General features: G+C 64.1%; 106 protein-coding genes, 1 tRNA gene, 1 other RNA gene and 2 pseudogenes (1 of these 110 only partly in view). 62 read left to right on the forward strand and 48 right to left on the reverse strand.

The annotated features are described in order from the left end of the window. Nucleotides 1-234: 234 nt before the first annotated feature. From Q4610_RS13685 to secA, 6 genes are all read right to left on the reverse strand, one after another. Complete coding sequence (locus Q4610_RS13685; RefSeq protein WP_304536522.1) at nt 235-429, reverse strand: SHOCT domain-containing protein; 195 nt, start codon at nt 427-429, stop codon at nt 235-237. A gap of 392 nt (nt 430-821) precedes the next feature. Next, nucleotides 822-1,145, reverse strand: a complete 324-nt coding sequence (locus Q4610_RS13690) for a helix-turn-helix domain-containing transcriptional regulator (protein WP_304536523.1) — start codon at nt 1,143-1,145, stop codon at nt 822-824. A 5-nt stretch (nt 1,146-1,150) separates the two neighbouring features. Continuing rightward, nucleotides 1,151-1,489, reverse strand: coding sequence for a type II toxin-antitoxin system RelE/ParE family toxin (locus tag Q4610_RS13695; protein WP_304536524.1), 339 nt, complete (start codon nt 1,487-1,489; stop codon nt 1,151-1,153). A 69-nt stretch (nt 1,490-1,558) separates the two neighbouring features. Further along, complete coding sequence (locus Q4610_RS13700) at nt 1,559-2,911, reverse strand: tyrosine-type recombinase/integrase (RefSeq protein ID WP_304536722.1); 1,353 nt, start codon at nt 2,909-2,911, stop codon at nt 1,559-1,561. A 405-nt stretch (nt 2,912-3,316) separates the two neighbouring features. Continuing rightward, nucleotides 3,317-3,673, reverse strand: a complete 357-nt coding sequence (locus Q4610_RS13705; protein WP_304536525.1) for a PilZ domain-containing protein — start codon at nt 3,671-3,673, stop codon at nt 3,317-3,319. A gap of 136 nt (nt 3,674-3,809) precedes the next feature. Further along, complete coding sequence (gene secA / locus Q4610_RS13710) at nt 3,810-6,545, reverse strand: preprotein translocase subunit SecA (protein WP_304536526.1); 2,736 nt, start codon at nt 6,543-6,545, stop codon at nt 3,810-3,812. Nucleotides 6,546-6,801: 256 nt separating this feature from the next. Between secA and Q4610_RS13715 the strand changes: the two genes are divergently transcribed. Genes Q4610_RS13715 through Q4610_RS13725 form a run of 3 tightly spaced genes read left to right on the forward strand, consistent with a single transcriptional unit; the run spans nt 6,802 to nt 10,389 of the window. Then, complete coding sequence (locus Q4610_RS13715; RefSeq protein ID WP_304536527.1) at nt 6,802-8,334, forward strand: glycosyltransferase family 39 protein; 1,533 nt, start codon at nt 6,802-6,804, stop codon at nt 8,332-8,334. 31 nt (nt 8,335-8,365) lie between these two features. Further along, nucleotides 8,366-9,592: a bifunctional glutamate N-acetyltransferase/amino-acid acetyltransferase ArgJ gene (gene argJ, locus Q4610_RS13720; protein ID WP_304536723.1), complete on the forward strand. Its 1,227-nt coding sequence runs from the start codon at nt 8,366-8,368 to the stop codon at nt 9,590-9,592. After that, on the forward strand, nt 9,592-10,389 hold the full coding sequence (locus tag Q4610_RS13725; RefSeq protein ID WP_304536528.1) for an inositol monophosphatase family protein: 798 nt from the start codon (nt 9,592-9,594) through the stop codon (nt 10,387-10,389). The genes argJ and Q4610_RS13725 overlap by 1 nt, the downstream gene beginning before the upstream one ends. A 68-nt stretch (nt 10,390-10,457) precedes the next feature. On the opposite strand, the gene Q4610_RS13730 is transcribed toward Q4610_RS13725, so the two are convergent. Genes Q4610_RS13730 through Q4610_RS13790 form a run of 13 tightly spaced genes read right to left on the reverse strand, consistent with a single transcriptional unit; the run spans nt 10,458 to nt 22,274 of the window. Then, the gene (locus Q4610_RS13730) at nt 10,458-11,198 is read right to left on the reverse strand and encodes a prepilin peptidase (protein WP_304536529.1); all 741 of its coding nucleotides are present in this window, start codon (nt 11,196-11,198) and stop codon (nt 10,458-10,460) included. Beyond that, nucleotides 11,195-11,917 (reverse strand): type II secretion system protein N, encoded by a 723-nt coding sequence (gene gspN, locus Q4610_RS13735; RefSeq protein ID WP_304536530.1) that lies wholly within the window; start codon nt 11,915-11,917, stop codon nt 11,195-11,197. Before gspN ends, Q4610_RS13730 begins: the two co-directional genes overlap by 4 nt. After that, nucleotides 11,914-12,402 carry a type II secretion system protein GspM gene (gene gspM / locus Q4610_RS13740; RefSeq protein ID WP_304536531.1) on the reverse strand — a complete coding sequence of 163 codons (489 nt, stop codon included), beginning with the start codon at nt 12,400-12,402 and terminating at the stop codon, nt 11,914-11,916. The genes gspN and gspM overlap by 4 nt, the downstream gene beginning before the upstream one ends. Further along, the gene (gene gspL / locus Q4610_RS13745; protein WP_304536532.1) at nt 12,399-13,517 is read right to left on the reverse strand and encodes a type II secretion system protein GspL; all 1,119 of its coding nucleotides are present in this window, start codon (nt 13,515-13,517) and stop codon (nt 12,399-12,401) included. Before gspL ends, gspM begins: the two co-directional genes overlap by 4 nt. After that, on the reverse strand, nt 13,514-14,503 hold the full coding sequence (gene gspK, locus Q4610_RS13750) for a type II secretion system minor pseudopilin GspK (RefSeq protein WP_304536533.1): 990 nt from the start codon (nt 14,501-14,503) through the stop codon (nt 13,514-13,516). Before gspK ends, gspL begins: the two co-directional genes overlap by 4 nt. Beyond that, complete coding sequence (gene gspJ, locus Q4610_RS13755) at nt 14,496-15,140, reverse strand: type II secretion system minor pseudopilin GspJ (protein WP_304536534.1); 645 nt, start codon at nt 15,138-15,140, stop codon at nt 14,496-14,498. The genes gspK and gspJ overlap by 8 nt, the downstream gene beginning before the upstream one ends. Next, on the reverse strand, nt 15,140-15,568 hold the full coding sequence (gspI, locus tag Q4610_RS13760; RefSeq protein ID WP_304536535.1) for a type II secretion system minor pseudopilin GspI: 429 nt from the start codon (nt 15,566-15,568) through the stop codon (nt 15,140-15,142). The genes gspJ and gspI overlap by 1 nt, the downstream gene beginning before the upstream one ends. After that, nucleotides 15,561-16,034, reverse strand: a complete 474-nt coding sequence (locus Q4610_RS13765) for a GspH/FimT family pseudopilin (RefSeq protein WP_304536536.1) — start codon at nt 16,032-16,034, stop codon at nt 15,561-15,563. The genes gspI and Q4610_RS13765 overlap by 8 nt, the downstream gene beginning before the upstream one ends. Further along, on the reverse strand, nt 16,006-16,476 hold the full coding sequence (gspG, locus tag Q4610_RS13770) for a type II secretion system major pseudopilin GspG (RefSeq protein WP_304536537.1): 471 nt from the start codon (nt 16,474-16,476) through the stop codon (nt 16,006-16,008). The genes Q4610_RS13765 and gspG overlap by 29 nt, the downstream gene beginning before the upstream one ends. Nucleotides 16,477-16,485: 9 nt before the next feature. Beyond that, nucleotides 16,486-17,703: a type II secretion system inner membrane protein GspF gene (gene gspF / locus Q4610_RS13775; RefSeq protein ID WP_304536538.1), complete on the reverse strand. Its 1,218-nt coding sequence runs from the start codon at nt 17,701-17,703 to the stop codon at nt 16,486-16,488. After that, nucleotides 17,696-19,222, reverse strand: a complete 1,527-nt coding sequence (gene gspE / locus Q4610_RS13780) for a type II secretion system ATPase GspE (protein WP_304536539.1) — start codon at nt 19,220-19,222, stop codon at nt 17,696-17,698. The genes gspF and gspE overlap by 8 nt, the downstream gene beginning before the upstream one ends. Next, a complete protein-coding gene (gene gspD, locus Q4610_RS13785) occupies nt 19,219-21,429 on the reverse strand; it encodes a type II secretion system secretin GspD (RefSeq protein ID WP_304536540.1) in 2,211 nt (736 codons plus the stop codon). Before gspD ends, gspE begins: the two co-directional genes overlap by 4 nt. Next, nucleotides 21,426-22,274 carry a type II secretion system protein N gene (locus Q4610_RS13790; protein WP_304536541.1) on the reverse strand — a complete coding sequence of 283 codons (849 nt, stop codon included), beginning with the start codon at nt 22,272-22,274 and terminating at the stop codon, nt 21,426-21,428. Before Q4610_RS13790 ends, gspD begins: the two co-directional genes overlap by 4 nt. A gap of 168 nt (nt 22,275-22,442) precedes the next feature. Between Q4610_RS13790 and Q4610_RS13795 the strand changes: the two genes are divergently transcribed. Next, nucleotides 22,443-23,099, forward strand: a complete 657-nt coding sequence (locus Q4610_RS13795) for a prolyl hydroxylase family protein (RefSeq protein ID WP_304536542.1) — start codon at nt 22,443-22,445, stop codon at nt 23,097-23,099. A gap of 7 nt (nt 23,100-23,106) precedes the next feature. On the opposite strand, the gene Q4610_RS13800 is transcribed toward Q4610_RS13795, so the two are convergent. After that, the gene (locus tag Q4610_RS13800) at nt 23,107-24,546 is read right to left on the reverse strand and encodes a CYTH and CHAD domain-containing protein (protein ID WP_304536543.1); all 1,440 of its coding nucleotides are present in this window, start codon (nt 24,544-24,546) and stop codon (nt 23,107-23,109) included. 297 nt (nt 24,547-24,843) lie between these two features. On the opposite strand from Q4610_RS13800, the gene Q4610_RS13805 reads away from it, so the two are divergent. Both Q4610_RS13805 and Q4610_RS13810 read left to right on the forward strand, forming a co-directional pair. After that, nucleotides 24,844-26,430, forward strand: coding sequence for a hypothetical protein (locus tag Q4610_RS13805; protein ID WP_304536544.1), 1,587 nt, complete (start codon nt 24,844-24,846; stop codon nt 26,428-26,430). A 92-nt stretch (nt 26,431-26,522) separates the two neighbouring features. After that, a complete protein-coding gene (locus Q4610_RS13810) occupies nt 26,523-29,240 on the forward strand; it encodes a TonB-dependent receptor domain-containing protein (protein ID WP_304536545.1) in 2,718 nt (905 codons plus the stop codon). A 347-nt stretch (nt 29,241-29,587) separates the two neighbouring features. Here the strand turns inward: Q4610_RS13810 and Q4610_RS13815 are convergent, their stop codons facing one another. The 4 genes from Q4610_RS13815 to Q4610_RS13830 all read right to left on the reverse strand — a co-directional run bounded on the left by Q4610_RS13815 (nt 29,588) and on the right by Q4610_RS13830 (nt 32,499). Continuing rightward, nucleotides 29,588-29,980 (reverse strand): tetratricopeptide repeat protein, encoded by a 393-nt coding sequence (locus Q4610_RS13815; protein ID WP_336622870.1) that lies wholly within the window; start codon nt 29,978-29,980, stop codon nt 29,588-29,590. 283 nt (nt 29,981-30,263) lie between these two features. Beyond that, nucleotides 30,264-30,617: a transfer-messenger RNA gene (ssrA, locus tag Q4610_RS13820) on the reverse strand. Between the two features lie 11 nt (nt 30,618-30,628). Further along, nucleotides 30,629-31,273: a class I SAM-dependent methyltransferase gene (locus tag Q4610_RS13825; RefSeq protein ID WP_304536546.1), complete on the reverse strand. Its 645-nt coding sequence runs from the start codon at nt 31,271-31,273 to the stop codon at nt 30,629-30,631. Then, nucleotides 31,270-32,499: a BtaA family protein gene (locus tag Q4610_RS13830; protein ID WP_304536547.1), complete on the reverse strand. Its 1,230-nt coding sequence runs from the start codon at nt 32,497-32,499 to the stop codon at nt 31,270-31,272. The genes Q4610_RS13825 and Q4610_RS13830 overlap by 4 nt, the downstream gene beginning before the upstream one ends. A 143-nt stretch (nt 32,500-32,642) precedes the next feature. Between Q4610_RS13830 and Q4610_RS13835 the strand changes: the two genes are divergently transcribed. The 3 genes from Q4610_RS13835 to Q4610_RS13845 are packed head-to-tail and all read left to right on the forward strand — an operon-like array spanning nt 32,643 to nt 35,653. Further along, nucleotides 32,643-33,635 (forward strand): ligase-associated DNA damage response exonuclease, encoded by a 993-nt coding sequence (locus Q4610_RS13835; protein ID WP_304536548.1) that lies wholly within the window; start codon nt 32,643-32,645, stop codon nt 33,633-33,635. Nucleotides 33,636-33,693: 58 nt separating this feature from the next. Further along, nucleotides 33,694-35,277: a cisplatin damage response ATP-dependent DNA ligase gene (locus Q4610_RS13840; protein WP_304536549.1), complete on the forward strand. Its 1,584-nt coding sequence runs from the start codon at nt 33,694-33,696 to the stop codon at nt 35,275-35,277. A 28-nt stretch (nt 35,278-35,305) separates the two neighbouring features. Further along, a complete protein-coding gene (locus Q4610_RS13845) occupies nt 35,306-35,653 on the forward strand; it encodes a GFA family protein (RefSeq protein ID WP_304536550.1) in 348 nt (115 codons plus the stop codon). Nucleotides 35,654-35,723: 70 nt separating this feature from the next. Here Q4610_RS13845 and Q4610_RS13850 read toward each other — a convergent pair whose 3' ends face one another. Further along, complete coding sequence (locus Q4610_RS13850; RefSeq protein WP_304536551.1) at nt 35,724-36,287, reverse strand: fasciclin domain-containing protein; 564 nt, start codon at nt 36,285-36,287, stop codon at nt 35,724-35,726. Between the two features lie 203 nt (nt 36,288-36,490). Between Q4610_RS13850 and Q4610_RS13855 the strand changes: the two genes are divergently transcribed. From Q4610_RS13855 to Q4610_RS13895, 9 genes are all read left to right on the forward strand, one after another. Continuing rightward, nucleotides 36,491-37,696 (forward strand): saccharopine dehydrogenase family protein, encoded by a 1,206-nt coding sequence (locus Q4610_RS13855; RefSeq protein ID WP_304536552.1) that lies wholly within the window; start codon nt 36,491-36,493, stop codon nt 37,694-37,696. Nucleotides 37,697-37,804: 108 nt separating this feature from the next. Continuing rightward, nucleotides 37,805-38,992: a carboxynorspermidine decarboxylase gene (locus Q4610_RS13860; protein ID WP_304536553.1), complete on the forward strand. Its 1,188-nt coding sequence runs from the start codon at nt 37,805-37,807 to the stop codon at nt 38,990-38,992. A 147-nt stretch (nt 38,993-39,139) separates the two neighbouring features. After that, the gene (locus tag Q4610_RS13865) at nt 39,140-40,342 is read left to right on the forward strand and encodes a type III PLP-dependent enzyme (protein ID WP_304536554.1); all 1,203 of its coding nucleotides are present in this window, start codon (nt 39,140-39,142) and stop codon (nt 40,340-40,342) included. 188 nt (nt 40,343-40,530) lie between these two features. Further along, nucleotides 40,531-41,289 (forward strand): trehalose-phosphatase, encoded by a 759-nt coding sequence (gene otsB / locus Q4610_RS13870; protein WP_304536555.1) that lies wholly within the window; start codon nt 40,531-40,533, stop codon nt 41,287-41,289. Nucleotides 41,290-41,388: 99 nt separating this feature from the next. Next, a complete protein-coding gene (locus Q4610_RS13875) occupies nt 41,389-43,158 on the forward strand; it encodes a glycoside hydrolase family 15 protein (protein ID WP_304536725.1) in 1,770 nt (589 codons plus the stop codon). Then, nucleotides 43,155-44,561 (forward strand): alpha,alpha-trehalose-phosphate synthase (UDP-forming), encoded by a 1,407-nt coding sequence (gene otsA / locus Q4610_RS13880; protein WP_304536556.1) that lies wholly within the window; start codon nt 43,155-43,157, stop codon nt 44,559-44,561. The genes Q4610_RS13875 and otsA overlap by 4 nt, the downstream gene beginning before the upstream one ends. A 47-nt stretch (nt 44,562-44,608) precedes the next feature. After that, complete coding sequence (locus tag Q4610_RS13885; RefSeq protein ID WP_304536557.1) at nt 44,609-44,740, forward strand: hypothetical protein; 132 nt, start codon at nt 44,609-44,611, stop codon at nt 44,738-44,740. A 657-nt stretch (nt 44,741-45,397) separates the two neighbouring features. Continuing rightward, nucleotides 45,398-47,704, forward strand: a complete 2,307-nt coding sequence (locus tag Q4610_RS13890; RefSeq protein ID WP_304536558.1) for a TonB-dependent receptor — start codon at nt 45,398-45,400, stop codon at nt 47,702-47,704. A gap of 17 nt (nt 47,705-47,721) precedes the next feature. Then, nucleotides 47,722-48,756 carry a zinc-binding dehydrogenase gene (locus tag Q4610_RS13895; protein ID WP_304536559.1) on the forward strand — a complete coding sequence of 345 codons (1,035 nt, stop codon included), beginning with the start codon at nt 47,722-47,724 and terminating at the stop codon, nt 48,754-48,756. A 7-nt stretch (nt 48,757-48,763) separates the two neighbouring features. Here the strand turns inward: Q4610_RS13895 and Q4610_RS13900 are convergent, their stop codons facing one another. After that, nucleotides 48,764-49,798, reverse strand: coding sequence for a LacI family DNA-binding transcriptional regulator (locus Q4610_RS13900; protein ID WP_304536560.1), 1,035 nt, complete (start codon nt 49,796-49,798; stop codon nt 48,764-48,766). Between the two features lie 95 nt (nt 49,799-49,893). After that, the gene (locus tag Q4610_RS13905; protein WP_304536561.1) at nt 49,894-50,208 is read right to left on the reverse strand and encodes a hypothetical protein; all 315 of its coding nucleotides are present in this window, start codon (nt 50,206-50,208) and stop codon (nt 49,894-49,896) included. Nucleotides 50,209-50,238: 30 nt separating this feature from the next. Between Q4610_RS13905 and Q4610_RS13910 the strand changes: the two genes are divergently transcribed. The 10 genes from Q4610_RS13910 to Q4610_RS13955 are packed head-to-tail and all read left to right on the forward strand — an operon-like array spanning nt 50,239 to nt 59,092. Beyond that, nucleotides 50,239-51,342 carry a VOC family protein gene (locus tag Q4610_RS13910; RefSeq protein ID WP_304536562.1) on the forward strand — a complete coding sequence of 368 codons (1,104 nt, stop codon included), beginning with the start codon at nt 50,239-50,241 and terminating at the stop codon, nt 51,340-51,342. After that, the gene (locus Q4610_RS13915; RefSeq protein WP_304536563.1) at nt 51,264-51,746 is read left to right on the forward strand and encodes a cupin domain-containing protein; all 483 of its coding nucleotides are present in this window, start codon (nt 51,264-51,266) and stop codon (nt 51,744-51,746) included. The genes Q4610_RS13910 and Q4610_RS13915 overlap by 79 nt, the downstream gene beginning before the upstream one ends. 5 nt (nt 51,747-51,751) lie before the next feature. After that, complete coding sequence (locus tag Q4610_RS13920) at nt 51,752-52,732, forward strand: NAD-dependent epimerase/dehydratase family protein (protein ID WP_304536726.1); 981 nt, start codon at nt 51,752-51,754, stop codon at nt 52,730-52,732. A gap of 10 nt (nt 52,733-52,742) precedes the next feature. Then, nucleotides 52,743-53,789 carry an aromatic ring-hydroxylating oxygenase subunit alpha gene (locus Q4610_RS13925; RefSeq protein WP_304536564.1) on the forward strand — a complete coding sequence of 349 codons (1,047 nt, stop codon included), beginning with the start codon at nt 52,743-52,745 and terminating at the stop codon, nt 53,787-53,789. Further along, the gene (locus tag Q4610_RS13930) at nt 53,786-54,757 is read left to right on the forward strand and encodes a fumarylacetoacetate hydrolase family protein (RefSeq protein WP_304536565.1); all 972 of its coding nucleotides are present in this window, start codon (nt 53,786-53,788) and stop codon (nt 54,755-54,757) included. Before Q4610_RS13925 ends, Q4610_RS13930 begins: the two co-directional genes overlap by 4 nt. Further along, nucleotides 54,754-55,869, forward strand: a complete 1,116-nt coding sequence (locus Q4610_RS13935; protein WP_304536566.1) for an FAD-dependent monooxygenase — start codon at nt 54,754-54,756, stop codon at nt 55,867-55,869. The genes Q4610_RS13930 and Q4610_RS13935 overlap by 4 nt, the downstream gene beginning before the upstream one ends. A gap of 10 nt (nt 55,870-55,879) precedes the next feature. Next, nucleotides 55,880-56,176 carry an antibiotic biosynthesis monooxygenase family protein gene (locus Q4610_RS13940; protein WP_304536567.1) on the forward strand — a complete coding sequence of 99 codons (297 nt, stop codon included), beginning with the start codon at nt 55,880-55,882 and terminating at the stop codon, nt 56,174-56,176. Next, nucleotides 56,173-57,423 carry a cytochrome P450 gene (locus tag Q4610_RS13945; protein WP_304536568.1) on the forward strand — a complete coding sequence of 417 codons (1,251 nt, stop codon included), beginning with the start codon at nt 56,173-56,175 and terminating at the stop codon, nt 57,421-57,423. Before Q4610_RS13940 ends, Q4610_RS13945 begins: the two co-directional genes overlap by 4 nt. A 12-nt stretch (nt 57,424-57,435) precedes the next feature. After that, nucleotides 57,436-58,587 (forward strand): alpha/beta hydrolase, encoded by a 1,152-nt coding sequence (locus Q4610_RS13950; RefSeq protein WP_304536569.1) that lies wholly within the window; start codon nt 57,436-57,438, stop codon nt 58,585-58,587. A gap of 10 nt (nt 58,588-58,597) precedes the next feature. Continuing rightward, complete coding sequence (locus Q4610_RS13955) at nt 58,598-59,092, forward strand: winged helix-turn-helix transcriptional regulator (RefSeq protein ID WP_304536570.1); 495 nt, start codon at nt 58,598-58,600, stop codon at nt 59,090-59,092. 269 nt (nt 59,093-59,361) lie between these two features. Here the strand turns inward: Q4610_RS13955 and Q4610_RS13960 are convergent, their stop codons facing one another. From Q4610_RS13960 to Q4610_RS13970, 3 genes are all read right to left on the reverse strand, one after another. Next, nucleotides 59,362-60,387 (reverse strand): aromatic ring-hydroxylating oxygenase subunit alpha, encoded by a 1,026-nt coding sequence (locus Q4610_RS13960; RefSeq protein WP_304536571.1) that lies wholly within the window; start codon nt 60,385-60,387, stop codon nt 59,362-59,364. 56 nt (nt 60,388-60,443) lie between these two features. Beyond that, the gene (locus Q4610_RS13965) at nt 60,444-61,097 is read right to left on the reverse strand and encodes a TetR/AcrR family transcriptional regulator C-terminal domain-containing protein (protein WP_304536572.1); all 654 of its coding nucleotides are present in this window, start codon (nt 61,095-61,097) and stop codon (nt 60,444-60,446) included. A gap of 231 nt (nt 61,098-61,328) precedes the next feature. Continuing rightward, a complete protein-coding gene (locus Q4610_RS13970) occupies nt 61,329-61,523 on the reverse strand; it encodes a hypothetical protein (RefSeq protein ID WP_304536573.1) in 195 nt (64 codons plus the stop codon). 103 nt (nt 61,524-61,626) lie between these two features. Here Q4610_RS13970 and rpiB point away from each other — a divergent pair, with 103 nt between their 5' ends. The 4 genes and pseudogenes from rpiB to Q4610_RS13990 form a co-directional block, all read left to right on the forward strand. Next, entirely contained in the window at nt 61,627-62,064 is a 438-nt protein-coding gene (gene rpiB / locus Q4610_RS13975; RefSeq protein WP_304536574.1) for a ribose 5-phosphate isomerase B, read from the forward strand. An 11-nt stretch (nt 62,065-62,075) separates the two neighbouring features. After that, nucleotides 62,076-63,377 carry a serine hydroxymethyltransferase gene (gene glyA / locus Q4610_RS13980; RefSeq protein WP_304536575.1) on the forward strand — a complete coding sequence of 434 codons (1,302 nt, stop codon included), beginning with the start codon at nt 62,076-62,078 and terminating at the stop codon, nt 63,375-63,377. A 129-nt stretch (nt 63,378-63,506) separates the two neighbouring features. After that, nucleotides 63,507-63,968: a transcriptional regulator NrdR gene (gene nrdR, locus Q4610_RS13985; RefSeq protein ID WP_304536576.1), complete on the forward strand. Its 462-nt coding sequence runs from the start codon at nt 63,507-63,509 to the stop codon at nt 63,966-63,968. Between the two features lies 1 nt (nt 63,969). Beyond that, a pseudogene (locus Q4610_RS13990) lies at nt 63,970-64,680 on the forward strand (RNA methyltransferase); the annotation flags it as partial. On the opposite strand, the gene Q4610_RS13995 reads toward Q4610_RS13990, so the two are convergent. Further along, complete coding sequence (locus Q4610_RS13995) at nt 64,677-64,973, reverse strand: chorismate mutase (protein WP_304536578.1); 297 nt, start codon at nt 64,971-64,973, stop codon at nt 64,677-64,679. The pseudogene Q4610_RS13990 and the gene Q4610_RS13995 overlap by 4 nt on opposite strands. Before the next feature lie 191 nt (nt 64,974-65,164). Here Q4610_RS13995 and rpsD point away from each other — a divergent pair, with 191 nt between their 5' ends. Both rpsD and Q4610_RS14005 read left to right on the forward strand, forming a co-directional pair. Further along, nucleotides 65,165-65,779: a 30S ribosomal protein S4 gene (gene rpsD, locus Q4610_RS14000; protein ID WP_304536579.1), complete on the forward strand. Its 615-nt coding sequence runs from the start codon at nt 65,165-65,167 to the stop codon at nt 65,777-65,779. A 132-nt stretch (nt 65,780-65,911) separates the two neighbouring features. Beyond that, nucleotides 65,912-67,594, forward strand: coding sequence for a M28 family peptidase (locus Q4610_RS14005; protein WP_304536580.1), 1,683 nt, complete (start codon nt 65,912-65,914; stop codon nt 67,592-67,594). Nucleotides 67,595-67,624: 30 nt separating this feature from the next. Here Q4610_RS14005 and Q4610_RS14010 read toward each other — a convergent pair whose 3' ends face one another. Next, nucleotides 67,625-68,077, reverse strand: a complete 453-nt coding sequence (locus tag Q4610_RS14010) for a DUF6265 family protein (RefSeq protein ID WP_304536581.1) — start codon at nt 68,075-68,077, stop codon at nt 67,625-67,627. A 98-nt stretch (nt 68,078-68,175) separates the two neighbouring features. Here Q4610_RS14010 and Q4610_RS14015 point away from each other — a divergent pair, with 98 nt between their 5' ends. The 5 genes from Q4610_RS14015 (at nt 68,176) to Q4610_RS14035 (ending at nt 70,885) form a co-directional block, all read left to right on the forward strand. Then, nucleotides 68,176-69,174: an agmatine deiminase family protein gene (locus tag Q4610_RS14015; RefSeq protein WP_304536582.1), complete on the forward strand. Its 999-nt coding sequence runs from the start codon at nt 68,176-68,178 to the stop codon at nt 69,172-69,174. A 21-nt stretch (nt 69,175-69,195) separates the two neighbouring features. After that, nucleotides 69,196-70,044 carry an N-carbamoylputrescine amidase gene (gene aguB / locus Q4610_RS14020; RefSeq protein ID WP_304536583.1) on the forward strand — a complete coding sequence of 283 codons (849 nt, stop codon included), beginning with the start codon at nt 69,196-69,198 and terminating at the stop codon, nt 70,042-70,044. A 7-nt stretch (nt 70,045-70,051) separates the two neighbouring features. Further along, entirely contained in the window at nt 70,052-70,270 is a 219-nt protein-coding gene (locus Q4610_RS14025; RefSeq protein ID WP_304536584.1) for a hypothetical protein, read from the forward strand. Between the two features lie 28 nt (nt 70,271-70,298). Continuing rightward, nucleotides 70,299-70,766: a 2-amino-4-hydroxy-6-hydroxymethyldihydropteridine diphosphokinase gene (gene folK / locus Q4610_RS14030; protein WP_304536585.1), complete on the forward strand. Its 468-nt coding sequence runs from the start codon at nt 70,299-70,301 to the stop codon at nt 70,764-70,766. Between the two features lie 43 nt (nt 70,767-70,809). Continuing rightward, nucleotides 70,810-70,885: transfer RNA gene (locus tag Q4610_RS14035), tRNA-Lys, on the forward strand. A gap of 75 nt (nt 70,886-70,960) precedes the next feature. Here the strand turns inward: Q4610_RS14035 and Q4610_RS14040 are convergent. From Q4610_RS14040 to pgi, 3 genes are all read right to left on the reverse strand, one after another. Then, complete coding sequence (locus Q4610_RS14040) at nt 70,961-72,694, reverse strand: acyl-CoA dehydrogenase family protein (RefSeq protein ID WP_304536586.1); 1,734 nt, start codon at nt 72,692-72,694, stop codon at nt 70,961-70,963. 177 nt (nt 72,695-72,871) lie between these two features. Then, nucleotides 72,872-74,218, reverse strand: a complete 1,347-nt coding sequence (gor, locus tag Q4610_RS14045; RefSeq protein WP_304536587.1) for a glutathione-disulfide reductase — start codon at nt 74,216-74,218, stop codon at nt 72,872-72,874. Between the two features lie 216 nt (nt 74,219-74,434). Continuing rightward, nucleotides 74,435-75,955: a glucose-6-phosphate isomerase gene (pgi, locus tag Q4610_RS14050; protein ID WP_304536588.1), complete on the reverse strand. Its 1,521-nt coding sequence runs from the start codon at nt 75,953-75,955 to the stop codon at nt 74,435-74,437. Nucleotides 75,956-76,131: 176 nt separating this feature from the next. Between pgi and lepB the strand changes: the two genes are divergently transcribed. The 4 genes from lepB (at nt 76,132) to Q4610_RS14070 (ending at nt 79,555) form a co-directional block, all read left to right on the forward strand. Then, the gene (gene lepB, locus Q4610_RS14055; protein WP_304536589.1) at nt 76,132-77,007 is read left to right on the forward strand and encodes a signal peptidase I; all 876 of its coding nucleotides are present in this window, start codon (nt 76,132-76,134) and stop codon (nt 77,005-77,007) included. Next, complete coding sequence (gene rnc, locus Q4610_RS14060; protein WP_304536590.1) at nt 76,962-77,687, forward strand: ribonuclease III; 726 nt, start codon at nt 76,962-76,964, stop codon at nt 77,685-77,687. The genes lepB and rnc overlap by 46 nt, the downstream gene beginning before the upstream one ends. 200 nt (nt 77,688-77,887) lie before the next feature. Beyond that, on the forward strand, nt 77,888-78,796 hold the full coding sequence (gene era, locus Q4610_RS14065) for a GTPase Era (RefSeq protein ID WP_304536591.1): 909 nt from the start codon (nt 77,888-77,890) through the stop codon (nt 78,794-78,796). 45 nt (nt 78,797-78,841) lie between these two features. Further along, a complete protein-coding gene (locus Q4610_RS14070; RefSeq protein WP_304536592.1) occupies nt 78,842-79,555 on the forward strand; it encodes a GGDEF domain-containing protein in 714 nt (237 codons plus the stop codon). A 2-nt stretch (nt 79,556-79,557) separates the two neighbouring features. Here the strand turns inward: Q4610_RS14070 and topA are convergent, their stop codons facing one another. The 4 genes from topA to plsY all read right to left on the reverse strand — a co-directional run bounded on the left by topA (nt 79,558) and on the right by plsY (nt 84,659). Continuing rightward, nucleotides 79,558-82,182, reverse strand: a complete 2,625-nt coding sequence (gene topA / locus Q4610_RS14075; RefSeq protein ID WP_304536593.1) for a type I DNA topoisomerase — start codon at nt 82,180-82,182, stop codon at nt 79,558-79,560. A gap of 64 nt (nt 82,183-82,246) precedes the next feature. Next, a complete protein-coding gene (locus tag Q4610_RS14080) occupies nt 82,247-82,891 on the reverse strand; it encodes a YoaK family protein (RefSeq protein ID WP_304536594.1) in 645 nt (214 codons plus the stop codon). A gap of 44 nt (nt 82,892-82,935) precedes the next feature. Continuing rightward, entirely contained in the window at nt 82,936-84,018 is a 1,083-nt protein-coding gene (gene dprA, locus Q4610_RS14085; protein WP_304536595.1) for a DNA-processing protein DprA, read from the reverse strand. Next, a complete protein-coding gene (plsY, locus tag Q4610_RS14090) occupies nt 84,015-84,659 on the reverse strand; it encodes a glycerol-3-phosphate 1-O-acyltransferase PlsY (protein WP_304536596.1) in 645 nt (214 codons plus the stop codon). The genes dprA and plsY overlap by 4 nt, the downstream gene beginning before the upstream one ends. A gap of 129 nt (nt 84,660-84,788) precedes the next feature. Between plsY and murI the strand changes: the two genes are divergently transcribed. The 8 genes from murI (at nt 84,789) to lexA (ending at nt 92,086) form a co-directional block, all read left to right on the forward strand. Further along, nucleotides 84,789-85,592: a glutamate racemase gene (gene murI, locus Q4610_RS14095; protein ID WP_304536597.1), complete on the forward strand. Its 804-nt coding sequence runs from the start codon at nt 84,789-84,791 to the stop codon at nt 85,590-85,592. Nucleotides 85,593-85,772: 180 nt separating this feature from the next. After that, nucleotides 85,773-86,999, forward strand: a complete 1,227-nt coding sequence (gene hemA / locus Q4610_RS14100) for a 5-aminolevulinate synthase (RefSeq protein ID WP_304536598.1) — start codon at nt 85,773-85,775, stop codon at nt 86,997-86,999. 150 nt (nt 87,000-87,149) lie between these two features. Beyond that, entirely contained in the window at nt 87,150-87,740 is a 591-nt protein-coding gene (locus Q4610_RS14105; RefSeq protein WP_304536599.1) for an anthranilate synthase component II, read from the forward strand. A gap of 157 nt (nt 87,741-87,897) precedes the next feature. Beyond that, nucleotides 87,898-88,890 carry an anthranilate phosphoribosyltransferase gene (trpD, locus tag Q4610_RS14110; protein WP_304536600.1) on the forward strand — a complete coding sequence of 331 codons (993 nt, stop codon included), beginning with the start codon at nt 87,898-87,900 and terminating at the stop codon, nt 88,888-88,890. After that, a complete protein-coding gene (trpC, locus tag Q4610_RS14115) occupies nt 88,887-89,678 on the forward strand; it encodes an indole-3-glycerol phosphate synthase TrpC (protein WP_304536601.1) in 792 nt (263 codons plus the stop codon). The genes trpD and trpC overlap by 4 nt, the downstream gene beginning before the upstream one ends. Next, nucleotides 89,675-90,148: a cyclic pyranopterin monophosphate synthase MoaC gene (gene moaC / locus Q4610_RS14120; protein ID WP_304536602.1), complete on the forward strand. Its 474-nt coding sequence runs from the start codon at nt 89,675-89,677 to the stop codon at nt 90,146-90,148. The genes trpC and moaC overlap by 4 nt, the downstream gene beginning before the upstream one ends. Next, a complete protein-coding gene (locus Q4610_RS14125; protein WP_304536603.1) occupies nt 90,145-91,326 on the forward strand; it encodes a molybdopterin molybdotransferase MoeA in 1,182 nt (393 codons plus the stop codon). The genes moaC and Q4610_RS14125 overlap by 4 nt, the downstream gene beginning before the upstream one ends. A gap of 79 nt (nt 91,327-91,405) precedes the next feature. Beyond that, a complete protein-coding gene (gene lexA, locus Q4610_RS14130; RefSeq protein WP_304536604.1) occupies nt 91,406-92,086 on the forward strand; it encodes a transcriptional repressor LexA in 681 nt (226 codons plus the stop codon). Here lexA and Q4610_RS14135 read toward each other — a convergent pair. Then, a complete protein-coding gene (locus Q4610_RS14135; protein ID WP_304536605.1) occupies nt 92,077-94,203 on the reverse strand; it encodes a ComEC/Rec2 family competence protein in 2,127 nt (708 codons plus the stop codon). The genes lexA and Q4610_RS14135 overlap by 10 nt on opposite strands. Before the next feature lie 70 nt (nt 94,204-94,273). On the opposite strand from Q4610_RS14135, the gene gltX reads away from it, so the two are divergent. Together gltX and Q4610_RS14145 are read left to right on the forward strand one after the other, a co-directional pair. Then, nucleotides 94,274-95,695 carry a glutamate--tRNA ligase gene (gltX, locus tag Q4610_RS14140; protein WP_304536606.1) on the forward strand — a complete coding sequence of 474 codons (1,422 nt, stop codon included), beginning with the start codon at nt 94,274-94,276 and terminating at the stop codon, nt 95,693-95,695. A 20-nt stretch (nt 95,696-95,715) separates the two neighbouring features. Next, nucleotides 95,716-97,002 carry a citrate synthase gene (locus Q4610_RS14145; protein WP_304536607.1) on the forward strand — a complete coding sequence of 429 codons (1,287 nt, stop codon included), beginning with the start codon at nt 95,716-95,718 and terminating at the stop codon, nt 97,000-97,002. Nucleotides 97,003-97,084: 82 nt separating this feature from the next. Here Q4610_RS14145 and Q4610_RS14150 read toward each other — a convergent pair whose 3' ends face one another. Next, complete coding sequence (locus tag Q4610_RS14150) at nt 97,085-97,846, reverse strand: competence/damage-inducible protein A (RefSeq protein WP_304536608.1); 762 nt, start codon at nt 97,844-97,846, stop codon at nt 97,085-97,087. 240 nt (nt 97,847-98,086) lie between these two features. Here Q4610_RS14150 and map point away from each other — a divergent pair, with 240 nt between their 5' ends. The 4 genes from map to Q4610_RS14170 all read left to right on the forward strand — a co-directional run bounded on the left by map (nt 98,087) and on the right by Q4610_RS14170 (nt 102,137). Further along, a complete protein-coding gene (gene map / locus Q4610_RS14155; RefSeq protein WP_304536609.1) occupies nt 98,087-98,917 on the forward strand; it encodes a type I methionyl aminopeptidase in 831 nt (276 codons plus the stop codon). A 241-nt stretch (nt 98,918-99,158) separates the two neighbouring features. Continuing rightward, nucleotides 99,159-99,497, forward strand: a complete 339-nt coding sequence (locus Q4610_RS14160) for a P-II family nitrogen regulator (RefSeq protein ID WP_304536610.1) — start codon at nt 99,159-99,161, stop codon at nt 99,495-99,497. A gap of 91 nt (nt 99,498-99,588) precedes the next feature. Then, the gene (gene glnA, locus Q4610_RS14165; RefSeq protein WP_304536611.1) at nt 99,589-101,001 is read left to right on the forward strand and encodes a type I glutamate--ammonia ligase; all 1,413 of its coding nucleotides are present in this window, start codon (nt 99,589-99,591) and stop codon (nt 100,999-101,001) included. Nucleotides 101,002-101,090: 89 nt separating this feature from the next. Continuing rightward, nucleotides 101,091-102,137, forward strand: coding sequence for an NAD(P)H-dependent flavin oxidoreductase (locus tag Q4610_RS14170; RefSeq protein WP_304536612.1), 1,047 nt, complete (start codon nt 101,091-101,093; stop codon nt 102,135-102,137). Here Q4610_RS14170 and Q4610_RS14175 read toward each other — a convergent pair. Both Q4610_RS14175 and Q4610_RS14180 read right to left on the reverse strand, forming a co-directional pair. Then, the gene (locus tag Q4610_RS14175) at nt 102,134-102,787 is read right to left on the reverse strand and encodes a histidine phosphotransferase family protein (protein ID WP_304536613.1); all 654 of its coding nucleotides are present in this window, start codon (nt 102,785-102,787) and stop codon (nt 102,134-102,136) included. The genes Q4610_RS14170 and Q4610_RS14175 overlap by 4 nt on opposite strands. A 98-nt stretch (nt 102,788-102,885) precedes the next feature. Continuing rightward, nucleotides 102,886-103,287 carry a M67 family metallopeptidase gene (locus Q4610_RS14180; RefSeq protein ID WP_304536614.1) on the reverse strand — a complete coding sequence of 134 codons (402 nt, stop codon included), beginning with the start codon at nt 103,285-103,287 and terminating at the stop codon, nt 102,886-102,888. 17 nt (nt 103,288-103,304) lie between these two features. On the opposite strand from Q4610_RS14180, the gene Q4610_RS14185 reads away from it, so the two are divergent. Then, entirely contained in the window at nt 103,305-104,258 is a 954-nt protein-coding gene (locus Q4610_RS14185) for an RluA family pseudouridine synthase (protein WP_304536615.1), read from the forward strand. Between the two features lie 77 nt (nt 104,259-104,335). After that, the gene (gene rpoH / locus Q4610_RS14190; RefSeq protein WP_304536616.1) at nt 104,336-105,247 is read left to right on the forward strand and encodes an RNA polymerase sigma factor RpoH; all 912 of its coding nucleotides are present in this window, start codon (nt 104,336-104,338) and stop codon (nt 105,245-105,247) included. A 73-nt stretch (nt 105,248-105,320) separates the two neighbouring features. Here the strand turns inward: rpoH and thiE are convergent, their stop codons facing one another. The 3 genes from thiE to Q4610_RS14205 form a co-directional block, all read right to left on the reverse strand. Beyond that, nucleotides 105,321-106,025, reverse strand: coding sequence for a thiamine phosphate synthase (gene thiE / locus Q4610_RS14195; RefSeq protein WP_304536617.1), 705 nt, complete (start codon nt 106,023-106,025; stop codon nt 105,321-105,323). 80 nt (nt 106,026-106,105) lie between these two features. Beyond that, the gene (locus Q4610_RS14200; protein WP_304536727.1) at nt 106,106-107,011 is read right to left on the reverse strand and encodes a fructose bisphosphate aldolase; all 906 of its coding nucleotides are present in this window, start codon (nt 107,009-107,011) and stop codon (nt 106,106-106,108) included. 17 nt (nt 107,012-107,028) lie between these two features. Beyond that, complete coding sequence (locus Q4610_RS14205) at nt 107,029-107,151, reverse strand: hypothetical protein (protein ID WP_304536618.1); 123 nt, start codon at nt 107,149-107,151, stop codon at nt 107,029-107,031. Between the two features lie 805 nt (nt 107,152-107,956). Here Q4610_RS14205 and Q4610_RS14210 point away from each other — a divergent pair. Together Q4610_RS14210 and Q4610_RS14215 are read left to right on the forward strand one after the other, a co-directional pair. Then, entirely contained in the window at nt 107,957-110,602 is a 2,646-nt protein-coding gene (locus tag Q4610_RS14210) for a patatin-like phospholipase family protein (protein ID WP_304536619.1), read from the forward strand. After that, a complete protein-coding gene (locus tag Q4610_RS14215) occupies nt 110,599-110,739 on the forward strand; it encodes a hypothetical protein (RefSeq protein WP_304536620.1) in 141 nt (46 codons plus the stop codon). The genes Q4610_RS14210 and Q4610_RS14215 overlap by 4 nt, the downstream gene beginning before the upstream one ends. 52 nt (nt 110,740-110,791) lie before the next feature. On the opposite strand, the pseudogene Q4610_RS14220 reads toward Q4610_RS14215, so the two are convergent. Together Q4610_RS14220 and Q4610_RS14225 are read right to left on the reverse strand one after the other, a co-directional pair. Further along, a pseudogene (locus Q4610_RS14220) lies at nt 110,792-111,771 on the reverse strand (IS701 family transposase). A 307-nt stretch (nt 111,772-112,078) separates the two neighbouring features. Then, nucleotides 112,079-113,050, reverse strand: a complete 972-nt coding sequence (locus Q4610_RS14225) for an MlaA family lipoprotein (RefSeq protein ID WP_304536621.1) — start codon at nt 113,048-113,050, stop codon at nt 112,079-112,081. A gap of 290 nt (nt 113,051-113,340) precedes the next feature. Here Q4610_RS14225 and Q4610_RS14230 point away from each other — a divergent pair, with 290 nt between their 5' ends. Then, nucleotides 113,341-113,448, forward strand: partial view of a PepSY-associated TM helix domain-containing protein gene (locus Q4610_RS14230; protein ID WP_304536622.1) — the start only. Its footprint extends 540 nt past the window's final position; 108 of the gene's 648 nt are visible here — the first part of the coding sequence; its start codon is at nt 113,341-113,343; its stop codon lies beyond the right edge, outside the window.

Consider the following 113,448-nt stretch of genomic DNA (forward strand, 5'->3'; position numbering starts at 1 on the left):
ATTACACCAATGCCGGGGGGAGTGGCCCTCGGGCTACGCCCTCACGCCACTCCCCCCGGCATGTAACACGATGGCCTGGTTTTACGCCGCCGAATGGCCGACTTTTGCTCCGCCGTTGACAGAAAGCGGTGAGCTGGGTTTCGGTTGATTTCTTCGCTATGGTTCCGGCAAGGCCCAGGGCGTTGTAGCAATGCTCCGTTCCGTATGGCAGGTGATAGAGGATAAACAGCACCTTCACGCGCCGTCGCCCTGATCGGTCAGTATGCGGCGGCGCTCTTCGTACTCGTCCTTGTCGATCTCGCCGCGCGCAAAGCGCTCTCTGAGGATGTCGAGCGGCGCGGGGGGCAGCGTTCGTTGGGCCGATGGCGGCCAGAACCGTCGCAAGGCCAACAGCAGCGCGACGATGAGAGCTACCAGGACGAGGATCATCAAGAATGGGCCAAGAACCATACCACCCCAACCTCCATGCCATCCCATCATGTACGGGGCGCAGGGGCTTGCACCATTCCAAGCCGCACTTTCAGCCCAGAGCGGAGCGGTCAAAGAAACCGAACAGACGACCGCAGTGGCCGGGGCCAGCAAAGCCGTCCTGCGCATAACGCGTTCTCCTTCCTCCTTTGGGAGTCCGGCGATTCTATCAACCCGCCGCCGCAGCGCATTGACCGGGCTCAATGGAATCCGCGAAGCGCGCCGCTTCTTTTGGGCCCTCGCGTCCATCTCGTGCATGGTTCGAAGGTAGTTATCTGGAATGGAAAACGGTCGGACGACCAGTCGAAGCGGTCACCTGACATCAGCGGAGATCCTGCCTGCACCTGCTCGTCTCACGCGGCCTCGATGCCATGGGCCTCAAATGCCACGCCCAGCCTCTTGCATACCGCACTAAAGATCGCCGCGATGTTGTCCATGCTCGGATTGCCCTTTTCAGAGAGCATGCGGTGCAAGCTCTTGCTGGGGCGCTTCGTCTCAGCAGCAAGATCCTCGAACCCGACCGAGGCATTGACCAGATCGCGCAAGATCAGGCGGGTGACATGGGGCTCTCCATTGAGAAAGGCCGTCGCTGCTTCGTCGAGCATGGCCTTGGCGAAGGCTGGATCGCGCGATGCGCGTTCCTTCACCGTTTCCTTGAAATCGCGTGTCAACGCCACTGCGTCTAACTCCTTGCCTTTTTCGCCTTGGCCTTGCGGCCCTTGTATTCGTCGAGCAACGCACCCGCCTGCCTGATATCAGACTGTTGCCGCTTCTTGGTCCCGCCCACGAAAAGGATGATCAACTGATCCCCGTCCCGAGTCACATAGAGGCGATATCCCGGGCCCCAGTCGATCCGGTACTCGCCAAGCCCGCCACCTATCCATTTGACGTTTGACAGGTTGCCGAGTTCCATGCGGACAATGGCGGTCGCCACCTTGGCCGCAGCCTGAACATCGAGACTATCGAACCAGCTCCGGAACGGGCAGGAACCATCCTTGCGAACATACTCCTCAACAATCACATTGCACCACCATTGGTAACATATTCGTTACCATATGTCCAGCAGTGGTCGAGCAACAGCGCGGCGTCATCACGCGGCGAGTTCGTCAGGGCTGTCGCTGGCGCGGCCGCGACGCGCCCTTGCCAGAAAGCGGCTGAGTGCAGCTTTGCGCGACGGGCGGTCCAGCGCATAGGCGGTATGCTTGAACTCGATTCCGTCGAGTAGCCCCTGGATGTATCCGGCGATGGTGTCGGCTGCCATGACAAGCGCCGTATCGAGCGTATGGATGTATTTGCTCGTCACCGAGCCCTTCGAGTGCCCGACAAGCGCTGCGATCGTCACTTCGGTAAAGCCCAGGTCGTTGGCGATGCTTGCGAAGCTATGGCGCAGGACGTGAGGAGTGACGTCGGACAACGCGGAGCCCTTGAATATCTGTTCCCAATGGTTGGGGAAAGCCCCGAAGGCGTTGTCGTCGCCGAGGCCAGGGAAAACGAAAGTGCCGAACGACGCCTCCCAGCGCGCCTCGAGATACTCGACGACCGGCAGTCCGATCGGGCGAACAGAAGCGCCTTCCTTGCTTTCCGAGAGGCGCAGGCAGCTGCCGTCAGCATCGACGTCCGCCCACTTCAGCGTGATGATCTCGCTCCGGCGGCAGCCGGTCAGTGCGATCTGCCGGATGATCGCGGCCGTGGTCTCGTATTTCTCCTGCCGTGCTGCCGCAGCCAAGATCCTACCGAGAACGCGGTATTCCTCTTCGGTCAAGCGGCGTTGCCGAACCTGGTCTTTTGGTTTGCGAACGCCATGGACCGGATTGATCTCGATGATCCCCGCCTCGACCGCATAAGTCATGATCCCGCCGAGCAATCCGATCGTGCGCGACGCAGTTCCTGCACCACCTCGCACGATCGCCTTGCCGCGCAACTTGCTTGTCTTGACGCAGACCTTGGTCTTCCCCGCCATGATGTCTTTCATGACCCGGTTTGCATCGGCCTTGGTGAAATCCTTGACACGGCGCGTCCCGACCAGCGGTATCAAATGGCGCTGCATCCGGCCGAGATCGGTCGAAATGGTCGAGGCCTTCTTGGGCCGACCACCCTTGCCGAGGATGAGACCCGCATGAAGGTCAGCCCGATACAGGTCGCAGAGCTCTTTGATGGTGATCGCGTTGTGATCGAGCTGCCGTTCCTCGGCGGGGTTGTCGCCCTTTGCAATGCGACCAAGCTGAACCCTCGCTTCTTGGCGCGCCGTTTCCGGTGTCCAGATGCCATGTAGCCCTATGGTGTAGCGGCGCGAACGACCTAGTGCGCGATATTGGAGGACATAACTGCGCTTGCCGGATCGGAAGACGCGAAGCCCGAAGCCGGGCAACTCGTCGTCCCAGATCACATAGTCCTTGTCTTTCGGCGCGGACGCATCCACCACACGTTTGCTGAGTCTTGGCATCGCCACCTACCGGTTCTGTGATCCTGTTTCGCGTAAGCACCACGTAAGCAGTTGGGAGCAAAACAGGGCGAAGGTTTGGTTAAGCCAGCGAAGCCAATGACTCAATTTAGATTAATGAAAACAGCAGATTAGAGTAGTTTAAGTAGCATTAGCGCACCCTGGCGAAAACGACCTTTAAGGGCTCCGAAGGCAAAGGCCAGTGGTTCGAATCCACTTGGGTGCACCATTACAACGCATTGAATTTGCCTCTTCTTTATCCGGCCGGTTGTGGCGATGCTTGCGCGTGATCGCAGGCATGTCGCGCCATCATGCCCCTCAATCACCGCATCCGTCCCGTTGAAACGGGTAGTATGGGCAGCGATCGGCGCAGCCCCCCCATTTCGCCTTACGCGCATGGCATTCCGGTCAGGCGTAGCGATCCGGGCCGACCCGGCGCAGCGTGATCGCGGGCCGTTCGTCGTTGCGGGCGCCGGACCGGCCGATGGTCGCCACCGGGTCGATCGCGCTGCTGAGCAACAGGCCGCATCGATCCGGCCCTTCCCAGATCACGGTGCCGCACACCTCCAGCCCCTCTGCAATCAGCGTGGCCCGCTCGCCAACCGCGGGCAACCATGCCCCGGTCAGCAGCGCGCCATAGATGGAGATATTGCGGATTATTACCGGCTGGCTCACGCCACCCCAGCTTAATGTCGCGTCGATTTCAGCGGCAAACCGGCTTTCGCGGCGCTGATCCGCACGCGCGCGGCAAGAAAGGCTGTCCATGAATTGTCTCCCGGTTTCCCCCCCGGAACAGGCACAGCCTCAACGCAAGATATGAACAGATGGACAATATCTGTGGTTAACATGCCGTCAGCGCCTTTTCGCTGACGGGGTCAGGCAACGCCCGACCCCTTTCGAATCAGGCCAGCGCGCCGTGGCAATGCTTGTATTTCTGCCCCGACCCGCAGGGACAGGGCGCATTGCGGCTGATGTCCAGATTGGCAAATTCGCCGCCCTGCCCCCCGCCGACCGGCGCGCGCGGAATGGTGGTGGTGATGCCGCCGAAACTGCTGGCATCGATATCCGCGCTATTATCCTCGCCGGAGAAGGGATCGATATGGGTGGTGATGAAGTCGGGCAGCACCGGCAGGCCGTAATCTTCCAGCGGCGGCTGCTCCATGCGGAACTGCACCCGCGCGATCGATCCGATCACATCCTCGCGGATATTTTCCAGCATCCGCTCGAACAGGGCGAAAGCCTCCTGCTTATATTCGTTGATCGGCGTCTTTTGCGCATAGGCACGCAGATGCACGACCTGACGCAGCGCATCGAGCGTCGCCAGATGCTCCTTCCAGTGATGGTCCAGGCTCTGGAGCAGGATCGATTTTTCGATCATGTGCCAGTCGGCCGGATCGATATCCCTGATCTTCTCCGCCACGGCCGCATCGGCCAGAGCCGTCAGCCGCTCCTCGATCATTTCAGGCTCGACCGCATCTTCACCCAGCCAGGCGTCGAAATCGGGTTCCAGCCCCAATATCTCGGCAGTGCGCGCCTTCAGCCGCGCCATGTCCCACTGTTCGGGATAGGTGCCGGGCGGGCAGGATGCGCCGACCAGGTCATTGACCGTTTCATGGCGCATGTCCGCGACCACATCATCCACCGTGTCGGCATCCATGATGTCGCTGCGCTGTTCGTAGATGACCTTGCGCTGGTCGTTCATCACGTCATCATATTCGACGACCTGCTTGCGGATGTCGTAGTTGCGCGCCTCGACCTTCTTCTGCGCCGTCTCGATCGCCTTGCTCAGCCATTTCGACGGGGGCAGCGCTTCGCCATCCTCCAGGTTCGACCGGATCATCTTGGCGAACATCGTGTCCGGGCCGAAGATACGCATCAGGTCATCGTCGAGGCTGAGGTAGAAGCGCGACAGGCCGGGGTCGCCCTGACGGCCCGATCGTCCACGCAACTGATTGTCGATGCGGCGGCTTTCATGCCGCTCGGTCGCCAGCACGAACAGGCCGCCGGCGGCCAGCACTTCCTGCTTCTCCGCCTCGATCTCGGCTTCGATCCGGGCGATCGCCGCGTCCCGCTCCGGCCCTTCGGGCATGTCGCGCAGTTCGTCCTCGACCCGCATCTCCAGATTGCCGCCCAGCTTGATGTCGGTGCCGCGGCCGGCCATGTTCGTGGCGATCGTCACCGCGCCCTTGCGGCCCGCCTGCGCGACGATATGCGCCTCGCTGTCATGGAAGCGCGCGTTCAGCACCGCATGCGGCACGCCTTCCTGGGTCAAAAATTCGGACAGCATTTCCGACTTTTCGATCGACACCGTGCCGACGAGGACCGGCTGCCCCCGTTCCGCATGGACCTTGATCGTCTTGGCGATGCCGCGGAACTTGTCGTCCAGGCTCTTGTAGAAACTATCTTCCTCGTCGATCCGCTGCACCGGCTTGTTGGTCGGGATGGTGACGACGTTCATCTTGTAGATTTCGTAGAATTCAGCCGCTTCGGTCGCCGCCGTGCCGGTCATGCCGCCCAGCTTGGGGTACATGCGGAAATAATTCTGGAAGGTGATGGACGCGAGCGTCTGGTTCTCCGGCTCGATCTGGACGCCTTCCTTGGCCTCCACCGCCTGGTGCAGGCCATCGGACCAGCGGCGCCCGTCCATCATGCGGCCGGTGAACTCGTCGATGATGACGATCTTGCCGTCCTTGACGATATAATCGATGTCGCGGCGGAACATCACCACCGCACGCAACGCCTGGTTCACATGATGAACGACCTGGGTATTCTCGAAATCGTAGAGATTGGTGCCCTGGAGCAGCCCCGCATCCTCCAGCAGCCGCTCGATCTTCTCCGTGCCGTCCTCGGTCAGCGTGACGCTGCGCTGCTTTTCGTCCTTCTCATAATCGGACTCGGTGATCTGCTTCACGATCGCATCGACCGCGACATAGAGTTCCGATTTGTCATCGGTCGGGCCGGAAATGATCAGCGGCGTGCGCGCCTCGTCGATCAGGATCGAATCCACCTCGTCGACGATCGCGTAGTTGAACGGCCGCTGGACCATCGACCCGCGATCATATTTCATATTGTCGCGCAGATAGTCGAAGCCCAGTTCATTGTTGGTCGCATAGGTGATATCGGCGGCATAGGCTTCGCGCCGCTGATCCTCGCTGATGTTGGGCACGATGACGCCGGTGGTCAGCCCCAGGAAGCGATAGACCTGCCCCATCCATTCGCAGTCGCGCGTGGCCAGATAGTCGTTCACGGTGACGACATGGACGCCCTTGCCTTCCAGCGCGTTGAGATAGGTGGCGAGCGTTGCAACCAGCGTCTTGCCTTCGCCCGTCCGCATTTCGGCGATCTCGCCACGGTGGAGGACAATGCCGCCCACCATCTGCACGTCGAAATGGCGCATTCCAAGCACACGGACCGAAGCCTCGCGTACGGTTGCAAAGGCTTCTGGCAGCAAGTCGTCCAGTGTCTCGCCGGCGGCCAGCCGCTCGCGGAACCGAATGGTCTGCCCCGCCAGTTCAGCATCGCTCAACGCCTGCATCGCCGGCTCGAACGCGGCGATCCTGTCGACGGTCTTGCCCAGCGACTTCACATAACGTTCGTTGGACGATCCGAAAATGGACTTGGCGAGTGCGCCGAACATGCAAATTCCTGACAAAAGGGGGACGCTCTGTCCTCATGCGAGGACAGCGCGCAGATATGCGCCGCGATTTAGGCACGGCACGTCCGTTAGTCAATCAGACTGCGGCTGAACCGCGCCTGTCCCGCAACTGTCATATCCGGGCTTCATATCCGGGACGCAGGCGGCTTTGGCCGGATGGCGGCGTCATGCTGGCGCGGGGGATTTGCGCTTTGGCCGCCTCGTGTCACAAGGGACGCAAATAACGGGATCGCAAAACATGTATCGGCAATTCGTCCTGGCGCCCACGCGCAGCCGGGCAGCGCCTGTGGCCCTGATGGTCGCGCTGGCCCTGACCCTGTGGTTCGGCCTGACCGCCATTGCCACGCCGTTCGACCATGACGAAAGCCAATATGTCGCCGGCGCCTATTTCAGCAGCCACCTGCTGATCTTCCGCGATTTCCTCTATCTGCAACCGCCGCTCCATGCCTGGACCTACGCCCCGCTTGCCTGGATCTTCCCCGGCGACATGGTGCTGGCAATGCGGCTGGCGACGGCGACAACCGCGCTCTGCACGCTGCTGACGCTCTGGACGGCGCAACGGATCGCCGGCATTTCGCGGGACAGCGCCGCCATCGCTACCCTGCTGGTCGCCGCCACCGCCGCTTTCCAGTTCACCGGCAGCGTGGTGCGCAACGACATGCTGCCGACCCTGTTGTCGGCGGGTGGCCTTCTGGTCAGCCTGCTGGCGCTGCGCCATTGCACGCCACGCTTCTGGTGCGCGGCCGGATCGCTGTTTGGCCTCGCCATCGCGACCAAGCTCAACTTCGCGCCGCTGGGCCTGATGACCGGCCTCTTCGTCATCAGCGCCGGCGGCCGATGCGGCCTGCGTGCCGCTTGCTGGCTGGCGGCGGGCGCGGCTGTCGGCATGGTGCCGATGCTGCTGGGCTGGATGCTGTCGCCCGGCGCCTTCCTTTACGGTGTGTTCACCTATGGCGCGACCGCGCCCCACGCCTGGTATGCCGCCAATGGCGCGTTTGGCGAACTGGATGGCGTCGAAAAGCTGACCGACCTGCTCAAATATCTCTGGAAAGGCCCGGCGCTGACCGCCCTTGTCCTGCTCGCCGCCAACTGGATCGCGACGCGGCGACGGGTGCGCTCGCCGGGACGCCGGCTGGCGATCTGGATGACGGGCGGCGCGCTGATCGGCGCGGCGCTGCCTACGCCCTCGCAGGTCCAATATCTTATGCCCTTGCTCCCACCGCTCGCACTGGCGCTCGGCTATCTGCTGGACGATGCGCGGCACTGGGCCTTCGCGCCACGCCAGGCGCTGCTCGGCCTGCTCTGCCTCGCCGCCATTCCCGGCATGTTGACCGCGACCCGCCATGTCGAAGCGATGCTGCGCGAAGGATCGCCGGTGTTGAAGGCCGGTGCCGCCGCGCGCTGGGCCGGTCGCACGGTCCGGGTGATGACCGGGGATGATGACGTCGCCACCCTCTCCCCCCATATGATCCTGGGCAGCGGTCTGCGCCTCGACCCCCGCTTCGCTCCCGGCCCCTTCGCCTGGCGCACCGGCTGGACGATGGGCGCGCCGCTCGCCCGCCGGGTCCATGCGATGATCCCCGCGACCCTGCCCGACCTTGACCGCGATCCGCCCGCCGCCATCCTGACCGGCTATGAAGCCGGCACCCGCAAACTGCCACTGCGCCCGGACGACGCGCTGGACGCCTATGCCCGCCAGCACGGCTATCGCATGATGGCGATGCCGGACGGGGTGGGCCGGCTCTATGTGCGGCACTATCAACCCGATTGACGGAGCGGGCGATTTCGCTCATCCCGCCGCCATGACCGACCGCTCCCCCCTGGCCCCCGCCGCCTTTCCGTCCCTGCCGTCGATTGAAGGCGTGACGCTACGCACCGCGCGCGCCGGATACAAGGCGTGGACGCGCTGCGACCTTACCTATGTCGAGATGGACGCAGGCACCGCCGTCGCCGGCGTCACCACGCAGAGCAAATGCCCTTCCCCCGAAGTCGAATGGTGCCGCGACGCTATTCCGCTGGGGTCGGCGCGCGCGCTGGTGGTCAATGCCGGCAACGCCAACGCCTTTACCGGCCATCGCGGCCGCGCCGCGGTGGAGGCGATCGCGGCGCGGGTCGCCAACCACCTGTCCTGCCTGCCATCGGACGTGTTCGTCTCCTCGACCGGGGTGATCGGGGTGCCATTGCCGATCGACAAGGCGGAGGCCGGTCTGGACGCCGCCTTCACCGCCATCCCCTGCGGCTGGGAGGAGGCCGCCACCACCATCGGCACCACCGACACCTATGCGAAGGGCGCGTCGGCCTCCGCCATGATCGGCGACGTGCGCGTCGAACTGGTCGGCATCATCAAAGGATCGGGCATGATCGCGCCCGACATGGCGACGATGCTGGGCTATATCTTCACTGATGCGGCGATCGATCCCGCACTGCTGCAATCGATGCTGTCCGCCGCCAACAAGCGGACCTTTTCCTGCATCACGGTGGACAGCGACACCTCCACCAGCGACACGGTGCTGGCCTTCGCCACCGGCAAGGCGGGCAACGCGCCGCTGACATCGATGGACGATGCCGGGGCCGACGCCTTCCATGCCGCGCTCACCGACCTTTGCCGCCAGCTCGCCCATCTGGTTGTGCGCGACGGCGAAGGCGCGACCAAATTCGTGGAAATCAATGTCGAGGGCGCGACCAGTGACGACAGCGCGCACCGCATCGGCCTGTCGATCGCCAACTCGCCGCTGGTCAAGACCGCCATCGCTGGCGAGGACGCCAACTGGGGTCGCGTCGTCGCCGCCATCGGCAAGGCGGGCGAGCCGGCCGACCGGGACACGCTCTCGATCCGCTTCGGTACGACCCAGGTGGCGAGTGGCGGCCTGGCGGTGGAGGGCTATGACGAAGCCCCGGTCGCCGCGCATCTGAAAGGCCAGGATATCGTCATCGGCGTCGATCTGGGGCTGGGCGATGGCCGGGCAACGATCTGGACCTGCGACCTCACCCATGGCTATATCTCGATCAACGCGGATTATCGAAGCTGATGCTGCTCGAACTGCACGATCCGGTCGTCGCGCTGATGCGGGCGGTGGGGCGCGACATCGTGATGCCGCGCTACCAGAATCTGGCCAGCGACGAGATCAGCGAGAAGGCCGCCAACGATTTCGTCACCATCGCCGACAAGGAAAGCGAGTTGCGCCTGGCCGAAGGGCTGGCGGACATATTGCCCGAAGCGGGCATCATCGGCGAAGAAGCCTGCGCCGCCGATCCGTCGATCTTGGATCGCGCCGGCGACGGGCTGAACTGGATCATCGATCCCATCGACGGCACCGGCAATTTCGCGTCGGGCAATCCGCCCTTCGGCATCATGGTGGCGCTGGCCGATGGCGGCACGACCCTAGCCGGCTGGATCCTCGATCCGCTGACCGGACGGCTGTGCCACGCCATGCTGGGCGGTGGCAGCCATATCGACGGCGATAAAATAACCGCCCGTGAAAGCGGCGACACCCTGCCGGTCGCCGCGCTGGCGGTCTATTTCATGACGCCGCAGGAACGCGCCGATATACAACGCCGGTCACAGGGCAGCTTCGCGCTGGTCGATATTCCCCGCTGTGCCGCCGAACAATATCCCCGTCTGGCGCTGGGGCAGAATGACGTGTCGGTATTTGCCCGGACCCTGCCCTGGGACCATGCGGCGGGAACGCTGTTCCTCAATGAGGCAGGCGGCTGCTGCCAGCGGATCGACGGCCCCCCCTATCTCGTTGGCGACATGCGCCGTGGCCTGCTGGGCGCATCGTCCCCCCGCCTGTGGGACAAGGCCGCAACGATCCTGTTCGGATAACGGCCTGTTCGGATAACGGCCTGTTCGGATAGCAGCCTCTTCGGATAGCAGGCGCCCTGCCCGGCCATTCATGCCATGATGGACATCGTAACCAGCCAGGCCGGGAAGGCCGCCAATGCCAGGAATGTACCCAGCGGAACGTGCGTGCTGCCCTTGGCGCGCCCTGTCGCCAGTGCGACCGCCAGCCCCAGTAACGCCGCCAGCAACAGGATGAAAGGCAGCGCCTGCCAGCCAAACCATGCCCCCAGCGCGCCGAGCAGCTTCGCGTCGCCCATCCCCAACCCGTCGCGCCGCCGCACCGCCTTGTAACCGATCGCGATCGCAAGCAGCGTGCCATAGCCGGCCACTGCGCCGACAATGCGGTCGCCCATGGCCACATCGGTCGCCCACGCCCCGATCGTGAAGCCCAGGAACGCCATCGGCAGGGTCAATGCGTCGGGCAACCAGAAATGCCGCCAGTCCAGCACCGCCAGCGTCAGCAGCACCCAGCCCAACAACGCCCAGGCAACACCGCCAAGGTCGGGCCGGAAACCGATCGCCAGCGCGCCGATGATGGCACAGCCGGCCTCTACCCGACCGTGGAGCGGGTCGATCCTGCCCCCACAGGTGCGGCAACGTCCCTTGCTCATCATGGCGCTGACCATCGGGATCAGGTCGCGGGCACCCAGCGTGCGGCCGCAACCATCGCAGGCGGATCGCCCCCGCAACATGCTCCTGCCCTGTGGCCAGCGCAGGATCAGCGTCGCAAGGAAACTGCCAAGGATCATCCCCGCCAGTGCGCCGACCAGCGCCGGGACAGGCTGGATCACAACGTACCTTCGACCTTGAGCAATTGGGCGTTGCCGACACTGGCAAAGCCGGCCTGCCCCAATGTCGCCGCCAATGCCGGATCAGCCGTTTCGACCCGCATTTCCGCGACATAACGGCCTGATCGCCAGATGCGCAGCGTGATCGTCTCCAGGCCCGACTGGCTGACCAGGGGCAGCAGCAGCGCATCGCCATCACAGGTCACGACGCCCGACAAGCCCTGGGCCAGGTTCAGTCCTGGAAATTGCCCGGCCATGCGCGCCCGCACCCGTCCTTCGGCATGACCGCAGCGGTTGCCACCATAATAAGCGCTGACATCGTCCAGCATCAGGCTGCCGACCGGCAATGGCGCGAAGCTGCGACCAAGCGGCACCGCGCCGGTCACGTCATCCACGCCGATCCGGCCAAAGCCAATGGTCAGCGCGCCTTGCACGTCGTCGGGCAGCCCCTTGGTCCGGGCAATGTCGAACCGGGCGCGGCCCATCAGCAGGGACAGGGGCGACAGGCCGGCCCGTACGCTGCCCAGCGGCATGTTGCCCAGCATCAACTGGTCGATCCGGCCGCTCCACACCGTACCGCGCACCTCACGCGCAGCGATACCAAGGCGTTCCAGCCCCGCCAGGCCCAGCGCGACCCGCATCGGCAGGAACAGGATCAGGCCGACCAGCAGCGCCAGCGCCAATAGGATCCGCATCCGTCGCGACAGGGACAGGCCCATCATTGTCCTTCTCCCCGCACCAGCACCGCCTGCACCGACACGCTGCCGGCGGTCGGTGACGGCCGCGCACTCATCGTTTCGACGCGCACGCCCCGCGCCTCCAGCCCGGCAAGCCAGGAAAAGAGCACGACCGGCCGGACCGATGCGATGGCGATCTCCATCCGGTCATTGCCCTGCGCCTGCGCACGCTCCAGCGTCAGCCCGGCCTCGCCCGCGCCCTGCCCGACAAGCTGGTCGAGCGGCGCGGCCAGGCCGGTTGCGGGGGCCGTGCGGGGCAGTGTTTTCAACTGCTTCACCGCGGCGCGGATGGCGGCATTGCGGTCGGTCGCGGCCAACAGTGTGTCCCGCGCGCCGCGCTGCGCCCGATCGAGCGGCACGATGACGCCGAACCAGAGGAATGTCGCCGCCAGCAGGGCGATCATCACGCCCAGCATCCATTGCTCGCGGGATGATCGTTCGTTCCAATAGGCTGCCATCCGTTCCATCATGATCGCACCGTGATATCCGCAACCGTCCGCCCGCCCGGCTCCTGGGACGGTGTTGCCGTGATCGTGAAGCCAGCGGCCTGAAGCGCCAGCAGGACAAGGTTTATGTCGTCCGCCTTCGCTGCGGCCAGTGTCGCGCGCACCATGCCGTCGGGATCGCGCGACAGGCTGGTTATCGCCACGCCCGGCGCATCCTGCATCGCGGCGAGCAGGCTCGCGACCGGGGCGGTGAAGGCGCGCCCGCCCGCGCCCCGCGCAGCGAGCCGGGCTTCCAGTTCAGCCTGCGCCTGCATGGCGTCGCTTGCGCCAGGCAATATCTGCCGCGCCAGCGCCAGGCTCTCCCGATCAAGGCGACCGGCTTCCATATGCTGCTTGCCGATGCCGATCAGCATGGCGGCCAGGCTGACCAACAGGATGAGGCCGCTCCACAGCGCGATGCGGCCAACCGCCCGCTTGTCGATCACAGGGCGCACACGCTTGGCAAAATCGCCCTGCCGCAGGTCGAGTGGCGGCACGTCCAGCGCAGCGATGGCCCGCCCCTCGATAATCCCCGGCGCCACATCGACGATCGGAGCGTCCCCGATCAGGGCTGGCAACGCCATGTCGGCGGTCAGCGCCATGTCCGGCGCGCGCAGCACCGTCTCGCCACCGATCACAGCGCGTGTCAAACCGCCATCGGGTTCCGGCAACAGCAACGGCGCGGGGACGATGATGTCCGGGTCCAGCCCATGATGCTGCGCCCAGAGCAGCCAGTGCTGCATGTCGGCGCGACTGACGATCGCAACGAGATGCGGCTTTGCCGGATCATCATTCGCATCGGTAGCAGCGAATAGCTGGTCGGCAGGCGCAAGGCTGCCCGCCAGCGCGGCAAGACGCGCGGCCGCCCGCCCCTGTCGCACCGGCAGGTCGGGATGGACGATCCAGTGCAGCGTCACCAGTGCGGCCGGCGGCACCAGCATCACCCGTGCCCTGTCCGGCAGCACCGCTATGCCACAGGCAGCCAGCCAGTCGGCGCCTTCGCCCGACTGGACCAGCGCGCCATCGATCACACGCATCCAGCGCGCCGGGGCGTTCGTCGCCTCCGGCAGCAGGATGATCAGGGCATCGCGGCTGCTCATGCGCCGGCACCCCAGCTGCGCCGCACCAGCCGGGCCGGGCTTTCCCGCGCATCGATCAGCGCCTGCTCCATCATTTGGGTCGCCCCGACTTCCACCGACACAGTCACTCCAAAAAATCCGGTCTTGAGCTTCACCTGTTCCGCCACCTCGGTCGCCGGAGACAAGCCCGCCAGCGACGGCAGCGCCCAGAATTGCACCGTGCTGCCGTAGCCGTCCGCCGGCCGTTGCGCCAGCAATTGCCGCGCCTGGGCGACACTCAATTGCCCCGGCAGCAGCATGGCGAACAGCGGCGCCTGATCGGGCAGCAGCGTATTGATGTTGATCGGCGACAGATCCGTGACCGGCAAGGCGCAGATCCAGGGTTTCACCAGATCATAGATGGCGGGCGTAACCCCGGCCACCGCGCGCAGTTCGCTGGGGTCCACCATCATCCGGTTGGCGGTGCGATAGGGCCGCGCATATTGGGCGTATGTCTCGTCCTCCGCGCCGCCCGGCTGGGGGACGCTGTCGCTGTCGATCCAGTCGGCCAGGCCGTTGGCTGCCCCCTGCGCCTGCCGCGCATCGACACCCAGCAGTTCGAGCAGTGCCTGGAACTGCGTCACGCCGATCGGCCGGACTTTCAGCGCCGCCTCGCTTTCGCCGCTGACGACGCTGTTGAGGTTGAAGCAGTTGCCACCATCGGTGACACGCGCGATCGCGACGCCGCCCGGCACCGCCACGCTCTGCGGCGCGCCGAGCCAGCCGCCCGCCAGCGTGATCTTCGCCGGGTTGGCGGCGGTCAGATCGCCGATGCGCAGCCGCGCCATGTCCATCCCGGCGTCGGCATAGGCGCGGGCCTGGTCGATCGCGCCACCATTGCCGGTCATCCGCGTCGCCAGCGCCACCCGCTCCAGCGCGGTCGATGCGACCACCGCCATCACCGCCACCAGCAGCAGCACGGTCAGCAGCGCAGCGCCGCGCTCCCTTTCGTTACGGGGATCAGGCACCGGGCGCGCCCTCCGGCTTTTCCGGCGGACCGGGTGCGACCAGAAAGCCCAGCGTCACCGGCGGTTCGCCGGTGCGCGTGACCGTCATCTCGACCGCCCTTGGCATCAGGTCGGGCTGGGACGGCGTCCATTCCTCGCGCCATTTGCCCTGCGCGTCGCGGAAACGCAGCACCACCGCCTCCACATGATCGAGCAGCGCCGCCGGATCATCCCCCGCAGCGCCGTCGAGCTGGGCATAGCTGCGCCGCTCCAGCCGTCCCTGCCGCACCCAATATTCGACCTTTTGCAACGATGGCCGCGGCAGATCGCCCAGATTGTCCCAGCCACCACGCACGAACTGCATCACCGGCCGGCCTTCGCCATCGTCATGCGCCCAGAAGGCGGGCGCGAGCGTCCCCGCCTCGGTCCGGGTGATGCGCGGCACCGCCTGCCCCAGGTCGCCCGCCAGCGCGCCGCCGGCCCGCTGCACCGCCGCCATGTCGTCCAGCCGCGCCTTGATCTGCGCCTGCGCCGAAACGCTGTTGCCCAGCAGCAGCACGCCAGCAGCCGCCAGCATGGCAAAGATCATCAGCGCGACGAGCAGTTCGATCAGCGTGAAGCCCTGTTGGGCAGACGGTACAAATGATGCGCGCGCCATCACTCGACCACTCGCACGAAGCTCAGCACCACCGGCGAGGCACCCGGCTGGCCATCGACAGTCAGGTCGACCTGCACCATCCGCTGGTCGTCGGTCGCCCGGACGCTGCGGCGCCAGTGCCAGCGGCGGCCGCCATTGGTCACATTCCCCTCCTCCTCGCCGATGGCGGGCGCGGCCGGATCGCTCTGCACATCGACCATCAGGTTGCGCGCGACGATCTGGCCCAGCGCCTTGCTGTCGAGATCGGCGGCGGTGCGCAGCGTCACGCCCTGCAACCGCACCAGCGCCAGCGCGGCCAGGCTGAACACCGCCAGCGCGACGAGCATTTCCAGCAACGTGAAGCCGTGTTCGGCGGAACGCGCAAAAGACGTGAAGCCGTGCTCGGCGGAACGCGCAAAAGGCGTGAAACCAGCCTCGCGCTTAACCACCGACCATGACCTTCCCCGCCATGTCGACGGTCACGGATACGCGCTCGCCTTCGCGGGCCAGCGTCACGATCAGTGGATCGGTCGGCAGGCCGGTGCCGTCGAAGGCGATCTGTTGCCGCCCATCCTTGCCGACGAGCGCGCGGGTGCCGCCTTTCCAGTTGGCGGTGACGAAGGGCTTGTCCTCTATCCCCACCCATTGCCCGCCATCGCGGCGCTGGAAGCCATAGCCCGACGCAGACACCCACAGGCCCATCGGCCGCGCGGTGACGACTGCTTCGTCGCGCGCGGCGGCAACGCGCGCGGCGAAGCGGTCGGCATCCTCCACCACCCGGCCGCGCGGGTCGGGGATGGCGAGGACGACGGCAGCCGAAATGAAGCCGATGATCGTCAGCACGACCATCAGCTCCACCAGAGTAAACCCTGCATCGGACGCAGGATCACAGTTCGCTGGAATAGATGTCCGCATTCTCATTCTCGCCGCCCGGCTGGCCGTCGGCGCCCAGCGAGCTGATGTCGAACGCACCCTTGCGCCCCGGCACCGTATAGACATAGGCGCGGCCCCACGGGTCTTGCGGCAGTTTCTTGATGTAGCCGCCACGCCGGTAACGCTGCGGCTGCGCCAGGGATGCGGGCGGGTTGAGCAGCGCCTGCAAGCCATCGGACCCGGCGGGATAGGTCAGATTGTCGAGCCGATATTGTTCCAGCGCCTGTTCGATGGTCGAAATGTCGGCCTTCGCCTTTTCGACGCGGGCGGTATCGGTCGCGGGAATGACATTGATCACCACGATCGTCGCCAGCAGGCCGATGATGACGATCACGACCATCAGTTCGACCAGCGTGAAGCCGGCCTCAGCCCGACGACCTACATCTCTTTCGTCATTCCCGCGAAGGGTAAGGGTCTTGACCATATTCAACTCCTAAGCCCCGGTCAGGCTTTGCAACTGCAAAATCGGCAGCAGGATGGACAGGATGATGACGGCGACGATGCCGCCCATTGCTATGATGATGATCGGCTCCAGCATGGCGAGCGCGGTCGAGGTGAAGGCGTCGAATTCCCGCTCCAGATAGTCGGCGGCGCGCTCCAGCATGGTGTCGAGCCGCCCGGCGCTCTCGCCGCTCGCCGCCAGATAGACCAGCAGCGGGGGAAACACGCCCGCCCGGCGCAGCGCAGCCGACAGGCTGCCACCGCCCCGGATCGCCTCGACAATCTCGTCCGAAGCCCTGCGCAGCACCCGGTTGTGCACGGTGTTGGCGGTCAGGGACAGCCCCTCCATCAGCGGCAGCCGGCTGGCGACCATGGTGGAGAGCGTGCGCGCCATCCGCGCGGCGTGCAAATCGCGGATCAACTTGCCCAGCACGGGCAGGCTGAGCAACATCGCGTCGAACCGATAGCGAAAACCATCATTCTTCATCGCCCGCCAGAAGCCGAAGCCCGCCAACCCCATCAGGATCAGCAACAGCCACCACCAGCCCGCCAGGAACGCCGACAGTCCCATCACCAGCCGGGTCAGCAACGGCAATTCCTGGCCTACCGTGTCGAACTGCTCGACCACCTTGGGCACGACGAAGATCATGAGCGCTGCGACCACGAACACGGCGAAGGTCGCCAGAACGCTGGGATAGGCGATGGCGGTCAGCACCTTGGACCGCATCACCGCCTGCCGCTCCATCAGGTCGGACAGGCGCTCCATGATCGTGGGCAGGCTACCCGAACTTTCACCGGCGGAAATCATCGCGCGATAAAGCGGCGGGAAACTTTTCGGCTCCGCGCCCAGAGCGTCCGCCAGCCGCCGCCCTTCCATCACGCCAGAATGCACCTTGCCCACGATCGCGCGGACATGATCCTGCTCGCTCTGCCGGCCGATCGTGCGCAACGATTCCTCCAGCGGGCTCACCTGGGTCAGCGTCGCCAACTGGCGGGTAAAGAGCGTCAGTTCCTTGGGGCTGAGGCGCGGGCTGCGCAGCGACAGGCCGGCCCGCTTGCGCGCCGTCTCCACCGCGCCCGGCTCGATCCGCACGATGAACAGCTTGCGCGCGTCCAGCTTCGCCCGCGCATCCTCGATCGTCCCGGCCTTGATGCTGCCGCTCCGCTCCCGGCCCGCCGGGTCGATCGCGCTATAGTCGAAATCAGCCATCGGCGATGGTTTCCGCCTCTACCACGTCGCGGCGCGATACGCGGATCGCTTCCTCCGCCGTGGTCTGGCCGTCACGCACCAGCGCCCGCGCCGCCGATCCCAGGTTCGGGGCGTTAAGGAACGCATGACGCGCGATCAGCGATTCGTCGCCGCCGTCGTTGATGAGGCGGCGGATCGTATCGTCCACCCGGATCGCCTCGAACACGCCGATCCGGCCCTTGTAGCCGGTGCCGCTGCATTCGTCGCACCCCTTCGCACGATAGATGATCGTGCCGGGATCGAAGCCCAGCAGCGCGCTGGCCGACTTGTCCGCCTGCACCGGCTCGCGGCAATGCTGGCAGAGGCGACGGACAAGGCGCTGGGCAATGACCGCGCGCAATGTGGAGGCCAGCAGGAACGGCTCGACCCGCATGTCGCGCATCCGGGTGATCGCACCCACCGCATCATTGGTATGGACGGTGGACAGCACCAGATGCCCCGTCAGCGACGCCTGCACCGCGATCTCCGCCGTCTCGCGGTCGCGGATTTCGCCGACCATCACGACATCGGGGTCTTGCCGCAGGATTGCGCGCAGCCCGGCGGCGAAGGTCAGGCCGACCTTGGCGTTCACCTGCGTCTGGCCTACGCCCTCGATCGCATATTCGACCGGGTCTTCGACCGTCAATATGTTGCGGCTGCCATCGTTGAGCGTCCGCAGCCCGGCATACAGGGTCGTGGTCTTGCCCGATCCGGTCGGCCCGGTGACGAGGATGATGCCATTGGGTTCGGCCAGCCCTTCGCGAAAAATGCGGTCCGGTGTTCCCGTCATCCCCAGCAGGTCGAGCGTGATACCGGCATTTTCCTTGTCCAGGATACGCAGCACGACCCGCTCGCCCGCCCGGCTGGGCAATGTGGAAACGCGCACGTCAAGCAGCTTGCCGCCCAGCGTCAGGCCGATACGCCCATCCTGCGGCACACGGCGCTCGGCGATGTCGAGCCGCGCCATCACCTTGATGCGGCTGACCACGACCGGCGCGACATGGGGCGGCATCCGCAGCGTTTCGCGCAGCACCCCGTCGATCCGCATCCGCACGATCAGGCCGGTTTCATAGGGCTCGATATGAATGTCGGACACGCCCTGCCGCGCGGCTTCGGCGATGATCCCGTTGATCAGGCGGATCGCCGGCGCGTCGTCCGCGCTATCGAGCAGGTCGTCGGCGGTTGGAATGTCGGCGGCCAATATATCCAGTTCGTCCGCACCCACCTCCAGCGACCCGGCCATCGCCGCCGCGCTGCCATCCATCGCATAATGGTCGGATAGATGGCGGTCGAACTGGGCGGCCTCCACAAATCGGACGTCGAAACTGCGCGCCAGATGGCGACGCACTTCCAGCAACACGCGGGGATTGCTCCCCTCTCGCACGGCGATGGTCAGTCGCTCGCCGTCGGGCGCCAGCAGGACGACGCCATATTTGCGCGCGAAGCCATAGGGAATGTCGATTGGGCGGTTCGCAGCGATAATCTGCGGTGCGTCGTTCACTTGCGCTCTCCGCTGGCGGGGATATCGACCGGGCGCACCACGCCGCTTGACTGGCGGACGGTCGGCTCGATCACCTGTGCCGGCGCGCTGACCGCTGGCTGCACCACCGTATCGCCTGGCCGCGGCGCGGCGATCGGCGGAGTCGCGCCCATATAGTCGCGCACCAGTTCGTCGATCGTCGGTTCGACCTGCGGATCGCGCTGCAACTGCATCCCCCGGACATAGCCGTAGCGCTGCTGCGTCAGCTTCTGCGCATCCTCCTTCGACCGCAATATCGTCGGCCGGATGAACACCATCAGGTTCGTTTTGGACCGGCTGTTGCTGCGCGACTTGAACAGTTCGCCGATGCCCGGAATGTCGGACAGCAGCGGGATGCGTTCGATCGTGCGCCGCTCATTATCGTCCAACAATCCGCCCAGCGCCAGGATTTCGCCATCATCGACCGTCACGGTCGTCTCGATCTCGCGCTTGTTGATGATGAGGTCGCTGTTGTTGTTGCTGACCGGCCCGGCCACGCTCGACACTTCCTGTTTCAGGAACAGCTTGATCGCGCCGCCGGTGTTGATCTGGGGTTTCACCTCCAGCTTGATGCCGACATCCTGCCGCTGGACGGTGCGGAACTGGTTGTCGAAATTCTGGCTCAGCGCCTCGCCGGTCGTCACCGGCACCTGCTGCCCCACCAGGATCGACGCCTTCTGGTTGTCCAGCGTCATGATCGACGGCGTGGACAGAAGATTGCTCTTGGTGTCGGATTTGACCGCATTGATGATCGCGCCGAAAATGCCGTTCTTGCCGATCTGCGTCCCCAGCCCGCCGATGATCCCGGTCGCGCTGGTCAGGCTGTTGATCGCGGCCTGCTGCAACGTGCTGGCCAGTTCCCCATTGGTCTGCGTCTCGGTCGTCGTCTTGCTGCCGTCTGCCGCCACCACCGTCGTCTTGGTCGTGCCAAGCTGGGTCGCGCCATAAGCGCCCGCCAGCGTCAGCAGGTTGGGCGACGCATTGCTGTAATTGGTCGCGGCAAATCCGGTCGATGTGCTGCCCAGCAGGAATTGCACGCCCAGCTTCTTGGCGGCTGCGTCGCTGATTTCCACGATGATCGCTTCCACCAGCACCTGTTCGCGCCGCGTGTCGATCTGGCGGATGGTTTCGCCCAGCATCCGCTGCACGTCGCTGTTGGCGGCGACGATGATCGCATTGGCCCCTTCATAGCGGGTGACGATCGCCGGCCCGCGTGTGTTGATACCCCCGCCTGACGATGCGGCGGAGGATGCCGCCGCCACCGGGGCCGCCGCCTGCGACGCCGGTGAGGCGCTGCCCTTGGCGACGGGCGCATCGGAACTGACCGGCTGGCTGGTCGACTGGCCGACCAGTTGCTGGAGCACTGGCAGCAGCTTTTCCGCGTCCGCATGTTCCAGCCAATAGACACGGATTTCCGTGCCGCTCGCGGCCTGCCGGTCCAGTTCGCGCGCCATATTGGCCAGGCGCGCGACGGTGTTGGCGTCACCCCGGATCGCGACCGCATTGCTGCTGTCGATCGGCACCACGGTTGCAGCCGCAGGCGCGGCATTTTCACCGCTGCCGCCGCTCGCCACCAGCGCCTGGAGCGAAGTCGCGATCTCGCGCGCGCCGGCATTTTTCAGGCTGACCATCTGCGTCGCCGCAGTGTCGCGATCAATGCGAGCGATCACTTGCCGGATGCGCGCGACATTGTCGGCATAATCGGCAACGACCACGCTGTTGCCGCCGCGATTGGCGGTGACGGAGCCTTCCTTGCTCACCAGCGGGCGCAGCGTTTCCAGCGCGCTCGCCGCGTCGATCGAGCGCAGGCGAAAGACTTCGGTGACGAAGCTGTTGCGGTTGCTTGCCGCCCCCACGCCGCCCGGTTGCCCGGCCGCGCCATCCACCGGCTGAATGCGATAGGCACCGCCGGGGCCGGGCACAGCGACCAGCCCGTTGGCGCGCAGGGTCGACAGGAAAATCTCAAAATATTCGGACCGGCTGAGCGGCCGGTCGGTCACGACAGACACCTTCCCCTGCACCCGATTGTCGATGATGAAGGTGCGCCCCGTCACCCGCGCCGCATCCTGAATGAAGGCGCGGATGTCTGCGTCGCGGACGTTCAACGTCTGCTGTGCCATGACCGGCATGGTGATCGGTGTGGAAAGAGCGAGCGCCAGAGCGGCGGAAGTCAGGAATTTGCGGGTCATTGGCCTTGCACGATCAGGTTGACGGAGGCGACGGTGGCACCGCGCTCGACGGTCAGGGACAGCCGCGCACCGGGCGCGATCTGGTTCTGGAGGGATGCCAGGTCGCCGACCGGCTGGCCGTTGACCTGGGAAATGATGTCGCCGGTGCGGAAACCGGCGCTGGCGAAGGCCGGTCCTTTCGCCGACACGGCCAGGCCGGTGATGCGGCCATTCTGCATCCGCGGCGCAAAGCCGATCTCGCGCTTCAGGCTGTCGGCGGTCGGCCCGGCGGAGGCAGCGGGCGGCGGCGGGGGCGCTGCGCTCTGCCAGCCCGGACCAGCCTGCGCGGCGGGCGGCGTGGCGACGGGCGCGGCGGAGGACTGGTCGATGAACACCTGTTCTTCCGCGCCGCCCCGGTCGATCGTCACATGGTCGAACGCCACCGATTTCAGCACCACGCCGGGCAGGATTTCATCACCCACGGCAAAGCTGTTCTGCACGCCGTCCGGCCCGGCGATGATCGCCGACCCCAGCCCCGATCCTTCGTTAAGGCGGATGCCATAGACGGTCAGCGCCAGCGATGTGACGACCCCGCCGCCCTGCTGCGGCGCGCCGGTGCGAAAGAAGGGGTCGAAACCGGCGAACAGCGCCTGCCGCGCACTGGGTGACAAAAGCTGCGCCTGCCGCCCTTCCCAGGGGCCAAAGCTGCCAACGGGCGTCACGATCACCCAGGCCAGCCGTACCAGCAGCAACGCCAAGATAATCAACAGCCCGCGCTCGACCAGTGCGAGCCAGTCGACCGCGCGCAAGGACGCATCGCCTCCACGCCCCAATCCACGCATCCTGTCGCCAAACGGCACTCGCATATTGCAGCCCAAGCCCCTTACAAGTCTCAAGCCTGCTAGGCAGATGTTCTTACTGTTGAATGACATTCACATGACTGAAATATGACATGTGCTGCGATGCTTGCATTTACGGGGCCGGGCGATAGCTGTGGCGATGTCTGAGCCGCCGATATTCCGCCAGGACCTGTCATGACCCCGATCGTCCATCTTGCATCCCCCACCGCCACCGATGGCGATCCCGCCCGGATCGGCGCGCATCCGCGCATCCAGCGCGTACCGAGCCGGGATCTGACCCTGTTCATCCAGCGCGCCTTCCTGACGGCGCAGGATTGCGCCGGACTGATCGCCCGCATCGATGCGCAAAGGCGTCCGTCAACCATCGCCGATGCCAATGGCGACCAGTATTTCCGCACCAGCGAGACATGCGATCTCGACCATGGCGATCCCTTCGTGGCGGCGATCAATGCCCGGCTGGACGCCTTTGCCGGCATCGCGACGGCCCATGGCGAACCGATCCAGGGACAGCGTTATGCGGTAGGGCAGGAGTTCAAGGCCCATACCGATTATTTCGATCCCAAGGGCGCGGACTATCCCAGATATTGCAGTGTCGCGGGCAACCGCACCTGGACGCTGATGGTCTATCTGAACGCACCTGCCGCCGGCGGCGCGACCCGCTTCACGAAGATCGGCAAGACGGTGCAGCCCGAAACCGGCAAGCTGCTGGCGTGGAACAACCGCCTGCCCGATGGCCAGCCCAATCCGGCCAGCATTCACCACGGCATGAAAGTGCGCAGCGGCGTCAAACATGTCATCACCAAATGGTATCGCGAACGCCCCTGGGGCTGATCTACCGTCAGAAGCCCTTGCAATCGGACCAGAACCCCTTGCAATCGGCAAAGTCCGCCTGCGCCTTCGCGGCGGCGGCCAGCAGGGCATCACGCTCGACCGGCGAAGGCGCGTCCACAAGACCATAGCGCGCCAGCGTGCGTGGCGCGCTGACCAGATCATTGAGCGCGCCCAATTCAGCCTGCATCCGTTCCAGCGCGGCAACGAATGTCTTTCTTCGCCGCCGCTGGCGTTTGCGATCGAACAGACTACCGAAAAACGCCGCGCCATAACGCAGCGTCTTGGCGTCCTTGCGCACCGCATGGCGGGCTTCGTCGGTCAATCGGTCCAGACGCCGCCCCCGCTTCGCGATCCTGCGACGATAGCGGCGCAGCCGCCTGGCGGCCAGGTGCGCCGCCGCCGCCCCGGCTTTTCGCCTGACCGGCCCCGAAGCCAGCCATTCGACCAGATCGATCATCAGCATCCGCACGCGCGCGGAGCCAAGCCAGTCCAGCACGCGCGCATGGGCGTCGGCCTGCGCCTGTTCCAGCGTGACGCGATGCGGATCGCCGGGCGCGCGTTGCTCCAGCAGCACATCCAGATCGCGCGCTTCGCCCAGCAGATGCCCCAGCCAGCGTAGCTCGCCCCGAAAGCGCATCCTGTCCGCTTTCCCCAGCACCGGCTTGAACAGGGTCAGGGCGGATCGCAACCTGCGAACGGCGACCCGCGCCTGATGTAGCGCCTCGCCCCTGTAATGGCGCAGCAGCAGCGCCTCGTTCAGCCGATACTGGCGCAGACAGGCCGCCATGACCTGGACAAAGGCCGACCCGATATCCGTTGCAGGATCGCACATGACCGGCTCCGCCTTGAAGGCGCCGGGCAGCGCATCGCGCAGGCGATATCCACGTTCGGACTTGGTCAGGACACCCGGCCGCACCGGAATGTCACTGTCGATCCGCCGGGCGAGCGCGAACAGGGCGGACGGATCACCCGCTTTCAATTCCAGTTCGATTTCGCAAACAGGGTCTTTGCGCCCCTCCGCATGGATCATGCCGATGTCCAGCACCAGTTCGATCGTCGCATCCCCTTCGTTCACCAGCCAGATGCGACGTTCGACTTCGACCGTGAAGATCGGCGCGATTGCCGTGACCGCATCACCCAGGAGAGCGGCGATGGGGTTGCGATCGTCCAGCACCGGCACGTTGCCGCGAACCGGCATGTCCCATTCATCGCGCGCAAACAGGCCGGCACCACCCTTCCCGCTCGCCTTGACTGTCTGGACACGTCGACGCCCCGATCGTCTTATGCGCAGGCTGAATCCCCGCGCGGCCAACAGGCGGTCAGGCGTGTCGAAATAGGTGGCATGAAGCGACTCCACCCTGTTGTCCGGTGGCAGGCCCGGCCACTCAAGCAAGGCGTCGGTCCATTCGGGCAGGATGTCGAGCTTCAGTTCAATTTCCGGCTGCACATCATATCCCTCGCCCTCTATGCATCACCCTCCATGCATCGCCCGACAGGCTTTAGCATGGAAAGGCCGGGACTCGGAAATGGCCCAACATTCCTGCATGCTGGACTTTTGCTGCGATGGCGCAACCGTCTTTAAAATGTCATTTCAAAGTCCCCAAAACGTCATCAAATCAAAATGTGACTGTCATGCATACCGCCTAACTGCCGCCTCGGAGGGCGACAGGGGGCGTTGTCCGAATCGAATTCCCCTGCGCTCCGCACCTCAACTATCCCGGCTTGCCGCCGGAGCGGAGACGACATGGCCAAGATGAACCCTATCCACACGATCCTGATGGCGAGCTGCGCCTGCGTGGGCCTGAGCGCCTGCGGCGCGGACGACATCGCTTCGCCCGGCGAAGGCACGATCGTCATTCCCGCCCCGACGCCAACCCCCACCCCGACGCCGACTCCCACGCCGACACCCACAGCCGTGACGCCGGCGGCCGACTGCCCCACCATCGCGGGTTCGGACCAGCTCAATAACCTCGGCACCATCACCGACGGCACCAACACCTGGCGCAACTGCGGCTTCCCCTCGCGCTTCAACAGCAACACGGCGATCGCCAAGGTGGCGGGTGTCATCTATTCGATGCCCGGCCGCGTCGATGTGGGAACGGATCAGGGCGCGGCGAGCACGAATAATGTCGTGACGCTGACGATCGATCCGGGCGTCACCATCTTTGCCGCCACCGGCAACACCTTCCTGGCCGTCAATCGCGGCAATCGCATCAACGCGGTCGGCACCGCCAGCCAGCCGATCATCTTTACCAGCCGCGAAAATGTGCTGGGCACTGCGACCGACCAGTCATCGGGTCAGTGGGGTGGCGTCGTGCTGCTGGGCCGCGCGCGGATCACCGACTGTCTGGGGCCAGATGCCGCGCCAGGCACCGCCGCCTGCCAGCGTGACACCGAAGGTGCCAGCAACGCGCTGTATGGCGGCGCCAACGACGCCGACAATTCGGGCCGCATGTCCTACGTCCAGATTCGCTATTCGGGTTATGTTCTGTCCGGGTCGAGCGAGTTGCAGGGCCTGACCCCGTCCGGCGTCGGCACCGGCACGCAACTCGATCATATCCAGGTCCATAACAGTTCCGATGATGGCATCGAAATTTTCGGTGGATCGGTCCATCCGCGCTATCTGGTGCTGACGGGTAACGAGGACGACAATCTCGACACCGACATCGGTTATCGTGGCACCATCCAATATGTCCTGGGCGCGCAGCGCGAAGGCAATAATATCGGCGACAGCTTCATGGAAACCGATTCCAATGGCGGATCGGGCAGCAACAATGGCGAGGACGCACTGCCGCGCCAATATGTGAAGGTCGCCAACTTTACCTGGATCAACCGCTCTACTGTCGGCTCCAATGCCGCTGCCATGCTGCTGCGGGGCGGCGCGGATCTGACATTGGTGAACGGCCTGATCGTGTCGCCGACCCAGACCTGCCTGCGTATCGACAGCACCACCACGGTCCGCGACGCCAACACCGCGCTTCAGGATGCTGGCAAGCCGCGCTACATCTCGGTTGCGATGCAGTGCAGCGGCACGCCCTTCTCCGGCAATCGCGGCGTCGATGCGGCCACTGTCCGCTCGATCTTCGAAGCCGGCCCGAACAGCACGATCAGCTACACCCCGTCGCTGACCAGCCTGTTCGTCAACGGCGCCACCGAAACCGCCCTGGTCGCCACCGATCCCAAGACGATCGACAGCGCCTTCACCACCACCAACTATGTGGGCGCGGTCAAGGATAGCAGCGACACCTGGTACGCCGGATGGACCTGCAATTCGGTGACAGCGAACTTCGGCAGCAGCAGCAAGGCTTGCACCGCCATTCCGACCACCTGATCGGACCCATGACCTCAACAGGGGCGGGGGAGCGTTTCACCAACGCTTCCCCGCCTTCTTTGCACGCACTTTCCCAAAGGGGGACATATAGCATGTCGAAGCCGCTCAGCCTGGCGCGCCTGCTCCTGATTTCCACCGCGCTGATCGCCCCTGTGGCGGTTGCGCAGACCGATACCACCACTGGCGGCACGACCAGCGCGAACCAGGGGAACAGCGGCGATGCCGGCATGTCGACCACGCCCGGCGTCACGGATGCAGCCGCTGCGGCGCAGGGCACTGTCGACGTATCGATTCCCGGCGCCGACATCGTCGTGACAGGCCGCCGCTCCAGCAATATATCCCAGTCCGCGCCGCAGGTCGTGAACGTCCTGTCCGCCGCCGACATCAAGCGGACGGGCGAAGGCGACATCGCCGGATCGCTCCAGCGCGTCACCGGCCTGTCGGTCGTGTCGGGCGGCTATGTCTATGTCCGGGGCCTGGGTGATCGTTATTCGCTCGCCCTGCTCAACGGCTCGCCCCTGCCCAGCCCCGAACCGCTCAAGCGCGTCGTGCCGCTCGACATTTTCCCGACCAGCGTTATCGCTTCCACATTGGTCCAGAAAAGCTATTCCGCCAACTTCCCTGGCGAATTCGGCGGCGGCGTCATAAACCTGACGACCAAGGCGATCCCGACTGAATCCTATCTGGAAATCGGCCTGGGCAGTTCGGCCAATACCGAAACATCGGGACAGTTGGGCTATACCTATTATGGCAGCAAGTCCGACTGGACCGGCTTTGACGATGGCACCCGCGACGTGCCGCGCCTGCTCAAGCAAGCGATCGGCAGCGGCACGCCCTTCTCCAACATTCCACGCGCCGATCTGCGCGCGATCGGGATGAGCTTTGAAAACAGCAACACCTCGGTCGTGCAGCGCACCAACAGCCTGCCGTTCAACTTCTCCGGCTCGCTCAATGCCGGTACGGCGTTCGACATGGGTAGCGACGGACGGCTGGGCATCATCGCCACAGCGTCCTACAGCAACAAATGGCGCACCCGTGACAATCTCCAGCAGGCATCGCTCAACGTCGAACAGGGCGCGGGCAAGAGCTATCAGCAGGTAGCGACCGACAATCAGGTGACGGTGAACGGGCTGCTGGGCTTCGGGCTGGAACTGGGCGACCAGAAACTGCGCTGGACCAACCTCTATATCCGCGACACGCTCAAGCGCAGCGCGCTGGCAGTGGGCCGGAATGACGGCCTGATCCAGACCGCCGATTATATGAACCAGAGCACGGCCTGGTACGAACGCCAGCTCATCAACACCCAATTGGTGGGCGAATTCAAGCTAAGCGACGCGCTGAGCCTCGACATGCGCGGCAGCTACGCCAATTCGCAACGCGAAGCGCCCTATGAGCGGGACTTTGAATATGTCCGCAGCAATGTCGATACCAGTATCGATCCGGTCGGCGACCGCTTCATCAACGCGCTCAATCGCCAGCGCGGGGACGCGGCGATCACCTTCAGCGATCTCAACGAGGATCTGTGGTCGGGCAGCGCCGACCTCAGCTATAAATTCTCGCCGGATGTATCGCTGACGGCGGGCTACGCCTATACCGACACGAAGCGCAGGTCGTCACGCTACGAACTCCATTATGACGCGACCAATCTGCCGATCCCGGTGCAACAGCTTCGCCCCGACTATCTGCTATCGGATGCGTCGATCCAGTTGTACGATATCAGCCTGCTCGAATTTTCGGGCAATTATCCCGTCTATGACGCGGCGCTGCGGGTTCATGCCGGCTATGGCCAGATCCAGGCGAAAATCGTGCCGGGCCTGACCATCAATGCGGGTGTTCGCTACGAAAAGGGCGAACAGTCGGTAACGGGCGTGGACGTGTATAATACCGGCGTCACCCCGTTCAACCAGATCAGGCAGGATTACTGGCTGCCGGCCGTGACCATCACCTATGAAGCGACGCGCAAGCTCCAGTTCCGTGCAAGCGGGTCAAAGACGATCGCCCGCCCGCAGTTCCGCGAACTGGTTGCCCAACCCTTCCTCGACACCGATTCCAACCGTTTCTATCGCGGCAATCCCTATTTGCAGGATAGCCAGTTGTGGAATGCGGACATTCGTGCGGAATGGTATCTGGGACGCGAAGAGCGGCTGACTGGCGCAGTCTTCTACAAGAAGATCGAAAATCCGATCGAAACCTTCACCACCATCACCGATACTTATGCGGTGACGACCAGCTTCGCCAATGCGCCGGAAGCCACGCTCTATGGCCTTGAACTGGAAGCGCAGAAATATGTCCCGCTCGACGGTTGGGATTCGGCTTTCTTCCAGAGCCGCCGCATCGCGCTGATCGCCAACTACACCTATACCCAATCGAAGCTGAAGGTGCGGGAAGGCGATACGACCATCCCCTATACCTACACGGTCGGCGATCTGCCGGCGGCGTCCGATTATTTCATGAACGGGGTGCCGCTGACCGGCCAGTCGGATCATCTGGTCAATCTCCAGATCGGGCTGGAAGATACGGACAAGCTGTCACAGCAAACCCTGCTGCTGACCTATGCCAGCCCCCGCGTCACCAGCCGCGGTCCGAACCTGCAACCCGATATCAAGGAAAAGCCGGGCCTGACGCTGGATTTCGTCGCGCGCCAGGGGATCACCCTGCCCGGCGGCGTCAAGAGCGAGCTGAAGTTCGAGGCCCGCAACATCACCGGCCGCAAATATCAGGAATTTCAGGAACAGGGCGGCACGAAGGTCTATTATAACCGCTACAAGCTGGGCACCACCCTGGCCGCGTCCTTCACCGTCGCCTTCTGATCGGGTTCGGTCCCGGAACAAGGCAATCAGGACAAAGCGAACGGCCGGGGCGACCCGGCCGTTTTGCGTTGCGGGATAGAGCATCGTGCGGAAAAGTGGGGACCGCCCCCCCCCAGAAACGATGCGAAAACAAAATTAGCGCCCGCGACCTGCATCCGGTTAAACGCAGCGCGCTTTGGTCCCCTGGCTATCACCTCCATTGCCCAAAACCCGTCCTACCCTGGCAAGGGAAGTGGCGCCCGCGCCACGCATGACGAAGGGGCCCTCTCGATAACAGCACGCGCCGACATGGAAAGGGCGCCGCCCGTTGCCGGACGGCGCCCCGCTTCTGCACCAGTCAGCGACGATCAGCGCATCGCATAACGGGGGTTGAGCCGGTCCAGCGCCCGCAGCGCGACATCGCGCGAGGATTCTTCCGCGCCATTGGCCAGCACCAGCGTCACCTCCGGGGCAAAGCGTGCGGCGCGATAGGCTTCGCGGGCCTGCCCCATGCGGCCCAGCCCGGCATAGGCATTGCCCAGGTTGATGAGGCGCGCAGGATCATTTTCGCCATAAACAGGCATCGCCGCCAGCTTGCGCCTGGCATCCTCGAACCGGCCGGCCGAAAGCGCCTTGGCGGCAAGGCTGCTGTCGGGCACGCCGACCACGACGACATCCTGCGGCTCGGACGCTGCCTGGGCCATGCCGGGCGTGATCGCCGCCAGCGCCAGCCCCATCATCACAGCGACCTTCATCATCATCCGACCTCCAAAAAAACTTCCTACTATACCCAGAAGTATTTCACTTAGATGACATGGGGGCAAGGGTGCACGAAAGCCGAAAAACCGATTTACTTTTACATAAAATCAATAACTTATCAATTTTACGCGATACTGTCATAAAAGCGTAATTTAAATAATTGCCGAAATCGACCCGATTCGAATCAATCGGCCTGACGCAAGCACAGTGCGCCCGACAGCTTTCAAGTCGTCGATGTGGGAAAGGGTCCGGAGGCTTCTGTTGCCCGGCGCCTCCGGGGGCCGCTGAATTCCCTTCTGTTGCCCGGTGGGTTCAACCGCGCTATTTTAGAGTGAGGTCAGGCCGTTAGGCCCTCATTCACGCTGCAATGGCGAGTGCTTCGTTATCGTTGGCACTTGTGAGTTTTGCACAGTTTAACGGCTTACACGGGCCGGGTAAAAATATCGCCTTTCAACACACGTCGATCCTAGTTCGGCCCCGTCAGGAAACCCCGGCGCTTGGCGCGACCGGGGCCTTCTGGTGGAACCGCCGGGTACTGCCCCCGGGTCCGTTGCGTCTATTATACGACACAATTTATCACCATAGCCGGGCGAACCCGGCACCCACCATATGGGCGCAAGCGAAGGCTTTTTCAAGCCGCTTGCGTGTGATCAGCCGCGAACCCAGCCGCCCCGCACCGCATAGCCGCGATAGAGCGTCCGGCTATGGGCGATCCCGCCACTCTCCTGCGCCACCCGCGTCATCGCGGGGTTGAGGCCGTCCCGCGGCGCGACATGGAATCGCGCCAGCCAACCGAACAGCGCGCGCCGCCACAGGGCTGGCCACCCGTCCTGCTGGCCGAAATCGACGATCTCCAGCCGCCCGCCCGGCGCGACGCAGCGCGCCGCCTGCGCCAGAGCCTGCTCCCAGTCGGGGATCATCGACAGCGCATAGCTGATAAACACGCGGTCGAACCCGGCCTGCCCGAACAGCGCCTGCGGATCGAAGCCGCACGCATCCCCCTGCGCCAGCACCACCCGGCCGGCCATGCCCGCCTTCGCCACCGCAACGCGCGCCGTGTCCAGCATCGCTGCGCTGATGTCGACGCCATGCAGCATCGCCTGCGGCCACGCCCTGCCCACCGCGATCAGGTTGCGCCCGGTGCCGCACCCGATTTCCAGCACGGTCCCTCCGGCCGGCACGTCCAGATCCGCGATCAGCCCGTCGCGGCCCAGCAGATAATATTTGCGTGTCAGGTCGTAGATATGCCGCTGGTAGCGATAGACCCCGTCCATCAACTGGCCATGGCTCATCATTCGCCCTTCAGCACATAGAGATGGACGCCGCCATAGATGGCCGATCGATCGCGCGCGCTATAGTCGCGCGAGGCGTCTGCCCGATAGTCCCAGCGGTCCAGCACCGCGTCGACCACCCGCCCCGGCAATATGCTGGGTTCCCCGGCCGTGCGGAACAGCACCCGCGCGCCGGGCCGTGCCGTGCGCGTGATATGCGCCCAGAGCGCGTTCAACTGATCATCGTCCATCCAGTCCTGCGCGTCGAGCAGGATATAGCGGTCGCACGACGCCGCCGGCTGGCTCGCCAGAAAATCGGTGAAATTGATGTGCCGCACATCGACCCGGTCGGCCCGCGCCCGCACCGCATCATGGTTCGCCGCCTGAAGATAAGGCGGAAGCGGCCCTTCGGCTTGTCCGTCTTTGGCGGCATAGCCCCGCCCGAACGCCTGCACCGCGAAATAATTGTCCTTGAGGTCGAAATCGCACGCCAGCTTCTCCAGCCGCGCCTTGAGCACGCTGTCCATCCGCGCGTCGCCCGCCAGCGCCTCGAACTGGGCGGGCGGGATGCCCAGGCCGAACAGCGACGCCGGCTGGCTGGTCAGCCAGCGCACGAAGCCCTTGTCGAAGATCGGGGCCAGTTCGGCTTCGAAAATCGTGCGCTGCTCGTCGCGGCTGCGCGCGTCCAGCATCCGCCTGGGGTTTACGCCATGCAGCCGCGCCAGCAGATGCGCCGCACCGATGAAGCGGCCGAGCAGCCCATGTTTGTAGATGCCCCGTGCGAACCCGCCGATCCGCCGTCGGCCGATCAGGTCGCGCCCTTCCCAGTAGCGCCGCGTCGCCTCGTCCAGATGGGGCGCCACGATGTCGCGATAGGCCGCGACATTGTCCCGGCTGTCGGCCTGCGCGAAGAAGCGGTGGAAGGCGGCGTGATCGGGCAAGGTCCGCGCCGCCGCCAGCTTGAGCCGGTTGAGCGCGATATGCGCGGTGTTGAGGTCGACCGCCGTGATCTTCGCCGGATCGGCGGTCAGGTAGGACAATACGTTGCAGCCGCCCGAAGCGATCGTCACGACATGGCTGTCGGGCGTGATGGCCAGCGCCTCCATGTCCACCGCCGGATCTTCCCAGATCTGGGCATAGACCAGGCCCCGGAATGCGAAGGTAAAGGCACGCTCCAGCAGTCCTTGCTTCGACAGGTGGTGATGGCGATGCACCGCGCTGGTGACTTTCCGATGGGCCGTTCCTGTCATGGGGCGCTCCTCGCTGCCGGGTCGTTGGCGCGCCGATAGGGCAAGGGCGTGTCGCCCGCATGACGCCGCGATGACAGGGTGATGACGGCCTTTGGGGAAATGGCCTTGCGGAACCGCAAGCCGCTCTCCCATCTTGTGCATCCATGGCCCATTGGATCGAACCCCATCCCACCGGCATCTATGTCCGCCCCGCCGATGCGTGGATCGACCCGTCGCTACCGCAGGAGCGCGCGCTTGTGACGCACGGCCATGCCGATCATGCCCGCGGCGGCCATGGCCATGTCTGGGCCACGCGCGAAACGCTGGCGATCATGGCGCTGCGCTACGGCACCGCCAGCGGCACGGCGGTCGGCTATGGCGAGGATGTCCGCATGGGCGGCGTCACGATCCGCTACGTGCCTGCCGGTCATGTGCTGGGGTCGGCGCAGATCGTGCTGGAGCATGCGGGCGAGCGGGTGGTCGTGACCGGCGATTACAAGCGCCGGCCCGACCCGACCTGCAAACCCTTCGAGCCGGTCCCCTGCGACATTTTCGTGACGGAGGCGACCTTTGGCCTGCCCGTATTCCGCCATCCCGACACCGGCAGCGAGATGGACCGGCTGCTCGCGGCGCTGCACGCCAACCCGGATCGCTGCGTGCTGGTCGGCGCCTATGCGCTGGGCAAGGCGCAGCGGGTCATCTGCGAACTGCGCGCACGCGGCCATCATGACGCCATCTATGTCCATGGCGCGATGGAACGGATGTGCGCCCTCTATCAGGATTTCGGTGTCGACATGGGCGAACTGCGCCCCGCGACCGGCGTGGCGGCAAAGGACATGCGCGGCCACATCATCGTTGCGCCGCCGTCCGCCCTTAACGACCGCTGGAGCCGCCGCCTGCCCGATCCGATCACCGCCATGGCGTCCGGCTGGATGCGGGTGCGCCAGCGCGCGCGGCAGAAGAATGTGGAACTGCCGCTGGTCATATCGGATCATGCCGACTGGGACGAACTCACCGACACGATCCGGCAGGTCGCACCAACCGAAACCTGGATCACCCATGGGCGGGAGGAAGCCCTGCTCCACTGGTGCATGACCCACCAGATCCGCGCCCGCGCCCTGGCGCTGGTCGGCCGTGAAGATGAGGATGCAGGGTGATGCGCGACAAAAGCCATAATGCCTTCCTGCAAGCGCGTGCGCAGAGGCGCCAGCTAGGATGAGGCAATTTTCCCAACTGCTCGACGGCCTGGTCTATACCCGCTCGCGCAACGCGAAGCTGAACCTGATCGCCGCCTATATGCGCGATGCGCCGGACCCGGACCGTGGCTGGGCGCTGGCCGCCCTGACCGGCAATCTCGACCTGAAAGCCGTGAAATCCTCAGCGATTGGCGAGATGATCCACGCCCGCACCGATCCCGTCCTCTATGAAATGAGTCGCGACTATGTCGGCGACCTGGCCGAAACTGTCGCGCTCCTCTGGCCCAAGCGGGAGGACCAGCCCGCCGAACTGGACGACGGCTCCCTCAGCCTGTCCGCCGTCATCGACCGCCTGCTTGGGCTGAGCCGCGCCGCCGCGCCGGACGCGCTGGCGCAGATGATGGATCATCTCGATTCCTCCGGTCGCTTCGCCCTGCTGAAACTCGCCACCGGGGGCCTGCGCGTCGGCATCTCCGCCCGCCTTGCCAAGACCGGCTTCGCCCAGGGCTTCGGCCTCGATGTCGATGATGTGGAGCAGGTCTGGCACGCCCTCACCCCGCCCTACACCGCCCTGTTCGACTGGGCCGAAGGGCGCACCGGCCGCCCAGACCCCGAAGGCACGCCCTATTTTCGCCCGTTCATGCTGGCGCATCCGCTGGAGGCCGACAGCGTCGACCTGAACGACTATGCCGCGGAATGGAAGTGGGACGGCATCCGCATCCAGATTGTCGGAACCGGGCAGGAAACACGCCTTTACAGCCGCGCCGGGGACGATATCTCCGACAGCTTCCCCGAAATCGCCGATGCCTTTACCGGGCATGGCGTGCTGGACGGCGAACTGCTGGTCAGGGGCGATTTCCAGGGTGGCGAGGCGGCAAGCTTCAACGCGCTGCAACAGCGGCTGGGTCGCAAAGCCGTGACGGCGAAGATGATGGCCGACTATCCCGCCTTCGTGCGCCTTTACGACCTGCTGCTCGATGGGGACGAGGATTTGCGCGCGCTGTCCTGGACGGATCGCCGCGCCCGGCTGGAGGCCTATATGCCTTCGCTCGCATCCGACCGCTTCGACCTGTCCGCCGTCATCGACGCCCCGGACTTCGAAGCCCTTGCCGATATTCGCGCGGGCGCTCGCGACGCCGCGATCGAGGGCGTGATGCTCAAGCGCCGCGACAGCCCCTATGTCGCCGGACGCAAGGCTGCACTGTGGTATAAATGGAAACGCGATCCGCTGACCGCCGACTGCGTGATGATGTATGCCCAGCGCGGTCACGGCAAGCGCTCGTCCTTCTATTCCGACTATACGTTCGGCTGCTGGACGGCCGAGGGCGAGCTGCACCCGGTCGGGAAAGCCTATAGCGGCTTTACGGACGAGGAATTGAAATGGCTCGACCGCTTCGTGCGCCAGAATACGGTCAAGCGTTTCGGGCCGGTGCGGGAGGTCGAAAAGACGCTGGTGCTGGAAGTTGCGTTCGATTCCATCCACGACAGCAAGCGGCACAAGTCGGGCGTGGCCATGCGCTTTCCCCGCATCGCCCGCATCAGGAAGGACAAGCCGGCGGCGGAGGCGGATACGGTGGAGGGATTGAAGAAGCTGATCAGTTGACGCAAGGTGGCGCGAAAGGAGAGCGGATATGCCCTACACCGGAAGCTGCCATTGCGGCGCCGTCACCTTCACGGTCGCGGCTGATACGCCGACGCAGGGAATGGTGTGCAACTGCTCCCATTGCAGCCGGAAGGGTTTCGTCCTGACCTTCGTGCCCGCAGACCAGTTCAGCCTGGACAGTGGTGCGGACCAACTGACCGACTATCTGTTCTACAAGCACGCCATCACGCATCAATTCTGCAAGACCTGCGGAACGCAGGCCTTCGCGATCGGCCAATCGCCGCAGGGCGAGATGCGCGCGGTCAACCTGCGCTGCGTGCCATCGATCGATATCGACGCGCTGACGATCCAGAAAGTCGACGGCGCCAGCTTCTGACATACATATGAACGGGCCGACGGCATGGGGGTGCAGCCGTCGGCCCGTCGGCCTTCACATCATGACGGGATCAGGGCATCAGCACCGTGTCGACGACGTGAATGACACCGTTGGACTGATTGACGTCCGCGATCGTGATCTTGGCGGAACCGCCCTTGGCATCGGTGACATACCAGTCCGAACCCTTCTGCCATACGGTCAGCGTTTCGCCCTGGGCCGTGGTCAGCATGGCCTTGCCGCCATTGGCCGCAGCTTTGGCGGCGATGTCCTTGGCGTTCATCTTGCCCGGCACGACATGATAAGTCAGAACGCTCGTCAGCGTGGCCTTGTTTTCCGGCTTCAGCAGCGTGTCGACCGTGCCCGCCGGCAATTTGGCGAATGCGGCATTTGTCGGCGCGAACACCGTGAACGGCCCGGCGCCCTTGAGCGTTTCGACCAGTCCGGCGGCCTTGACGGCAGCGACCAGCGTGGTGTGGTCCTTGGAATTGACGGCATTGTCGACAATGTCCTTGGTGGGATACATCGCCGCGCCGCCGACCATCGGATTTTCGGCCATCGCCGCATGGGCGATCCCGCCGCCGCTGACGGCCAGAGCCATGCTGGCGAGCGCGATTGTCACAGGGGTGAATTTCATAGGAACATCCTTCCGCATCTTGGCACCCCAGAAGGGTCGGGATGCGCGGCAGATACGCCTGACCTTGGCCAATGGATGCACATATGACCTAAAGGGCACAGCCTTGGCCCGCACCATCATACTGCGTCTTTGCGCTGTCACGCGACGTCCCTATATGGGCGCTTTCGCGCGTCGGGCGCGACCATAGGGATGGAGCAGTTGAATTGAGCAAGGTTCTGGTCATCGGCGCAGGCGGCGTCGGGTCTGTCGCGGTCCACAAGATGGCGATGAACAGCGATATTTTCAGCCATATCACCCTCGCCAGCCGCCGCCTGGTGAGTTGCGAAAAGGTCGCCGAATCGGTGAAGGCGCGAACCGGCGTGACGATCGACGTGGCCCAGGTGGACGCCGACAATGTCGCCGAAACGATCGCGCTCATTGAAAAGGTGCAGCCCAAGCTGGTCGTCAACCTCGCCCTGCCCTATCAGGATCTGGCGATCATGGACGCCTGCCTCGCGACCAGGACCGATTATCTCGACACCGCCAATTACGAACCGCGCGACACGCCCAAATTCGAATATAGCTGGCAATGGGCCTATCAGGAGCGCTTCCGGGAAGCGGGCATCATGGCGCTGCTGGGATCGGGCTTTGACCCCGGCGTCACCAGCGTCTTTGCCGGCTATATCAAGAAGCATCTGCTCGACACGATCGACACGCTCGACATTCTCGACTGCAATGGCGGCGACCATGGCCAGCATTTCGCGACCAACTTCAACCCGGAAATCAACATCCGCGAAGTGACCGCCCCGTCGCGCCACTGGGCGAATGGCGAATGGGTTGAAGGACCGGCGTTGAGCCACAAGCAGACGTTCGACTTCGACCAGGTCGGGCCGAAGAACATGTATCTCATGTATCATGAGGAACTGGAAAGCCTCGCCAAATTCTACCCTGAAATCAAACGCATCCGTTTCTGGATGACCTTTGGCGACGCTTATTTGAAGCATCTCGAAGTGCTCCAGAATGTCGGCATGACCCGGATCGACCCGGTGATGTATGAAGGCAAGGAAATCATCCCGCTCCAGTTCCTCAAAGCCGTGCTGCCCGAACCGTCCAGCCTGGGTTCCACGACGAAGGGCAAGACCAATATCGGCGACATCGCCACCGGCCGGAAGGACGGCACGGAAAAGACCGTCTATGTCTATCAGGTCTGCGACCATGAGGACGCCTATGCCGAAACCGGCAATCAGGCGGTCAGTTACACCACCGGCGTCCCCGCGATGATCGGCGCGGCGCTGATGCTGACCGGCGCGTGGAAAGGGGAAGGCGTGTTCAATATCGAACAGTTCGATCCTGATCCCTTCATGAATATGCTGAACAAGCATGGCCTGCCCTGGCAGGTGAAGGAACTGGACGCCCCGCTGGATTTCTGACGATCCCGGCAGGGATCGTCACCCCAGCGAAGGTTGGGGTCTCGTGCGGCCACGCCGTGCCCTCTCGCCTGAGACCCCAGCCTTCGCTGGGGTGACGGAGTCATTGTTATGGAAACCAAGGCCGGCGATCCCGCCGCTTTCGCCCGCTTCGACCTTTACCGCGTCCCCTCGCCCGCCTTCGTGGTGGACGAGGTAGCGGTCCGCCGCAACCTCGCCATCCTGCGCGACATCGGTGACCGCGCCGGGATCAAGGTGCTGGGCGCGCTCAAGGCTTTTTCCATGTGGTCGCTCGGCGGCGTGGTCGCCGAATATCTCGATGGGGTCTGCGCTTCGGGCATTTATGAAGCGCGCCTCGGCCGGGAAGAATATGGCGGCCCGCATAATGACAGGGAAGTCGCGACCTATTGCGCCGCCTACAAACCCGATGACCTGGCCGAAATCCTGAAAATTTCCGATCATGTCATCTTCAACAGCCCCGGCCAGATCGCGCGGCTGAAACCCGTCATCGACACCGCGCGCAGCAACGGTGTGAACTTCGACATCGGCCTGCGCCTAAACCCCCTCCACCCGGAGGGCGAGGTGCCCAAATATGACCCGTCTCAACCGCACAGCCGCCTGGGCTTCCCGGTCGACCAGCTACGCCCCCACCATCTCGACGGCGTCGACGGCCTGCACATCCATAATCTGTGCGAACAGGATTTCGCACCGCTGGCCCGCACCTGGGCGGCGATCGAACCCTATGTCATGCCGCATGTCGCGGGCCTCAAATGGCTCAATTTCGGCGGCGGTCATCATGTTACCCGCGCCGACTACCAGATTGACGACCTCGTTGCCTTCCTCCAGCGGATCAAGGCGCAGACCGGCCTCGAACTCTATATCGAGCCGGGCGAAGCGATGGCGCTCGACGCCGGCATCCTCGTGGGCGAAATCCTCGACGTGATCGACAATGGCATGGCCGTCGCCATCACCGACATCAGCGCCACCTGCCACATGCCCGATGTGATCGAGGCACCCTATCGCCCCGCGATGCTGCATGAACCGGACGAAGGGCCGATCACGCGACTCGGCGGCCCGTCCTGCCTCGCCGGCGACATCATCGGCGACTATCGAATCCCCGGCGGGGCCGAACCGGGCGCACGCATCGCCTTCCTCGACCAGGCCCATTATTCGATGGTAAAGACCAATAACTTCAACGGCGTGCCGCTCCCGGCCATCTGGCTGTGGAACAGCGAAAGCGACAAACTCCAGCAAATCCGCGCCTTTTCCTACGCCGATTTCAAGACCCGTCTCTCGTAACGCACGTTTCGTAGCCATCCGCGCAATAAATTTTCACACGCGCTTTACAGGGGGGACCCCTCCGCATATATCGGCCGTCCGCTGCCCCATGGGACTTCCACCGCAAGGCAGCTTATTCGCCCTGAACTACACTGGAGGTCCCTTGAATTGCACAAGCATCCTAGCGCGCTGGGGGTAGCGACCACCCTCAAACCGGCAGCTCCGGTAACGCTGATTCGTCCCGACGCCGCGGCGCGGGCCGCCCGTTTCTTCGTCGAGAAGTTTCCGGGCCGCTCGCTCTATGCGGTCAAGGCGAACCCGTCACCTGACCTGATCCGCACCTTGTTCGCCAACGGGGTCACGCATTTCGACGTGGCTTCGATCGCCGAAGTGCGGCTGGTCGCCGAAACGCTGGCGGGCGAGGATGGCGTGAAGCTCTGCTTCATGCACCCGGTCAAGGCCGAGGAAGCGATAGCGGAAGCCTATCATGTGTATGGCGTGCGCACTTTCTCGCTCGACACGATGGACGAGCTGGAAAAGATCATGCGCGCCACCGATGGCGCGACCGATCTGGAACTGTGCGTGCGTCTGCGCGTGTCGTCCGAACATAGCGAACTCTCCCTCGCGTCGAAATTCGGCGCGGAACTGGGCGAGACCCGCGAACTGCTGATGGCCACCCGCCAGGCCGCCGATGCGCTGGGCATCTGCTTCCATGTCGGCAGCCAGGCGATGAGCCCGCAAGCCTATAGCGACGCGATCGAACGTGTCCGCGCCGCGATCGTCGATGCGGCTGTCACCGTCGACATCATCGACGTAGGCGGCGGCTTCCCGTCCATCTATCCGGGCATGGAGCCGGTCGCGCTCGAAAATTATTTCGAAGCGATCCATCGCGGCTTCGAAAGCCTGCCGGTCAGCTATTCGTCGGAACTGTGGTGCGAACCCGGCCGCGCGCTGTCGGCGGAATATAGCTCGATCATCGTGCGGGTGGAGCGTCGTCGCGGCACCGAACTCTACATCACCGACGGCGCCTATGGCGCGCTGTTCGATGCGGCGCATATCGGCTGGCGCTTCCCTGTCGCCCTGCTGCGCGAGGATCAGAGCGAGGAGGAACTGACCGCCTTCTCCTTCTATGGTCCGACCTGCGACGACATGGACCATATGGTCGGCCCGTTCATGCTCCCCGCGGACGTGACCGTGGGCGACTATATCGAAATCGGGATGCTCGGCGCCTATGGCGCGGCGATGCGGACCGGCTTCAACGGCTTCACGTCGCAAGCCACGATCGAGGTCGGGGATGAGCCGATGGCCAGCCTCTACACCGAAGTCGCACCCGTCCGCCGCCGCGCCAACGTCATCAAACTGGGCAAATAAGCCAGCCCCCCTTTCGGGAAAGCCCTGGAGCGCGCGGCATTGAATCGGATGCAGGCCGCGCGCTCCAGTTTTTTCCGTACCATTTCTGACGGAAAAGCGGCTCCCGCTTTTTTGCACGATGCTCGAAAATTGTTGGGCGAAGCCATATCGGGGGTTGCGGTTTCGGGCAGGGACGCCACCTTGCGCCCGTGTCCAAATCCGCTCCCCCCCCTGCTCTCGCCCTCCTTCCGCCACCGATCACCTTGTTGACCGGCGCGGCGCTGTTCCTCGACTTCGACGGAACCCTGGCGCCGATTGCCCCTACACCCGATGATGTGGCGGTTGATGACGATCTGCTTGCTCTGCTGGCCCGGCTGCGCGACCGGCTGGATGGACGGCTGGCGATCGTCAGCGGTCGTTCCATTGCCACCCTGCGCGCGCTGGGGTTTGGCGATTTCCTGCTGGCCGGCACCCATGGACTGGAGTTCGCCCGCCCCGGCGCGCCGGTTGACGCCCCGCCCCGCCTGCCTGCAATCGATGCGGTGGAGGCCGCCTTCCACGCCTTTGCCGACGACAAGCCCGGCCTGCTGGTCGAACGCAAGACGATCAGCGTCGGCCTGCATTTCCGGGGTGGCCCGACCTGGGCGGATCAGGCCGGGGCACTGGCCCGGACCCTCGCCGAAAAGCACGATCTTGCCGTTCAGCACGGCAAGATGCTGTACGAACTGCGTCCGGGCGGCGCCGACAAGGGCAGCGCCCTGCACGCCCTGATGCAATGTCCGCCGATGGCGGGCGGCGTTCCCATATTCATCGGCGACGATGTGACCGACGAAGAAGGCTTCGCCGCCGCCACCGAACTGGGCGGCGCGGGCATATTGGTGGGCGCGCCGCGACCGACGCTGGCGACTTTCTCTTTGGAACAGGTTGCTGCCGTCAGGCATTATCTTGCCGAAGGGGTTGCTGGTTAAGGCCGGCAGCCCTTGCCGTGAGAGCGAAAGGGCAGACCGATCAGCAATAGCAGCGACACCCATATTGGCAGGAACGAGCGAACGCTCGACCTCTGGCCCATCGGCAATTGTCAGGCTTCGGCATTGATCGACCGTGCGGGCCGCATGATCTGGGCCTGCGTCCCCCGTGTCGATGGCGATCCCGTATTTTCCGCGCTGCTGGATGACAGGGATTGGGACGACGATCAGGCGCGCGGTTTCTGGACGATCGAGCTGGAAAATGTCGTCGCGGTTGATCAACATTATATCCGCAACACGCCCATCCTTGTCACGCGCCAGAGCGATGGGCAGGGCAATGCGATCGAAACCTACGATTTCTGCCCCCGTCACAGGCATAAGGGCCGCATGTACCGGCCGGTTGCCTTCATCCGCATCGTCCGGCCGGTGGCGGGCAGCCCGCGCGTGCGCGTCAGGCTGCGCCCGACGACAAGCTGGAATGCGGACCATGTGCCGATCAGCTATGGCTCCAACCATATCCGCATGGTCCTGTCCTACATGGCGATGCGCTTGTCGACCAATGCGCCGATCGGCCTGATCGCGCAGGAAAGCTGGTTCCGGCTGGAACAGGACATGCATTTCTTCCTGGGGCCGGACGAGGGCTTTTCCGATGCGCTGCGTCCGGCGATCGAGCGGATGCTGGATGACACCATGAATGAATGGCAGCTATGGGTCCGGGGCCTCGCCATCCCGGCCGAATGGCAGGAGGCGGTGATCCGCTCCGCCATCACGCTCAAACTCTGCCAGCATGAGGAAACCGGCGCGATCGTCGCGGCGCTGACCACCTCCATTCCCGAACATGCCGATAGCGGCCGGAACTGGGACTATCGCTACTGCTGGGTGCGCGACGCTTATTATACGGTCGAGGCGCTGAACCGGCTGGGCGCGCTCGACGTGCTGGAAACCTATCTCGTCTATCTGCGCAATATCGTGGATGGCGCGAAGGGCGGTCATATCCAGCCGCTCTATGACGTGCGCGGCAATGCCACTCTGACCGAATGGGAGGCGGACAGCCTGCCCGGCTATCGCGGCATGGGTCCGGTGCGGGTCGGCAACGCCGCCTATGACCAGATCCAGCATGACGCCTATGGCCAGATCGTGCTGTCGTCGGTGCAGGGCTTCATCGACCAGCGCCTGCTGCGCATGGCGGGCCATGCCGATTTCGAGGCGCTGGAGGCCGTCGGCGAGCGTGCCTGGCAGGTCTATGACCAGCCCGATGCCGGCCTGTGGGAATTGCGCACCCGCGCCCATGTCCACAGCTACAGCGCGGTGATGTGCTGGGCGGCGTGCGACCGGCTGGCCCATGCCGCCGCCGCGATCGACCTGCCGCTGCGGGCCGCCCATTGGCAGAATCGCGCGGACACGATGAAGGCCCATATTCTGGAGGCGGCATGGCGTACCGACAGCCAGGCAATCTCCGCCAATTTCGAGGATGACGCGCGCGACGCATCGCTGCTGCAACTGCTCGACCTGCGCTTTCTGAACGCAGACGACCCGATGTTCATCGGCACGCTGGCTGCATTGGAAACCGACCTGCGGCGCGGCAACGACATGCTGCGCTACAGCGCGCCCGACGATTTCGGCGAGCCGGTGACGGCTTTCAACGTCTGCACCTTCTGGCTGATCGAAGCCCTGCACCGCACCGGACGCACGGAGGAAGCGCGCAACCTGTTTGAGGAGATGCTGTCCCGCCGCACTGCGGCCGGCCTGTTATCGGAAGATATCGACCCCGCGACCGGGGAATTGTGGGGGAATTATCCCCAGACCTACTCATTGGTCGGCATCATCAACTGCGCCGTCTTGCTGAGCAAACCGTGGAGCGTGATGCGATGAGCCGCCTGATAGTCATTTCCAACCGGGTCAGTCGCCCCAACAAGTCCGGCAACCAGGGCGGGCTGGCGGTCGCCTTGGCCCAGGCGTTGCGCGAAAGCCGGGGCATCTGGGTCGGCTGGTCGGGCGAAGTGACCGACAATTTCACCGGCCATATCGGCTTTTCGGAGGATGACGGGGTCAAGACCGCGACGATCGATCTTCAGGAACAGGATGTCGACGAATATTATAACGGCTATGCCAACAAGACGCTGTGGCCGCTCTTCCATTTCCGCATCGACCTGGCCGAATATGCCCGCGATTTCGAGGGCGGCTATAATCGCGTCAACCGCCGCTTCGCCGACACGACCAGCCCCCTGATCGAGCCGGAGGACGTGATCTGGGTCCATGATTACCACATGATCCCGCTGGGCCAGATGTTGCGCGACAAGGGGTTGCAGAACCGCATGGGCTTTTTCCTGCACATCCCCTGGCCGCCCACACGCCTGCTGGTGTCGCTGCCGCATCACTCCAAACTGGTCAGCACGTTGTTCGCCTATGACGTGATCGGATTCCATACCGAAGAATGGCTGGAATCCTTCCGCCATTATGTCGAACGGGAAATGGGCGGCACGGTGAACGGCGACTTCGTGACCGTCGGCGACCGCACGATCCAGGCCGTCGCCTGCCCGATCGGCATCAATGCGCAGGAATTTGCCGAAGCGGCGACCAGCGAGGCGGCCAATGAAATGAGCGCGCTGGTCCGCGCATCGTTGCAGGATCGCACGATGATCGTCGGCGTCGACCGGCTCGATTACAGCAAGGGGCTGGAGGAGCGGTTTGGCGGCTATGCCCGGTTCCTGAAGGATCATCCCGAATTTCATCGCAAGGTGGTGCTGACCCAGATCGCGCCCCCTTCGCGCGGGGAAGTGGAAAGTTATCAGCAGATCCGCGCGACGCTGGATTCCCTCGCCGGGCGGATCAACGGTGAATATAGCGATGTCGACTGGACCCCGATCCGCTACGTCAACCAGGGCTATCCGCGCGACAAGCTGGCGGGCATCTATCGCGGCGCGAAGATCGGGCTGGTGACGCCGCTGCGCGACGGCATGAACCTGGTCGCAAAGGAATATGTCGCCGCGCAGGACCCGGAAGATCCGGGTGTCCTGATCCTGTCCCGCTTTGCCGGCGCGGCGATGCAGCTCAAGGACGCGCTGCTGATCAACCCCTATAGCCCGGAGGAAATGTCGGATGCGATCAACCGGGCGATCGCCATGCCGCTGGACGAACGCAAGCGGCGCTGGCGCGCGATGATGGACAGTGTCGAACAACAGGATATTCGCTGGTGGCGGCAATGTTTCACCGGGCGACTGATGGCGGTGGAGCGCCCCGATCCGCCAGTCCGGGAAGAAGAGATAGCGGGCTGAACGCGCATCCGCTTGAGCAGGAATATGTTCCCCGCTAGAAGGGCGATATGCCCATCGATGATGAAGAACCGCGCGGCTTGTGGCCCGCCATCCGCGCCCGATCCGGCGTGATATTGGGCGTGATCGGCCTTGCCGGCTGGATCGCGATGATCTGGTTCATGTTCGGCGACGTGCTCTAGCTGTTGAAAGTCGGATGACATGCGGTTTGCCCGCTCCGTCATCGCGCTCTATGCCCGGCATGGGATGGAACATCGTCGGCGCCATGCCGGAAAGATGCACTATGGGACGGCTTCCATGGCCGCAGGCAGGCTCCGCCTGTCCTTTGCGATCGAGCGGACTGCCGTTCACGTTCGTCGCATTGCCAATGCAGTCCGGCAGAAGGAGTGCCGCCCCGCGCCCTGCGCAATCCGGCCGCAATGGTGCCCCACATCCTTCACAGCCCGCGAAGCCGTCTGCAAGGCATGGCAAAACGGCCCTGCCCGACCCGCCCAAGGCTGATGACTGAAAATACCATATCAAACAAAAGGTTATTCCTTAAATCCTGTCGGACAACACGGGATCTTCGAAAGATCGACCGGAAACATTGCCTGCCAAAGCCATTTTGATAGCGCATGCACAATTTTCCCCGGATAGGGATAAAATACGCAAGTTGCAGTGCAGCAAGCAAGACCATTTTTAGCAAAAAACCATGACAATATATTGATATTAAATGACAAATTTCAAATCTCGATTGGGATGAGAAAATTTTGAATACGTATTCCCTAATTGGCGTTTCTGGTGTATCCACCCTTCGAACACGGAATAGCGCCTCCAAATGAGGCCGACGGGAGGGATGAATGAAATTTTTTGCATTATTGTCGTCGATCAGCGCGATAGCCTGCTCGGCGCATGCCTTCGCGCAGACAGATAGCGGCGAACAGCCGGCGGATGCATCGGCGGGCATCCCCGAAATCGTCGTCACAGCCTCCCGCAGAGCCGAAAATGTCCAGCGTTCGGCCTTGTCGATCCAGGCCATCGGCGGCGCAGAACTGGCGAAAGCGCGCCTGTCCCGTCCCGAAGATATCAGCAGCGTCGCGGTCGGCGTGTCGGTTGCGACCGGCGGCTCCTATCCGCAAACCTATATTCGCGGCGTCGGCAACTATGCCGCCAACACCTATGCCGAAGGCGCCGTCGCCTATAATCTCGACGGGGTCTATATTTCGCGCGGCTGGGGCGTGCGCGGATCGATGTTCGACCTGGAACGTCTCGAGGTGCTGAAGGGGCCGCAGGGCACATTGTACGGCCGCAACGCATCGGGCGGCGCGATCAACCTGATCACCGTCAAGCCAAAGCTGAACGAACGCAGCGCCTTCGTTGAGATGGAGGCGGGCAATTACGACCTGCTGCGATCCGCCGCCGGCATCAACCTGCCCCTGGGCGACACGATCGCGCTGCGGGCGTCCGGCCAGATCACGACGCGCGACGGCTATCTGTCCGATGGTTATGATGATGATCGGTCGGAAGCGGCGCGACTGCATCTCCTGTTCGAACCCAGCGCCGATTTCTCCCTCCTCGTCACTGGCGCTTATCAGCATATCGGCGGCATGGGTGGTGGCGCTGTCGTCAACCCGCAACTGCCCGGCAGCAAGTTTCGCGGCGCCAGCGATCCGGCTGTTCGCGCCATTGTCGCGGCGGAACCCTTCATCGGCGGGTTGCTCACCGCGCCGGAAAAGGACGGTTTCGTCGACATCAGCGTGTACAGCCTTTCGGCCGAGGCCAACTGGGATCTGGGGCCAGCCACGCTTACGCTGCTGCCCGCTTATCGCTGGAGCAAGCTGCGCGACCGGACCTATATCCCCGGTTTCCAGGTCAACGATCAGGAACGCGATCGGCAGGCCAGCTTCGAAGCCCGCCTGGGCAATGATAGCGAGCGGCTGAAATGGGTATTGGGCTTCTACTATTTCGATGAGAAGCAGGATAATCTGGGCAGCAACCCGTTGCAGATCGTCCGGCAGGGCGTCAACGCCCAGATCATCCCCACCTTCAATGCGGGCATCCGCAGTTACGCCGGCTTTGGCCAGGCGACGTTCAGCCTGACCGACACCGTTCGCCTCACCGGCGGGTTGCGTTACACCTATGAGCGCAAGAGCCAGAACGGCCTGACCAGCAGCTATACATTCCCCGACGCGACGACCGGCGGATGCGCGCCGTCGTTCCAGTTCGATTTCAACACGGTGCAGGTGCCACTGTTCTGCCGGATCGACATTCCTCTGAATGGCCGACTGGCCTACAAGAGCTGGACCTACAAGGCCGGCGTCGAATTTGATGTCGCGCCCCAGTCGCTGGCCTATGCCAATGTCAGCACCGGCTTCAAATCCGGCGGCTTCTTCGCCGCGCCATCGCCCAACACGTTCCGCCCGGAAAAGCTGACCTCGTTCGATGTCGGGATCAAGAACCGCCTGTTCGGCAACAAGGTGCAGTTGAATATCGAGGCTTTCTACTGGCGCTACCGCGACCATCAGGAAGCCCATCTCGGCCCGACGTCGGTGCCCGGCTTCTTCACCTTCATCACCGAGAATGCGGGACGCGCGCACAGCTATGGCGCCGATGTCGACCTGACCTGGCTGGCGACGCCGGCGGATCGTGTCACGCTGAAGGCGCAATATAACAAGAGCGCCTATGACAGCTTCACCTATTCGCACCCGACCGCCATTTTCGGACCGCCGGCAACCGGATGCGCGACAGGGCCAGTCACCAACGGGTCGCAAACCATAGACTGTTCGGGCTTCCAGCTTGTACGCGCGCCGGAGTGGACCGGCACGGCCAGCTATGCCCATACGTTCGATCTGGCCAATGGCGCGACGGTGGAAGCCAGCATCGGCGGTCAGTTTACGTCCAGTTCCTGGCTGTCGATCGACTTCCTCGCCAACGCGCGGCAGGACAGCTATTTTCTCGGCAATCTCGACCTCACCTATGCAGCGCCCGGTGGCAAATGGACGGTCACGGGCTATGTCCACAACGTCACGAATGAAGCGGTGCTGACACAGGCATTCAGATCGCCCTTCATTTCGCCGGCCAATCCCCTGGCCGATCCCGGCGGCCTCGTGTTCGCATCGGTCCGTCCGCCCCGGACATATGGCGTTCGCGCCCGGTTCAACTTCTGATCGCAGGCAAAGGCAGCATGACGACCCACCGCGCACTCGTTTTCTCCGGTGTCGAACACGCGGAAATCGCCATGCTGCCGACGCCTGAGCCGGGGGAGATGGACCTGGTGATCGAAGCGGAATGCTCGCTCATCAGTTCCGGCACCGAACGCTCCTTCTTTCAGGCCCCGCCCTTCACGCCCTTCCTGCCCGGCTACAGCCTGGTGGGGCGGGTCGTCAGGACCGGCGCACTGGTGCGCGAATTCGCGATCGGGGATCGGGTGATCGCCAGCGCACCGCATCAGGCGATGGCGCTGTGCCATGCCCATTTTGCCGTGAAGATCGACGAGGAACTGGACGGTGCGCAGGCGAGCTTCTTCAACATCGCGGCCATGGCGATTCACGCCATCCGCTTGTCGGGGATCGGCCTGGGCGATCCAGTGCTGCTGCTGGGACAGGGGCTGATCGGCCTGGTCGCCGTCCAGGTCGCCAGGATCGCGGGCGCCGCCCCTATATTCAGCGTCGACATCGATCCGCAACGCCTTGAACTGTCGCGACATCTGGGGGCCGACGCCGTCTTCCACGCGATCGCCGACAAGGAGCGGCTACACACGGCTGTCGCGGCTTTGCCGGGCAAGGGGCCAGCGGCTACGATCGAACTGACGGGGCGGCCCGACACGATCGAACACGCCATTGATTTGACACGGCGGGGCGGAACGATCGTGCCAGGTTCAATGTCGCTTGCCGGACATGGGGTGAATATTTTCGGACGCGCCTGGATCGAAGGGCTGAAAATCGTCGGTTCCTATTTCAACGCCCGCCCCTGGGATGTCACGAGCATCGAAACCACCCCGCCTACTGAGTGGCCCCTGCGCATAGTGCCGGGTGAGGCCCCCGCAGACCTGCACAGCAGCCGAAGCGACATGCGCCTTTTTCTGCGCCTTCTGTCGCTCCAGCGCCTCAGCATAGCACCACTTGTTACTGACAGAGTGGCGCCTGAGGACGCAGCGCAGCAATTTGCGGCGCTGGTGGGGCCAGACAAATTGGGTACCGTGATCGACTGGAAGTGTTGAAGGGCGATTATCGCGCGGTACGTGTCGACCCTCGAACGACCAGTTCCCCGCCCAGCACGATCTTGCTGGCAGCCCCCTGCCCTTGCTTGAGTTCATCGATCATCCGCACGACATTGTCGACCATGTCGTCACAGCTCTGCCTGTAGGTGGTCAATGCGAAGATGGGCCAGCCGGCCATAGGCACATCGTCATAGCCGGTGATCGAGATATCACGCCCTACAACCATGCCAAATTCCTCGCGCGCGACGTTGAGCGCCGCCAGAGCGGTATAGTCATTGACGCAGCAAATGGCGTCCGGCGGAGAAGCCGACATGAGCAGGCGCCGGGTCGCGGCCGCGGCGCCTTCGAATGTAAAGCGCGACTCTTCGCGCATGGGCGGCGGCAACCCGCGCTCTGCCATGTAATCGGCAAAACCAGCCTCGCGTTCCTGGCTGGTGGAGGATTCTGCGCCGCCTGCAATGAAGGCATAACGATCATGCCGTCCGGCAATCAGATGGGCGGCAAGACAACGTGCGCCGACATAATTTTCGCCGACGACGCTGGATATGTTAGGATCGGTGGATTGCCGGTTGAACGTGATGATCGGCACCTGCGCCAGGGCGCAAGCCTCGGAAAAGGCTTGCGACAATGCGGTCGAAATCAGCACGACCGCATCGAGGCGGTAGTTGAGAATGTCATATAGGGAGGAACCGACTTCCGGCCTCTCGATCGCAGGGAAAATGAGCGATCGATATCCCGCCCGGTCCAGCGCGACCGATAGCGCTTCCAGGCTTTCGCTGAAGAACGGGTTCCGAAGATTCCCTACCCCGATACCGATCAGACGCGAACGACCGCTGATCAGCGATCTGGCGATCTGGTTCGGCCGGTAGCCCAGCTTTTCCGCGGCAGCCAGCACACGCTTGCGCGTCCGTTCCGAAATGCTGGCTCCGGGCGTAAAGGCGCGCGACACCGCGGACTGGGAAACGCCGGCGACCTTTGCGACATCATGCGCGGTCGCAATCCCGGATCGCGCGACATCCATTTCTGCTGGGGCTTTCGACATTCTGTCCTTTTCACAGTTTTTCAAATGATGGCAAGAGATTTCTTGCATACGCTTTCAAAAGCGCGCATGGTGGTTTTGTAAGCACAATTTGGACATTAGGGCAGGATGGTGGCTAACCCTACGCACAGGCTTGCATCGGATGGTGCCGATGTGAATGGCAGGCAAAATGCTGAATGTCTGCTGGCGCTGTATCCCTCATATCCGGCCATAAGCGCAAGGATCGGGTGGCCTGGCAAGCAAGGCAGGTTTCCATTTGATACAGCCTCTTTCTGCACGGGAGCATCTGTGTAGCGTCGCTGTGCGGGCCTGTCCTGCTCGGAAGTTTTGAAGGTAGCACTTTGCATACGCAACCTTTGGTAAATGATGAAGATCAGCAGCAGCGCTTGGTCATTTTTGATCGCGGGGAACATGCCCGGTCAAGCTGCAATAAGGAATGAGACATGTCGATATTGGGAGTGGAAAGTGTCATCTACGGCGTAGATAATCTACCCAATTGCACGAAATTCTGGAAAGATTTCGGTCTTAACCCGGTGCGACTGACCGAAGGTGACAGTATATTCGATGTTGCGAGCGGATCGCGCATCATCCTGATGAAGGATAGCGACACAAGGCTGCCGCCACGCAATTTCGAAGGCAATGGCGTCAGGCTGACCGTCTGGGGCGTCGACACGGCAGATGCCCTCGACCGTCTGGTCGAAAGATTGCAGAAGCGGGTGGAGGTTACGCGCGACGCGGATGGCTCCGCCTTCTTTCAGGCGCCCGACGGGCAATATCTGGGCCTGCGCCTGTGGAACAAGAAAGCGGTGGTTTCCGCGCCCGATCCGGTCAATGCGCCGGGCCATATCGTCCGGCTCAACCGCCATCGCCAGTGGCGGCACAAGGCGATCCCAAAGACGATCAACCATGTCGTGTTCTTTTCAAGCGATTATGTCCGCTCGTTCGAATTTTACCGGGACTTCCTGGATTTCCGCTATTCCGATCATTCCAAGGGCGTCGGCATCTTCGCCCGTGCGGACGGCACCTATGAACATCATTCGATCTTCTGGGTGAATGGCGACCTGCCCTTCGCGCCGGACGGGCACGGCTTCATGCACATCGCGTTCGGCCTGGACGATATCGACGAGATCATGCTGGGCGCCAACATCATGGAAAGGCGCGGCTGGCAGAACAGCAGCATGAACAGTTCCGGCGGCATCTCGCGGCACCGTATTTCCTCGGCGCTTTATTATTATGTCGACTGCCCTGCCGGTGGCGAAGCCGAATATCATGCCGATACCGATTATCTGGATGACAACTGGGTTCCGCGCGCCTGGGACTTCAAGTTCGGATCGCTGCTCTGGGCCAATCGCACCCCGCCCATCTTCGCCGGCAACGACATTCCGTGGGACATGACGTTCGATCCCGACGGCGCAAGTTTCGACCCCTTCCGCAAACCGCTTCCTGACCCATTTGGAAAAGACACATCATGGCACAACCCTTCCGGCGGATCGTCACCGATCATGATGCCCAGGGCATCTCGGTGGTGCGCAGCATCGACACGCTGACCCCGCAGCCCGTCGCCCCCGATATCGCCGATTTCCAGTTGGTCTGGACCACGCCGTCCGTGCCGGTGGACCTGAACAGCGGCACCGACGGCATCAGCGAAGCGGGGCTGACGCTGAAGGGCGGATCGGTCATCCGCATCGTCGATATGCTGCCTGGCGGCGTTTCGCCGATGCATCGCAGCTTCTCGATCGACTATGGCGTCGTCCTGAGCGGCGTGCTGGAGCTGGAGCTGGATGGCGGCGAAGTCGTCAGCCTGCACGCGGGCGACATCGTCGTTCAGCGCGGCACCAACCATCTGTGGCGCAACCCGTCCGATACGCAGGTCTGTCGCATCGCCTTCGTCCTGATCGAGGCCGCACCGATCGTCGTCAACGGCCGGCAACTGGAAGAAATCCATCCGTGACCGCCATGCCGCATATCATGGTGACGGGTGCGAACGGCTTCATCGGCAGGGCGCTGGCCGCGCGATTGGTAACGGACGCCCGTTTCGCCGATCATCGTATCACGCTGACCGACCTGAGGATGGACGCCCCCGATATCGCGGCGGATGGACGGGTGCATATGGTCGCGGGCAACCTGGCTGATCCCGCCCATCTCGCCCGGTTGTGCCAGGACAGGGTGGACATATTGTTTCATCTTGCAGGCGTCCTGGGCGGCGCCGCAGAGACGGAGCCCGTTCTATCGCGTCGCATCAATCTCGACGCCACGCTCGATCTCTTCGATCGTCTGCGATCACCCGACACCCCGCCGCGCATCGTGCTGGCAAGCTCCATCGCGGTATTCGGTCCGCCGCTGCCCGCGTATATCGACGATGACAGCATGCCGTCGCCCACCATGGTCTATGGCGCGCACAAACGCATGGCCGAAATTGCCATGGAGCAGCAGTCCGCCCGCGGCTGGATCGACGGCATTGCCATTCGCCTGCCGGGCATTGTTGCGCGCAAGGACGCCGACAGCCGGCTGAAGTCGGCGTTCCTCAACACCCTGTTTCATGATTTTGCCGCCGGGCGGCCTGTCAGCCTGCCGGTTTCCGAGCATGGGACCAGTTGGCTGATCTCGGTTCCCGCCTGCATCGATGCGCTGCTGCACGCCGCGACGCTCCCGCCGTCACGGCTGGGCCGGCGGCGGGCGCTGACATTGCCGGCACAATGCGTGTGCATGGGCGATCTGGTGGCGGGCCTGCGGCGTCGCTTTCCCGCCAGCCCGACCCGCATCACCTATCAGCCCGACCCGGCGATCGAAGCGCAGTTTGCGGCCCATCCCCCCTTGTCGACACCATTGGGCGATGCACTGGGCTTCGTTCATGACGGTAGCATTGATCGCTTGATCGAGCGGGCATTGCTGGATTCACCGCCCCTGGCGCGCACCACCGCCGCTGCTGCGATTTAAGGTCAGAAACATGAATAACAACGCGCAATTCCTCAAGAATATCTGGTATTTGTCGGCCTGGGAAACCGAACTAGGGGACGGCAGCCTGGCGCGCACCATCGCGGATGTCCCCTTGCTGTTCCTGCGGACGGACGATGGCGTGTCCGCCCTGCTCGATCGCTGTCCGCATCGGTTCGCCCCGCTGTCCTGCGGGCAGGTAAAGACCGATCATGTCGTGTGCGGCTATCACGGACTGGCCTTCGGCGCCGATGGCAAATGCGTGTCCAATCCCCATGGTCCCATCGTGTCGGCATTGCAGGTGCCGACTTTCCCTGCGGTGCTGCGGCATGCGGCCGTCTGGGTCTGGCTGGGCGACAGGGAGGCTGCGGACCCGGCGCTGATCCCCGATATGCACTTCATCGATCGCGCCGGACCGGCCGCGCGGGTCGAAGGGCATCTTGAAAACGAAGCCCATTACATGCTGATGGTCGAAAATATCATGGACCTCAGCCATGCGGACTATCTGCATGCGACCACGCTGGGCAATGGCATCAACACGATCGCCAAAACGAAGGTCGAAGTCGGCGAACGCTCCATCACCGTGCGCTGGAGCGCGGACGATCATGTTCTGCCGCCGGTCCAGGACGCTGTCATGCCCCGTCCGGGCCAGCCGGCCTTTTTCCGCAACGATGTGGAATGGTCGGCGCCCGGCGCGATGGTCCAGACGATGATTTTCGGACCGGCCGACCAGCCAGAGCAGATCGTCGGGGACAGCGTGACCGCCCATGTAATGACGCCGATGAGCGCCACCCGGACCCATTATTTCTTCTGTCACACCAGCAATCTGGTCAGCGCCCAGCCTGAAATGGTGCCGCAGATCCGCGAAATATTGCTTGGCGCCTTCGCCGGTGAGGATTCGCCGATGCTGGCCGCGCAGCAGACCCGTATTGGCAGCGCCGATTTCTGGGATCTTGGTCCTGTATTGCTGCCCAGCGATGTGGCCGCCGTGCGGGTGCGCCGGCGCATGGATCAGTTGCTGGCCGCCGAGCGGGGAGACAGTGTGGAGCAACCTGCATGAAACTGGTAACGTTACGAGACGGCGGCCGTGACGGCACGCTGGCGGTGGCGACCCGCAATCTGGCGCGCTATGTCGTCGCCACTGCCATCGCGCCCACATTGCAGGCGGCGCTGGACGACTGGGCTGTGACGGCGCCCGCCCTGCGGCGACTGTCGGAGCAGCTCGATAGGGGCGACATTTCCGGCGCTCCGCTCGATCCCGCCCGGTTGCTGGCCCCGCTGCCGCGCGCATGGCAGTGGCTCGATGCTTCCGCCTTCGACTGTCATGGGGAATTGATGGCGCAGGTTTTCGACATGCCGCCCGTGCCGACCCAGCCACCGCTGATGTATCAGGGCCTGTCCCATCGCTTCATCGCGCCGCAGGAGGATGTCGCCTTTCGGTCCGAAGAGGATGGCATCGATTTCGAAGGCGAATTCGGGGTCATCGTGGACGATGTGCCGATGGGCGTCAGTGTCGAGGATGCGGCCGCCCATATCTGCCTGCTGGTGCAGATCAACGACTGGTCGTTGCGCCGTCTGGGGGCAATCGAAATGAAAACCGGCTTTGGCTGGATTCAGGCCAAGCCACCGTGCAGCATCGCGCCCGCCGCCCTGTCCCCCGACGAACTGGGAACCGCCTGGCGCGACGGGCGCATCGACCGCATATTGGAAGTGGACTGGAACGGCGAATGCTTTGGCAGGGCCAGCGGCTATCCCATGTCCTCCTCCTTCCCCGAACTGATCGCCCATGCCGCCCACACGCGCGCGCTGTGCGCGGGCACCATCATCGGGTCGGGCACGGTGTCGAACAGCAATTATCGGGAGGTGGGATCGTCCTGCATCGCGGAACGGCGCGGTATCGAGATGCTCGACGAGGGCACGGCCCGCACGCCGTTCATGCGCTTTGGCGACACCGTGCGGATGCGCGTGCAGGGCGACGACGGGGACATCCTGTTTGGCACGATCGAACAAAAGGTAATCCAGGCATGAGCAGGCATATATTGGTCGTGGGTGGTGGCATTGGCGGCATGTCGGCCGCCATCGGCCTGCGGCAGAAGGGCATGGCAGTCACCCTGATCGACGCCGATCCCGAATGGAAGGTTGTGGGCGCGGGTATCACCATCAGCGGCCCGACGCTGCGCGCCTTCAAGCAGCTTGGCATATTGGATGCCGTCCGTTCGCAGGGCTTCATGTCGGACGCCGTGCATTTTCATCAAGCCGACGGCACGCTGATCCGCACGATGCCCACCCCTACACTGGAAGCGGATATTCCGCCGGCTGGCGGGATATTGCGTCCGGTGCTGCATCATATCTTGTCGGATCGCGTCAAGATGCTGGGCGCTGACATCAGGCTGGGCGTGACCGTGTCGGCGATGGAGGATGACGGCGCACAGGTGCGCGTCGACTTCAGCGATGGCAGCAGCGGTCGATATGACGCAGTGATCGGCGCGGACGGCTACCAATCCGCCACCCGTCGCCTGATCCTGCCGGACGCGCCCGCTCCGGCCTTTGTCGGTCAGGGGTGCTGGCGCGTGCTGGCGCCCCGCCCCGCCTCGGTCCAGGGCGCCCAGATATATTTCGGGCCAGGCTACAAAGTCGGGGTCAACCCCTGCTCGGCAGACTCGCTCTATCTTTTCTGCACGCTGGCAATGCCGGGCAACCCGTTCATTCCGCAATCCGAATGGCTGGATCGCGTCAGGGACATATTGGCGCCCTTTGGGGGAAGCATCGCGACCATCCGCGAAGGGCTTGGGCCTCAGTCCGAGGTCAATTACCGGCCGCTCGAAGCCCTGTTGCTGCCGCTGCCCTGGCATGTCGGCCGGATCGGCCTGATCGGCGACGCCATTCATGCCACCACGCCGCATCTGGCGTCCGGTGCCGGGCTGGCGGTTGAGGATGGCGTGCTGCTCGCCGAAATTCTGGCCACGGAATCCGACATCGAGCGGGCCTGGACCGCATGGGAGCAAAGGCGATGGGAACGGTGTCGCGTCACGCTCGAAAACAGCCTGCGGATCAGCGCGCTGGAAATCGAAGGCGGCCACGACGCCGAAGTAGCCCGCATCATGGCCGAAAGCGTGGCGATCCTCGCCCAGCCGATGTGAGGGCAATGGCATGATCACAGAGATAGCACAGATCGAGATTGATCCGGCACAGCGCAGCGCGTTCGAGGCTGCGGTGCAATCCGCCGAGCCTCATTTCCGCGCGGCCAAAGGCTTTCGCAGCTTCGCCCTGACCCGCTCCATTGAATATCCGGGCCGCTATCGGCTGCTCATAGGGTGGGACAGCGTGGATGACCATATGATTGGCTTCCGCAATTCCGACGGATTCCAGGCATGGCGCGCCTTGGCCAGCCCATTCTTTCTCCTGCCGCCACAAATCGAGCATCTGGAACAGGTCATGCCAGCATGAATTGCCCCATCCATATATCCACGCCGCCCACCGACAACGTAGCGATGACGGTCGAACCCGATCCGTCGATGCCGCGACTGGCGCTCGATCCCTTCTCGCCGCAGGTGCTGGAAAACCCTTTTCCCGCCCATGCCGCCCTGCGCGATGCTGGCCCGGTGGTCTGGCTTCCCGCCATCGGCTGCTATGCCATGGCGCGCTTTGACCATGTGCAGGCGGCGTTGAAGAACTGGCAGATTTACGGGTCGGGTCGTGGCGTGGGCCTCAGCGACTTTGCCAGGGAAACGCCCTGGCGGCCGCCCTCGCTCCTGCTGGAGACCGACCCGCCGATCCATGATCGCACCCGTGGCCTGATGAACCGGGTCGCGTCGCTCGCCGCCTTGCGAAAACTGATGCCGCAATGGCAGGAAAAGGCGATGTCGCTCGTTTCGGCCTATGCCGATGGCCAGCCGTTCGACGCCATTCCCGCGGTTGCCGAGGGCTTCCCCCTCTCCGTCTTTCCCGACCTGATCGGGTTGCGGGACGAAGGGCGTGACAACCTCATCCCTTATGCGACCGTCGCCTTCAATGCCTTCGGCCCCCGCAACGCCCTGCTGGCCGAGGCGATGAAGGCGGCCGAAGGCGCGACCCTGTGGGTTGCCGAAAGCTGCAAGCGCGAAAATCTGAAACCCGGCGGCTGGGGCATGCAGGTCTATCAGGCGGCTGATGATGGTCTTTGCACGCATGACGAGGCGGAACGTCTGGTCCGCTCCTTCCTGACGGCCGGGGTCGACACCACGGTCAACGGCATCGCCACGCTGCTGCACGGCTTCGCGCAGTTCCCTGGCGAATATCAGCGCCTGCGTGGCGACCGGGCGCTGCTCAGGAAGGCGATCGAGGAATCCCTGCGCTGGGGGGGCACGATCCAGACATTCTTCCGCACCACATCGCAAGCGGTGGAGGTCGAAGGCAACGTCATTCCCGAAGGCGCCAAGGTTCTGCTGTTCCTGGCCGCCGCCAATCGCGATCCGCGACACTGGGATCAGCCCGAACGCTTCGACATCGGGCGCAATGCCAGCGGCCATGTCGGCTTCGGCTTCGGCATTCATCAATGCCTGGGCCAGATGGTCGCCCGCATGGAGATGGAGGCGATGACCGGCGCCCTGCTGGCGCATGTGGCCGAAATTCGCGCGACAGGCCCGATAGAATATCGCCTGAACAACACGCTGCGTGCGATCGGCGCCCTGCCGATCGCCTTCGTTCCCGCCTGAAGAAAGAGCATCATGTTCGAACCATTCCCCGGAAACTATGTCTGGAATCTGGCGACCAATCTTGCGCTGGTCTGTGGCGGCAATCATGGCGAGATCGACGAAGCGAACCGTCCGATCATGGAGGCGGCCCGCAAGGGCGCGGATGAGGGCAGCGCGCTCATGTTCGATAGCTGGCTGCGCGTCGCCGATCAGGTGGCGGCCAACGCCGCGGCGGATGAGGCCGCGGGTCGAACCTTGTCGGCGGGCACCAAATATCTGCGCGCGTCCGGCTATTATCTGGCGGCCGAACGCATGCAGAGCCGCGACTATGCGCCGCGCTGGGCCGCCTATGACCGGGGCCTGGAGCTCTATGCCAAAGGCGTCGCGCTACGCGGGCTGCATGTCGATTTCGTCGAAATTCCGTATGGAGACAGCGCCTATCCCGGCATTTTCGTGCATGACGGGTCCGGCACGCCGCGACCGACGCTCGTTTCGGTCAACGGGCTGGATTCCATGAAGGAGCAGGTCAATATGGGCGGCCATGGCGCCGCCAATCTCGAACGCGGCATCAACACGCTGTTCGTTGACCAGCCGGGCACTGGCGAGGCGTTACGCAAACGCGGCCTGACCGCCGTCTACGATGCCGAACGATGGGGCTCGCCCGCCTTCGACTATCTGACCACCCGGCCGGACGTCATTCCGACCAGGATCGGGATTTTTGGCCTGTCATTTGGGGGCTATCATGCACCGCGCATCGCCGCCAACGACCCGCGCTATGCGTTGTGCGCGGTAATGGGCGCCAATCATGTGTGGGGCCGGCGGCAGCGGGAGCGCGTCGCCAATGAAGGGGAAAATCCCGTGCCCCATTATTGGGACCATGTGATGTGGGTGTTCGGCTTCGACGATCGCGACGCCTTTCTGGATTATGCCGACCAGATCACGCTCGACGGGCAGGTCGAAAAGATCCGGGTGCCGTTTCTGATCACCCATGGCGAAAATGACCGCCAGATCCCTGCCTATAATGCCCAGCTCAGTTATGATCAGGCCGTCAACTCCTCCAAGCGCAGTCTGCGGCTGTTCACAAAGAAGGATTTCGAAGTCGAACATTGCGGCGCCGACAATGGCACCGGCATGCGTGACTATATCGCGGACTGGTGCGCCGAAACCTTCGCCGAAATGGCGTGATGCCCCGTGCGTGATCCTTTCCACCCGGCCCATATATAGCGGCATGGCTGCCGATGGCATCGGCACGCTGGCCGAACAGATGGCCAGGCATGGCAGTCGCCGCAACGATCCTGTCCGGCGCCTGATGAATCATCTGGGGGATCGGTGGAGCGTGCTGATCCTGCTGGTGCTGGAAAAGGACAATTTCCGCTACGCAAATTTGCAGAAGGTCATCAATCGCCTGGTGCCGCCCGAAGAAAAGGCCATTTCCAGACGGATGCTGACCCTGCGCTTGCGCGAAATGGAAGCCGAAGGGCTGATCCGTCGCACCGTTCGCGCCGGGAAATCTGTGCAGGTCGATTATGCACTCACGCCCTTTGGCCTCGGTTACACGGCGCAGGTCCGCACCTTCATCGACTGGATCGTCGCGGGGCCTCATCCGATCCTGTCTGCCACGGCCTTTCATTCGGCCTTCACCGGCCTGGGCGACTCCGACTGGGGCCAGGCAGGCAGGGCAGACGGGTGATGACAGCATCGCATATTCGGGAAAGGGCCGCATCTGCGCGCCTCGGTCGGCCAGCTTCCGCTGCGCACCGGCTGCTCCTGCTTTTCCAGACTGCATAGCCAGGCAGCCGTTCACTCAGATCCCGATCCGGCCGTCGGGCTGGAGAGACTGGCCCTCAAGGTGACATTCCGCCGCCGCCCGCAAGCCGTCCTGTGAAACCAGATACAGGATCAACCTCGCAAACGCTGCGAACGCCACCTTGAACGCCCCCTCCCGCAACATCCCTGCCCCTATTGCGATGCCGCCTCCCGCGCGCGCATCGCCTCAAGCATGCGCCGGGCGCGCGCCCCGCCCTGGTCGATCCCCAGGGAAACGGGCTTTTCCTGCCAGAAATCCTTGCCGCGCACATTGGCATAGGCGGCCTCGATCATCGGCTTGTCCTCAAGGTCGAAGGCTTCCCCGAACAGGGCCATCAGCATGGCGTCCACTTCCGGGTTGTCGAGATCGTTCATCCGCGTCGATGACCAGAAATAATGCGTGCTATGCTCATCGGCAGGGGTCAGGATGTGTGCTTGCGGCACTTCAAAGCCCGCTTCGCGCCCGGCCCCGTGCGGGGTCACACCGACATGAAGCCGCATCGCCGCCGGCGCGTTCCAGCGCATTTCAAGCCAGTGATCGACGCGCGCTTCGGGCGGGAACACCCCCTGCGCCACATGCGGGGTCGGAATGTCGGGCATCCACCAGTTCGAATGCAATGTGTCGCCATCGACGCGCAGGCTATGTTCTCCCGCAAAGATCACGCCGCGCCCGGCGAACGTCCCCCTGTGGACGAATTCGATGTGCGACAGATCCAGCAGGTTGTCCGTGCCATATTCGTAATTCGCCTTCATCAGCGTGTAACCATGCACAGTGCGGCTGTAGGGCGTATCGGGTATGAAGGAGAAATCGGGGATCAATTCGACATTGGCGCTCTCGCGATCGCCGCCCCACAGCCACAGGATGCCGTCCCGCTCTTCCACCGCGAAGGCGGGAATATCCGATCCGGCCGGGATGCGCGCGGCGAAGGGGTTATGGACGCACCGCCCTTCGGGCGAGAAGGCAAGGCCATGATATCCGCACACGACATTATCGCCGTCACGATCGCCGATCGACAGCGGCGCAAAGCGATGCGGACAGCGATCGAGCAGCGCGGCCAAGGAACCGTCCTGCTTGCGAAACAGGAACACCGGCTTGTCGAGAATTTTGCGGGAAAGGCCGGCATCGCCGATTTCATCAGCCCATGCCGCCATGTACCAGGCGTTGCGCAACCAACTCATCACCGCTCTCCATTTTGATGTGTACCACTGGTACATATTAAAATGGGGGCGCGGCGTCAATCCCGTAACGCGACCTCCACGCCCGGCAGCAGCAACGCCAGCGAACGCCGGACCCGCTCTTCAATCGCCTGATCGTCTGCGGCCTCCGGCCACAGCCCAAGCACGGCGCGCTCATGCAATCCCGCACGGATCACGTGCACCATCTGGTCGGCAATGTCGGTAAGGTCGGTTTCCGGCCCTTCCCGGTGGGTCGCATAGGTCCGCAAAAAATCCGCGATGGCGTCGACCAGAACCCTGTGCCCGTGATCGTAAAAGGCCTTCGCCGTTCCCTGCTCCCGGACACCCATGGAAATGACCGCACGATAGAGCGCGAGCGACGCCGGCATCATGTAGAATCGCAACACGCCGCCAAGCAGAAGGTGCAGCCCCTCAGCGAGCGGCAGCTTCACCGCATCGCCATCGCCCAGCCGCAGGGACGCCATGGCCGCGCGCGCTTCCTCACCGATCGCGGCCGAAATCAATCCGTCACGCCCACCGAAATATTTGACCAGCGTGGCTTTCGATCCCCCCGACAGGCGCAACACCTCGTTGACGCTGAAACGCTCCACGCCGACGGCGCCGATCAGCACGCGCGCATGGCTCACCATCGCGGCGCACCGCGCCGCCGCCGCTTGCTGCTTGGCTGTCTGATCGCGAAATGATGGTGCCACCTATGGTCTCCGGGCTGCCTGCGCTACGCCTCCCGTGCCAATGGGGAACCGCAACGTAAAGCATCGCGTGATGGGACAGCGATTTTTCGGCAGCGATGTGAAGCGATGACCGCCTCGGCCCGGATGGCTCATCGCTTGATTTTCGCTTGCGGCTTCGACTGGGCGGGAACGGGTATCACCGGGATCACCATCGGGCTTGCAGGAGCCTTGACCGCCCGCGCCGCCTGGAAATCACGGCTGGCGCTCCAGCACCGGGATATCGGGTCCTGGAATCGCGCCGATGGCGACATTGGCGAACATCACCAGCCCCGCCACGATCATCAGCGCGCCGCGCTTGCGGTCGCCCTTCTGGACGATCGCATAGATGCCGCCCCCGGTGAGCAGCACCCCTGCGAGCATTAAAATGGATAAAATCGTACCAGCCATGGGAGCAGGCCATAGGCGGCAAGCTGGACTGTGGCAATTGCCGCCCTCTCCCCCTATGAGGCGCGCATGAACGAATCACCCTGCCGGTGAAGGGACGCTGCCCGTGAAAATCGCCATCGCTTCCGATCATGCCGCCGTCGATCTGAAGGCGGACCTTGCGCAATGGCTGCGCGATGAAGGCCATGATGTCGACGATCTCGGCCCGGCGACCGCCGATCGGGTGGATTATCCCGATTATGGTTACAAGCTCGCGACAGCGGTGGCTTCGGGCGCGGCGGAACGTGGCATCGCGCTATGCGGTTCCGGCATCGGCATTTCGATCGCGGTCAACCGCAACCCCGCCTGCCGCGCCGCGCTGGTCGGTGAACCGCTGTCGGCCGCCTTGTCGCGCGAACATAATGACGCCAATGTCCTGGCCATGGGGGCGCGCCTGACCGGCATCGACATGGCCAAGGCCTGCGTCACCGCTTTCCTCACGACCGAATTCGGCGGTGGCCGCCATAGCGGCCGCGTCGACAAACTCTCCCAGCCCGCGCTCTGAAAGGAATCCAGATGAGCACCGACACCCTCGCCCCCGCCATCCGCCAGGACGGCTTCTTCAGCGAAACCCTCGCCAGCGCGGACCCGGAAATCTTCGGCGCGATTGGCCAGGAACTCAAGCGCCAGCAGGACAAGATCGAACTGATCGCGTCCGAAAATATCGTGTCGAAGGCCGTGCTGGAAGCGGCGGGCTCCATCTTCACCAACAAATATGCCGAAGGCTATCCGGGCAAGCGCTATTATGGCGGCTGCGAATATGCCGACGTGGTGGAAACGCTGGCGATCGAGCGCGCCAAGCAACTGTTCGGCGCCAACTTCGCCAATGTCCAGCCCAATAGCGGCAGCCAGATGAACCAGGCCGTGTTCCTCGCCCTGCTCCAGCCGGGCGACACCTTCATGGGCCTCGATCTGTCGTCGGGCGGCCACCTGACCCACGGGTCGCCGGTCAACATGAGCGGCAAATGGTTCAACCCCGTCCCCTACGGCGTGCGCGCCGACGACCATCTGATCGACATGGACGAGGTCGCCCGCATCGCCCGCGAATGCAAGCCAAAGCTGATCATCTGCGGCGGCACCGCTTATTCGCGCGTGTGGGATTTCAAGCGTTTCCGCGAGATTGCCGACGAAGTGGGCGCCTACCTGCTCGCCGACATGTCGCATTTCTCCGGCCTGGTCGCCGGTGGCGCGCACCCCTCGCCGGTGCCGCACGCCCACGTCACCACCACCACGACCCACAAGTCGCTGCGTGGCCCCCGTTCGGGCATCATCCTCAGCAATGACGAGGCGATCGCCAAGAAGCTGAACAGCGCGATCTTCCCCGGCCTTCAGGGCGGCCCGCTGATGCACATCATCGCGGCCAAGGCGGTGGCGTTCAAGGAAGCGCTGACGCCGGAGTTCAAGGCGTATGCGCACCAGATCGTCGCCAACGCCCGCGCGCTCAGCGCCACACTGGCCGACGCGGGCCTGTCGATCGTGTCGGGCGGCACCGACAACCATCTGCTGCTGGTCGACCTGCGGCCCAAGAACACCACCGGCAAGGCGGCGGAAAAGGCGCTCGACCGCGCCTACATCACCTGCAACAAGAATAACGTGCCGTTCGACACGGCCAGCCCGTTCGTGACCTCCGGTGTCCGCCTCGGCACCCCCGCCGGCACGACCCGCGGCTTCGGCGAAGCGGAATTCCGGGAGATCGGCCAGTTGATTGCCGAGGTTGTCGAAGGCCTCAAGCGCAACGGCGACGAAGGCGACGGCCAGGTCGAGGCCCATGTGCGCGAGAAGGTGCTGGCGCTGACGGGCCGCTTCCCGATCTATTGAGCAACATGAAAGCCCCTCCCCTTCAGCGGAGGGGTTGGGGTGGGGCCTACCGGCTTAGGCAGCGTTAGCACAGGCCCACCCCCTGGCCCCCTCCCGCAAGCGAGAGGGGGAATTTTTGGGAGAATGTGAATGCGCTGCCCCTTCTGTTCCCATGAAGACAGCCAGGTGAAGGACAGCCGGCCGACGGAAGATGGCAACGCCATCCGCCGTCGCCGCCAGTGCGAAGCCTGCGGCGCGCGCTTCACCACGTTCGAACGCATCCAGCTTCGCGACATCTGGGTGGTCAAGAGCGAAGGCCGCAAGGAAGCGTTCGAGCGCGACAAGCTGGCCCGCTCGATCGGCATCGCCTGCCGCAAGCGCCCGATCGACCCCAGCCGGATCGAAAAGCTGATCTCCGGCATCCAGCGCCAGCTTGAAACCAGCGGCGACGGCGAAGTCCCCGCCCGCGCGATCGGCGAAATGGTGATGGAAGGCTTGAAACGGCTCGACAGCGTCGCCTATATCCGCTTCGCCAGCGTCTATAAGGACTTCACCGACGCCAGGGATTTCGAGGAATTCGCCGGCACGGTGAAGGCGGTCGGGCGTGAATAAACCTTCCCCCGTCATCGTCCTGGTCCGCCCGCAACTGGGCGAGAATATCGGGAAGGCCGCCCGCGCGATGCTGAATTTCGGGCTGACCGAAATGCGGCTGGTGTCCCCGCGCGACGGCTGGCCCAATCCCGATGCCGGGCCGACCGCCGCGGGTGCGGACTTCATCCTGGACAAGGCGCAGGTGTTCGAAACGCTGGCCGACGCGGTGGCCGACTGCGCCCATGTCTATGCCACCACGGTCCGCAAGCGGGGCGTCACCAAGCCGGTCGTCACGCCGGAGGAAGCCGCGCGCGAAGTCCACGCCGCGCAGGGCCGCTGCGCCTATATATTCGGGCCGGAGCGATCCGGGCTGGAGACGGAGGATGTCGCCCTCGCCCGCAAGATATTGACCGTGCCGATCAACCCGGAATTCGGGTCACTCAACCTGGCGCAGGCGGTCATCCTGTGCGCCTATGAATGGTCGAAGCAGGCCGACCTGGCGCAACCGACCGTCACCGACCTGCTCGAACCCGCGCCGCAGGCAGAGTTGGAAGGCATGATCGAACAGCTCAACACGCTGCTGGAGAAGGTCGGCTATTTCTTCCCCCCCGACCGTGCGCCCGCGACCAGGCTGACGCTGCGCAACCTGCTGACCAAGCCGGGCTGGAACCATCTGGAGGTCCGCACGCTGCGCGGCGTCCTGTCCCACCTCAACCGGCCGCGCGAACGCTAACTCCGCGTCCGGTCATACTCCGCCAGTTCATAGGCGATGGACGCTTCGACCAGTTGCTCCCACAGGTCGGCGATGATGTCGGCGGGCGCGCCGGTCCGTTCCGCCTCGTTCCGCGCCTGATCGATCACCTGGCGCTTGCGCGCTTCGTCGCGCACGGCGCTGCGATCGGGCTTGATCCGGGCGGCGGCCCGCATATGGGCGAAGCGCTGGCCAAGCAGGGCGACAAGCTGGCGGTCGAGGGCGTCGACGCCGCCGCGCACCTCATCCATGGTGGTATAGCTGTCCGGGTTCATGGCGATGCAATTAGGCGGCCGCCCCGCCGCTGTCGAGGGTTGACATGCAGGCCCGTTCTGGTCATAGGCGCGCCTTCGCAATTGGCTCCGCATCCCGGTGAAGCGGCGGCCCTGCCCCTGAGCGCTACGGCGCAATACGGACGTAGGCGATACCGGGACCGACGTTAAACGCAATTGATCAAGGAATTATCATGACGAAGCGCACCAGCGCCAAGTACAAGCTCGACCGTCGCATGGGCGAGAATATCTGGGGCCGTCCCAAGTCGCCTGTCAACAAGCGCGAATATGGTCCCGGTCAGCACGGCCAGCGCCGCAAGGGCAAGATGTCCGACTATGGCATCCAGCTTCGCGCCAAGCAGAAGCTCAAGGGCTATTATGGCGACATCACCGAAAAGCAGTTCAAGAAGAACTATTTCGAAGCCAGCCGCATGAAGGGCGACACCGGCCAGAACCTGATCGGCCTGCTGGAGCGCCGCCTGGACGCCGTCGTCTATCGCGCCAAGTTTGCGCCGACCATCTTCTCGGCGCGTCAGATCGTGTCGCACGGCCACATCTATGTGAACGGCGTGAAGTGCAACATCGCGTCGCGTCTGGTGAAGCCGGGCGACGAAATCACCCTGGGCAAGAAGGCGCAGGAAATGGCGCTGGTCCTGGAAGCGCAGAACCTGCCTGAGCGCGATATCCCCGATTATGTGTCGCCGGACGGCGCCGCCAAGGTCACTTATGTTCGCGTGCCCACGCTGGACGAAGTGCCCTATCCGGTGAAGATGGAGCCCAATCTGGTCGTCGAATTCTATTCGCGCTGATCCGTTCCGCACCCAAAGTTACAGAAAAGGGCGGCCCTGCGAAGGAGCCGCCCTTTTCTCTTGCGCACCATTCTTGCGCGACATTCCCGACGCTGGCATCACCTGTGCAATCGTACAATAAAGGTCATGTCCATGCGTAGCTCCATCGCGGCGATCGCCGTCCTTCTCGCCCTTTCCGCCTGTGCCAGCGACGGTGCCGACACCTTGCCCGCCACGCCTTCCGCCACCGCGCCGATGGCCACTGAACCGTCGGTCGACACGATGAAGCGGCTGGTGCAGCTATTGTCCTCCGACGCCTATGAAGGGCGTGCGCCCGGCACGGCGGGCGAGGAAAAGACGCTGGCGCTGCTGGCGGACGAGTTCGGCAAGCTGGGCCTGCAACCAGGCAACAAGGGGAGCTGGTTCCAGGACGTGCCGCTGGTGGAGATAAACGCGAAAAATGTCTCGCCGCTGACCTTCACCGGCGGAAAAGCGCCCGTGACCGCCGCCTATGGGCCGGAAATGGTGATCGGCACCTATCGCACCAGCCAGCCCAGGATCGCGATCAAGGACAGCCCGGTGATATTCGTCGGCTATGGCATCAACGCCCCTGAAAAGGGGTGGAACGACTATGCCGGGCTGGACGTGAAGGGCAAGACGGTCATCATCCTGGTCAACGACCCCGATTATGAGACGCAGGGGCTGGCCGGCCCGTTCAACGGCCGGGCGATGACCTATTATGGCCGCTGGACCTACAAATATGAGGAAGCCGCGCGCCAGGGCGCGGCCGCCGCGATCATTGTGCATGACACGGTGCCGGCCGCCTATGGCTGGAACGTCGTGCAATCGAGCTGGACCGGGGCGCAGCATGTCGCCGACAGCGCGGACGGCAATGCCGGGCAGAGCCAGGCGATCGGCTGGATCCAGAAGGACAAGGCCACAGCATTGTTCGCCAGTGCGGGCCTGAACCTCGACGCGCAGATGGCGGCGGCGAAGAAGCCGGGCTTCAAGGCCGTGCCGCTGAACGGGGTGAAGGCGTCGCTGTCGTTCGACAATGACCTGCGCAAACATATGTCGAAAAATGTCGTCGCCCTGCTGCCGGGCAAGACGCGGCCGGACGAATATGTGCTCTACAGCGCGCATTGGGATCATCTGGGCCATTGCCAGGCGGCACCCGATGGCGACGACATCTGCAACGGCGCGGTGGACAATGCCACCGGCACCGCCGCGCTGGTCGCGCTGGCGCAGGCCAATGTGAAGGCCGGCCCGACCGATCGCAGCCAGGTTTTCCTGGCCGTGACGGGCGAGGAATCCGGGCTGCTGGGATCGGCCTATTATGGCAATAATCCGGTATTCCCGTTCAGCAGGACGGTGGGCGGCGTCAACATGGACGCGCTCAGCGTCGCGGGGCTGGCGAAGAATGTCGTGGTGATCGGCAAGGGCAAGTCACAGCTCGACGCCTATCTCGACCGGGCGCTGACCGCGCAGGGCCGCGTCGCATCCGACGAGCCGACCCCGGAAAAGGGCTTCTATTATCGATCCGACCATTTCAGCTTCGCCAAGCATGGCCTGCCGATGCTCTATTTCGAAGGGGGCGAGGATCTGGTCCAGGGCGGCACAGCGGCGGGGCTGGCCGCAGCGGAGGACTATACCAAGAACCGCTATCATGGCCCCAAGGACGAATATGATCCCAATTGGGACTGGACCGGGGTGCTCGCCGACCTGAAACTTTATTATATGGTGGGCCGCGACCTGGCGACCACGACGGACTGGCCAAACTGGGTAGCCGGCGACGAATTTCGCGCCATCCGCGACAAGGACCGGGCCGGGCAATAAGGACGCCGCCGGGCCTATTCCCCCGCCGGCCTATTCCCCCGCCGGGGCATAGGTCCAGTTCTGCGCCTGGCTGCCGTCCATCCGGGCCGTTTCGGCCATCAGCAGGCGGCCTTCGCGCCAATAGCGGATGCGCTGGGGATAATCATGGTCCGGGTTGGCGAAGATGATGTCGCGCACCCCCTGCGACACCAGCGGAAAAATGGTCGCCGGGCCGCCTTCGGGCGCGCCGTGGAAGGCCAGCGATCCATCGGCGGCACGCACGATCCGCATCACCTCCCAGGAACGCAGGCTCTCCCCCCGCCCCGTCCGGCCCATGCCGATCATCGTGCCGCCCCGCGGCAGGGTCCAGACTTCCTCGGTCCAGCGGTCGTCGCGCTGCTGCAACCATTCCCCGGTCAGCCAGTCGGGCAGTTCCGCCGCGCCGCCCGTCGCCGACAGGGCCAGCAGCAGGGTCGCCGCGACAAACGAAACTCTTCTCTTCATGGCCTTCGCCCTCTGTCCAGACCCGATGCGGCGCGCTATGGAGCGCGCATAAATCCCGCTATCACGGATCGGCCCCCGGCCGAGCAAGGACAAAAGTGATGACTTTCCGTATGCCCGCCGAATGGGCGTCGCACGACTGGACCTGGATCGGCTTTCCGGCCAATCCCGCCGAATGGCCCGGCGCGTTCGATGCGGCCCGCGCGCAGATCGCCGCCTTTGCCTCCGCGCTCCATGCAGGCGGCAAGGGCGAGGACGTGCGGCTGGTTGTGAACAACGAAGTTGACGCCTCCGCGGCACGCGCACTGGTCGCATCAGGTGTAACTTTCGTTGTTCAGCATCTGGGCGACATATGGCTGCGCGACACCGCGCCGATCGCGGTGCTGAACGGCGCGGACGGCAGGGAGCACGGCCGCGCGCTGGTCGATTTCGGCTTCAACGGCTGGGGCGGCAAGTACCGGATGCCCGGTGACGAGGATATCGGCGCGCGGCTGGCCGCGACCACCGGCCTGCCCGTATCGACCCAGAATTGGGTGTTCGAGGGCGGGGCGATCGACACCGACGGCACCGGCCTGTTCGTCACGACCGAACAATGCCTGCTGAACCCCAATCGCAACCCGGACCTGGATCGCGGCAAGATCGAGACATTGCTGGCGGGCAGCCTGGGCCTGTCCGACATGCTGTGGCTGGGCGACGGGTTGCTGAACGATCATACCGACGGCCATGTCGACAATCTGGCGCGCTTCGTGGCGCCCGGCACGCTCGCGCTGCCGATCGCGACCACCGATGACGATCCCAACGCCGGAATCTATGCCGACGCCCGCGCCCGCGCCAGGGCCTTTGGCGTTGATGTGGTCGACATGCCCTCGCCCGGCCGGGTGCTGGTGGACGGGGAAGCGATTCCGGCGAGCTACATGAATTTCTATGTCGGCAACGCCGCCGTCATCGTGCCCATCTATGGCCAGCCCAACGATCAGCCCGCGCTCGACGCCCTGCGCCCCTTCTTCCCCGGCCGGGAGATTGTAGGATTGCGCGGCGATGCCATATTGTCAGGCGGCGGCAGCTTCCATTGTTGCAGCCAGCAGATGCCATCGGCCTGACGGGTTCGGGGACAGACAGACATGACCAAAGTAACCGTTGCCGCGCTCCAGCTCGGCTTTTCCGACGACATGGGCGCGAATATCGCCAAGGTCGCGGACCATGTGCGCAAGGCCGCGATGCGGGGCGCGAAGATCATCCTGCCGCCAGAACTGTTCGAAGGCCCCTATTTCTGCCGGGTGGAGGATGAAGCCCTGTTCGCCCGCGCGCAGCCGGTGGACGAGCATCCCGCCGTGCAGGAAATGCGCAAGCTGGCGAAGGAACTGGGCGTCTATATCCCGACCAGCTTCTTCGAGCGCGACGGCCACCATTATTACAACTCGCTCGCCATGATAGACGATGCGGGCGAGATCATGGGCGTCTATCGCAAGAGCCATATCCCCGATGGTCCCGGCTATGAGGAGAAATATTATTTCCGCCCCGGCAATAGCGGGTTCAAGGTGTGGGATACCAAATATGGCACCATCGGCGTCGGCATCTGCTGGGACCAATGGTATCCCGAAACCGCGCGCTGCATGGCGCTGATGGGGGCGGAAATGCTGTTCTACCCGACCGCGATCGGTTCCGAACCCTATGACGCGGAATTGGACACCAGCCGCATGTGGCGGCGCGCGATGATCGGCCATGCGGTCAGCAATTGCATGCCGGTGATCGCCGCCAACCGGATCGGCGACGAGGACGGGCAGTTGTTCTACGGCCACAGCTTCATCAGCGATGAATGGGGCGATTTCGTCGCGGAAGCCGATGCCAGGGACCATGGCGCGCTGGTCGCTACGCTGGACCTGGCCAAGGCGAAGATTCATCGCGCCGGCATGGGCTTCTTCCGCGACCGCCGGCCCGACCTTTATGGCCGGATCGCCCAGGATGTCTGAGCCGGACATGACCCCATCGCCGGACGACAAGGACGACGATCTCAGCCGGCCGCAGAAGCGCCTGCTCAAGCGGCTCTACAATGCCCGCACCATCCCGGTGATCGCGGACGACCGGCCGTTCCTGACGTACAGGGATGCGTCGCGCTATCTGCTGTCGCTCGCCATCGATGCGCGCGAAGCCGCCTATGCGCAAATGAAGGCGCAGGTCCGGGACAAGGTGCGCTAGGCTGGCGCACGGCCCCTATCTCTATGCATTGGCGCTGGGATCGAACCGGCCGCTCTCCGCCCGCCGCACGCCCAAAAGGCTGCTGGCGGAGGCGGTGGCCCTGATCGGCGCATCGGCGCGGGTGCTGGCGGTATCGCCGACCATCATGACGCCGCCGCTCGGCCCGTCCGCGCGCCTTTACGCCAATGGCGCGCTGCTGGTGGAAAGCCCCCTGTCGCCGCCTGCCCTGCTGGCCCTGCTCCAGACGATCGAGGCGCGGCTCGGCCGCCGTCGCCATCGTCGCTGGGGCGCGCGCAGCATCGACATCGACATCATCCTCTGGTCGGGCGGCATCTGGCGCAGCCATATGCTCACCATCCCCCACGCCGCCTGCCGGAGCCGCGCCTTCGTCCTGACCCCGCTGATGATGGTGGCGCGGGACTGGCGCGACCCGCTGACCGGGCTGGCCGTGCGCCATCTCCACGCCCGCCTGCAAAAAGGCAAACGCCAAGGTTGACCATCCGCCCCGTCGCCATTAGGGCGACCTCCACCGCACGGACGGGTCCATAGCTCAGTCGGTAGAGCAACTGACTTTTAATCAGTAGGTCGCTGGTTCGAACCCAGCTGGACTCACCATCCCTTCACGCCATGCCCGTTGCACTTGCAGCGACAGCCGCACCCGGCGATTGGGACTGCTGACCCTTGGCTGGATCAGAAGGCGTCTGCGGCCAACGCCATGATGGAGGCTTCGCCCGCCGCTATGCCCGTGGCCAAGCCATGGGCCTGCGGCAGCACGCGCAGAGCGAAATAGTCGGCCACGGCGCGCTTGGCCTGATGCAACGGGCTGTCGTCCTGCGCCGCCTGCGCCATCCGGGTCCACATCCAGCCCAGTGACACCAACGCGAACAGCCGCAGATAATCGACCGCCGCAGCCCCTGTCGCCGTTACACCCGCGCCGCGCAACGCAGCGGTCGCATCCCGCAGCAATGCCAGGGCATCGCGCGTGCGCGCCGCCACCAGGATCGTCCCGGCGGCATCCAGATCGGCCATGATCAGATCGAAATAGCCTTCGACCACCAGGCCGTCCGCCAGCGCCAGTTTGCGCCCGACCAGATCCATCGCCTGCACCCCGTTGGTGCCTTCGTAAATCTGGGCGATGCGGGCATCGCGGACATATTGCTCCATGCCCCATTCGCGAATATAGCCATGGCCACCAAACACCTGCTGCGCCTGCACCGCGCTTTCAAATCCCATGTCGGTGAAGGCCGCCTTCACCACCGGGGTCAGCAGCGCCACCAGCGCATCGGCCCTGGCCCGCTCGGCCGCGTCAGGATGATGATGCGCCCGGTCGAGTTGCAATGCGGTCCATCCCCCCAGCGCGCGCCCGGCCTCCACAAAAGCGCGGATATTGAGCAGCATCCGCCGCACATCGGCATGCTCGATGATCGCCACCGGCCCGCGCGCGCCATCGGCGCTGCGGCCCTGCAACCGTTCCCTGGCATAGCCTGCGGCCTGCTGATAGGCGGCCCCGGCGACGCCCAATCCCTGGACACCGACCATCAGCCGCTCCGCATTCATCATCGTGAACATCGCGGCCAGCCCCTTGTGCGGCTCACCGACCAGCCAGCCGGTCGCGTCATCATAATTCATGACGCAGGTAGGCTGGGCGTGGATGCCCATCTTCTTTTCCAGCGCACCCACGGACATGCTGTTGCGCACCGTGAAGTCGCCCTGCGCATCGGGCAGATATTTGGGCACCAGGAACAGGCTGATCCCCTTTACCCCCTCCGGGGCGTCGGGCAGGCGGGCGAGCACGAGATGGATGACATTGCCGCCAAAATCATGATCGCCCGATGATATGAATATCTTCTGCCCGGTCACGGCATAGCGGCCATCGGCCTGCGGCGCCGCCCTGGTCTTGAGCAGGGCAAGATCGGTGCCCGCACCGCTTTCAGTCAACGCCATGGCGCCGGTCCATGCGCCGCTCACCATCGGCGGCAGCCAGGTGGCTTTCAACGCATCGCTGGCATGGGCCGCGATCGCTTCGCACGCGCCGCGCGTCAGGCCGGGGAACAGGCCGAAGGACAGGTTCGTCGCGGACAGCATTTCATCCAGCCAGAGCTGGAGGATGAAGGGCAGCCCCTGCCCGCCATGGGCCGGATCGGCAGACATGGACGCCCAGCCAGCCGCCACGAAATCTCGCCAGGCATCGGGGAAACCGGCCGGCGTCACGACGCCGCCATCGACCAGGCGACAGCCCTGCTCATCGCCATGCCGGTTGAGCGGATGGAGCCGCTGGGCGCACATGCGCCCTGCTTCCTCCAGCACCGCGACGGCAAGATCGCCATCCACCTCCTGGCCCGTTTCCGCCATCGCCCGGTCAAAGCCGAGCACATGCGTCAGCAGGAAGCGATAATCGTCGATCGGCGGAACATAGTCGAACATCGGGCCTCTCCTGTCTGTGCCGCGCATTTATACCAAACATCTGTTACAGTCAATATGGGCATCAGCCCGATGGCTGAGACGCCTGCCTCGGCCGGCCGTCAATCCCTGTCCCATATCCCTGGACAAGGAGGGGCGCAGACACTGCGCACCTCCTTGTCCAGGAAAAGGCGAATGGCTCTATTTCAACAGCACCAGTTCCTCGGCCATGCTGGGATGCAGGGCGACAGTGTCGTCGAAATCCTGCTTGGTCAGCCCCGCCTTCACCGCGATCGCGGCGGCCTGTAATATCTCCGGCGCATCCGGCCCGATCATGTGCAGTCCGATCACCCTGTCCGTGGTCGCGTCCACGATCATCTTGTAGAGCGCCCGCTCTTCCCGCCCGGCCAGCACATTCTTCATCGGCCGGAAGTCGGATGTATAGACCTTCACCGTGCCATATTTATTCTTGGCCTCCGCCTCGGTCAGGCCAACGCCTGCCAGCGGCGGATGGCTGAACACCGCCGACGGCACGCAGCCATAGTCCACCTTGCGCCTGTTGCCGCCGAACACGGTGTCGGCAAAGGCATGGCCTTCCCGGATCGCCACCGGGGTCAGTTGCAGCCGGTCGGTGACATCGCCCACCGCATAGATGCTCTCGCAACTGGTCTGGCTATAGTCGTCGACCTTGATCGCGCCCTTGTCGGTCAGTTCGACCCCGGCCGTCTCCAGCCCCAGCCCCTCCGTCAGCGGCTTGCGCCCGGTCGCGAACAGCACGACATCGGCCGCCACCGGATCGCCATCCTTGAAGCGGACGCAGAGCGTGCCGTCGTCATTCTTCTCGATCCGCTCCATCTTCGCGTTGAAGCGGAAATTGATCCCCTTGGTCATGGAAATCTGGAGCAGCCGGTCGCGGATCTGCGTGTCATAGCCGCGCAGCAGGTCGCTGCCGCGGTTGACCATCGTGACATGGCTGCCCAACTGGTGGAAGATGCCGGCAAATTCATTGGCGATATAGCCGCCGCCGACGATCACGATGCGCCTGGGGCATTCCTCCAGATGGAACACCTCGTTGCTGGTGATGCCATGTTCGGCGCCCTCCAGTTCGGGGACGACCGGCCAGGCCCCGGTCGCGACCAGGATCGTCTTGGCGCTGACCTCGCGCCCGCTGGCCAATTTGATGCCATGTGGTCCGGTGATCGTTGCCCGCTCACGGATCACCTCAACCTTGTGGCTGTCGAGCGTGTTGCCATACAGGCCCTCCAGCCGGTCGACCTCCGCCAGAACATTGTCGCGCAGCGTCGTCCATTCAAAGCCGCATTCGGGCACGTCCCAGCCAAAGCGCCGCGCATCCTTCAGATCCTCGGCGAAATGCGCGCCATAGATGAGGAGCTTCTTGGGCACGCAGCCGCGAATGACGCAGGTGCCCCCGACCCGGAACGCCTCGGCCACCGCAACCTTCGCCCCATGCGCCGCCGATACCCGCGACGCCCGCACGCCACCCGATCCTGCACCGATGACGAAAAGGTCGAAATCAAACTCGCTCATGCCTGGCCTCCGATTGGACAGGCGCGGATATGGCGGGTGCAGGGGCCAGTTACAAATGGGAAAACCGGATTCCTCCCCTGCAAGGGGTGAGTCAAATGGAGGCAGACGACTCCATTTGACGCGCACGCCGCGAGTGGCGGAGGGGTATCGCCCTTACAGGAACGCGCCCTCCCTCTGGCCTTGGGCCATCCACCGTCCCTTACAGCGGAGGATTTTTCAGCCGTCCCCCAGCGCGATCCCGATCAGCGCCATGGTCGAAGGATCGAAACCGAGCGCCCCGTCCGCCTCGATCGACTTGGCGATTTCCTTGCCCAGTTCGACGCCGAACTGGTCGAACGGATTGATCCCCATCAACACCGCATTGGCGAAGGTGCGATGCTCGTAGAAAGCGATCAGCGCGCCCAAAGCCTCCGGCGTCACATCGTCCATCAGAATCGTCGTGGACGGCCGGTTGCCGGGATAGGCCCGCGCCGGGTCCGCGTCATTATCCTTGCCGCGCAGCAGCGCCGCCCCCTGCGCGAAGCAGTTGACCAGCAGCGCGCGGTGATGCGCCGGGTCGAGCGCATGGCCCGGCTCGATCGAAGCGATGAACTCGACCGGCGACAGGATCGTCCCCTGATGCAGCAACTGGAACACCGCATGCTGCGCATCGGTGCCCACCCCGCCCCAGGTGATCGGCGCGGTCGGTCCTGCCACGGCAACGCCATCGCGGGTCACGCTCTTGCCATTGCTCTCCATCTCCAGTTGCTGGAGGTAGGAGGGCAGCAGTGCCAGCCGCTCGTCATAGGCGAACAGCGCGCGGGTCTGGCACCCCAGCACCCGCGTATAATATTGGTCCACGAACGCCGCGATCAGCGGGGCATTCTCGCTCGGATCGGACAGGCGGAAATGGCGGTCCATCGCCGCCGCCCCTTCCAGCAGGCTCTCGAACGCATCCCAGCCCAGCGCCAGCGCGGCCGGAAAGCCGATCGAGGACCAGAGCGAATAGCGCCCGCCCACCGACTCGGCGAAAGGCAGGACGCGGGTTTCGTCCACGCCCCATTCCATCGCCTTGTCCGGTGCGGCGGTCAGTGCGATCACCTTGCCATAGGGATCTTCGACGCCCGCCTCGACCATCCAGTTGATCGCGCTCGCCGCGTTCAGCATCGTCTCGCTGGTGGTGAAGGTCTTGGACGCGATCGCGATCAGCGTGGCATGGGGGTCGAACCCCTCGATCGCGCGCTCCAGCGCAGTGCCATCGACATTGGACACGATGCCCACATCATAGCGCACCCCGTCGCCGTCCAGCGCATCGACGATCAGCTTCGGCCCCAGCGCCGACCCGCCGATGCCGATATGCAATATGTGGCGCACATCGCCCAGCGCGCCCGCCTCGATCGCGTCGATCAGCGCGCGCATCCGGTTGTGCAGCGCCTTGGCCATGGCGACGCTCTGCGCATTGCCCTCGCCCCGCTCGGCGGGATGCTCGGCGGCGCGGCCCTCGCTGTTGTTGACCGGCTCGCCCGCGAACAGCGCGTCGCGCCAGTGCGCGAAATCCTGTTCGCGCGCCAGGGTCTGGAACGCGCCCAGCAAGTCTTCGGTCAGATGGGTCTTGGACCAGTCGAACCGCAACGGCCCTTGGCTGACCACCAGTTTGGAGAGGCGATCGGGGTCGGTGGTGAAGATGCTCTTGAGATCGGCTTGCGGAAGCGCGGCGATCGCCGCCAGTGCAGGGCTGCTAAGTGCAGAACGGGGCATGACTATTCCCTTATGACGTTGGTCGATATCGACGCTGCACCTGTCGATTCGCCCCCTACCTAGACAGGTCGCCGCGCTTATGCACCCTCTGCCGTGCTTGACGCGGCCTTTACGACACCGCAAAAGCCGCGAGCGCCCCTTTTGTCGGGCCGATATGAAGGAAAAGACGAACGCCCATGGCTGCCAAATCGGAAACGCGGGACTTTCTATGGTTTCTCGCCAAGCTCGGGCTGTTCGTCCTGATCCTCCGCAGCTTCATCATATCGCCCTTCAACATTCCCTCGGAATCGATGCAGCCGCGCCTGCTGATCGGCGACTATCTGCTCGTTTCAAAATGGAACTACGGATACAGCAAATATAGCATTACTGGCCGAGGCCTGCTCGGTGCTATATTCAGCTCCAAAGGTGACGAAGCGCGCCCACCTAGCGACACATCATCTCATAGATTGTTCGGCTCACTGCCCCAGCGCGGCGACGTGGTGGTGTTCAAGGCCCCGCCAAACCAGAAGAACGACTATATCAAGCGCGTCATCGGCCTGCCCGGTGACATGATCGCGGTGCGCGGCGGAACCGTCTATCTGAACGGCGCGGCCATCCCCAAGCAGAAGGTCGCCGATCTGGTCATCCCGGTGACGCCGAACATGACCGACGCGGCCGCCAGGGAAGGCGCAGCATCCCCCTGCTACCGCCCCGATTTCGAGGAGGCAGCGCCCGGCGGCGGCAAGCAGTGCCGTTACCCCCAGTATCGCGAAACCCTGCCCGGCGGCAAAAGCTATAATGTCCTCGACCTTGTGCCCGACGGCGCGGCGGATGATCGCGACACCGTGCTGGTGCCCGAAGGCAAGCTGTTCATGATGGGCGACAATCGCGATCGCAGCGCCGACAGCCGCTTCCCGGCGGTCGACGGCGGCGGCATCGGCCTCGTCCCCCAGGAAAATCTGGTCGGCAAGGCGATGATCTCTGTCTTTTCGACCGATGGCAGCGCCAACTGGCTGCTGCCCTGGACATGGGTTTCGGCCGCGCGCTGGAGCCGGATCGGGGAAGGCTTTTGACATTGAGCGTGCCACGGCCTGACACCGATGCCTGGCTGAAGGATCTGATCGGCCGCGCACCGCGCAACCGGGCGACGTTCGAACAGGCGCTGACCCATGGCAGCGCCAAGTCGCTCAACTATGAGCGGCTGGAATTTCTGGGCGATCGCATCCTTGGCCTGCTGATCGGCGAATGGGTGTTCGAACGCTATGCCGACGAACCCGAAGGCAAGCTGTCGCGCCGCTACAATGCGCTGGTATCGGGCGAAACCTGCGCGGACATCGCTCGTGCCGCCGGCGTGCCCAGACATCTGATCCTGGGCAAGCAGGCGCGCGACGATGGCGCGGCCGACAGCGACAATGTGCTGGGCGACGTGATGGAGGCGCTGATCGGCGCGCTCTATCTGGAGGCGGGCCTGGAAGAAGCACGCGCGCTCGTCCGCCGCCTCTGGGGCAACCGCGTCGACACCCAGACCAGCGCGCCGCGCCACCCCAAATCCTATCTTCAGGAATGGGCCGCAGCCAACAAGCGCAAGCCCCCCGAATATGCGCTGATCGACCGCTCCGGCCCGCAACATGCGTTGCGCTTCACGGTGAAAGTGTCGATCAACGGCGCGGGCGAAGCCAGCGCCACCGGCGCATCGAAACAGGAAGCCGAAACCGCAGCAGCCAAGGCGCTGATCGAGAAACTGGCGGGTTGACGCGCGCCATTCTCTCCCCGCGTTCACCCTGTTTCTTCTCGGCGCGCGCTGCGCTACAACCATCATCTTCCGTCACCCCCGCGAAAGCCGGAATCTCACTTTTTGTCGAAGCGATGGATGAAAAGAGAGATGCCAGCCTTCGCTGGCATGACGATATCCCTATAGCTGGGCAGACAGGCTCAGCGCGAACGGAGTAGAATTTGGACGTTTCAGATACCAATCAGCGCTGCGGCGTCGTCGCCATCGTAGGCGCCCCGAACGCGGGCAAGTCCACGCTGGTGAACGCGCTGGTCGGGCAGAAGGTGGCGATCACCAGCCCCAAGGCACAGACCACGCGCACCCGCGTCATGGGTGTCGCGATCGAGGGTGACGCCCAACTGGTGCTGGTCGACACTCCCGGCATCTTCGCGCCCAAGCGCCGGCTGGACCGCGCCATGGTGCAGGCGGCCTGGGGCGGCGCGCAGGGGGCGGACCTGATCGCCCTGATCGTCGATGGCAAGGCGGGCCTTGGCCCCAAGATGGAACCGATCGTCGAGGCGCTGGTCCATCGCCCCGAACGCAAATGGCTGATCCTCAACAAGGTCGATATCGCCATCAAGGAAAAGCTGCTGGTCCACACCCAGAAACTCTATGAGCGTGTCGGCTTTGAGGAGACGTTCTTCATCTCCGCCCAGACCGGCGACGGGCTGGCCCAGCTCAAGACCGCCTTCGCCAATGCCATGCCGCAAGGACCATGGCATTTCCCCGAAGATCAGGTGTCCGACGCCACCGACCGGATGCTGGCCGCGGAAATCACCCGCGAACAGCTTTATCACCAGCTCCACGCCGAACTTCCCTATGCGGCGGCCGTGGATACCGAACAATATAAGGAGCGCGAGGACGGATCGGTCGAGATCCATCAGCAGATCCTCGTCGCCCGCCCGACCCAGCGCGCCATCGTGCTGGGCAAGGGCGGTCAGCGGCTCAAGGAAATCGGGTCGAAGGCGCGCGCCGAACTGGCCGACCTGCTGGGCGTCAAGGTCCATCTCTACCTGCACGTCAAGGTGAAGGAGGATTGGGAGAACGACCGCTTCATCTACCGCGACATCGGGCTGGACTGGGTGGAATGAGCCCGCGGAAATAGCTTGTTTACCCTGTGCGCTTATGTAGCGCGCATGAGGGGTTATCAGAGGATATTGGCGGGCATAGGCTTTTCGGTTGCCGCGACCATGGCGTCGATGGCCATCATGTCGCGCTTTCCCGGCCTGGAAATCCCCCTCCCCTACTGGATCTTCGGCTTCTGCGCGCCGCTTTTCATCTCGACCCCGGTATGCCTGCTCATGCACCGGCAGGCGGAACAGAAACGGCGGCTGAACGTCTCCTTGCACCAGGCCCTGATCGAACTGCGGCACCTGACGGAGATCGACCAGATGACCGGACTGCTCAACCGGGCGACATTCCTTGCGCGGCTGGCGGTGCAGAAGGACGCCCGCCCAGGGGCCTGCCTGCTGATCGATGTTGATCATTTCAAGGCGATCAACGACGCATTCGGTCATGCCGTGGGCGACCGCGTGCTCAAGGCGATCGCGGAGCGGCTTCAGTCGTCCGTCAGGAAAGACGATCTATGCGGCCGGCTGGGCGGGGAGGAATTCGCCATCTATCTGGCCGGCGTTGGCGAAGCGGAAGCCGCCGCCATGGCGGAACGGCTGTGCCAGGCGGTCAGCGCGCTTGCGGTAGAAACGCATGACGTCAGCATCCGCCCGACCATCAGCATCGGGGCGGCCCATGCCTGTGGCAGCCCCGACGCCGATCATATGCTGCAACGCGCCGACATGGCGATGTATCGCGCCAAGGCGAACGGACGCAATCAGGTCCGCCTCGCCGCCTGACATTATTCCGCCGCCGCCTTCTTCTTCGCCGGTGCTTTCTTGGCGGCCGGCTTCTTTGCCGCGCCGTCCGCCTTGGCCGCAGGCTTCTTCGCCGCCGCTGCCTTCTTGGGCGCGGCCTTCTTCTTCGCGCCCTTTTTGGCCGGTGCCGCCGCAGCGCGCGCGTCGATCAGTTGCGCGGCTTCCTCCAGCGTCAACTGGTCCTTGTCGACCGTCTTAGGCAAGGTCGCATTGGTGGTGCCGTCGGTGACATAGGCGCCATAGCGGCCCTCCATCAGCTTGATCTCCGCCTCGGTGCGCGGATGCGCGCCCAGTATCTTTAGCGGTTCGCGCCCCGCGCTGCGCGGTCCGCGTTGCGCCGCCTCGGCCAGCTTCACGACGGCGCTGTTCATGCCGACCTCGAATATCTCGGCGGTGTTCGCCAGCCGCCCATATTTGCCGTCATGCAGCAGATAGGGACCAAAGCGCCCGATATTCGCCATGATCGGCAGGCCAGTCTCCGGGTGCAATCCCACTTCGCGCGGCAGGCTGAGCAGCTTGACCGCCCAGTCCAGCGTCATCTCCCCATCGGGCAGATCCTTGGGGATGGAGCCGCGCTTGGCCTCCTTGCCCTCGCCCATTTCGATATAGGGACCAAAGCGGCCGGACTTCTTCACGATGTCCTGCCCGGTTTCGGGATGCTGGCCCAGGATTTCCGGCCCCGTATCCTCACCCTCCTTGCCGCCGGGCTGCCCGAACTTGCGGGTATATTTGCATTCGGGATAGTTGGAGCAGGCGATGAACGCCCCGAACCGTCCGCCCCGCAACGACAATTGCCCGTCGCCGCACAGGGGGCAGGCGCGCGGGTTGCTGCCGTCCGCTTTGGGCGGGAACAGCATTGGCTCCAGATATTTGTCCAGCGCCGCCGTGATGTCGGACGGCTTCTGCTCCATCACCTCGGCGGTCTTGGGCTTGAAGTCCTTCCAGAAGGCTTCGAGCACTTCCTGCCACTGCGCGCGGCCACCGCTGATCTCGTCCAGTTCGTCCTCAAGACCCGCGGTGAAATCATAGGAGACATAGCGTTCGAAGAAGCGCTCCAGAAATGCCGTCACCAGCCGCCCGCTCTCCTCGGCAAAGAAGCGGTTCTTCTCGATCCGCACATAGTTGCGGTCCTTGAGCACCTGCAAGGTGGACGCATAGGTGGACGGACGCCCGATCCCCAGTTCCTCCAGCCGCTTGACCAGCGATGCTTCGGAATAGCGCGGCGGCGGCTGGGTGAAATGCTGTTCGGCGCTTACAGACTTCTTGGCCGGGGTGTCGCCCTGCGCCATGCGCGGCAGCAGCTTGCTGTCGTCTTCGTCCCCCGACCCGGCATGTTTGCCGGGGTCGGCACCATTAACGTCGTCGCGCCCTTCCTCGTAAAGGGCGAGGAAGCCCGGAAAGATCACCACCTGGCCAGTGGCGCGCAGCGTGTGGCTGCCGCTGCCGTCGACCAGATCAATCGTCGTCCGCTCCAGCCGGGCGGACGCCATCTGGCTCGCCAGCGCGCGCTTGAAGATCAGGTCATAGAGGCGCGCATGGTCGCCGCTGCCCACCTTGTCGCGACCAAATTCAGTCGGGCGGATGGCTTCATGCGCTTCCTGCGCATTCTTGGCCTTGGTCTGATACTGGCGTGGCTTTTCGGGCAGGTAGCCGCCGTCATAGCGATCAGCGATCGCCCGCCTCGCGGCGGAAATGGCGCTGCCGTCCATCTGCACGCCATCGGTCCGCATATAGGTGATCGCGCCATCCTCATAGAGTTGCTGCGCGATCCGCATCGTGTGGCTGGCCGAAAAACCCAGCTTCCGTGCGGCTTCCTGTTGCAGGGTCGATGTGGTGAAGGGCGCGGGCGGATTGCGGCTGACCGGCTTCGTCTCGACCTTGTCGACGGTGAAGCGCCCGGCCTCCACATCGGCCTTGGCGGCCATGGCGTCGCCTTCCTTGCCGATGGTCAGGCGGTCGATCTTCTCGCCCTTCCAGCGGACGAGCCGCGCGGTAAAGGCCTGTCCGCCCTGCTCCATCTCGGCCGCGACCGACCAATATTCCTGGGGCGTGAAACTCTCGATCTCGCGCTCGCGCTCCACCACCAGCCGCAGGGCGACCGACTGGACGCGGCCGGCCGATTTGGCGCCGGGCAGCTTGCGCCACAGCACCGGCGAGAGGGTGAAGCCCACCAGATAATCGAGCGCCCGGCGGGCGCGATAGGCGTCGATCAGATCCTCGTCCAATGCGCGCGGCTTTGCCATCGCGTCCAGCACCGCCGTCTTGGTGATGGCATTGAACGTCACCCGGTCCACCTGGCTCGGCAGCGCCTTCTTGGCCCGCAGCACCTCCTGCACATGCCAGCTTATCGCTTCCCCTTCGCGATCAGGGTCAGTCGCCAGAATGAGGCGCGTCGCCGTCTTGGCCGCGTCGCTGATGGCCTTGAGCTGCTTGCCCTTGTCGCCATAATTTTCCCACGACATGGCAAAGCCGTCGTCGGGATCGACCGACCCGTCCTTGGCCGGCAGATCGCGGATATGGCCATAGCTGGCGAGGACATGGAAATCCCCACCCAGATATTTCTCGATGGTCTTCGCCTTGGCCGGCGATTCGACGATGACAAGCTGCATTCAGGCCCCGATTTGGAAATCTCTTACGTACACGCGCGAGTGTGTAGGGGGGCAGAGGAAGCCGTCAAGCATTCTGCTGCCGTCGGCGCACCATCTCCATCAGGACCGCCAGCAGCAAGGCGACGCCACTGCCCAGCCACATGGCGTCCTGCCGCAGCATCGGAAACAGCGATGCTCCCGTCACCGCCCCGATGACCAGGCCAAGCCATAGCAGCGCATAGCCGCCCCAGCCGGGATGCCGCCTGCCGGTGATGAAGCCCGCCAGCCCCAGGCCGATCCGCACCAGGCTGCCCGTCATGTAGGTCAGCCCCAGGGGCGCCTGCCCCTCCCTTTCGAATATGGTGTTTTCCGCGCCCATGGCCAGCGCCAGCAAACCGGCCGTCCAGAGCGGCGGATGCCGGATCATGAGCGCCGCCGCCGCCAGCAGCGCCGCAACCAGCAGCAATATGATCGCGCTTTGTCGTCGCCCCGCGCCCGCACCGGCAATCGCCCCGCCAACGACCCCGGCGACAAAGCACAGGATGAGGATGCCGGCCGCCATCGCATCGCTCCTGGCCCCCGCGATGCCGACCGCCAGCCGCGTCGAATTGCCGCTCATGAAGGACACGAAGAAACCCGATGTCGTCAGAAAGCCGAGCGCGTCGACATAGCCCGCCAGAAAGGCCAACGCGATGGCGATCACGCGCATAGGACGATCAAACCGGATCATGATGGCGCCCCGACAATCATGACAGAATGGTCACGGCAGAATGATCATGATCGGGCAACCCGTCCACCGGCATGGCGCTCCAGTCCGCCCGCCAGTTCCAGTTCCAGCAGCACCGTCTGCACCACGGCGGGCGACAGGCCCGACAGGCGGATGACTTCATCCACCGCGACCGCCGCCGGCCCCAGCAGCCCGATCACCGCCACCCGATCCTGATCCGCCACGTCGCTCGACACCGGCTCGCCCAGAAATTCGAAGCTGCCCTGCCGCACCATCCTGGGATCGAAGCCGCCGATCGCCTCCATCACGTCCGCGCCATTCTGCACCAGCGTCGCCCCCTCCCGGATCAACTGGTTGCATCCCTGCGCGCGCGGATCAATGGGCGATCCCGGCACCGCCATCACCTCGCGCCCCGCTTCGGCGGCCAGTCGCGCCGTGATGAGCGACCCGGACTTTGGCGCCGCCTCCACCACCACGGTCCCCAGCGCCAGCCCCGCGATGATCCGGTTGCGTGCGGGAAAATGCCGCGCCAGCGGCTGGACGCCGGGCGGATGCTCCGTGACGAGCAGGCCGTCTTCCGCCACCTGCCCCTGCAAATCCCTGTTTTCCGGCGGAAAGACGATATCGATCCCGCAGGCGATGACACCGATCGTACCACTGGCGATCGATCCGCGATGCGCTTCGGTATCGATCCCCCGCGCCAGCCCCGACACCACCACCGCGCCCCGCTGCCCCAGATCCTGCGCCAGGGTGCGGGCAAAGCGGCACGCCGCCGCCGAGGCATTGCGCGCGCCGACCATCGCCACGCAGGGCCGCGCCGCCAGCGCGCCATCGCCCCGCATGATCAGCGCGGGTGGCGCGCCTTCCATCTGGTCGAGCAGCGCGGGATAATCGGCATCGCCCATCAACAGATAACGTGCCCCCAGCGCACGGGTCGCCGCTATTTCCCGCTCCACTGCGCCAGCCTCCGCCACGCTCGCCCGGCCACCGCCGCGCTGCGCCAGATCGGGAATGGCGCGCAAAGCCTCTCCCGCCGTGCCGAAACGCGCCAGCAATTGCCGATAGCTGACCGGGCCGATCCGGGGAGAGCGGATCAGCCGCAATCGGTCGAACCGCTCCCGCTCGCTCATTCGCCAGCCGGGTCGTTTGCGGCCGGGCCGCTCTGGATGGCTCCGCTCCTGGCCTTGCCGATCTTCGGCTCCTCGCCCCTGGCCAGCCGCGCGATATTCGCCCGATGCCGCCACAGCACGATCAGCGCCAGCGCGAGCGCCACCGGCACAAGGTCGCCCCGTCCGAACGCCGTCATCGCGATCGGCGCGCTGACCGCCGCCGCCATGCCGCCGACCGACGACCATTTCGTCCCGAACAAAGCCGCCAGCCATACCGCCGCGAAAATACACCCGGCCGGCCAGAACAGCGCCGTCACCACCCCCATCATCGTCGCCACGCCCTTGCCCCCGGCAAAGCGCAGCCAGACCGGATAGCAATGGCCGATGAACGCCATCGCCCCCGCCATCGCCCCGCCGCCATCGACAAGGCTGCCGCCGATCAGCACCGCCGCCGCGCCCTTGAACAGATCCAGCAGCAATGTCGCCGCCGCCAGCCCCTTGCGTCCCGTCCGTAGCACATTGGTCGCGCCGATATTGCCCGACCCGATCTGTCGCAGGTCGCCCGCGCCGGTGGCACGGGTCAGGATCAGCCCGAACGGGATGGAGCCGAGCAGATAGCCCAGCACAAGCACGAAAGCGGGAAGCAGCCAGGAAGGTGTCATGAAAATCGCCAATGGAAGTTGCGCGCGACCATAGCGTGACAGACGCAACGGGCAATGCGTATGTTGACGGCCGCCGCTGTTGACAGCACTGGTGTTGACAGGGAATGGCCCGGCCGCGACACAGCGGCCATGACGGTCGCACCAGACGCTCCCATCCTCTTCTTCGATTCCGGCGTCGGCGGGCTTTCGATCCTCGCCCCGGCGCGCGCCGTGCTGCCCACCGCGCCGATCGTCTATGCCGCCGACAGCGCCGGCTTCCCCTATGGCACCAGGAGCGAGGCGGAAATCGCCGCGCGCGTCCCCGCCCTGCTGGGCCGGCTCGTGGAACGCTACCGCCCGCGCCTCGCCGTCATCGCCTGCAACACCGCCTCCACCATCGCGCTGAGCCATGTCCGCGCCGCGCTCGACATTCCGGTGGTCGGCACCGTCCCGGCGATCAAGCCGGCCGCCCTTCTGTCGAAAAGCCGCGTGTTCGGTGTCCTCGGCACCGACGCCACCGTGCGCCAACCCTATGTCGACAGGCTTGCCGCCGAACATGGCGCGGACTGCACCGTGCTGCGCCACGGTTCGGCCGCGCTGGTGCAACTGGCCGAAGCGAAGCTGCGCGGCGAAACGCTCGACCCGCAGGTCGCCCGCGATGCGCTCGCCGGCCTGATCGACCAGCCGGGCGGGCAAGAAATGGACATGGTCGTCCTCGCCTGCACCCATTTCCCGCTGGTGGAGCAGGAACTGGCCGCCGCCGCGCCGCACCCCATGGGCTTCGTCCATGGCGGCGACGGCATCGCCCGGCGCATCGCCTATCTGACCCAGGGCCAGCCCTGGCCGGATGCCCCCGCCCCCGGTATCGCGATATTCACCCGCCTTGACGAACGGCAGGCCGCGCTCCGCCCCGCACTCGCCCGCTACGGCCTCGACCATATCGACGCGCTTTGACCAGGGGGTAGGCCATTTGTCCAATGGCCAATTCCTTCTTTCGCACGGATAGGTATTTCTCCCTAAGGCTGGGATCGTTTATCGCTGGTAATGGGGACCGCAGGCGGGTAAATGCGGCCACGAGGCAGAGGAAGGCGCGACAAAAAGAACAGCGCGCGAGCGAACGGGAAGACAGGCGGCGTGAATTACAAGCATATTTTTTCGCAAGCGATCGACCGCCTTCATGAAGAAGGCCGTTACCGGGTGTTCATCGACATTCTGCGCAATCGCGGTGCCTATCCCAATGCGCGCTGCTTCCACGGGCATAATGGCCCGAAACCGATCACCGTCTGGTGCTCCAACGACTATCTCGCCATGGGCCAGCACCCCAAGGTGGTCGCCGCCATGGAAGAAGCGCTCCATGATGTCGGCGCCGGTTCCGGCGGCACCCGCAATATCGGCGGCAACACCCATTATCATATCGATCTGGAGGCTGAACTGGCCGACCTGCACGGCAAGGAAGGCGCCTTGCTCTTCACGTCGGGCTATGTCTCGAACGAAGCGACGCTCGCCACCCTTGCCAAGCTGCTGCCGGGCTGCATCGTCTTTTCCGATGAATTGAACCATGCCAGCATGATCGCGGGCATCCGCAATTCGGGCTGCGAAAAGCGCGTGTTCCGCCACAATGACGTCGATCATCTGCGCGAGCTTCTGGCCGCAGAAGATCCCGAAGCACCCAAGCTGATCGCGTTCGAAAGCGTCTATTCGATGGACGGCGATGTCGCCCCGATCGCCGCGATCTGCGACCTGGCCGACGAATTCAACGCGCTCACCTATCTGGACGAAGTCCATGCCGTGGGCATGTATGGCGCGCGCGGCGGCGGCATTTCCGAACGCGACGATGTCGCCGGCCGCCTGACCATCATCGAAGGCACGCTGGGCAAGGCGTTCGGCGTCATGGGCGGCTATATCGCCGCCGACCAGATGATCATCGACGTGATCCGCAGCTATGCGCCCGGCTTCATCTTCACCACCTCCCTGTCGCCGGTGCTGGTGGCCGGCGTGCTGGCCAGCGTGCGCCACCTGAAAGGCTCCAGCGAGGAACGCGAAGGCCAGCAGGCATCCGCCGCCCTGCTCAAGCAATTGATGGCCGACGCCGGCCTGCCGGTCATGCCTTCGGTCACGCATATCGTGCCGCTGATGGTCGGCGACCCGGTCAAGGCCAAGCGGATCAGCGACATATTGCTCGCCGAATATGGCGCCTATGTGCAGCCGATCAATTACCCCACCGTGCCGCGCGGCACCGAACGGCTGCGCTTCACCCCAGGCCCCGCCCATACCGAAGCGATGATGCGCGATCTGGTGTCGGCGCTGGTCGAAATCTGGGATCGGCTCGACCTGGAAAAAGCCGAGCGGCAGGCGGCATAAATATTGCTGACCCTCCCTGCGCCGCAGGCGTGGGGAGGAGGGACCGCTGCCAAAGGCTGGCGCAGGGGCACCTCGCCGGCATGGCGCATATGCCGCCCCTTCGTCCCTCCCCACTTCCCCCCGCGCCAATCCCGCGCTAAAGCCCTGTCCATGATCCTCGTCATCGACAATTATGACAGCTTCACCTGGAACCTGGTCCATTATCTGATGGAATTGGGGGCTGAGGTCGAAGTCGTCCGCAACGACGCCATTTCAGCCGGGCAGGCGCTATCGAGCGGGGCCAGGGCGTTTCTGCTTTCCCCCGGACCCTGCACCCCCAATGAAGCCGGTGTCAGCCTGGACCTGGTCGCCGCCTGCGCCGACGCGGGGGCGCCGTTGCTGGGCGTGTGCCTGGGCCATCAGGCGATCGGCCAGCATTTTGGCGGTCAGGTGGTGCGGGGCGGCCTGATGCATGGCAAGACATCGCCGGTCAGCCATGACGGCACCGGCCTGTTCGCGGGCCTTCCCTCCCCCTTCACCGCGACCCGCTATCATTCGCTGATCGTGGAAAATATCCCCGACAGCCTGGTGGTCAACGCCACCAGCGAGGACGGATCGGTCATGGGTTTCCGCCATGCGACCCTGCCGATCCATTCGGTCCAGTTCCACCCGGAAAGCATCGCCACCGAATATGGCCATGACATGCTGGCCAATTTCATGACGATCGCCGGCCTGCCGGTGCAGGCACGCGAAGCGGCCTGACGCCCTGCCATCCGGGATGGCCGGGCCGTCATCGCGCAGCCGCTTTTCGAATAGACCCGCAATAGGAAATCATATTTCAAGACTTGCGGGAAAAGTAGGCAGTCAAGCGCCTGCACCCTCTCGACTCTGCTGCCCCGCGCCGACTAAGGCAGGGGCGATGACCCGCCTGCCCGATCCTTCCGCGCCGCTCTCCGCCGATGCGGCCGCCAGCGCCTTCGACCTGTTGTTCGACGCCGATCTGCCCGAAGCGGAGATCGCCTCCTTCCTCGTCACCATGGCCCGGCGCGGCGAAAGCGCGACAGAAATCGCCGCCGCAGCCCGTGCCATGCGGGCGCGCATGATATCGGTCAGCGCCCCTGTCGGCGCGATCGACGTTTGCGGCACGGGGGGCGACGGCCATCATACGCTGAACGTCTCCACGGCTGTATCACTCGTTGTCGCAGCAGCTGGCGTGCCGGTCGCCAAACATGGCAACCGCGCCGCATCGTCCAAGGCCGGCGCCGCCGACACGCTCGAAGCCCTTGGCCTGAACCTCGACAAGGCCGCCGCGACGGCAGAGGCGACCCTCGCCGACCTTGGCATCTGCTTCCTCTTCGCGCAAAATTATCACCCCGCGCTCAAACGCCTTGGCCCGGTCCGCAAGGCGATCGGCGAACGCACCATCTTCAACCTGATGGGCCCGCTCGCCAACCCGGCCAATGTTCGCCGCCAGCTCGTGGGCATCGCCCGTCCAGCCTATGTGCCGATCTATGCCGAAGCGCTGGCCGAACTGGGCGTCGACCGGGCGATGATCGTGTCGGGGGACGAAGGGCTGGACGAACTCTCGCTCGCCGGGGGCAATGACATGGCGGAGGTGAAAGGACATGATCTGGTCGCCATGCACCGCCTGACGGCTGCCGATCTTGGTCTTGCGACACATCCGGTCACGGCGATCCGCGGTGGCGACGCCGCGCATAATGCGGCGGCCCTGCGCGCGCTGCTTCTGGGTGAAACGGGGCCATATCGCGACGCGGTACTGCTGAACGCCGCCGCCGCCCTTGTCGTCGCCGATGCTGTCCACGACCTGCGCGAGGGCGTGGCAGAGGCCGCCGAAACGCTCGATCGTGGCCTGGCCAACGCGCTTCTCAATTGCTGGATTGCCTATTCATGACCAACAAGCTGATCGAAATCTGCGACTTTAAGCGCACGGATGTCGCCCGCCGCAAGGCCGCGACCACCATGGCCTCGCTTCATGCCCGCGCCAGCGAACAGACGCCACCACGCGGTTTCCGCAAGGCGCTGGACGACGCCGCACGCTCCGGTTTCGGCCTGATCGCGGAAGTGAAGAAAGCCAGCCCGTCCAAAGGGCTGATCCGCGCGGACTTCGATCCGCCCGCCCATGCCCAGGCCTATGCGGCGGGCGGCGCGGCCTGCCTGTCGGTGCTGACCGACGAACCCTATTTCCAGGGGCATGACGATTATCTGATGGCCGCCCGGTCCGCCTGCGCCATCCCCGTGCTGCGCAAGGATTTTATCGTCGATCCCTGGCAGGTGCTTGAAAGTCGCTCGCTTGGCGCCGACGCCATCCTCATCATCGTCGCCGCGCTGGATGATGGACAGATGCAGGAGATTGAGGACGCCGCGCTGGGCCTTGGCATGGACGCATTGATCGAAGTGCATGACGAGGCGGAAATGGAACGCGCCCTCACACTGCGGTCGCGCCTGATCGGCGTCAACAATCGCGACCTGCGCGATTTTTCCGTCGATTTCGCCCGTACCTATGATCTGGTGGGCAAGGCGCCGGCCGGTTGCACCTTCGTCGCGGAAAGCGGCCTGACCGGCCATGCCGACCTGGTCGCCATGGCCGGTCATGGCGTGCGCTGCTTCCTGGTCGGCGAAACGCTGATGCGCCAGGCCGATGTCGAGGCGGCGACTCGCAATCTGCTGACCGGCGCATGACCGGCCTGACCCATCTGGACGCGGACGGCGCGGCCCGCATGGTCGATGTTTCGGCCAAGGCGGTAACGGCGCGGGAGGCTGTCGCCACCGGCCGGATCGACATGATCGGGGAAGCCGCCGGCGCCATCGCGCAGGGCCTGGTCAAGAAAGGGGACGTGCTTGCCGTGGCGCGGGTCGCGGGCATCATGGCCGCCAAGCGCACCGCCGATCTCATCCCGCTCTGCCATCCGATCGCGCTCAGCGCCGTGACGGTCGATTTCGATCTGGATGCCAGCGGAGTCACCGTCACTGCCACCGCCCGCACCGCCGGGCAGACGGGCGTGGAGATGGAGGCGCTGACCGCCGCGTCGGTTGCCCTGCTCACCATCTATGACATGGCCAAGGCGCTGGACAAGTCCATGATGATTGGCGGCGTCTGCCTGATCGCCAAGAGCGGCGGCAAGTCAGGCGACTGGCGGCGCGCGTCATGAGCCTGCTGCCGGTCGCGCAGGCGCAGGCGCGCCTCTTCGCGCTCGCCCGCCGGCTGCCGGTCGAAACCGTTCCGGTCGGGCAGGCCGTGGGTCGCTGGCTGGCGCAGGATCTCGTGGCATTGCGTGACCAGCCCTGGGCCGACCTGTCAGCCATGGATGGCTATGCCGTGCGTGCGGCCGAATATCCCGGTCCATGGCGCGTTGCGGGAGAAAGCGCGGCCGGCGTGGCGACACCCGCGCCCCTCGCGCCTGGAGAAGCCGTTCGCATCTTCACCGGCGCGCCGCTGCCGCCCGGCGCCGACGCCATATTGATTCAGGAAAACGCCATCCCCGACGGCGACATCCTGACCGCCAGCGCCGATCCGCTGCCCGTTGGCCGTCATATCCGCGCCGCCGCGTCGGACTTCGCCCGCAATGCCACGCTGCTTGCGGCTGGCGCGCGCCTCGGCCCGGCCCGGATCGCCCTTGCCGTTCTGGGCGGCCATGGCGATGTGCCGGTTTGTGCAAAGCCCAGGGTCGCGCTGCTCTCCACCGGCAATGAACTGGTGCCGCCCGGCGCGCCCACCCCGCCCGGCTTCCTGCCGTCCTCCAACGCGCCGATGCTGGCGGCGATGCTCGCTGGCGTGCCCTGCGATATCATCGACCTTGGCATCGTGCCCGACGATCTCGACGCCATGGTCGCCGCCCTGAAGCGCGCGGCGCAGGCCGATATCATCGTGTCGACAGGAGGCGCGTCGGTCGGCGATCATGATCTGGTGCGCCCGGCTTTCGTCCAGGCGGGCGGTTCGCTCGATTTCTGGAAGATCGCGATGCGCCCCGGCAAGCCGCTGATGGCCGGTCGCCTGGGTGACGCCCTGTTCCTCGGCCTGCCCGGCAATCCGGTGTCGGCCTTCGTCACTGCCACATTGTTCCTGCTGCCGCTCGTGCGCCATATCAGCGGCGCGACCGATCCATTGCCGCTTGTGGGCGAAGCCGTGCTGGCCGGCCCCCTGCCCGCGATCGGCGACCGCGACGATTATCTGCGTGCCTGGCGCAGCCCTGACGGCCTCGTCTCCGTCACCTCGCAGGACAGCGCCGCCTCCGCCGCCATGGCGCAGGCCGACTGCCTGATCCTGCGCCCGGCGCGATCGCCGGCAGCCGCACCTGGCGAGCGCGTCATGGTGTTGCCGCTGCCTTGAGGCATCGCATCGAAAGCCGTTGACTAATCTCCATGTGTTTCCTATGCGTTCCTCATACGTTCCATGGAGGACCGCAGCGATGTTGACGCCCAAGCAGCAGGAATTGCTGAGCTTCATTCAGACCCGGCTGGAGGAGGCCGGCGTCTCGCCTTCATTTGAGGAGATGAAGGATGCGCTCGACCTGCGTTCCAAGTCGGGCATCCACCGCCTGATCAATGCGCTGGAGGAGCGCGGCTTCATCCGCCGCCTCCCCAACCGTGCCCGCGCGCTTGAGGTGCTCAAGCTGCCTGATGCGATGCACCGCGCGCCTGCGCCGCCGGCCCCTGCCAAGCCCAAGGTCACGTCGCCCGCGCCCATTTTGCCAACGGCCGCCAATGACGTGATCGAAATTCCGCTGCACGGCCGCATCGCCGCCGGCGTGCCGATCGAGGCGATGGAGGGGCAGACGATGCTGTCCGTTCCCGCCGCCTTATTGGGGGCTGGCGATCATTATGCGCTGGAAGTGTCTGGCGACTCGATGATGGAGGCCGGTATTCTGGATGGCGACTTCGCCCTGATCCAGCGCACGGAAACCGCGCGCGAGGGGCAGATCGTCGTCGCCCTGATCGACGAGGCGGAAGCAACGCTCAAATATTTCCGGCGCGAAGGCAGCCGGGTCCGGCTCGACCCGGCCAACGCCGCCTATGAACCGCAAATCTACGATTCGCGTCAGGTCCGCATCCAGGGCAAGCTCGCCGGGCTTTTGCGCCGCTATAACTGAGTGCGTCGCGGCCCTGGGCGGGCGATCCACGGATGCGCGTCACCGGCTCCATGAACGGTGTGAACTTCGCCTGTTTTCAGGCTGATGGACAGGCCGCCGGTGCGCGACAGCAACCGGCGGTCGATCTTCAGCCAGCGCGGGCGGCACCATCGGGGCAGACCGCGATCGCTGATCACGATGTCCGCCGCCGCGCAATCCCGCGCGAAATCGCGCCGCCCGATCAGCACATTGCTGCGGGTGAAAAGCAGATTCCAGCTTCGTCCGCCCTCCTTCAGCCGCAGGGCGCACAGGTCGGTCGAACAGCGCGCGTCCGGCAACTGCGCGATCGCTGTCAGGGCGCCGTCATAGCCCGCGCTTTCGGACAGGACATCGCGCACATAGTCCCCCGCCCGGTCGCGCAGGATAGCCATTCCCCTGCTCGTCCGTACCGCGACATGCCGCCCGTCTGCGGTGACGAGAATGTCAGGCGGAGAGGCCAGAAACGTCGCCACTATGCCGGTCAGGACCGGAACCAGCCCCAGCCACCGCCACCCCGTCCGCCACAACAGGCACCATAGCAACCCGACGACCGTGATCCCGAACAATGGCATGCCCATGGTCGGCGCCAGCAGGGTCGCCATCGGGCTGGCCGCCACGCCATGGGCCAGCAGCAGCAACAGATTGAGCGCCTGTTGCGTCAGCCACCAGGCCGGCGCGCCCAGTCCCACGACATCCAGCAACAGCGCCAGCGCCTCCAGCGGCATGACCACGAAGGTGGTGAGCGGAATCGCGACCAGATTGGCAAAGGCGCCCAGCACCCCGGCCTTGTGAAAATGGAACAGCGCGATCGGCATCAGCACCAGTTCGACCGCGATGCCGGTCGCCAGCGTGACGGCCAGCACACGGCCGAATCTGCCAATCACCCCTTCGTCCCGCGCGGCGGCAAAGGCGCGAAAGCGCGGATGCTCGGCCAGTGCCACCAGCGCCGTCACCGCAGCGAAGCTCATCTGGAAACTCGGCCCCGTCAGCGCCTCCGGCCAGAAAAACAGCACCAGCAGCGCGCCCGCCGCCACCAGTCGCAGCGTGATGGCGTCGCGCCCCATCGCCAGCCCGCCCAGCACCAGCAACGCCGCGATGCAGGACCGCAGCGTCGGCACCTCCGCCCCGGTCAGCCAGGTATAGCCGATCCCGGCCAGCGCCCCGCCGGCTGCGGCGATCAGCATCAATGGCCAGTGCAAGGCGGCACGCTGGCTCAGGGCCATCGTCCGCATCAGCAGGAATATGACCGCGCCGATCAGCGCCGTCACATGCAGGCCGCTGATCGACAGAAGATGGGCAAGGCCGCTCCGTCGCATCGCTTCGGCATCGGCTTCCGCGATCGCGCCCTGATCCCCTGTGGCCAGCGCGGCGGCAATGCCCTCCGCCGGTCCATCGACCTTGTCCAATATGTGGCCGAACAATCGCGCCCGCAGCGGTGGCGCCACGGTCGATGGCCGCAACATCTCCACCGGCTTCAACGCCTTGCCGGTCGCACCAATGCCCTGGAAATAGGCGCGCGCGGCAAAATCATAGCCGCCCGGCACACTGGGCGGCGCGGGCGGCATCAGCCGCACCCGAAACCGGATCAGCGCACCCTCTCCCAGCCCCCTGGGCATGTCTGCATCGGCGATGTTCACCCGCACCAACGCCGGCAGAGCGGGGGCGTCGACCGGGCGCAACCGCACGCGGACAATGCCCTGCGCCGGCACCCGTTGCACCGACAGCACCTCCCCCGTCATCTGCACGAACCGCGCCCGCGCCAGTGGCGGCTGCCCCAGCAATGTCGCCTTGCCCCAGACCAGCAGGCATCCCATGCAGGCCAGGATTGCACCTGCGACAATCATCCGCCGCAACCGCCCGCCCGGCGGCAGCATGGCTCCCGCGCAGGCGATTCCCAGCGCCCCGCAACAAAAGGCCAGCCAGGTCATCGCATGGGGCAGAATGAACCAGGCGGCGATGCCTGCGCTCAGCCCGATCGGCGCCCACAGCCCGATCTGTTCGCGCTCCGCTTCGAGCCATGCCTCCACCCTGGCCAGCGTCGCCTTGGCCGACGCGGCAGCCTTCCCGCCAAGGGAGGTTTGTCGTGGCTCAAAAGCCATGCTAGGGGGCATCGGATTCATGGGTCAGCGAAGGCGAATGTCAAAGAATATGACGGCAAGTGCAACGGGAATGAACAAGGCTGTGGTGACCCGTTTCGCCCCGTCGCCAACCGGCTTCCTCCATATCGGCGGCGCCCGCACCGCGCTCTTCAACTGGCTGTTCGCGCGTCATCATGGCGGCAAGTTCCTGCTCCGCATCGAGGATACCGACCGTGCCCGTTCCACCGACGAAGCGGTAGCCGCGATCTTTGACGGCCTGGACTGGCTGGGCCTCCGCGGTGACGAACCGGCGGTTTTCCAGTTCGAACGCACGCCGCGCCATGCCGAGGTCGCGAACCAGTTGCTCGCATCGGGCCATGCCTATCGCTGCTACGCCACGCCCGAAGAACTGGCGGAACTGCGCGAACAGCAGCGCGCCGCCAGGCAGCCAATGCGCTATGATGGCCGCTGGCGCGATCGTGCCCCCGAAGACGCGCCCGCCGGCGCGCCCTTCGTCATCCGTATCAAGGCGCCGCGCGAAGGCGAAACGGTGATCGAGGATGCGGTGCAGGGCCGCGTCGTCGTCCAGAATGTGGAACTGGACGACATGATCCTGCTGCGCTCCGACGGCACGCCAACCTATATGCTTGCCGTCGTGGTCGATGACCATGACATGGGCGTCACCCATGTCATTCGCGGCGACGATCATCTCAACAATGCCTTTCGCCAGCTCAGCATCATAAGGGCGATGGGTTGGGAAGAGCCGACTTATGCCCACATTCCGCTGATCCACGGATCGGACGGCGCGAAATTGTCCAAGCGCCACGGCGCGCTGGGCGTCGATGCCTATCGCGACGAGATGGGGATGCTGCCCGAAGCGGTGCTCAACTATCTGCTCCGCCTGGGCTGGGGCCATGGCGACGAGGAAATCTTGCCCGTAGCCCGCGCGATCGAACTGTTCGATATCGCCGGGGTCGGCCGTTCACCATCGCGCTTTGACATCAAGAAGCTGGAAAATCTGAACGGCCATTATCTGCGCGAAGCGGACGACTCGCGCCTCGCCGCCCTTGTCGCGCCCCGCGTGGCAGCACGGCTGGGCAAGACGCTGGACGAAAAGCAGTCGGATATTCTGGTCCAGGCGATGGCTTCGTTAAAGCCGCGCGCCAAAAATCTTAATGAAATTGCCGAGGGCGCCGAATTTCTGTTCAAAAATTGCCCGCTTGATTTTGACGAAAAGGCGTCGGCTCTGCTAGACGATTCCGCGCGCGCGCTGCTGGCCAAGACAGCCGACGTTCTCCAGCCCGTCCAGTTCTGGACGGTAGAAGCGATCGAAGACGCAATACGCCGCGTGGCGGAGGATGCCGGCCTGGGACTGGGCAAGGTGGCGCAACCGCTGCGGGCAGCGCTGACCGGCCGTACCGTCTCGCCGGGTATTTTCGATGTCCTCTTCCTTCTGGGGAAAGAGGAGAGCTTGGAACGACTGGCCGCGGCAGGGCACGCAACGGTCGGTTGATGGGACTCAAGGAGAACAACATGTCGGATAACAATGCCAATTTGACCGTCGGGGGGGAGAGCAAGGACTATGCCATCATGGATGGCACTGTCGGCCCGCAGGTCATCGACGTGCGCAAGCTTTACGCCAATACCGGCATGTTCACCTATGATCCGGGCTTCACCTCGACCGCCAGTTGCGAATCCGGCCTGACCTATATCGACGGTGACGAAGGCATCCTGCTGCATCGCGGCTATCCGATCGGCCAGCTCGCCGAACAGTCCAGCTTCATGGAAGTCTGCTATCTGCTGCTGAACGGTGAACTGCCCTCGGCCAAGGAACTGGCTGAATTCACCACCACCATCACGCGCCACACCATGGTGCATGAACAGCTTACGACCTTCTATCGCGGCTTCCGTCGCGATGCCCATCCGATGGCGATCATGTGCGGCGTGGTGGGCGCGCTGTCCGCTTTCTACCATGATTCGACCGACATCAACGACCCGGCCCAGCGCACCATCGCCAGCCATCGCCTGATCGCCAAGATGCCGACCATCGCGGCGATGGCGTATAAATATTCGGTGGGCCAGCCCTTCGTCTATCCGCGCAACGACCTGTCCTACACCGCCAATTTCCTGCGCATGACCTTCTCGGTCCCGGCCGAGGAATATGAGCCGGACCCAGTCATCGTGGATGCGATGGACAAGATCTTCATCCTGCACGCCGACCATGAACAGAATGCCTCGACATCGACCGTGCGCCTGGCCGGCTCGTCGGGCGCCAATCCGTTCGCCTGCATCGCGGCCGGTATCGCCTGCCTCTGGGGCCCGGCGCATGGCGGCGCGAACGAAGCCGCCCTCAACATGCTGCGCGAAATCGGCACTGTCGACCGCATTCCCGAATATATCGCCCGCGCCAAGAACAAGGATGATCCGTTCCGCCTGATGGGCTTTGGCCATCGCGTGTATAAAAATTACGATCCGCGCGCGACCGTGATGCAAAAGACCGCGAAGGACGTGCTGGAAAAGCTGGGCGTCAACGATCCGGTTTTCGATGTCGCCAAGGAACTGGAAAAGATCGCGCTCAACGATCCTTATTTCGTCGAAAAGAAGCTCTATCCCAATGTCGACTTCTATTCGGGCGTGATCCTGTCGGCCATCGGCTTCCCGACCGAAATGTTCACCGTGCTCTTCGCCCTTGCCCGCACCGTCGGCTGGGTCGCGCAGTGGAACGAGATGATTTCGGACCCAGCGCAGAAGATCGGCCGTCCGCGTCAGCTCTACACTGGCCCGACGCAGCGCGATTATGTCCCGGTGGACAAGCGCTGATCGGCAGCCCCCCGGAAAAGAGAACGGCGCCCAACCGGGCGCCGTTTTCATTTACGGGAAGGGTCGGTCAAACAGGTCGGACTTAAATCCCGCCTGGGGTCACGATCCAGCCCCCCCGCTCCAGCGCGGCGCCAAGGTCCGCGACGCAGGCGTCAATCCGGGCCGCGTCTGTCGAACGAATCACGAAATTCGCGCCCGTGCGCCCTTCGCGGAAAAACGGGTAACTGCCGATCTGGCAGCCATCATGTGCACGCTCCGTCGCGGACAGCAGATCGGCGATCTCGCTTTCCGCCACCCAGCAGCCGATCGTCGCCGACAGCAGCGGCAGCCCCCCCTCCAGCGTGCCGGTCAGGCTGTCGAGCATTCCGGCGGTGATATAGGGGACGCCCGCCATGATGAAGATATTGCCGTGGCGGATGCCCGGCGCGCCCGACATGCGATTTTCGATCAGGCTGGCCCCGGCCGGCACCCGCGCCATGCGCAATCGCGCTTCGGTCAGCCCTCCGCGCGTCTCATAATAGCCCAGCAGGATGGCGCGCGCGCCTTCGTGGATTTCCACATCCACGCCCAGCGCCCCCGCGATCGCATCGACCGTGATGTCGTCATGCGTCGGGCCGATGCCGCCGGTGGTGAACAGATAATCGTTGCGCGCCCGCAGGATGTTGACCGCTTCGACAATTGCGTCCTGATCATCAGCCACCACCCGCACTTCGCGCAGCCGGATGCCCTGTACATTGAGCCAGGCCGCAATCTGCGCGACATTCTTGTCCTGGGTGCGACCGGAGAGAATCTCGTCGCCGATCACGATCAGCGCTGCGGTCCAGATGCGGTTCGGATCGGCCATGGCCACGCCCATAGCCTGCACGGCCCGCAATGCCTAGTGCGGTGGATTTGAAATTCGCCACATTTTTGGCAAGGCTGGGAGCCGATTTCAAATCCATAAACCGCACTGGAAGCCATTATTCCATAGCAACCCTCATGAATCTGAAGTGCGTTCAAAGCCTGCCCGACCAGGGGACGAACTTCCGATCGGGTCACTAGCCGCCCTCTCGCATTATCCGCTACCTGCGCTTATAATCGCATCATGACCGAATATATGACGATGACGGCCGATGCGCCGGTTTCGCGCTCTGCCGCGATCAAGCTCTATGACGAAGCGGGTTTTGCCGGGATGCGAAAGGCCGGGCGGCTGGCGGCGGAGATCCTCGATGCGCTCGTGCCCCATGTGGTGCCGGGCGTGGCCACGGGCGAACTGGACGACATCGTTCGCCGCATGACCCTGGACGGCGGCGGCGTGCCGGCGACGCTGGGCTATCGCGGCTATACCCATAGCTGCTGCACCTCGATCAACAATGTCATCTGTCACGGCATCCCCGGCGATTATCGGCTGAAGGACGGCGATGTCGTCAATATCGACGTGACGCCGATGGTTGATGGCTGGCATGGCGACACCAGCCGCATGTTCATCGCCGGCGAAACATCGATCAAGGCGCGGCGCCTGGTCGAAGTGACGTATGAATGCCTGATGCTGGGCATCGAGCAGGCGAAGCCCGGCAATCATCTGGGCGATATCGGTCATGTGATCCAGCGTCATGCCGAAAAGCACCGTTATGGCGTGGTCCGCGATTTCTGCGGCCATGGCCTGGGCCGCGTGTTCCACGACAGCCCGGAAGTCGTCCATGTCGGCCGCCCCGGCACCGGCCCGGAATTGAAGCCCGGCATGTTCTTCACGATCGAACCGATGATCAACATCGGCAAGCCCGGCGTGAAGATGATGGACGATGGCTGGACCGCCGTGACGCGCGACCGGAGCCTGTCGGCGCAGTTCGAACATAGCATCGGCATCACCGAGACGGGGTGCGAGATTTTCACCAAAAGTCCCGCCGGTCTGGATTGCCCGCCCTACGGCATGTGATCATCGCCGACATGCCCAAAAAACAGGCATCAGGTTATGGAATTGCCCGGAATCCGGGCAATATGGACAAATATTGCTGCATCGCCGAAAGCTTTCCTAGCGATTCGCCATTTGGCACGGTAATTGATTGGTAAGAGGAGCGGTGCCTGCCTTTGGGGGGTATGACGGTCGCTCCTCGAAGGAGAGAGACACATGGGGCGCCCCATGTGTCGGCGCGCGTCATGGGTTGGGATTACGAGTGATGAAAAAGATCGAAGCCATCATCAAGCCGTTCAAGCTGGACGAGGTCAAGGAAGCGCTGCATGAAGTGGGCGTTTCGGGCATCACCGTAACCGAAGCCAAGGGCTTTGGCCGGCAAAAGGGACATACCGAACTTTATCGGGGTGCCGAATATGTCGTCGACTTCCTGCCCAAGGTGAAGCTGGAGGTCGTCGTGGACGATTCACTGGCAGACCGGGTGGTCGAAGCGATTTCCTCGGCGGCACAGACCGGCCGTATCGGCGACGGCAAGATATTCATTTCCAATATCGAAGGGGCGGTCCGCATCCGCACCGGCGAACGCGACAGCGACGCCATCTGATCATCCGTGATTGTGCCGGCTGACCGGGGGCCGGCGAATGGGACTTCAACAACCCCTTCGGGGGGGCATTTCAACAGAAGGGCAACTGCACATGGCCAACACGCCAAAAGACATCCTGAAGATCATCGAGGAAAAGGAGATCGAATGGGTCGATGTCCGCTTCACCGACACGAAGGGCGCCTGGCACCATCTGACCATGTGCGCCGGCGTGATCGGCGAAGATGAACTGACCGACGGCCTGATGTTCGACGGCTCCTCGATCGAGGGCTGGAAGGAAATCAATGAATCGGACATGATCCTCAAGCCTGATCTGGACGCGGTCTATGTCGATCCGTTCAGCGCCACGCCGATGCTGATCCTGGTCTGCGACATTATCGAACCCGAAGACGGCTCGCTCTATGCCCGCGATCCGCGCTCGACCGCCAAGCGCGCCGAAGCCTTCCTCAAGACCACCGGCCTTGGCGACACCGTTTACATCGGCCCGGAGCCGGAATTCTTCATGTTCGACGACGTGAAGTTCGAAAACACCTATAACGCCAGCTCGTACAAGCTGGACGATGTGGAATTGCCGACCAACAGCAACACCACCTATGAAGGCGGCAACATGGGCCACCGCCCGCGCGCCAAGGGTGGTTATTTCCCGGTCGGTCCGGTCGATGTCACCACCGACATTCGCGCCGAAATGGTGTCCACCCTGCTCGAAATGGGCCTGCCCATGGACAAGCATCACCATGAAGTCGCGGGCAGCCAGCACGAACTGGGCCTGACCTTCGGCAAGCTGGTCGAAACCTGTGACCGCATCCAGATCTACAAATATGTCGTGAAGATGGTTGCCCAGGCCTATGGCAAGACCGCGACCTTCATGCCCAAGCCGATCAAGGCCGACAATGGTTCGGGGATGCACACCCACATTTCGATCTGGAACGAAGGCAAGAACACCTTTGCCGGCGACGGCTATGCCGGCCTGTCGGAAACCTGCCTGTTCTTCATCGGCGGCGTCATCAAGCACGCCAAGGCAATCAACGCCTTCACCAACCCGACCACCAACAGCTACAAGCGTCTGGTGCCCGGTTTCGAAGCGCCCGTGCTGCTCGCCTACTCGGCGCGCAACCGTTCGGCGTCGTGCCGTATCCCCTATGGTGCCGGCACCAAGGCGAAGCGCGTCGAATTCCGCTTCCCCGATCCGCTCGCCAACAGCTATCTCGCCACTTCGGCACTGCTGATGGCCGGCATCGACGGGATCGAGAACAAGATTCACCCCGGCGGCCCGATGGACAAGAATCTGTATGACCTGCCGCCCGCCGAACTGGCCGAAGTCCCGACCGTTTGCGGTTCGCTCCGCGAAGCACTCGAAAGCCTCGCTGCCGACCACGACTTCCTGCTGAAGGGCGGCGTGTTCACCAAGGATCAGATCGATGCCTATATCGAACTGAAATGGCCCGAAGTCTATGCGTGGGAAATGGCGCCGTCGCCGGTCGAATTCGACATGTATTACAGCGGCTGATCCTGTCAGGACGCTATTTTGGCAAAGGCCCGGTCGCACACAGCGGCCGGGCCTTTTCCTTTGCGCCGCCCGCGTCCAGATTGCCGGCCATGAACCCGCTCGACTCGCTAGGCCTGTCCGTCCCGATCATCCAGGCACCGATGGCGGGCACCTCCACGCCGGACATGGCGGCCGCGGTCAGCAACGCCGGCGCGCTGGGATCGATCGCCCTCGGCGCGGTGGATGCGCCGGCCGCGCGCGCCATGATCGATGCCGTGCGTGCACGCACCGATCGCCCGTTCAACGTCAATCTGTTCGTCCACACCCCGGCGCAAGCGAAGCCCGACGTCGAACAGCGCTGGATCGCGGCGCTTGCGCCCCTTTTTGCGCAATATGGCGCAAAGCCACCGCCAGCGCTGCGCGAAATCTACCCCAGCTTCGCGGTGGATGACGCGATGCTGGCCATGCTGCTGGATGCGAAACCCGCCATCGTCAGCTTCCATTTCGGCCTGCCCGACGCACGCCGTATCACCGCGCTCAAGGGTGCCGGCTGCTTGCTGCTCGCCACCGCCACCAGTCTGGACGAAGCGCTTGCGGCCAAAGCAGCCGGAATCGACGCAATCGTGGCGCAGGGGTTCGAAGCGGGCGGCCATCGCGGCATGTTCGATCCGCAGGCGCCGGACGCATGCCTCGGCACCATGGTCCTTGCCCGCCTGCTGGTCGCGCGATGCGGCCTGCCCGTCATCGCTGCCGGTGGCATCATGGACGGGCGTGGCGTGCGGGCGGCGCTTGCCCTGGGCGCGATCGCCGCCCAGCTCGGCACCGCCTTCATCGCCTGCCCGGAAAGCAGCGCCGACGCAGCCTATCGCAGCGCGCTATTCAGCCCGGTCGCCTGTCAGACAATGATGGTCAGCGCCATTTCCGGCCGCCCGACCCGTTGCCTTGCCAACAGCTTCACCCTCTGGGCCGCGGCACAGGACGCGCAAACGCCAGACTATCCGATCGCCTATGACGCCGGGAAGGCGCTCAACCAGGCCGCCAGGGCCGCAGGAGAATACGGCTATGGCGCGCAATGGGCCGGACAGGGTGCACCATTGGCGCGCTGCCTGCCTGCTGCCGACCTGATCGCAACGCTGGTCGCGGAAATGCGCGCTTAACCCCGATCGGGAATCGACGCGCCGAACAACAGCACCGCCTCACCCGGTGGTGAAAGCGCGATCTCGCCGCGCGCCTCGACCACCAGTTGCCGGGTCATCCAGGCCGCCGCCGTTCGCGATGCCAAACCCTCGATCGGCAATGTCCCCGCCAGCGCCCCACGCAGGTCCGGGTCCAGCACGACTTTCGGCCCCTCGGCGCGCACGACGATCTCTGTCACGCCCGGCCGCGTTTCCGCGCCGATATCGAGTTGTCCGCCACGCACCAGGGCGTCACCCGCAATCAGCGCCAGATTGAGCAATATCTTCGCCGCCAGCTTGTCGAGCAGTTGTTCCTCGACCATCCAGCCGACCTTCACCCGGCCGGTGGTCGCGAACATGCCCTCGATCGCCACCCGCGCCTCATGTGGTGGCACCGCGTCGCCAAAGCCACCGGCCGAACCGAATGCCAGACGGAAGAATTTCAGCTTGTTGGCCGATGTCCGCGCACTTTCACCCAGCAAATCCAGGCAGCGCGCGCGCATTTCCGGGTCCGTCTCGTCCGCCATCAGCTCCAGGCCATTGTTCAGCGCGCCGACGGGACTGAGCAGGTCATGGCACAGGCGCGAGCAAAGCAGGCTGGCAAATTCGATGCTGTCGGTGGGATTGGTCATGCTGTTCGGGATCGCCGGATAAGAGGTCAGGAAAAGCGTGTTTTCTGGCTAATGCGCTGCCCTGCCGCGCGATGCAAGCCCGGCCTGCCGCCTTTCCATCACACACTGTCGAGCAACATTTTGGTGAAATGGGCATTAACCGCCGTCCCCGGCCCTGCCCGCCATAAAGTCGCATCGCCACCACCGACGATCAACCACAAACGTCCATCGGGTGCGGCGCAGGCCGCATCGGTCGCGGACGGCGCCGCCACGCCGGAGGGGTGGGAATGATAATGACCGATCACCGCCGGCCCACCCGCGCGCGCGGCGCGATACGCCGCGATCAATGTCGCCGGGTCCAGTTCGAAATGCCGCGACGGATCGGGCGCGACATTGACGGCAGGCACAATCGCCTCGATCACGCCCTCCCGCCCCAGCAGCAATCCGCACACCTCATCCCGGCTTGCGGCCGCAAGGGCCATGATATGGTCCAACAATGCCCTTGATATCGCAACCGTCATTCCTACATCCCTAGTCCATGGTTCCGGGGGTTTCCATCATCGAAACGGCGATTGGCGAGGCGCAGCACGGTCTGCGGCTCGACCGCGCGCTCGCGGACCTGTTGCCCGACCTGTCCCGTGAACGGCTCAAGGCCCTGATCGGCGAAGGCCAGGTGCAAAGCCCGCAAGCGCCAAAGATTAACGCCTCCATGAAGGTCGCGGCCGGCCAGTCCTACACCATCACCCTGCCTCCGCCGGTCGCCCTCGACACGGTGGCGCAGGATATTCCGTTGGACATCGTGCATGAAGATGCCGACCTCATCGTGGTGGACAAGCCCGCCGGGCTGGTCGTCCATCCCGCCGCCGGCAATCTGGACGGCACGCTGGTCAACGCCCTGCTCCACCATTGCGCCGGGCAATTGTCCGGCATCGGCGGCGTTGCGCGTCCGGGCATCGTTCATCGCATCGACAAGGATACGTCGGGCCTGCTGGTCGTTGCAAAGAACGACCGGGCGCATGAAGGACTGGCGCGCCAGTTCAAGGATCACAGCATCGACCGGCTCTATGCCGCCATCGTCTATGGCGTGCCCATGCCAGGCAGCGGCACGGTGGATCAGTGGATCGGCCGGTCCGACGCTGATCGAAAGAAGATGGCGGTTCATCGGGAAGGACGCGGCAAACATGCGGTGACGCATTATCGCGTGCTGGAGCGGCTGAAAGGCGCGGCGATGGTCGAATGCCGGCTGGAAACCGGGCGCACCCATCAGGTCCGGGTGCATATGGCCCATCTGGGGCACCCCTTGATCGGTGATCCGGTTTACGGTAGAGACAGAAAAGGTTTCAAATCAATACTGGAAACGCTGGGTTTCAAAAGGCAGGCATTGCACGCCAAAACACTGGGGTTCATACATCCGGCAACGGAAAAGCCCCTCCTGTTCCAAAGTGCATTACCTACCGACATGCAGGAACTGTTAAGCGAGCTTCACGTATAGAGTCTGACAAGTTTTGCGACGGCGCCTGTGACGCCTCTTCTGGGTCCCGCCGCGCAATGAAAGGGAAAGGTGACGACATGGCCAAGAGCAATGTCCCTGCGGTGCCGGCGCTGGGCGGTGAAGCCAGCCTCAACCGCTATCTGTCGGAAATCCGCAAGTTTCCGCTGCTCACCCCTGAGCAGGAATATATGCTGGCGAAGCGGTACGAGGAACATCAGGACCCCGAAGCCGCGGCGCAGCTCGTCACGTCGCACCTGCGGCTGGTGGCCAAGATCGCCATGGGCTATCGCGGCTATGGCCTGCCGGTCAGCGAACTGATCAGCGAAGGCAATATCGGCCTGATGCAGGGCGTGAAGAAGTTCGAGCCCGATCGCGGCTTCCGCCTGGCGACCTACGCCATGTGGTGGATCAGGGCGTCGATCCAGGAATTCATCCTGCGTAGCTGGTCGCTGGTCAAGATGGGCACGACCGCATCGCAGAAGAAGCTCTTCTTCAACCTGCGCCGGATGAAGAACAGCATCGATGCATTCGAGGATGGCGACCTCAAGCCCGCCGACGTGACCAAGATCGCGACCGATCTGGGCGTGTCGGAAGATGATGTCGTATCCATGAACCGCCGCATGGCGATGGGCGGCGACACGTCGCTCAACGTGCCGATGCGCGAGGATGGCGACGGCCAGTGGCAGGACTGGTTGCAGGATAATGACCCGCTTCAGGACGAGCGCGTCGCGGACGAGCAGGAGCGCGTGCAGCGGCACGACATGCTGGTCGAGGCGATGGACGACCTGAATGATCGCGAAAAGCATATCCTGGCCGAACGTCGCCTGGCCGAAGAGCCCAAGACGCTGGAAGAATTGTCGCAGGTCTATGGCGTGTCGCGGGAGCGTGTCCGCCAGATCGAGGTGCGCGCCTTTGAAAAGCTGCAAAAGGCAATGATGCGGATCGCTGGCGGCAAGCTGGAAAAAATGGCGCGCTTCGCCGCCGCCTGACCTGTTGCACCTGCCTCAAAAGAGAAAAGCCCCGGATCGCTCCGGGGCTTTTTTTATGCAGCAGCAATCATGCTCAGGCTTCATCGAACCGGCTGCGCAGCACATCGGCAAAAGCGGCCACCCCCGCCTGCGGTCCTTTCGCACAGTTCCACACAGCGCCGCTCACCGCCAGGAAATCAGCCCCGGCCGCCACCAGGGGCGCGGCATTATCAGCGGTAATACCACCGATCGCGACACAGGGCAGTTCGAACAGGGTCGTCCACCAACCCAGGATCGACGGATCGGGGCGATGCGATGTTGGCTTGGTCGTGGTGGGATAGAAAGCGCCGAAGGCGACATAGTCCGCCCCCGCCTCCCCGGCCTCCATCGCCAGATGCCGGCTGTCGTGACAGGTGACGCCGATCTGCACCTTTGGCCCCAGCAGCGTGCGCGCCAATCTGGGATCTCCATCCCCCTGCCCCAGATGAACGCCGTCAGCACCCAGCCGATGGGCGAGCGTCGCACTGTCGTTGATGATGAAGGCAATCTCACGATCGGCGCACAGCCTTTGCAGCGGTTCGGCCGCCCGTGCGATCGCATCCTCATCCAGTCCCTTGAGCCGCAACTGGAACGCCGCGACCTTGCCACCGTCGCATGCGGCCGCAAGCTGGCCGACAAAGGCGTCATCGATCGACGGCGGGGAAATCAGGTAAAGCTGGCAGGTGGGGCGGAAGCCCTGCTCGAACTGGTCGGCGAAATGCGGATCGAGCGCCAGCTCTTCATCGGTAAAGTCGGTCATGTCCGCGCATTAGACGATGCAGCGATCGCAGGAAAGCCGGCAATGCCGGGCGCGCCTTTTGCCCGCCCGGCATGTCACAGTCAGGCTGCGACCGGCTGCTTGGCGGTCGATGCACCATAGATTTCATCAATCGCTTCGCCCAGCGAGGCATTGAATTCATCATCGGTCATCTGATGGCGCAAGTCATTCAGCAGGGCGCGGCTGAAGCTGGCGATGATGCCGCGATTCCTGGCCAGTTCGACACAGGCTTCGGGACGGGCGAAGCCACCCGACAGGGCGACGACGCGCAGCACGGCGGGATGATCGACCAGCGGGTCGAACAGGCCGGGCCTGGCAGGCAGCGACAGCTTCAGCATGACCTGAACACCGTCGGGCAAAGCATCCAGATTCTTGAGGATTTCCTCCAGCAGGATCTGGTCGGCCTCGGCCCGTTCAGGCGACTTGATGTTCACTTCCGGTTCGATGATCGGCATCAGGCCGGCAGCCAGAACCTGTCGGCCGACTTCGAACTGCTGCGCAACCACGGCGGCGATGCCTTCGCGGTTGGCAAGGTTCACGACCGAACGCTCCTTGGTGCCGAACATGCCCAGCGCCTTGGAACGGTGCAGCAGGGTATCGAGATCAGGATTGGGCTTCATCAACTGCACGCCATTCGCCTCGTCCTCCAGGCCCTTGTCGATCTTGATGAAGGGCACCACGCCACGTTCCAGCAGCGCCTGCGGGGTCGGCTTGCCATCGACCATGCCGTCCATGGTGCGTTCGAACAGGATCGCGCCCAGCACCTTGTCGCCGGTGAAGGCAGGCGACGTGATGACACGGCTGCGCATCGCATGGATCAGGCCGTACATTTCTTCTTCGGTGGACCAGGCGCTTTCATCGACGCCATAGCCCTTGAGCGCCTTGGGGGTCGATCCGCCGCTCTGGTCGAGCGCGGCGATGAAGCCATTCCCGTCCGCGATCTTCTGCTTCATATCCTGATCCAGCATCTGCACATACCTTCTCTTTATGGCGCGCCACCGTGCGGGCGGGCGAGGAAATAGATGTTCGACAGATGCTCCATCACCTGCCGGCCGGGTACGACTGTATAATTATGATCGCCGGTTGTCCGGCTGTTAGCCAGTCCCATGCCGCACCGCAAGAAGCATCGCTGCGGTTGCCGGGACAATACGTGCAGCCATCCGGGCCACGTTTCGGCGCGCAACCCTGAAGGGAAAATCGGGACATGGAACGAACGGGACGGATATGATGGCGGGCATCGGGCGGATGCGGGGGGCTGATGCTCACGCAGTTGCCCGGCCAAACCGTGGCGCTCAACTTCTGGGCAATCCGGGCATCCCTGCCCCAGAAGCCACCGACGCCCGACGCCTGCTATAGTGCCTACCGAAGGGCTGGTGCGCGACCCAGTCTGTGGTGAACGGGTATCGGGTCAAAAATACCCAGATTCATGGGAATGCACTGGGAATATTGCCGAATGTTGGCTGTGAGACATCGGTGTCACCCATTTTTTCGCCCAAGCTTAAAAGGCTCACGGGGGCAATTCCTATTGGGCGGAACTGGGAATTTTCCAGCCTCATTCCATGCTCAATATTCTAACTAGCCGAAGAAAACGGCCTACCGGACGACCCCGAAATTCTTCCACCTCATGACGATCGGGTGATGACCTGCCCCGCGTGGCTTCATTACACTTGACGATATCTTCCTAACAATCCGCCAAAACGGCGACGCTGCTGCTGGACAGGGGCGAACGAACGCATCAAGCTTGGAGTCAGAAACCGCCTTCCGCGCCGGGTGCTCGCGGATGGCGTTGGAATGACCGCATAAATTTGCGGCATGCCAGCGAATCGGTCTTCGCGCGGAAGGCGGACTATGTCCGCTACCCGCTCAGCCGGGATGGATCATCTCCGAGAACTGACGAGCCGAAGGGGGGCATCATGTCGGGCACACGCGCCAAGACTTTCGAAACGGTGACCAGGAGCGAACAGATCAAGCTCAAAGCCCGGCGCAAGGCGCTTGGCGTCGCGGACGACAAGAATGTCGCGGGCCTCGCCCTGTCAGGCGGAGGCATTCGCAGCGCGACTTTCTCGCTCGGCTTTCTCCAGGCCCTGAGCGCGCGAGGCTGCATTCCGAACATCGACTATCTTTCAACGGTCTCGGGCGGCAGTTATATCGGAAGCTTCTTCGGGGCCCTCTTCGTGACGTCCAAGGCTCGTGGCGACACACCCGACGCCGTGACAAGGCCGGATTTCGATCCCAAGAAGCCGCTTCAATCCCCGCTCGGCACCGAAGCCGTGCGACGACTTCGCGATTCGGGCAGATATCTTACGCCTGCCGGCACCAGCGACGCATTTTTCGGCGCCTCTGTCGTCATGCGCAACTGGGTTGCGCTGCAGCTTGCCATCGGTCCGACCGTATTGCTGGCCTTCTGGATCCTGTGTACCGCGCAACTGGAACTCAAGACCATGGGCCTGTTTGACCATGGAGTGCTCAAAAACTGGAAACCGTCGGTCAACATCATCCTGGGCATCGGCTGCATGGCCGCACTGGCGCTTGTTCTGGGGCGTGGTGCTGCCTACTGGCTGACCCGACGCGACTGGATTCCGGGCGCGCGTTGGAAACGGGTCACGGGCAATTTCTATTTCTGGGGCATCGGTCTTTTCATCGCCTTCATGAGCGCGCCGTGGTGGGCCAGCCAATGGCTTCTCGCGTGGGTTCCCGCGCCCGGCTTGCCATCGGCCTTCGCCGCCGCGGTCGCGACCATCGCCCTTCTCTCCCATGTGGGGGCGGAGGCCGCGCATGGCGGCATCGTCTATTCTCGGACCCCTCCCAACGCTTCTCCCGCAGAGATCGCCGAACAGCGTCGGCGCGATCAGCGTAATCCACGCCTCCTCATCTCGGCGGAGGACCGGGTTCGTACAGCACTGAGCGGCGGCATGGCGAGCGCGCTCATGCTGTTTCTTCTGTGCCTGGCCCTTCTGACCGTGGACAGGCTGGCGTCGGGTGCCATCACAAACGCGATCGTAACCGCAAAGGCGTTTTTCGCGGCGCTCGGCGAGGGGAAGATCTGGCAAAGCCTCGCCAGCGCCTGGCCGATCGCCGCGGCGGCCGGCCCGCCACTGCTGAGTTTCCTCAGCAACAGGGCGCTCAACGCAACCAAGGATGAGAGCGGGCGGAAAGGCCGGATCACGGGCCGCCTGGCTGGCGCGCTGCCAACGCTGCTCGTCATCGGCGCCGTGCTGCTCCTCCTGCTCTGGATCCTACTCTGGAGCGCAGTCGCCCATTACTTCTTCGAACAGGACATTCAGGTCGGGACTGCAAGGGTGGTCCTCATCGCGCTGGTGATTGTTAATCTGTGCCAGTCGCTGTCCTTTTCGTTCATCAATCTCTCGTCGCTCTCGACATTTTACGCCGCGCGCCTGCGGCGAGCCTATATCGGCGCTTCAAGCTATGGCCGGGAGGCCACCAACGGCCGCCAAGACGACCCGCAGGACTGGATCGATGTCGAAGGCTACTATCGCGACGGAATCGCCAATGGGGCGCCCTTGCATCTCATCAATGTGACGATCGCCGAGACGATCGCCGGCACTTCCAATCTGGTCGCGCGCGATCGCAAGGGAAAGCCGATGCATCTCTCTCCAGCGGGGCTCGCCTATGAAGGCGACACGCCCGGCACCACCGTCGCGCGGGGTGTCCGCTGGGGCGAGGAACTGCCGCTGGCCAATTGGATCGCGATATCGGGAGCGGCAGTATCGGCCGCCATCGGCTCAGGAACTTCGCTTGCGACGTCCATCCTCGCCACTCTGTCCAATGTGCGCCTGGGCTATTGGTGGAAACAGGATAGAAAGCGCCGCCCGCTCGGCCCTCTTTGGTCGGGTTGGCGCGATACCGTACAGAATTATCTGCTCCTGGAACTTCGCGGTGCGTTCGACGGAACACGACGGCAGCGCTGGTATCTGACCGATGGCGGACATTTCGAGAATATGGGCGTCTATCCGCTGCTCCAGCGCAGGCTGCCCTTCATCATCGCCTGCGACAATGGCGCCGATCCCCAGTATCGCATGTCCGATCTCATGCGCCTTATCGGCCGGGCAAAGACTGACCTGGGCGTCATCATCCGGTTCGCCGAAGAGGCTGATCTCACGGTGTTGCTGGGCAAGGATTCACCCTTGTCCGAGACGATTGTCCCGTTGTCATCACTTATCAAGCCTGCCTCGACGACAACGCCCGACAAGGCGATCGCGGCGCTGGCTTTCATAACCTATGCCGACCAGACGCAGGGCAAGCTGCTGCTGGTAAAGCCACGGCTCAATTTTTCGGAACCGCCCGAAATCCTAGCCTATCACAGCCAGCATGGTTGCCAGGATTTCCCGCAGCAAACGACAGGCGACCAGTTTTTCGACGAAGAACAATGGGAAGCCTATCGTGCGTTGGGAGAGCGGGCCGGACAGGCGCTGTTTCCAGACAAGATGGCCGACCAGGGCGCATGGACCCCGGCCGGCGCGTTGACGCATCGCCTGCCGGCAAACCAGGCTGGGACGGCCGTCGTCAAGGACCAGCCTAAGAAAGACCTGCCGACATGATCCGGGTGGCACGGACAGATCCGCGGTTTTCCTCGCTTTATCGCGCCACGGTCGCGCGCGGCTGGGACAAGCTGCGCGCCTATTACGCGCTCGACCCGCTAGCACTACTTTGGCAGAAATGTGGAATGCGGTGGTGATAGCGCCGTTCCGCAATTCGGACAGCAGCGCGACGGCGGACGTAACAGGCGATCAAGGATGGCCTGACGGACGGCCGGGAAACTCGGCTGGGGTGGCGGACCGGAGAGTCTTTTTTTCCGCCCCGCCTGAGCGAGCCTTCATGTTTGGAGGAAGGCATAGGCGATCATTGTCATGAGCGCATGGCGATGCAGCCCGGTCCACGAGCGACCTTCGAAATGGTCGAGATCGAGTTCCTCCTTGAGTTGCTGATGCGCCTGTTCGCATATCCAGCGCGCCTTGATGGCGCCAGCGACGTCCTTGATCGGCGTGTCGGCGGGAAGATCAGTTGCACGTCTGCGGGATAGATCTTCTGGTGACGGGGAACGCCGACGGCCCAGCACAATCCTCGATCGCTGAGCGCCTGCCGGAAGGGCGCTGACAGGCCGTAGCCGGCATCCGCAAGGACGCAGCCACAGCGCACGCCGGCAGCCAGGACGCGGTCGATCTCCTCAATGGCGATGTCAGGCTTTGTGCGATAGGCTTGGAACGCTTCGGGCACGCCCGCCCTTGTCATCCGGGGCGTATCGTTAGTCCAGCTTTCCGGCAGGAACAGTCGCAGGCCCAGCATGAGCGGAACTTCCCCCGAGGCCAGCGTCAACCGATACCAGCGTCTGGCAATTGGCGTTCTTGCCCAGGGCCGAGGCATACTGAGGGGCAACACCGACCGACGCATTGCCCTTCTTCGGCAAGGCCGTGTCGTCGATGATCAGCCACGCTTTCTCGCCGCCGACGAGATCATCGGCCTGTTGCCACAACGTCGCTTCCAGCGGTGCGCTGTCCCAAAGCCTCGCCCCGATGAAATGGTGGAGCCGGTCATAGCTGAGTGCTTCGGCGCGTGCCGCCATCGGCTGGATACTCTTGCGATCACCCGGACCGATCAGTCCCGCAATATAGGCCGGGCACATCCGCCGCCGCATCTTATTGCCAAGCCTCTTTAAAAACGGCTCAAGCCAGCGTTCCAGAGCGCGCTGCCACTCCGTATCCACAGCCAGCCTCCATCAAAGCTGGCTCCCCATGAATCACGCATCCCACGTCAGGGGAATCCCAAAAGTCATTTTTCTGCCAAAGTAGTGATAGAGCATCAGGCCCTGTTCCCGCGCCGTCGGGAACAGGCAGCGCCATACTGCGCCTGGCAAGGCCGCTATGATATTGCGATCAACGTCATCCTCCCCGGCAGGGGAGGATGCGCTTCGCTTGGTGGGACACCAGGCCGGGTTTGCAAAGCACAGCATTGCCAAATGAAAAGGGCGTCATGCGCACAGAGAGAATGACGCCCTTTCTGATCTTCGGCCGCTTCGCCTATTGCGGCGCATCCGTCGCAGGCGCGTCCACCTCATCCGCATAGGGATCGGGCAGCACGACCTTGGGCGCATCCTTCTTGCCCGGCGTGCGGATCCCGTCGCCATAGATGGGCACGACCGGCTCCGCCGGCACGCGCCCGTGCAGCGCGTCGATCTCCGCCTGCCGCTGCTTGAGATAGAGGGTCTTGTAAACGGTATAGGGGTCATCCTCCTTGCGGATGGCCGTGATCGTCTCGTCAAATGCGGCGCGCTCGCCCAACTGGTTCAGGACGGTCGCGGGAATGACATAGGCGGGCTTGAACACTTTGGGGCCGAGCGCGAAGGGCAGGATCAGCTTGTCCGCCGTGTCGCCGATGATATCGCGCAGCGTGGTCGGCCCGACAATCGGCAGATACATATACGGTCCAGGCCCGACACCATAGAAGCCCAGCGTATTGGCGATGCCATTTTCGCGATGGGGCAGGTTGAACGGCTTGCGCCGGGCGACATCGAACAGGCCGACAAAGCCCAGGGTCGAATTGACCCCGAAACGCCCGGCCGTCTCGAACGCCTTGCCCGGCTTGAACTGGAGCAGATAGGCGGCCGCCACGATCGGCTCCCCCAGATTGGAGAAGAAGTTGCGCAACCCCTTGCGCACAGGGCGGGGCAGGCCCTTGTTATAGGCTTTGGCGACCGGCTCCACCACCGCCTTGTCCACCGACTGCACCGCCTCGAAACTCTTGGCGTTGAGCTGCTCCAGCGGATCGCCCTTGGGCGCGCCCTTGTCGCCGGTGACGACGATATCCTGCGCGCCCTCCTGCGGCGGTGCGGACGGGGGCACGGGGGCAGGCGCGGATATGGCAACCGGCGGCGCGGATGGCGCGCCATCCTGCATCGCGATCACCTCGACCGTAACGGCCAGTTGCGGCGCTGCGGCTTGCGCCTGCGTGCCTATCATCATCATTCCCGCAGCAACGGCCGGCACCAGCATGTTCTTATCCTAACAGCAGTCCTGCGCTCTCCCCGCACGACCCTTCAAACAGCCTGAATGTCCCGGACATGTCCCGTCCGTATTACATCGGGCATACAGTGCGGCTAGAGGTGGTGGCGATGGCCGTCAATAGCAAGGCGGCGCCACCGGCCCGCTGGACAAGGCCGCTCACCGCAGCCCGGTGCGCCATCATACAGTTTGATACAATTTCTTTCCTCGTCCGGTTTGCAATTGCGAGTCGTTCGCGTTATTGGGTCGCATCCTTTCTTGCAGGACTGCCCGCTTTCCCGATGCACGGAACCGCCCCTATCCAGACCCAGAAAAACAGGAAGAGCGCCAGGGCCTTCTGGATGAAGCAGCTACACACCTGGCATTGGGTGAGTTCGGCGATCAGCCTG

The sequence above is a fragment of the Sphingobium cyanobacteriorum genome (assembly GCF_030580935.1).
Taxonomy (GTDB): domain Bacteria; phylum Pseudomonadota; class Alphaproteobacteria; order Sphingomonadales; family Sphingomonadaceae; genus Sphingobium; species Sphingobium cyanobacteriorum.

What these genes read in the sequence shown, in the direction of transcription:
- Q4610_RS14200 (WP_304536727.1), bottom strand. Translation starts at nt 107,011, where the DNA reads ATGCTGGATCAGGATATGAAGCAGAAGATCGCGGACGGGAATGGCTTC.
- Q4610_RS14150 (WP_304536608.1), bottom strand. Translation starts at nt 97,846, where the DNA reads ATGGCCGATCCGAACCGCATCTGGACCGCAGCGCTGATCGTGATCGGC.
- Q4610_RS14080 (WP_304536594.1), bottom strand. Translation starts at nt 82,891, where the DNA reads ATGATCCGGTTTGATCGTCCTATGCGCGTGATCGCCATCGCGTTGGCC.
- Q4610_RS13765 (WP_304536536.1), bottom strand. Translation starts at nt 16,034, where the DNA reads ATGCGGACATCTATTCCAGCGAACTGTGATCCTGCGTCCGATGCAGGG.
- Q4610_RS13935 (WP_304536566.1), top strand. Translation starts at nt 54,754, where the DNA reads ATGAGCAGGCATATATTGGTCGTGGGTGGTGGCATTGGCGGCATGTCG.
- moaC (WP_304536602.1), top strand. Translation starts at nt 89,675, where the DNA reads ATGACCGGCCTGACCCATCTGGACGCGGACGGCGCGGCCCGCATGGTC.
- Q4610_RS13995 (WP_304536578.1), bottom strand. Translation starts at nt 64,973, where the DNA reads ATGAACCCGGACAGCTATACCACCATGGATGAGGTGCGCGGCGGCGTC.
- trpD (WP_304536600.1), top strand. Translation starts at nt 87,898, where the DNA reads ATGACCCGCCTGCCCGATCCTTCCGCGCCGCTCTCCGCCGATGCGGCC.
- Q4610_RS13925 (WP_304536564.1), top strand. Translation starts at nt 52,743, where the DNA reads ATGAATAACAACGCGCAATTCCTCAAGAATATCTGGTATTTGTCGGCC.
- Q4610_RS14070 (WP_304536592.1), top strand. Translation starts at nt 78,842, where the DNA reads ATGAGGGGTTATCAGAGGATATTGGCGGGCATAGGCTTTTCGGTTGCC.
- Q4610_RS13860 (WP_304536553.1), top strand. Translation starts at nt 37,805, where the DNA reads ATGGAAACCAAGGCCGGCGATCCCGCCGCTTTCGCCCGCTTCGACCTT.
- Q4610_RS13725 (WP_304536528.1), top strand. Translation starts at nt 9,592, where the DNA reads ATGCTGCTCGAACTGCACGATCCGGTCGTCGCGCTGATGCGGGCGGTG.
- Q4610_RS13970 (WP_304536573.1), bottom strand. Translation starts at nt 61,523, where the DNA reads ATGGCTGGTACGATTTTATCCATTTTAATGCTCGCAGGGGTGCTGCTC.
- Q4610_RS14010 (WP_304536581.1), bottom strand. Translation starts at nt 68,077, where the DNA reads ATGAAGAGAAGAGTTTCGTTTGTCGCGGCGACCCTGCTGCTGGCCCTG.
- Q4610_RS13845 (WP_304536550.1), top strand. Translation starts at nt 35,306, where the DNA reads ATGCCCTACACCGGAAGCTGCCATTGCGGCGCCGTCACCTTCACGGTC.
- secA (WP_304536526.1), bottom strand. Translation starts at nt 6,545, where the DNA reads ATGTTCGGCGCACTCGCCAAGTCCATTTTCGGATCGTCCAACGAACGT.
- glyA (WP_304536575.1), top strand. Translation starts at nt 62,076, where the DNA reads ATGAGCACCGACACCCTCGCCCCCGCCATCCGCCAGGACGGCTTCTTC.
- Q4610_RS13960 (WP_304536571.1), bottom strand. Translation starts at nt 60,387, where the DNA reads ATGAGTTGGTTGCGCAACGCCTGGTACATGGCGGCATGGGCTGATGAA.
- Q4610_RS13920 (WP_304536726.1), top strand. Translation starts at nt 51,752, where the DNA reads ATGCCGCATATCATGGTGACGGGTGCGAACGGCTTCATCGGCAGGGCG.
- gltX (WP_304536606.1), top strand. Translation starts at nt 94,274, where the DNA reads ATGAACAAGGCTGTGGTGACCCGTTTCGCCCCGTCGCCAACCGGCTTC.
- Q4610_RS13940 (WP_304536567.1), top strand. Translation starts at nt 55,880, where the DNA reads ATGATCACAGAGATAGCACAGATCGAGATTGATCCGGCACAGCGCAGC.
- Q4610_RS14015 (WP_304536582.1), top strand. Translation starts at nt 68,176, where the DNA reads ATGACTTTCCGTATGCCCGCCGAATGGGCGTCGCACGACTGGACCTGG.
- Q4610_RS13915 (WP_304536563.1), top strand. Translation starts at nt 51,264, where the DNA reads ATGGCACAACCCTTCCGGCGGATCGTCACCGATCATGATGCCCAGGGC.
- Q4610_RS14180 (WP_304536614.1), bottom strand. Translation starts at nt 103,287, where the DNA reads ATGACGGTTGCGATATCAAGGGCATTGTTGGACCATATCATGGCCCTT.
- rpoH (WP_304536616.1), top strand. Translation starts at nt 104,336, where the DNA reads ATGGCCAAGAGCAATGTCCCTGCGGTGCCGGCGCTGGGCGGTGAAGCC.
- Q4610_RS14205 (WP_304536618.1), bottom strand. Translation starts at nt 107,151, where the DNA reads ATGGGACTGGCTAACAGCCGGACAACCGGCGATCATAATTATACAGTC.
- Q4610_RS13885 (WP_304536557.1), top strand. Translation starts at nt 44,609, where the DNA reads ATGCCCATCGATGATGAAGAACCGCGCGGCTTGTGGCCCGCCATCCGC.
- Q4610_RS14210 (WP_304536619.1), top strand. Translation starts at nt 107,957, where the DNA reads ATGTCGGGCACACGCGCCAAGACTTTCGAAACGGTGACCAGGAGCGAA.
- Q4610_RS14185 (WP_304536615.1), top strand. Translation starts at nt 103,305, where the DNA reads ATGGTTCCGGGGGTTTCCATCATCGAAACGGCGATTGGCGAGGCGCAG.
- Q4610_RS13700 (WP_304536722.1), bottom strand. Translation starts at nt 2,911, where the DNA reads ATGCCAAGACTCAGCAAACGTGTGGTGGATGCGTCCGCGCCGAAAGAC.
- Q4610_RS14160 (WP_304536610.1), top strand. Translation starts at nt 99,159, where the DNA reads ATGAAAAAGATCGAAGCCATCATCAAGCCGTTCAAGCTGGACGAGGTC.
- Q4610_RS13895 (WP_304536559.1), top strand. Translation starts at nt 47,722, where the DNA reads ATGACGACCCACCGCGCACTCGTTTTCTCCGGTGTCGAACACGCGGAA.
- Q4610_RS13840 (WP_304536549.1), top strand. Translation starts at nt 33,694, where the DNA reads ATGAGGCAATTTTCCCAACTGCTCGACGGCCTGGTCTATACCCGCTCG.
- gspD (WP_304536540.1), bottom strand. Translation starts at nt 21,429, where the DNA reads ATGACCCGCAAATTCCTGACTTCCGCCGCTCTGGCGCTCGCTCTTTCC.
- Q4610_RS13900 (WP_304536560.1), bottom strand. Translation starts at nt 49,798, where the DNA reads ATGTCGAAAGCCCCAGCAGAAATGGATGTCGCGCGATCCGGGATTGCG.
- Q4610_RS14025 (WP_304536584.1), top strand. Translation starts at nt 70,052, where the DNA reads ATGACCCCATCGCCGGACGACAAGGACGACGATCTCAGCCGGCCGCAG.
- Q4610_RS13850 (WP_304536551.1), bottom strand. Translation starts at nt 36,287, where the DNA reads ATGAAATTCACCCCTGTGACAATCGCGCTCGCCAGCATGGCTCTGGCC.
- murI (WP_304536597.1), top strand. Translation starts at nt 84,789, where the DNA reads ATGACGGTCGCACCAGACGCTCCCATCCTCTTCTTCGATTCCGGCGTC.
- Q4610_RS13815 (WP_336622870.1), bottom strand. Translation starts at nt 29,980, where the DNA reads ATGATGATGAAGGTCGCTGTGATGATGGGGCTGGCGCTGGCGGCGATC.
- Q4610_RS13795 (WP_304536542.1), top strand. Translation starts at nt 22,443, where the DNA reads ATGACCCCGATCGTCCATCTTGCATCCCCCACCGCCACCGATGGCGAT.
- Q4610_RS14170 (WP_304536612.1), top strand. Translation starts at nt 101,091, where the DNA reads ATGAACCCGCTCGACTCGCTAGGCCTGTCCGTCCCGATCATCCAGGCA.
- lexA (WP_304536604.1), top strand. Translation starts at nt 91,406, where the DNA reads ATGTTGACGCCCAAGCAGCAGGAATTGCTGAGCTTCATTCAGACCCGG.
- Q4610_RS13705 (WP_304536525.1), bottom strand. Translation starts at nt 3,673, where the DNA reads ATGGACAGCCTTTCTTGCCGCGCGCGTGCGGATCAGCGCCGCGAAAGC.
- Q4610_RS13810 (WP_304536545.1), top strand. Translation starts at nt 26,523, where the DNA reads ATGTCGAAGCCGCTCAGCCTGGCGCGCCTGCTCCTGATTTCCACCGCG.
- lepB (WP_304536589.1), top strand. Translation starts at nt 76,132, where the DNA reads ATGGCTGCCAAATCGGAAACGCGGGACTTTCTATGGTTTCTCGCCAAG.
- gspN (WP_304536530.1), bottom strand. Translation starts at nt 11,917, where the DNA reads ATGATGGGCCTGTCCCTGTCGCGACGGATGCGGATCCTATTGGCGCTG.
- Q4610_RS13930 (WP_304536565.1), top strand. Translation starts at nt 53,786, where the DNA reads ATGAAACTGGTAACGTTACGAGACGGCGGCCGTGACGGCACGCTGGCG.
- rnc (WP_304536590.1), top strand. Translation starts at nt 76,962, where the DNA reads ATGGGTTTCGGCCGCGCGCTGGAGCCGGATCGGGGAAGGCTTTTGACA.
- Q4610_RS13830 (WP_304536547.1), bottom strand. Translation starts at nt 32,499, where the DNA reads ATGACAGGAACGGCCCATCGGAAAGTCACCAGCGCGGTGCATCGCCAT.
- Q4610_RS14225 (WP_304536621.1), bottom strand. Translation starts at nt 113,050, where the DNA reads ATGCTGGTGCCGGCCGTTGCTGCGGGAATGATGATGATAGGCACGCAG.
- Q4610_RS14145 (WP_304536607.1), top strand. Translation starts at nt 95,716, where the DNA reads ATGTCGGATAACAATGCCAATTTGACCGTCGGGGGGGAGAGCAAGGAC.
- topA (WP_304536593.1), bottom strand. Translation starts at nt 82,182, where the DNA reads ATGCAGCTTGTCATCGTCGAATCGCCGGCCAAGGCGAAGACCATCGAG.
- gspJ (WP_304536534.1), bottom strand. Translation starts at nt 15,140, where the DNA reads ATGGCGCGCGCATCATTTGTACCGTCTGCCCAACAGGGCTTCACGCTG.
- thiE (WP_304536617.1), bottom strand. Translation starts at nt 106,025, where the DNA reads ATGACCGACTTTACCGATGAAGAGCTGGCGCTCGATCCGCATTTCGCC.
- Q4610_RS13835 (WP_304536548.1), top strand. Translation starts at nt 32,643, where the DNA reads ATGGCCCATTGGATCGAACCCCATCCCACCGGCATCTATGTCCGCCCC.
- trpC (WP_304536601.1), top strand. Translation starts at nt 88,887, where the DNA reads ATGACCAACAAGCTGATCGAAATCTGCGACTTTAAGCGCACGGATGTC.
- Q4610_RS14135 (WP_304536605.1), bottom strand. Translation starts at nt 94,203, where the DNA reads ATGGCTTTTGAGCCACGACAAACCTCCCTTGGCGGGAAGGCTGCCGCG.
- Q4610_RS14040 (WP_304536586.1), bottom strand. Translation starts at nt 72,694, where the DNA reads ATGTTCGACTATGTTCCGCCGATCGACGATTATCGCTTCCTGCTGACG.
- otsA (WP_304536556.1), top strand. Translation starts at nt 43,155, where the DNA reads ATGAGCCGCCTGATAGTCATTTCCAACCGGGTCAGTCGCCCCAACAAG.
- Q4610_RS13945 (WP_304536568.1), top strand. Translation starts at nt 56,173, where the DNA reads ATGAATTGCCCCATCCATATATCCACGCCGCCCACCGACAACGTAGCG.
- Q4610_RS13805 (WP_304536544.1), top strand. Translation starts at nt 24,844, where the DNA reads ATGGCCAAGATGAACCCTATCCACACGATCCTGATGGCGAGCTGCGCC.
- Q4610_RS14175 (WP_304536613.1), bottom strand. Translation starts at nt 102,787, where the DNA reads ATGACCAATCCCACCGACAGCATCGAATTTGCCAGCCTGCTTTGCTCG.
- Q4610_RS13715 (WP_304536527.1), top strand. Translation starts at nt 6,802, where the DNA reads ATGTATCGGCAATTCGTCCTGGCGCCCACGCGCAGCCGGGCAGCGCCT.
- Q4610_RS13685 (WP_304536522.1), bottom strand. Translation starts at nt 429, where the DNA reads ATGATCCTCGTCCTGGTAGCTCTCATCGTCGCGCTGCTGTTGGCCTTG.
- Q4610_RS14105 (WP_304536599.1), top strand. Translation starts at nt 87,150, where the DNA reads ATGATCCTCGTCATCGACAATTATGACAGCTTCACCTGGAACCTGGTC.
- Q4610_RS14215 (WP_304536620.1), top strand. Translation starts at nt 110,599, where the DNA reads ATGATCCGGGTGGCACGGACAGATCCGCGGTTTTCCTCGCTTTATCGC.
- Q4610_RS14125 (WP_304536603.1), top strand. Translation starts at nt 90,145, where the DNA reads ATGAGCCTGCTGCCGGTCGCGCAGGCGCAGGCGCGCCTCTTCGCGCTC.
- gspL (WP_304536532.1), bottom strand. Translation starts at nt 13,517, where the DNA reads ATGAGCAGCCGCGATGCCCTGATCATCCTGCTGCCGGAGGCGACGAAC.
- gor (WP_304536587.1), bottom strand. Translation starts at nt 74,218, where the DNA reads ATGAGCGAGTTTGATTTCGACCTTTTCGTCATCGGTGCAGGATCGGGT.
- rpsD (WP_304536579.1), top strand. Translation starts at nt 65,165, where the DNA reads ATGACGAAGCGCACCAGCGCCAAGTACAAGCTCGACCGTCGCATGGGC.
- aguB (WP_304536583.1), top strand. Translation starts at nt 69,196, where the DNA reads ATGACCAAAGTAACCGTTGCCGCGCTCCAGCTCGGCTTTTCCGACGAC.
- dprA (WP_304536595.1), bottom strand. Translation starts at nt 84,018, where the DNA reads ATGAGCGAGCGGGAGCGGTTCGACCGATTGCGGCTGATCCGCTCTCCC.
- plsY (WP_304536596.1), bottom strand. Translation starts at nt 84,659, where the DNA reads ATGACACCTTCCTGGCTGCTTCCCGCTTTCGTGCTTGTGCTGGGCTAT.
- argJ (WP_304536723.1), top strand. Translation starts at nt 8,366, where the DNA reads ATGACCGACCGCTCCCCCCTGGCCCCCGCCGCCTTTCCGTCCCTGCCG.
- Q4610_RS13825 (WP_304536546.1), bottom strand. Translation starts at nt 31,273, where the DNA reads ATGATGAGCCATGGCCAGTTGATGGACGGGGTCTATCGCTACCAGCGG.
- gspF (WP_304536538.1), bottom strand. Translation starts at nt 17,703, where the DNA reads ATGGCTGATTTCGACTATAGCGCGATCGACCCGGCGGGCCGGGAGCGG.
- Q4610_RS14005 (WP_304536580.1), top strand. Translation starts at nt 65,912, where the DNA reads ATGCGTAGCTCCATCGCGGCGATCGCCGTCCTTCTCGCCCTTTCCGCC.
- Q4610_RS13890 (WP_304536558.1), top strand. Translation starts at nt 45,398, where the DNA reads ATGAAATTTTTTGCATTATTGTCGTCGATCAGCGCGATAGCCTGCTCG.
- Q4610_RS13950 (WP_304536569.1), top strand. Translation starts at nt 57,436, where the DNA reads ATGTTCGAACCATTCCCCGGAAACTATGTCTGGAATCTGGCGACCAAT.
- Q4610_RS13790 (WP_304536541.1), bottom strand. Translation starts at nt 22,274, where the DNA reads ATGCGAGTGCCGTTTGGCGACAGGATGCGTGGATTGGGGCGTGGAGGC.
- gspM (WP_304536531.1), bottom strand. Translation starts at nt 12,402, where the DNA reads ATGATGGAACGGATGGCAGCCTATTGGAACGAACGATCATCCCGCGAG.
- map (WP_304536609.1), top strand. Translation starts at nt 98,087, where the DNA reads ATGACCGAATATATGACGATGACGGCCGATGCGCCGGTTTCGCGCTCT.
- pgi (WP_304536588.1), bottom strand. Translation starts at nt 75,955, where the DNA reads ATGCCCCGTTCTGCACTTAGCAGCCCTGCACTGGCGGCGATCGCCGCG.
- Q4610_RS13905 (WP_304536561.1), bottom strand. Translation starts at nt 50,208, where the DNA reads ATGTTCCCCGCGATCAAAAATGACCAAGCGCTGCTGCTGATCTTCATC.
- nrdR (WP_304536576.1), top strand. Translation starts at nt 63,507, where the DNA reads ATGCGCTGCCCCTTCTGTTCCCATGAAGACAGCCAGGTGAAGGACAGC.
- glnA (WP_304536611.1), top strand. Translation starts at nt 99,589, where the DNA reads ATGGCCAACACGCCAAAAGACATCCTGAAGATCATCGAGGAAAAGGAG.
- gspG (WP_304536537.1), bottom strand. Translation starts at nt 16,476, where the DNA reads ATGGTCAAGACCCTTACCCTTCGCGGGAATGACGAAAGAGATGTAGGT.
- Q4610_RS13910 (WP_304536562.1), top strand. Translation starts at nt 50,239, where the DNA reads ATGTCGATATTGGGAGTGGAAAGTGTCATCTACGGCGTAGATAATCTA.